The 115,343-nt window shown below is 31.7% G+C and carries 99 protein-coding genes and 1 pseudogene (1 of these 100 running past the window's edge); 47 read left to right on the plus strand and 53 right to left on the minus strand.

Annotated features, from left to right (window positions below):
- The 5 genes and pseudogenes from glyA to GBO31_RS06080 form a co-directional block, all read left to right on the plus strand.
- Window positions 1-537 (plus strand): annotated as a pseudogene (gene glyA, locus GBO31_RS06060) (serine hydroxymethyltransferase); the annotation flags it as partial.
- Window positions 538-687: 150 nt separating this feature from the next.
- Window positions 688-942 carry a hypothetical protein gene (locus GBO31_RS06065; RefSeq protein WP_219007437.1) on the plus strand — a complete coding sequence of 85 codons (255 nt, stop codon included), beginning with the start codon at window positions 688-690 and terminating at the stop codon, window positions 940-942.
- Between the two features lie 100 nt (window positions 943-1,042).
- Window positions 1,043-2,119 (plus strand): helix-turn-helix domain-containing protein, encoded by a 1,077-nt coding sequence (locus tag GBO31_RS06070; protein ID WP_219007438.1) that lies wholly within the window; start codon window positions 1,043-1,045, stop codon window positions 2,117-2,119.
- Window positions 2,120-2,236: 117 nt separating this feature from the next.
- Window positions 2,237-3,712: a serine hydrolase gene (locus GBO31_RS06075; protein ID WP_219007439.1), complete on the plus strand. Its 1,476-nt coding sequence runs from the start codon at window positions 2,237-2,239 to the stop codon at window positions 3,710-3,712.
- A gap of 64 nt (window positions 3,713-3,776) precedes the next feature.
- Window positions 3,777-4,313 carry a GNAT family N-acetyltransferase gene (locus tag GBO31_RS06080; protein ID WP_219007440.1) on the plus strand — a complete coding sequence of 179 codons (537 nt, stop codon included), beginning with the start codon at window positions 3,777-3,779 and terminating at the stop codon, window positions 4,311-4,313.
- Between the two features lie 41 nt (window positions 4,314-4,354).
- On the opposite strand, the gene GBO31_RS06085 is transcribed toward GBO31_RS06080, so the two are convergent.
- The 4 genes from GBO31_RS06085 to GBO31_RS06100 form a co-directional block, all read right to left on the minus strand.
- Window positions 4,355-4,960 carry a carboxymuconolactone decarboxylase family protein gene (locus tag GBO31_RS06085; protein WP_219007441.1) on the minus strand — a complete coding sequence of 202 codons (606 nt, stop codon included), beginning with the start codon at window positions 4,958-4,960 and terminating at the stop codon, window positions 4,355-4,357.
- Between the two features lie 13 nt (window positions 4,961-4,973).
- Entirely contained in the window at window positions 4,974-5,480 is a 507-nt protein-coding gene (lspA, locus tag GBO31_RS06090) for a signal peptidase II (RefSeq protein WP_219007442.1), read from the minus strand.
- Between the two features lie 94 nt (window positions 5,481-5,574).
- The gene (locus tag GBO31_RS06095) at window positions 5,575-6,423 is read right to left on the minus strand and encodes a CPBP family intramembrane glutamic endopeptidase (RefSeq protein ID WP_219007443.1); all 849 of its coding nucleotides are present in this window, start codon (window positions 6,421-6,423) and stop codon (window positions 5,575-5,577) included.
- Between the two features lie 54 nt (window positions 6,424-6,477).
- Complete coding sequence (locus GBO31_RS06100; RefSeq protein ID WP_219007444.1) at window positions 6,478-7,017, minus strand: GNAT family N-acetyltransferase; 540 nt, start codon at window positions 7,015-7,017, stop codon at window positions 6,478-6,480.
- A 192-nt stretch (window positions 7,018-7,209) separates the two neighbouring features.
- Here GBO31_RS06100 and GBO31_RS06105 point away from each other — a divergent pair, with 192 nt between their 5' ends.
- Together GBO31_RS06105 and GBO31_RS06110 are read left to right on the plus strand one after the other, a co-directional pair.
- A complete protein-coding gene (locus GBO31_RS06105; protein WP_219007445.1) occupies window positions 7,210-8,070 on the plus strand; it encodes a CPBP family intramembrane glutamic endopeptidase in 861 nt (286 codons plus the stop codon).
- Between the two features lie 23 nt (window positions 8,071-8,093).
- On the plus strand, window positions 8,094-9,008 hold the full coding sequence (locus GBO31_RS06110) for a leucine-rich repeat domain-containing protein (RefSeq protein WP_219007446.1): 915 nt from the start codon (window positions 8,094-8,096) through the stop codon (window positions 9,006-9,008).
- 9 nt (window positions 9,009-9,017) lie between these two features.
- Here GBO31_RS06110 and GBO31_RS06115 read toward each other — a convergent pair whose 3' ends face one another.
- Window positions 9,018-9,314, minus strand: coding sequence for a hypothetical protein (locus GBO31_RS06115; RefSeq protein ID WP_219007447.1), 297 nt, complete (start codon window positions 9,312-9,314; stop codon window positions 9,018-9,020).
- Window positions 9,315-9,334: 20 nt separating this feature from the next.
- Window positions 9,335-10,900 carry a hypothetical protein gene (locus GBO31_RS06120; RefSeq protein ID WP_219007448.1) on the minus strand — a complete coding sequence of 522 codons (1,566 nt, stop codon included), beginning with the start codon at window positions 10,898-10,900 and terminating at the stop codon, window positions 9,335-9,337.
- A gap of 219 nt (window positions 10,901-11,119) precedes the next feature.
- On the opposite strand from GBO31_RS06120, the gene lpdA reads away from it, so the two are divergent.
- Window positions 11,120-12,526: a dihydrolipoyl dehydrogenase gene (gene lpdA / locus GBO31_RS06125; protein ID WP_219007449.1), complete on the plus strand. Its 1,407-nt coding sequence runs from the start codon at window positions 11,120-11,122 to the stop codon at window positions 12,524-12,526.
- Between the two features lie 63 nt (window positions 12,527-12,589).
- On the opposite strand, the gene GBO31_RS06130 is transcribed toward lpdA, so the two are convergent.
- The 3 genes from GBO31_RS06130 to GBO31_RS06140 form a co-directional block, all read right to left on the minus strand.
- On the minus strand, window positions 12,590-13,060 hold the full coding sequence (locus GBO31_RS06130; RefSeq protein WP_219007450.1) for a hypothetical protein: 471 nt from the start codon (window positions 13,058-13,060) through the stop codon (window positions 12,590-12,592).
- 100 nt (window positions 13,061-13,160) lie between these two features.
- Window positions 13,161-13,871 (minus strand): LytR/AlgR family response regulator transcription factor, encoded by a 711-nt coding sequence (locus GBO31_RS06135; protein ID WP_219007451.1) that lies wholly within the window; start codon window positions 13,869-13,871, stop codon window positions 13,161-13,163.
- Window positions 13,861-14,937: a sensor histidine kinase gene (locus GBO31_RS06140; protein ID WP_219007452.1), complete on the minus strand. Its 1,077-nt coding sequence runs from the start codon at window positions 14,935-14,937 to the stop codon at window positions 13,861-13,863. Before GBO31_RS06140 ends, GBO31_RS06135 begins: the two co-directional genes overlap by 11 nt.
- A 214-nt stretch (window positions 14,938-15,151) precedes the next feature.
- Between GBO31_RS06140 and GBO31_RS06145 the strand changes: the two genes are divergently transcribed.
- From GBO31_RS06145 to GBO31_RS06160, 4 genes are all read left to right on the plus strand, one after another.
- Entirely contained in the window at window positions 15,152-15,568 is a 417-nt protein-coding gene (locus GBO31_RS06145; RefSeq protein ID WP_219007453.1) for a MotA/TolQ/ExbB proton channel family protein, read from the plus strand.
- Between the two features lie 5 nt (window positions 15,569-15,573).
- Window positions 15,574-16,446 (plus strand): TlpA family protein disulfide reductase, encoded by an 873-nt coding sequence (locus tag GBO31_RS06150; protein ID WP_219007454.1) that lies wholly within the window; start codon window positions 15,574-15,576, stop codon window positions 16,444-16,446.
- Window positions 16,447-16,480: 34 nt separating this feature from the next.
- A complete protein-coding gene (locus tag GBO31_RS06155; protein WP_219007455.1) occupies window positions 16,481-17,803 on the plus strand; it encodes a serine hydrolase domain-containing protein in 1,323 nt (440 codons plus the stop codon).
- A gap of 178 nt (window positions 17,804-17,981) precedes the next feature.
- Complete coding sequence (locus tag GBO31_RS06160) at window positions 17,982-19,100, plus strand: glycoside hydrolase family 26 protein (protein ID WP_219007456.1); 1,119 nt, start codon at window positions 17,982-17,984, stop codon at window positions 19,098-19,100.
- A gap of 5 nt (window positions 19,101-19,105) precedes the next feature.
- On the opposite strand, the gene GBO31_RS06165 is transcribed toward GBO31_RS06160, so the two are convergent.
- The 5 genes from GBO31_RS06165 to GBO31_RS06185 all read right to left on the minus strand — a co-directional run bounded on the left by GBO31_RS06165 (window position 19,106) and on the right by GBO31_RS06185 (window position 25,767).
- Complete coding sequence (locus tag GBO31_RS06165) at window positions 19,106-20,467, minus strand: DUF3179 domain-containing protein (protein ID WP_219007457.1); 1,362 nt, start codon at window positions 20,465-20,467, stop codon at window positions 19,106-19,108.
- Window positions 20,468-20,535: 68 nt separating this feature from the next.
- A complete protein-coding gene (locus GBO31_RS06170) occupies window positions 20,536-22,302 on the minus strand; it encodes an ABC transporter ATP-binding protein (RefSeq protein WP_219007458.1) in 1,767 nt (588 codons plus the stop codon).
- 231 nt (window positions 22,303-22,533) lie between these two features.
- Window positions 22,534-23,073 (minus strand): metal-dependent hydrolase, encoded by a 540-nt coding sequence (locus GBO31_RS06175; RefSeq protein ID WP_219007459.1) that lies wholly within the window; start codon window positions 23,071-23,073, stop codon window positions 22,534-22,536.
- A gap of 20 nt (window positions 23,074-23,093) precedes the next feature.
- Window positions 23,094-24,392: a hypothetical protein gene (locus GBO31_RS06180; RefSeq protein WP_219007460.1), complete on the minus strand. Its 1,299-nt coding sequence runs from the start codon at window positions 24,390-24,392 to the stop codon at window positions 23,094-23,096.
- 16 nt (window positions 24,393-24,408) lie between these two features.
- Window positions 24,409-25,767: a DEAD/DEAH box helicase gene (locus GBO31_RS06185; RefSeq protein ID WP_219007461.1), complete on the minus strand. Its 1,359-nt coding sequence runs from the start codon at window positions 25,765-25,767 to the stop codon at window positions 24,409-24,411.
- 204 nt (window positions 25,768-25,971) lie between these two features.
- Here GBO31_RS06185 and GBO31_RS06190 point away from each other — a divergent pair, with 204 nt between their 5' ends.
- Window positions 25,972-26,592 (plus strand): L-threonylcarbamoyladenylate synthase, encoded by a 621-nt coding sequence (locus GBO31_RS06190; protein ID WP_219007462.1) that lies wholly within the window; start codon window positions 25,972-25,974, stop codon window positions 26,590-26,592.
- Here the strand turns inward: GBO31_RS06190 and GBO31_RS06195 are convergent.
- Window positions 26,589-27,464, minus strand: a complete 876-nt coding sequence (locus GBO31_RS06195; protein ID WP_219007463.1) for an AraC family transcriptional regulator — start codon at window positions 27,462-27,464, stop codon at window positions 26,589-26,591. The genes GBO31_RS06190 and GBO31_RS06195 overlap by 4 nt on opposite strands.
- Window positions 27,465-27,691: 227 nt before the next feature.
- Here GBO31_RS06195 and GBO31_RS06200 point away from each other — a divergent pair, with 227 nt between their 5' ends.
- Window positions 27,692-28,276, plus strand: coding sequence for a hypothetical protein (locus GBO31_RS06200; RefSeq protein WP_219007464.1), 585 nt, complete (start codon window positions 27,692-27,694; stop codon window positions 28,274-28,276).
- 173 nt (window positions 28,277-28,449) lie between these two features.
- Window positions 28,450-28,581: a hypothetical protein gene (locus tag GBO31_RS27170; protein WP_281422458.1), complete on the plus strand. Its 132-nt coding sequence runs from the start codon at window positions 28,450-28,452 to the stop codon at window positions 28,579-28,581.
- 4 nt (window positions 28,582-28,585) lie between these two features.
- Here GBO31_RS27170 and GBO31_RS06205 read toward each other — a convergent pair whose 3' ends face one another.
- Both GBO31_RS06205 and GBO31_RS06210 read right to left on the minus strand, forming a co-directional pair.
- Window positions 28,586-29,323, minus strand: coding sequence for a LytR/AlgR family response regulator transcription factor (locus GBO31_RS06205; RefSeq protein WP_219007465.1), 738 nt, complete (start codon window positions 29,321-29,323; stop codon window positions 28,586-28,588).
- 9 nt (window positions 29,324-29,332) lie between these two features.
- Window positions 29,333-30,367: a sensor histidine kinase gene (locus GBO31_RS06210; RefSeq protein ID WP_219007466.1), complete on the minus strand. Its 1,035-nt coding sequence runs from the start codon at window positions 30,365-30,367 to the stop codon at window positions 29,333-29,335.
- Between the two features lie 336 nt (window positions 30,368-30,703).
- Between GBO31_RS06210 and GBO31_RS06215 the strand changes: the two genes are divergently transcribed.
- Window positions 30,704-32,554, plus strand: coding sequence for a glycoside hydrolase family 13 protein (locus GBO31_RS06215; protein WP_219007467.1), 1,851 nt, complete (start codon window positions 30,704-30,706; stop codon window positions 32,552-32,554).
- A 13-nt stretch (window positions 32,555-32,567) separates the two neighbouring features.
- Window positions 32,568-33,458, plus strand: coding sequence for a carbohydrate kinase family protein (locus GBO31_RS06220; RefSeq protein WP_219007468.1), 891 nt, complete (start codon window positions 32,568-32,570; stop codon window positions 33,456-33,458).
- 23 nt (window positions 33,459-33,481) lie between these two features.
- Here GBO31_RS06220 and GBO31_RS06225 read toward each other — a convergent pair whose 3' ends face one another.
- The 5 genes from GBO31_RS06225 to GBO31_RS06245 all read right to left on the minus strand — a co-directional run bounded on the left by GBO31_RS06225 (window position 33,482) and on the right by GBO31_RS06245 (window position 37,207).
- The gene (locus GBO31_RS06225; protein WP_219007469.1) at window positions 33,482-33,850 is read right to left on the minus strand and encodes a hypothetical protein; all 369 of its coding nucleotides are present in this window, start codon (window positions 33,848-33,850) and stop codon (window positions 33,482-33,484) included.
- Window positions 33,851-33,855: 5 nt separating this feature from the next.
- A complete protein-coding gene (locus GBO31_RS06230; RefSeq protein ID WP_219007470.1) occupies window positions 33,856-34,623 on the minus strand; it encodes a DUF3108 domain-containing protein in 768 nt (255 codons plus the stop codon).
- 146 nt (window positions 34,624-34,769) lie between these two features.
- Window positions 34,770-35,636 carry an OmpA/MotB family protein gene (locus tag GBO31_RS06235; RefSeq protein ID WP_219007471.1) on the minus strand — a complete coding sequence of 289 codons (867 nt, stop codon included), beginning with the start codon at window positions 35,634-35,636 and terminating at the stop codon, window positions 34,770-34,772.
- A 101-nt stretch (window positions 35,637-35,737) separates the two neighbouring features.
- Window positions 35,738-36,730, minus strand: coding sequence for a glycosyltransferase family 2 protein (locus GBO31_RS06240; protein ID WP_219007472.1), 993 nt, complete (start codon window positions 36,728-36,730; stop codon window positions 35,738-35,740).
- Between the two features lie 33 nt (window positions 36,731-36,763).
- Window positions 36,764-37,207, minus strand: a complete 444-nt coding sequence (locus GBO31_RS06245; RefSeq protein ID WP_219007473.1) for a type I restriction enzyme HsdR N-terminal domain-containing protein — start codon at window positions 37,205-37,207, stop codon at window positions 36,764-36,766.
- 26 nt (window positions 37,208-37,233) lie between these two features.
- On the opposite strand from GBO31_RS06245, the gene holA reads away from it, so the two are divergent.
- Together holA and GBO31_RS06255 are read left to right on the plus strand one after the other, a co-directional pair.
- Window positions 37,234-38,238, plus strand: a complete 1,005-nt coding sequence (gene holA / locus GBO31_RS06250; protein WP_219007474.1) for a DNA polymerase III subunit delta — start codon at window positions 37,234-37,236, stop codon at window positions 38,236-38,238.
- Between the two features lie 61 nt (window positions 38,239-38,299).
- A complete protein-coding gene (locus GBO31_RS06255) occupies window positions 38,300-39,652 on the plus strand; it encodes an MFS transporter (protein ID WP_219007475.1) in 1,353 nt (450 codons plus the stop codon).
- Window positions 39,653-39,682: 30 nt separating this feature from the next.
- Here GBO31_RS06255 and GBO31_RS06260 read toward each other — a convergent pair whose 3' ends face one another.
- Window positions 39,683-40,138: an Lrp/AsnC family transcriptional regulator gene (locus GBO31_RS06260; protein ID WP_219007476.1), complete on the minus strand. Its 456-nt coding sequence runs from the start codon at window positions 40,136-40,138 to the stop codon at window positions 39,683-39,685.
- 190 nt (window positions 40,139-40,328) lie between these two features.
- Here GBO31_RS06260 and GBO31_RS06265 point away from each other — a divergent pair, with 190 nt between their 5' ends.
- Entirely contained in the window at window positions 40,329-41,603 is a 1,275-nt protein-coding gene (locus GBO31_RS06265; protein ID WP_219007477.1) for a cystathionine gamma-synthase family protein, read from the plus strand.
- An 84-nt stretch (window positions 41,604-41,687) separates the two neighbouring features.
- Here GBO31_RS06265 and GBO31_RS06270 read toward each other — a convergent pair whose 3' ends face one another.
- From GBO31_RS06270 to GBO31_RS06285, 4 genes are all read right to left on the minus strand, one after another.
- Complete coding sequence (locus GBO31_RS06270; protein WP_219007478.1) at window positions 41,688-42,680, minus strand: LamG-like jellyroll fold domain-containing protein; 993 nt, start codon at window positions 42,678-42,680, stop codon at window positions 41,688-41,690.
- Between the two features lie 213 nt (window positions 42,681-42,893).
- Window positions 42,894-44,126, minus strand: a complete 1,233-nt coding sequence (locus GBO31_RS06275) for a glycosyl hydrolase family 18 protein (RefSeq protein ID WP_219007479.1) — start codon at window positions 44,124-44,126, stop codon at window positions 42,894-42,896.
- Window positions 44,127-44,873: 747 nt separating this feature from the next.
- The gene (gene fumC, locus GBO31_RS06280; protein ID WP_219007480.1) at window positions 44,874-46,271 is read right to left on the minus strand and encodes a class II fumarate hydratase; all 1,398 of its coding nucleotides are present in this window, start codon (window positions 46,269-46,271) and stop codon (window positions 44,874-44,876) included.
- 447 nt (window positions 46,272-46,718) lie between these two features.
- Window positions 46,719-49,157 (minus strand): TonB-dependent receptor domain-containing protein, encoded by a 2,439-nt coding sequence (locus tag GBO31_RS06285; protein ID WP_219007481.1) that lies wholly within the window; start codon window positions 49,155-49,157, stop codon window positions 46,719-46,721.
- A gap of 273 nt (window positions 49,158-49,430) precedes the next feature.
- Here GBO31_RS06285 and GBO31_RS06290 point away from each other — a divergent pair, with 273 nt between their 5' ends.
- Complete coding sequence (locus GBO31_RS06290; RefSeq protein ID WP_219007482.1) at window positions 49,431-49,988, plus strand: conjugal transfer protein TraO; 558 nt, start codon at window positions 49,431-49,433, stop codon at window positions 49,986-49,988.
- A 49-nt stretch (window positions 49,989-50,037) separates the two neighbouring features.
- The gene (locus GBO31_RS06295; RefSeq protein ID WP_219007483.1) at window positions 50,038-52,674 is read left to right on the plus strand and encodes a DUF5011 domain-containing protein; all 2,637 of its coding nucleotides are present in this window, start codon (window positions 50,038-50,040) and stop codon (window positions 52,672-52,674) included.
- A gap of 66 nt (window positions 52,675-52,740) precedes the next feature.
- On the opposite strand, the gene arsC is transcribed toward GBO31_RS06295, so the two are convergent.
- Together arsC and prfB are read right to left on the minus strand one after the other, a co-directional pair.
- Window positions 52,741-53,082, minus strand: coding sequence for an arsenate reductase (glutaredoxin) (gene arsC, locus GBO31_RS06300; protein WP_219007484.1), 342 nt, complete (start codon window positions 53,080-53,082; stop codon window positions 52,741-52,743).
- A gap of 5 nt (window positions 53,083-53,087) precedes the next feature.
- Window positions 53,088-54,186, minus strand: a protein-coding gene (gene prfB / locus GBO31_RS06305; RefSeq protein ID WP_219007485.1) for a peptide chain release factor 2 whose coding sequence is annotated in 2 segments (ribosomal slippage) — window positions 53,088-54,122 and window positions 54,124-54,186 — 1,098 coding nt in all. Because the reading frame shifts where the segments join, the coding sequence is not laid out codon by codon here.
- A gap of 108 nt (window positions 54,187-54,294) precedes the next feature.
- Here prfB and GBO31_RS06310 point away from each other — a divergent pair.
- Both GBO31_RS06310 and GBO31_RS06315 read left to right on the plus strand, forming a co-directional pair.
- Complete coding sequence (locus tag GBO31_RS06310; RefSeq protein WP_219007486.1) at window positions 54,295-56,709, plus strand: zinc-dependent metalloprotease; 2,415 nt, start codon at window positions 54,295-54,297, stop codon at window positions 56,707-56,709.
- Between the two features lie 64 nt (window positions 56,710-56,773).
- Window positions 56,774-57,787, plus strand: a complete 1,014-nt coding sequence (locus GBO31_RS06315; protein WP_219007487.1) for a threonine aldolase family protein — start codon at window positions 56,774-56,776, stop codon at window positions 57,785-57,787.
- Between the two features lie 55 nt (window positions 57,788-57,842).
- Here GBO31_RS06315 and GBO31_RS06320 read toward each other — a convergent pair whose 3' ends face one another.
- The gene (locus GBO31_RS06320) at window positions 57,843-58,163 is read right to left on the minus strand and encodes a YegP family protein (RefSeq protein WP_219007488.1); all 321 of its coding nucleotides are present in this window, start codon (window positions 58,161-58,163) and stop codon (window positions 57,843-57,845) included.
- A 234-nt stretch (window positions 58,164-58,397) separates the two neighbouring features.
- Between GBO31_RS06320 and GBO31_RS06325 the strand changes: the two genes are divergently transcribed.
- Window positions 58,398-59,501, plus strand: coding sequence for an OmpA family protein (locus tag GBO31_RS06325; protein WP_219007489.1), 1,104 nt, complete (start codon window positions 58,398-58,400; stop codon window positions 59,499-59,501).
- A gap of 73 nt (window positions 59,502-59,574) precedes the next feature.
- On the opposite strand, the gene GBO31_RS06330 is transcribed toward GBO31_RS06325, so the two are convergent.
- Window positions 59,575-59,898, minus strand: coding sequence for a YbaB/EbfC family nucleoid-associated protein (locus tag GBO31_RS06330; RefSeq protein WP_219007490.1), 324 nt, complete (start codon window positions 59,896-59,898; stop codon window positions 59,575-59,577).
- A gap of 96 nt (window positions 59,899-59,994) precedes the next feature.
- On the opposite strand from GBO31_RS06330, the gene GBO31_RS06335 reads away from it, so the two are divergent.
- The 3 genes from GBO31_RS06335 to GBO31_RS06345 all read left to right on the plus strand — a co-directional run bounded on the left by GBO31_RS06335 (window position 59,995) and on the right by GBO31_RS06345 (window position 64,650).
- Window positions 59,995-62,109 carry a S9 family peptidase gene (locus GBO31_RS06335; protein WP_219007491.1) on the plus strand — a complete coding sequence of 705 codons (2,115 nt, stop codon included), beginning with the start codon at window positions 59,995-59,997 and terminating at the stop codon, window positions 62,107-62,109.
- A gap of 92 nt (window positions 62,110-62,201) precedes the next feature.
- On the plus strand, window positions 62,202-63,242 hold the full coding sequence (locus GBO31_RS06340; protein WP_219007492.1) for a PLP-dependent cysteine synthase family protein: 1,041 nt from the start codon (window positions 62,202-62,204) through the stop codon (window positions 63,240-63,242).
- Window positions 63,243-63,390: 148 nt separating this feature from the next.
- Entirely contained in the window at window positions 63,391-64,650 is a 1,260-nt protein-coding gene (locus tag GBO31_RS06345) for an aminotransferase class I/II-fold pyridoxal phosphate-dependent enzyme (RefSeq protein ID WP_219007493.1), read from the plus strand.
- A 172-nt stretch (window positions 64,651-64,822) separates the two neighbouring features.
- On the opposite strand, the gene GBO31_RS06350 is transcribed toward GBO31_RS06345, so the two are convergent.
- The 5 genes from GBO31_RS06350 to GBO31_RS06370 form a co-directional block, all read right to left on the minus strand.
- Window positions 64,823-65,941: a GTP cyclohydrolase gene (locus GBO31_RS06350; RefSeq protein WP_219007494.1), complete on the minus strand. Its 1,119-nt coding sequence runs from the start codon at window positions 65,939-65,941 to the stop codon at window positions 64,823-64,825.
- A 199-nt stretch (window positions 65,942-66,140) separates the two neighbouring features.
- Window positions 66,141-67,451 carry a RagB/SusD family nutrient uptake outer membrane protein gene (locus tag GBO31_RS06355; protein WP_219007495.1) on the minus strand — a complete coding sequence of 437 codons (1,311 nt, stop codon included), beginning with the start codon at window positions 67,449-67,451 and terminating at the stop codon, window positions 66,141-66,143.
- 10 nt (window positions 67,452-67,461) lie between these two features.
- A complete protein-coding gene (locus GBO31_RS06360) occupies window positions 67,462-70,629 on the minus strand; it encodes a SusC/RagA family TonB-linked outer membrane protein (RefSeq protein ID WP_219007496.1) in 3,168 nt (1,055 codons plus the stop codon).
- 278 nt (window positions 70,630-70,907) lie between these two features.
- Entirely contained in the window at window positions 70,908-71,612 is a 705-nt protein-coding gene (locus GBO31_RS06365; RefSeq protein WP_219007497.1) for a FadR/GntR family transcriptional regulator, read from the minus strand.
- A 246-nt stretch (window positions 71,613-71,858) separates the two neighbouring features.
- The gene (locus GBO31_RS06370; RefSeq protein ID WP_219007498.1) at window positions 71,859-73,529 is read right to left on the minus strand and encodes a transporter; all 1,671 of its coding nucleotides are present in this window, start codon (window positions 73,527-73,529) and stop codon (window positions 71,859-71,861) included.
- A 100-nt stretch (window positions 73,530-73,629) separates the two neighbouring features.
- Here GBO31_RS06370 and GBO31_RS06375 point away from each other — a divergent pair, with 100 nt between their 5' ends.
- Genes GBO31_RS06375 through GBO31_RS06390 form a run of 4 tightly spaced genes read left to right on the plus strand, consistent with a single transcriptional unit; the run spans window position 73,630 to window position 79,138 of the window.
- Window positions 73,630-73,899, plus strand: a complete 270-nt coding sequence (locus tag GBO31_RS06375) for a DUF4834 family protein (protein ID WP_219007499.1) — start codon at window positions 73,630-73,632, stop codon at window positions 73,897-73,899.
- A 31-nt stretch (window positions 73,900-73,930) separates the two neighbouring features.
- The gene (locus GBO31_RS06380) at window positions 73,931-76,369 is read left to right on the plus strand and encodes a YfhO family protein (protein WP_219007500.1); all 2,439 of its coding nucleotides are present in this window, start codon (window positions 73,931-73,933) and stop codon (window positions 76,367-76,369) included.
- Window positions 76,370-76,374: 5 nt separating this feature from the next.
- Entirely contained in the window at window positions 76,375-77,661 is a 1,287-nt protein-coding gene (locus GBO31_RS06385; protein WP_246615786.1) for a glycosyltransferase family 4 protein, read from the plus strand.
- A 19-nt stretch (window positions 77,662-77,680) separates the two neighbouring features.
- Complete coding sequence (locus GBO31_RS06390) at window positions 77,681-79,138, plus strand: polysaccharide biosynthesis C-terminal domain-containing protein (protein ID WP_219007501.1); 1,458 nt, start codon at window positions 77,681-77,683, stop codon at window positions 79,136-79,138.
- 58 nt (window positions 79,139-79,196) lie between these two features.
- On the opposite strand, the gene GBO31_RS06395 is transcribed toward GBO31_RS06390, so the two are convergent.
- Window positions 79,197-80,477, minus strand: coding sequence for a hypothetical protein (locus GBO31_RS06395; protein WP_219007502.1), 1,281 nt, complete (start codon window positions 80,475-80,477; stop codon window positions 79,197-79,199).
- Window positions 80,478-80,727: 250 nt separating this feature from the next.
- On the opposite strand from GBO31_RS06395, the gene GBO31_RS06400 reads away from it, so the two are divergent.
- Window positions 80,728-82,827 (plus strand): T9SS type A sorting domain-containing protein, encoded by a 2,100-nt coding sequence (locus GBO31_RS06400; protein WP_219007503.1) that lies wholly within the window; start codon window positions 80,728-80,730, stop codon window positions 82,825-82,827.
- Window positions 82,828-82,914: 87 nt separating this feature from the next.
- Here the strand turns inward: GBO31_RS06400 and GBO31_RS06405 are convergent, their stop codons facing one another.
- Window positions 82,915-83,556 carry a hypothetical protein gene (locus GBO31_RS06405; RefSeq protein ID WP_219007504.1) on the minus strand — a complete coding sequence of 214 codons (642 nt, stop codon included), beginning with the start codon at window positions 83,554-83,556 and terminating at the stop codon, window positions 82,915-82,917.
- 128 nt (window positions 83,557-83,684) lie between these two features.
- On the minus strand, window positions 83,685-84,329 hold the full coding sequence (locus GBO31_RS06410; protein WP_219007505.1) for a peroxiredoxin-like family protein: 645 nt from the start codon (window positions 84,327-84,329) through the stop codon (window positions 83,685-83,687).
- A gap of 131 nt (window positions 84,330-84,460) precedes the next feature.
- Between GBO31_RS06410 and GBO31_RS06415 the strand changes: the two genes are divergently transcribed.
- Window positions 84,461-85,219: a hypothetical protein gene (locus GBO31_RS06415; protein ID WP_219007506.1), complete on the plus strand. Its 759-nt coding sequence runs from the start codon at window positions 84,461-84,463 to the stop codon at window positions 85,217-85,219.
- 68 nt (window positions 85,220-85,287) lie between these two features.
- On the opposite strand, the gene uvrA is transcribed toward GBO31_RS06415, so the two are convergent.
- Complete coding sequence (gene uvrA / locus GBO31_RS06420; protein ID WP_219007507.1) at window positions 85,288-88,071, minus strand: excinuclease ABC subunit UvrA; 2,784 nt, start codon at window positions 88,069-88,071, stop codon at window positions 85,288-85,290.
- Between the two features lie 239 nt (window positions 88,072-88,310).
- On the opposite strand from uvrA, the gene GBO31_RS06425 reads away from it, so the two are divergent.
- Window positions 88,311-88,895, plus strand: a complete 585-nt coding sequence (locus tag GBO31_RS06425; protein ID WP_219007508.1) for an RNA polymerase sigma factor — start codon at window positions 88,311-88,313, stop codon at window positions 88,893-88,895.
- Between the two features lie 75 nt (window positions 88,896-88,970).
- Window positions 88,971-89,120, plus strand: a complete 150-nt coding sequence (locus tag GBO31_RS06430; RefSeq protein ID WP_219007509.1) for a hypothetical protein — start codon at window positions 88,971-88,973, stop codon at window positions 89,118-89,120.
- A 40-nt stretch (window positions 89,121-89,160) separates the two neighbouring features.
- Here GBO31_RS06430 and GBO31_RS06435 read toward each other — a convergent pair whose 3' ends face one another.
- A complete protein-coding gene (locus GBO31_RS06435; protein WP_219007510.1) occupies window positions 89,161-89,811 on the minus strand; it encodes an endonuclease III domain-containing protein in 651 nt (216 codons plus the stop codon).
- A 155-nt stretch (window positions 89,812-89,966) separates the two neighbouring features.
- On the opposite strand from GBO31_RS06435, the gene bcp reads away from it, so the two are divergent.
- Both bcp and GBO31_RS06445 read left to right on the plus strand, forming a co-directional pair.
- Window positions 89,967-90,416 (plus strand): thioredoxin-dependent thiol peroxidase, encoded by a 450-nt coding sequence (bcp, locus tag GBO31_RS06440; protein WP_219007511.1) that lies wholly within the window; start codon window positions 89,967-89,969, stop codon window positions 90,414-90,416.
- A gap of 260 nt (window positions 90,417-90,676) precedes the next feature.
- A complete protein-coding gene (locus tag GBO31_RS06445) occupies window positions 90,677-92,794 on the plus strand; it encodes a T9SS type A sorting domain-containing protein (RefSeq protein ID WP_219007512.1) in 2,118 nt (705 codons plus the stop codon).
- A gap of 44 nt (window positions 92,795-92,838) precedes the next feature.
- On the opposite strand, the gene GBO31_RS06450 is transcribed toward GBO31_RS06445, so the two are convergent.
- Window positions 92,839-93,267 carry a DUF1801 domain-containing protein gene (locus GBO31_RS06450; protein ID WP_219007513.1) on the minus strand — a complete coding sequence of 143 codons (429 nt, stop codon included), beginning with the start codon at window positions 93,265-93,267 and terminating at the stop codon, window positions 92,839-92,841.
- 182 nt (window positions 93,268-93,449) lie between these two features.
- On the opposite strand from GBO31_RS06450, the gene GBO31_RS06455 reads away from it, so the two are divergent.
- A complete protein-coding gene (locus GBO31_RS06455) occupies window positions 93,450-94,304 on the plus strand; it encodes an SPFH domain-containing protein (protein ID WP_219007514.1) in 855 nt (284 codons plus the stop codon).
- Between the two features lie 2 nt (window positions 94,305-94,306).
- Complete coding sequence (locus GBO31_RS06460) at window positions 94,307-94,486, plus strand: Arc family DNA-binding protein (protein ID WP_219007515.1); 180 nt, start codon at window positions 94,307-94,309, stop codon at window positions 94,484-94,486.
- A gap of 13 nt (window positions 94,487-94,499) precedes the next feature.
- Here the strand turns inward: GBO31_RS06460 and GBO31_RS06465 are convergent, their stop codons facing one another.
- The 6 genes from GBO31_RS06465 to GBO31_RS06490 all read right to left on the minus strand — a co-directional run bounded on the left by GBO31_RS06465 (window position 94,500) and on the right by GBO31_RS06490 (window position 101,254).
- Window positions 94,500-95,021, minus strand: a complete 522-nt coding sequence (locus tag GBO31_RS06465; RefSeq protein ID WP_219007516.1) for a hypothetical protein — start codon at window positions 95,019-95,021, stop codon at window positions 94,500-94,502.
- A 283-nt stretch (window positions 95,022-95,304) separates the two neighbouring features.
- Window positions 95,305-96,678: a serine hydrolase domain-containing protein gene (locus tag GBO31_RS06470; protein ID WP_219007517.1), complete on the minus strand. Its 1,374-nt coding sequence runs from the start codon at window positions 96,676-96,678 to the stop codon at window positions 95,305-95,307.
- 95 nt (window positions 96,679-96,773) lie between these two features.
- A complete protein-coding gene (locus GBO31_RS06475) occupies window positions 96,774-97,895 on the minus strand; it encodes a helix-turn-helix domain-containing protein (protein ID WP_219007518.1) in 1,122 nt (373 codons plus the stop codon).
- Between the two features lie 355 nt (window positions 97,896-98,250).
- Window positions 98,251-99,075: an alpha/beta hydrolase gene (locus GBO31_RS06480; protein ID WP_219007519.1), complete on the minus strand. Its 825-nt coding sequence runs from the start codon at window positions 99,073-99,075 to the stop codon at window positions 98,251-98,253.
- Window positions 99,076-99,098: 23 nt separating this feature from the next.
- Window positions 99,099-99,716, minus strand: coding sequence for an HAD family hydrolase (locus tag GBO31_RS06485; RefSeq protein WP_219007520.1), 618 nt, complete (start codon window positions 99,714-99,716; stop codon window positions 99,099-99,101).
- A 92-nt stretch (window positions 99,717-99,808) separates the two neighbouring features.
- Window positions 99,809-101,254 (minus strand): TonB-dependent receptor, encoded by a 1,446-nt coding sequence (locus tag GBO31_RS06490; protein ID WP_219007521.1) that lies wholly within the window; start codon window positions 101,252-101,254, stop codon window positions 99,809-99,811.
- A gap of 173 nt (window positions 101,255-101,427) precedes the next feature.
- On the opposite strand from GBO31_RS06490, the gene GBO31_RS06495 reads away from it, so the two are divergent.
- A complete protein-coding gene (locus GBO31_RS06495; RefSeq protein WP_219007522.1) occupies window positions 101,428-102,189 on the plus strand; it encodes an MBL fold metallo-hydrolase in 762 nt (253 codons plus the stop codon).
- Window positions 102,190-102,253: 64 nt separating this feature from the next.
- Window positions 102,254-102,712, plus strand: coding sequence for a hypothetical protein (locus tag GBO31_RS06500; protein ID WP_246615787.1), 459 nt, complete (start codon window positions 102,254-102,256; stop codon window positions 102,710-102,712).
- A gap of 85 nt (window positions 102,713-102,797) precedes the next feature.
- On the opposite strand, the gene GBO31_RS06505 is transcribed toward GBO31_RS06500, so the two are convergent.
- The gene (locus GBO31_RS06505) at window positions 102,798-105,662 is read right to left on the minus strand and encodes an esterase-like activity of phytase family protein (RefSeq protein ID WP_219007524.1); all 2,865 of its coding nucleotides are present in this window, start codon (window positions 105,660-105,662) and stop codon (window positions 102,798-102,800) included.
- Between the two features lie 329 nt (window positions 105,663-105,991).
- Here GBO31_RS06505 and GBO31_RS06510 point away from each other — a divergent pair, with 329 nt between their 5' ends.
- From GBO31_RS06510 to GBO31_RS06520, 3 genes are read left to right on the plus strand one after another with little or no spacing between them, the layout of a single operon-like run.
- A complete protein-coding gene (locus GBO31_RS06510) occupies window positions 105,992-108,397 on the plus strand; it encodes a TIM-barrel domain-containing protein (protein ID WP_219007525.1) in 2,406 nt (801 codons plus the stop codon).
- Between the two features lie 46 nt (window positions 108,398-108,443).
- Window positions 108,444-108,833 carry a hypothetical protein gene (locus GBO31_RS06515; RefSeq protein ID WP_219007526.1) on the plus strand — a complete coding sequence of 130 codons (390 nt, stop codon included), beginning with the start codon at window positions 108,444-108,446 and terminating at the stop codon, window positions 108,831-108,833.
- Between the two features lie 12 nt (window positions 108,834-108,845).
- Window positions 108,846-109,772 carry an AraC family transcriptional regulator gene (locus GBO31_RS06520; protein ID WP_219007527.1) on the plus strand — a complete coding sequence of 309 codons (927 nt, stop codon included), beginning with the start codon at window positions 108,846-108,848 and terminating at the stop codon, window positions 109,770-109,772.
- A gap of 55 nt (window positions 109,773-109,827) precedes the next feature.
- Here GBO31_RS06520 and GBO31_RS06525 read toward each other — a convergent pair whose 3' ends face one another.
- Complete coding sequence (locus GBO31_RS06525; RefSeq protein WP_219007528.1) at window positions 109,828-110,370, minus strand: hypothetical protein; 543 nt, start codon at window positions 110,368-110,370, stop codon at window positions 109,828-109,830.
- A gap of 149 nt (window positions 110,371-110,519) precedes the next feature.
- Here GBO31_RS06525 and GBO31_RS06530 point away from each other — a divergent pair, with 149 nt between their 5' ends.
- The gene (locus GBO31_RS06530; RefSeq protein WP_219007529.1) at window positions 110,520-110,957 is read left to right on the plus strand and encodes an SRPBCC family protein; all 438 of its coding nucleotides are present in this window, start codon (window positions 110,520-110,522) and stop codon (window positions 110,955-110,957) included.
- Between the two features lie 11 nt (window positions 110,958-110,968).
- Window positions 110,969-111,562, plus strand: coding sequence for a YdeI/OmpD-associated family protein (locus tag GBO31_RS06535; RefSeq protein ID WP_219007530.1), 594 nt, complete (start codon window positions 110,969-110,971; stop codon window positions 111,560-111,562).
- 20 nt (window positions 111,563-111,582) lie between these two features.
- Here the strand turns inward: GBO31_RS06535 and GBO31_RS06540 are convergent, their stop codons facing one another.
- The 3 genes from GBO31_RS06540 to GBO31_RS06550 all read right to left on the minus strand — a co-directional run.
- Window positions 111,583-114,120: a PQQ-dependent sugar dehydrogenase gene (locus tag GBO31_RS06540; RefSeq protein ID WP_219007531.1), complete on the minus strand. Its 2,538-nt coding sequence runs from the start codon at window positions 114,118-114,120 to the stop codon at window positions 111,583-111,585.
- A 72-nt stretch (window positions 114,121-114,192) separates the two neighbouring features.
- Window positions 114,193-114,852: an alpha/beta hydrolase gene (locus GBO31_RS06545; protein WP_219007532.1), complete on the minus strand. Its 660-nt coding sequence runs from the start codon at window positions 114,850-114,852 to the stop codon at window positions 114,193-114,195.
- 32 nt (window positions 114,853-114,884) lie between these two features.
- A protein-coding gene (locus GBO31_RS06550) for a hypothetical protein (protein ID WP_219007533.1) crosses the window boundary here: on the minus strand, window positions 114,885-115,343 show its 3' portion. Its footprint extends 351 nt past the window's final position; the window shows 459 of its 810 coding nt (coding positions 352-810); its start codon lies off the right edge, out of view — the gene reads right to left on this strand; its stop codon occupies window positions 114,885-114,887.

The following is a 115,343-nucleotide window of genomic DNA, read 5'->3' on the forward strand; positions in this document are numbered from 1 at the left end:
AAAAGTGGTAAGAAAAGAATGATGTCTTCTTTATTTGATAGTGCTGTTTTTCCTGGAAATCAAGGTGGACCACTTGAGCATATTATTGCAGCTAAAGCAATTGCTTTTGGCGAAGCATTAACTGATGAGTTCTTGCACTATATTATTCAAGTAAAGAAAAATGCTGCTACAATGGCAGATGCATTTGTAAAGAAAGGATACCAAGTGATTTCTGAAGGAACAGATAATCATATGATGTTAATCGATCTGCGAAATAAAAACGTTACTGGTAAAGTAGCTGAAGAAGCATTAGGAGTAGCAGAAATTACTGTGAATAAAAATATGGTACCGTTTGATGACAAATCACCTTTTGTAACTTCTGGTATTCGTATTGGAGTAGCAGCGGTAACAACACGAGGATTAAAAGAAGATGATATGCTGGAAATTGTAGAGTTGATAGATCGTGTTATTATGAATGTCGAAAATGAAGAAGAATTACACAATATCGCAAATGATGTGAATGCTATGATGGCTGATAAACCGTTGTTCGTAGTTTAAATTTTTGTGGCATATAAAATTATATAAAATGCGTAGCCTTTGGTTACGCATTTTTTTGTTTAATTTGGTTTTTGAAGATGATTTTTATAATTAGGATGATTATATATAATCTGATATCCAGAAATTAAGGGAAGTACTAATCCAAGAAAAATGAAAAAGGTTTTTAAAGTTAGAGGAGCTGTTTTTGGAAGTTTATATCCTAATAAAATTCATATTAACGTTGGTTACGGAATAGGAATGATGGATGGTGGGAAATTACTAATGATAGATACATTTAAAGTTCCGGAAAATTGCAGAATGCCAAATACATTAGTATGGATCATTTCAGAAGATTATGGTTATAATGTGATAAAGATTGAAAAAATGTCTGATTTGGAAGCCAAAGAAAATCCATTAGTTCGATGAATGTTCGAGGATTGATAAGGCTTCAAAATATTACAATTTGTATATTGCGAATGCTAAATAATATAAATTAAGTTTTATTTTAAATTGATTTATAAACGTATTGGAAGGTAAAATAGAGTTTATTGAAAGCATAGGGAAGATTGTTGTTTTTACAATGTTATTACTTTCAGTATTTCTTTTTACTGTTAAAACAAAAAACAAAGTATCTAATAGATTATTTGGTATTTATCTATTAGTAATTGCCTTTGATTTAACAGGACTATTTTCTGGTAAAATTTTAGAATATCCTAATCTGAATGCATTAAAAGTAGCTTCAAGTCTATTACAATTACCATTGTTTTATTTATATGTATTATCTGCTTGTTATTCGAACTTCAAAATAATAATAAAGCATAGCATTCATGGTCTTTTATTTGTGTTGTTTTGGGTTCTTTTTGTTGTAACCAAGTTTTCTAATTGGGTCACCATACTATATGAGATTGTAGTTGAATTGCAATTTATAGGTTATATAATGGCTGTATTTATAGCCTTAAAAAAATATAAGACCATATATCTGGAAAATTACTCAAGCACTAAAGCGATTATTTACAAATGGTTGTTTAATATCACCTTGTTTTCCTGTATAGCACATAGTTTTGTTGTTTTTAGATGGTATTTAGCTAATTCTACTTTTCAAGAGTATTTGATCTATGTAAATATATTAATAAGTATTTCTGTACTATTAATTACAGTTTATTTTGCATTGAGTGCATTATACAAACCAGAGATTTTTACAGGAATTAATATAAATATAGAACCTTTAGCATCTCAACAGAAAGGAGCTATCTCTAAAAAAATAACAACATCGGAGAATGATGCTTTGCTAAAATTAGAGAAATTTATGAATAGTGAAAAGCCGTATTTGGATTTTGAACTTACGCTACAAAAATTGGCTACACAAATCGATATTCCTGAAAAGAGTTTATCCCTATTAATCAATAGGCATTTGGATAAGCATTTTTTTGATTTTATAAATTCTTATCGTATCGAAGAAGCGAAGCATCTTTTACGAAATGAAACCTTAACTATTCAGCAAATCATGTATGAAGTTGGTTTCAATTCAAAATCTTCTTTTAATACAGCTTTTAAAAAGCATACTTCAGAAACTCCTTCAAACTTCAGAAAATCAGTTAATTAAAAAAGTACGACTTTTAATCGAACCTTTTTCATGCTATAAAATGGTTCGAGTTTCTTTATTCGTACTATTTCATCTTTTTGAATTTTCACTTTTGTGTCAAATCAAAAAATAATTAAGATGAAATCAATTTATGTTATAGTACTTTTTGTATTGGTTCAGTTCAGTTATAGTCAGAAAAGATCTTTGGATTGGAATCAAATCGATCATCAAATACGTTCTCTAATGGAATCATATCAAGCTGTTGGATTATCCGTAGCTATTGTTAAAGATGGGAAAATCTTGTATTCAAAGGGTTTTGGGTATAGGGATTTGGATAATAAGCAGCCTGTTAATGACGCTACGGTATTTCACATAGCATCAATGACCAAGGCTTTTACAGGAACTTTATTAGGTGCTTTAGAGTCAGAAGGTAGCCTTTCTTTGCATGATAAGCCATCAAAATATATTCCTAATTTTCAATTTTATAACCGAAAAATGGATAATTTGATTACGATTGGAGATTTACTAAGTCATAAGAGTGGTATCGGTAATCAAGGATCTTCTATTGTACTTTTTCCAGAAGAGGATAAATTAAAAACGGTACAACGTTTACGATATCTAAAACCAGAAGGAGATATCAAAAATAGCTGGATCTATAGTAATCTGGGATATACTTTAGCAGGAACTATAGTGGAACAAGTCACTGATAAGAGTTGGGATAGGAATATAAAAGAAAGAATATTCGATCCATTACAAATGAATACTTCTTATACAACAGTCGAAGCAATGAAAAAGTCCAATAATTTTGCTCTTGGTTATGCTATGCACAATGGAAAGATTGAGCAGGTTCCTTTTGAGAATTATTATTCATATACACCAGCAGGAGCTATTAAAAGTTCAGTAAAGGATTTATCTAAATGGATGTTAACTTGGTTAAATAATGGAGTTTTTAATGATAATCAAGTGATTCCTGAAAAGTATATTAAAGAAGCTACGACGCTTAAAAATATAAATGAGGATACTTATGAAAAGGATTCATTTTTGTATGGAGAAGGATATGGTTGGCGTTTAAGATCGTGGTCCGGTCATTATAGATATCATCATGGAGGAAATACAAATGGTTTTTCAACAGTTATGAATTTATTTCCTTTTGAGAATATTGGAATTGTTGTATTAACAAATCAAAAATCCTCATTGTTGCCTTATGCTGTTTCAGATTATATTTCCAGAAAATTAATGAATCTTCCCAATTTTGATTTTCCTATAAAAGTTGATGATATTTATAAACCTACAGATCATATTGTATCGTTTAACAAAGAAAAAATGCCAACACATCCCATACAGAATTTTGCTGGTACATACAAAGCCAATGGATTTGGAACTATTCGAGTAGTAGTAGAAGACCAACATTTATTTGCCATTCTTCCTACGTATACATTTGAATTAGCACATCTTAGTTTCAATAATTTTTATCTCAAAGGAACTAAAGGTTTTAATGGTGATTTTAATCCGGAATTTACTACTAAATTCGAAATTGATACCAATGGAAATATTTCTCAATTGAAATTATATTCTCAAAAAGAACCGGTAGTATTTTATAAAGAATCGCAATAATTATAGATGATAAGAAATTAGATTTGCTATATTATACATACACCAAAATTAACTCTAACAATTAATGAAAGTACACATAGAAACAGATCGATTTATCTTAAGAGAGTTGGAAGATGATGATGTTCAAGGAATGTACGAACTCGATTCAGATCCAGATGTACATAGATTTTTAGGAAAAAAACCAATAAAAACAGTGGAAGAAGCTAGTAAAGTTATCGATTATATTAGAGGGCAATATATAGATAATGGAATTGGACGTTTAGCTATTATAGATAAGAAAACAAATGATTTCATGGGTTGGTCCGGTTTAAAGTATGAGAAAGAATTGCGTAGAGAATTTGATTATTACGATTTGGGATATCGATTAATAAAAAAGTATTGGGGAAAAGGTATTGCTACTGAAACTGCAATAGCATCCTTAAAATATGGATTCGAAACATTAAAACTAGAAGAGATTAATGCTGCTGCAGAAATTGATCATATAGCATCAAATACCATACTTAAAAAGGTAGGTTTGCAATTCGTAGAAACATTTGAATATGATCAGGTTCCACATAACTGGTATAGTATAAAAAAATCAGAATGGATAAAACAACAATAAAATTTATTGAAAACTGACTGTAAAATAAAAAGGATACTGTTTTAAGAATGTCCCCAATTATCAGGATCATCGGAATCGTTAGGAGATAACCCAATAATATCACCATCTGTATCTACACCAAGCCCAACTACAGTTCGATTTACATAATTGAAATAGCTAACTACTTGGTTGATTTCTAAAATTTCTCCGTCAGTAAGGTTTTGATCTCTTAGAGAATCAATATCTATTTCGGTAATAGTATGATGCGATATTGTTAGTTTTTCAGCATATTTTAATCCTTGAAGGTATTTTGTGTCAAAATAAGAAGCAACAGTATCCTTTTGAATACAATCAATAATTTGTTCAAATTTATGATCATCTGCTAATAAACGTTTTAATCCGGCACTATGATGCGCCACACAATAATCACATTGATTTAAGAAACTTACATAAACACCTAAGGTTTCTAAATACCATTTTGGTAAAGTATTATTAGCGTTATGCAATACATTTTTATATAAACCCATGTGACCTACTAGTGTATGAGGTCTTAGACTGTGAATAGATAATACATTATCTACATTGTTATTAGGACCTTTTACACGATCATACAATCGTTTTAGCTGTCCTTTTGCTTCTTCGAAAGTTATTTCCTTTATCCAAGCCATGTTATCTGTTAATTTATGTAAAGAAAGTATCTTTTTTGGTAATTAAAGAAGTAATTAAAATAATAAATGACCCAAGCATTATGGATACGTCAGCCATATTGAAAATTTCCGTTTTGATAATTCCTAAATCCATAATCATAAAATCAGTTACAGATCCATGAACAATACGATCATAAAGGTTGCCAATTCCTCCACCAATAATAAAAGTAAAACCTAAAATTGTTTCTTTAGAATAATTGGTTTTAATAATAATCAATCGCAATAAAAAGAGTAAAACTAAAACAGGTAGTATCTGTAATAAAAGAATTTTTGAACTTGGTGCTAAATCAGCTCCTAAACTGTATGCAGCCCCCGAATTTTCAACTTTTGTTAATATAAAATTATCTTTTAAAACCTCTATTTTTTGATCTTTTGCTATAGTGTTTCTAACTACCGTTTTTGAAATTTGATCACAGCTCACATTTATAAGTACTAAACAAAAAATGAGGAGAATTCGAATTTTTTGGCTGATTGTTTTCATATACAATAAGTAACGATGTAATTTCCTAAATGTTACGTTTTATATGTAGAGTTTAATAGCTCTAAATATGATAATTTTAGTATGAATTGTGTACTCATTTTTTTCGGATTAATTGTATATAAATTAAGGATAAGAATAACATTAAACTATATCCAATAAGACCTAAAATTCCTGCTTCTGGACCATATCCTCCTCCGGTCATTAGATCAAAACCATTATTTTCAATCCTGTAAAATGAATTTGTAGCTTTATTACCACTCATTGTAAAGCCAATTAGAGTTTGGGTGAAATTCCATGCTGTATGAAGCCCAATTGATAACCCCAAGTTTTTAGTTATAATAAAAGGAATACACCAAACAATTCCATTTATTGTAAGGAATACAATAGAAATAGTACTAGAGTTATTAGTATTCATATGAGCAAGTCCAAAAAATATAGATGATAGCACAAGTGCAATTAAAAGTGCTTGTTTTCTGTTCAATATTTTTGATTTAAATCCATCATAGATATTGGTAAATAGGTACCCTCTAAAAAATGTTTCTTCCAAAACACCTACTAAGAACATTTTCAATCCGAATAAAAGTAAAGTTGGAACGTTTAGAGCTGATTTAATTTTGGAAACTACTAAAATCTCACTATACATACCTATCAAAAGCATTAAGATAACAGAAAGAAAACCAAATAAAATACCAACTGAGAAATCTGAAAAAGTCACTCTTCTGAAAATCAAACCATAGTCCGAAAAATCTATTTTGTCAAGATATTTTGAATTAAAATATAAACCTAATACAAGGATTATTGCAGCTCCAGTGAATTGTAAATAAGAATTGTTAATTAGAATCAGTGGAGAAATTAAAATTAACAGCGCACTAATAAATAGTAGGATTCTCCAAAGAGCTCTGAGTTTATAATTATTATTAAAAAACAAACTTTTAAAATGCATCTAATACGAAGCTGTTATTATATAAAAGGATAAGAAAATATAAAGATTAAACTGCTACAAAGTACTTTTTCTATACAATACACAAGATACTATTTCTGGATGATCCAATAACTTAGGATGTTCAAAGGTTTTGATTTGTTGCATCCCAATTTTTTTCATTACTGCAATAGAATTTGTATTGATTTCGGAAGCTACAGAATATATGTTTTTCAATCCTAAATTCTCAAAAGCATATTTTAAACATGCTTCGGCACCTTCTGTGGCATATCCTTTTCGCCAAACCGACTTTTTTAATCTCCATCCAATGTCTACAAAAGTGTTTAATTCCTCAAGATAGGATTGTTCACTAAGTCCTATAAAGCCAATGAAATCATTGTTTTCCAATAAGTCTACAGCAAAATAACAAAATCCCGTTCTTTCATACATTTGTTGCATGCGTGTAATAAAGTCTTTAGTTTGCTCTAATGAGGGTTTAAATGGAAAAAACTCCATAACAACATCATCATTGTTAACTTCCTTAAAAAAAATATCCGCGTCTTCAATAGACCAATTCCGAAAACCAAGTCGTTCTGATTGAAATAAATAAGGTTTCATAAGTGTGTGATTATATAGAATTGAAAGGTACACATAATTAAAATACAGCAAAACGAAAGAGGTATTATTCGCTTATAAATTAAAAATCAACATCGAATAGGGTAGAAGTTCCAATAAGTACGGACGAGTTTTGTATTTTGGTTTGCTTTTAAAACGGAATGATAGTTGATTAAAAAATAGAAACTTACAACCATGATAAAATTAGAAAAAAGTGTTTGGGGATATATTATCCTTGTTATGTTAGCAACCTATTTAGTACAAATACTTGCAATTATTAACGGTGGACAAGAATATGAGTATTTTCAACTTTTTATCGCTGTAAGCATGTTCTTTCCTTGTATAGGAGCGATCATTTATCTAGTAAAAAATAAGATCAGTTTAAAATATATTGATTGGAAACCGCGAACATTTTGGTATCTATTATTAAGCTTCTTAGTTCCTATAATTATTACTTTACTCGGTAGATTATTATTTGAAAAAATTGGTTGGGGTATTAATAATGAATACCTAATTTCAAATAATAAAGTCGTTGATATCGATCTGCCTTTGCTTTTAGGAAATGAAGATCAAAGTATTTCTTTTTTTTGGTCTAATTTTTTTATTTCCATGATTGTCATTAATTTAATAAATAGTGTGTTAGCGTTTGGAGAAGAAGTGGGTTGGCGAGGTTTTTTGCAAAAGAAATTGTTAGAGCAAAATAGTTTGCTGAAATCTATAATCTTTCTGGGATTGATTTGGGGGTTTTGGCATTTCCCATTGATCCTAAGTGGATTTAATTATCCAGAATATCCAATTTTAGGTGCTTTTATATTGTTTCCATTGAATACGATTTTTATATCAAGTTTTTTAGCGCTGTTGACTATTAAATCAAAAAGCGTTTGGCCAGCAGTTTTTGCGCATGGAGGTATTAATGGAGTTATGTCATTGCTATTCGAAATGGATTTTGGCACGCATAAATTACAAGCAAATCTAGGTATACTTGGTATATGGATGATCATTGGAATTATATCTTATATTTTTCTTGCCAAAGGATATAAAAATACAAATGCTTAGTTCTTACTGTAAATAATAACTTAATGAAGAAAAAATATTTCTTAGTTGGCTTTTTATGTGTTCAATTTTTTGCTTACGCTCAAAATAAAGCATTACCTCTTAAAGAAGTTATAGATACAAACCAAACCATCACAGAGCTATCACTGGATTGTAATGAAATAAGTGTTTTTTCAGATTCCATCGATAAATTATCAGAATTGACGTCATTGTATGTCACTGGTTGTGAATTAAAGCAAATTCCTTTTGAAATTTCACAATTTCAAAAGTTGAAGTTACTTAATTTGGAAAGTAATGAGCTAGCTTTTATACCTAAGGATTTTACTAATCTTGAACAATTAAGAGTACTAAATTTACGTAACAATGAATTCAAAGAGATTCCAAATTTTCTAAGTAAACTCTCGAATCTTAGAGAAATTGATTTAGCCAAAAATCCGAATCTCAATATGTTCCAGGCTAGCAAAGTGTTAACACAAATAGAGAAACTGGATTTTTTATATCTAAGTGGAAATAATCTTAAACAGTTACCAAACGAATTCTCTAATTTTAAGGCATTACAAGAACTACATCTTAGCAATAATCCAGGGCTTGATTTAGATCAGTTTTTTTCGATAGTAGCTAAAATAGAATCACTTAAGATTTTGGTTTTATCTGAAAATGAGCTTACCATCATACCTGAAAATATTACCGTATTACAACAATTAGATGGTTTGGTTTTGGATACTAATCCTAATCTTCAAATGATTGATTTAGTATCTAAATTAAACTTTTTACCAAATCTTAAAGTAGTATTGTTAAGGAAAAACGGACTCCGAACGCTACCAAAAAAACTAACAGGCTTTTCTCAATTGAAAATTTTAGACCTCAGTAACAATAACTTTTCTAAAAAAGAACAACAACGAATTCAAGAGCAGTTGCCCAATACTAAAGTTGTTTTTTGATTGGATTATTTATTGAAGGATCCCACTTAATAAAATACTAACTGTACATCCTATTCCCATAACTGAACCGATTAAGATACTTAATACTATCTTTTTTGAAGAACGACTGTTTTTAAGAAATACTTTGGAAATTAATAATTGACTTAGAAATATTGAGATGGCATAAATTGCAAAAACAATCAAAACAAGAGGCTCTTCAGTCCATTGAAAACTATAGCTGCCTTCATCTATAAAGAATAGAAAGAGTGTAATTAGAATAGAACTAAATCCTAAAACATATAATTCTTTGTTTTTAGAAATGATCATTTGTCTGATAGCGAAATCTATTAATTATCATCCATTTCAAAAATAATACTCTCGTAAGCACCGATATCTGGAGCAGTCATATCTCTTGGAGTTCCTAAAATATCGGTACCCATTGTTGGAGTAGATGCCTGTCCATTTGCTGCAGAGTTATCTCCAATGTTCAATTCATTTTCCGAAGGATTTTTAAAATCAGGGTCCTGATTTAAAATTATATTTGAAAATATACTGTTGTTAGTAAAATCATACAATTCATTATCAGCAAACTGATCATTAAAATCATTAAAACGAATAAGAGAATTCGCAAAGTTGTAATTAAAAGTAGTTCCTTCGGCTCTGGTGATTCCTAGTTCTAGATCTTGAGTTCCGTAAATAATACAATTGGTAAAATTCGCTTCTAACAGGTCTTCAGCAAGAATTTCTGTTATATTTCCATTTTCGTCCCTTACTACAAATATATTATCGAGAGCAACAGTTGGAGTGTCTCTAAAACTTTGATTCCAGAAATTAGCAAACGTACAATGATTAAAATTGTAAGTACCACCAAAAGATGCATATAATGAGTGTATTCCAGTATTATTAATAACCAAGTTTTCACCTCTTATGTTTGCAGTTCTACCAAGAATACCATATGCCGAATGATTATAAATTTGAGAATTTGTAATTGTCAAAGTAGGATCGGTACCTCCATCATTAGAATCCATAATAATTCCAGCAGCTCCATTTTTTATAGTAGCATGATTAATTACATGCCCTGTACTACCAGCGGTTAACCAAATAAAAGCCCATTGACCAGGAGTGTCGCTAAAACCAGGCTCTAAACGGTCACTTTCAAAGATCACTTCATTTTCTAGTAATTCAGGATCAGAACTTACTTCACCATTTACTATTAGTGTGGCGTTGTTTGCTGCAATAATACCAGATTGATCATGGAAATGAATTCTTGCTCCTGCATCTATGGTTAAAGTTCTGTCAGGAGGTATCGCCGCAAAACCATAGATCACATAGGGCTTTTCGTTTGTAAAATTAAGCTCATCATCTTCAAGAAAAAAACCTTCGACTCGTATTTCTTCCATATTATCATCTTCTCCCAATAGAAGCGTTTCTACAACTCCGTTTGCATCTCTAGAAGGAAATAAAAACACTGCATCTTTAACTAAGGTAACTAAATCTACATCTTGCTGACTTCCATTAGGATCAAATAAAATACGATCCGTATACAAGAATTCTAAATCTCCGGTTTGATCTGTAATATCTGTAGTAGTTTCTACGAAAACAAAAATACTGTCTTTGGCAAGTACTTGGATATTTTCAAATGACTTTCCAGGAATTCCATCTACATTAAGTCTATAACTAGAACTTTCTCCTCTTTCCAATGCGATGCTCGGTATCGTAAAATCATCATTTGTTCTATTGTATACCTTAAAACTATAGGTACTAGAGCCAATATTTGTAAAAACTGTATCTAAAAACAAGGTATCCGTGGAAAACTGAAGATTTCCTGTACTTGGACCAGATTCAAAATCTTTACGGCAAGAGCTCCATAATACTATAAGAACAAGAAGAAGAAGAGAGGATAAATATCGCATTATATTAACTAGCTATTTTTATTAAAACAAGCACAAAAAACTTTTAAAAAATCTATAATTTTTAGAAAAGCTAATTGTCGCATTAAATGTATAACTTTTTAATCACTACTAATATTGCTTTGGTAATAAAAATTTGATAAGATCTTCACTTCTGTAAGAAGTAAAACATTTGTACATTTGTTATTCTAAAATATAAGTAAGACCACATAAAAATCTCTTATGAGTACATATGATGTAGCCGTAATCGGCTCCGGACCTGGTGGATATGTTGCAGCTATCCGTTGCGCCCAACTAGGTATGAAAACTGCAATAATCGAAAAATATTCAACACTTGGTGGAACTTGTCTTAATGTAGGATGTATCCCTAGTAAAGCGTTACTGGATTCTTCGCATCATTATGAGCATGCGATAAAGCATTTTTCGGATCACGGAATTGAAATTCCTGGAGAGGTAAAAATCAACTTAGAAAAGATGATTGCTCGTAAACAAGCAGTCGTTGATCAGACGACTGGAGGAGTTGATTTCTTAATGAAAAAAAATAAGATTGATGTTTATGAAGGTATCGGATCGTTTAAAGATGCTACTCATATCAATGTAACAAAGAATGATGATTCTGTAGAAACTATAGAAGCAAAGCATACTATTATTGCTACTGGATCTAAGCCATCTACCTTACCATTTATTAAAATCGATAAAAAACGTGTCATTACATCTACTGAAGCTTTAAAACTTAAAGAAGTTCCAAAGCATCTGGTAATTATCGGAGGTGGAGTTATTGGTTTAGAGCTAGGACAGGTATATCGTCGTTTAGGAGCTGAGGTATCTGTTGTGGAATATATGGATAGAATCATTCCAGGTATGGATAAGGCTTTATCAAGAGAATTACAGAAAGTACTTAAAAAACAAGGAGTAAAGTTTTATACTTCACATAAGGTAACTGGTGTGAAAGCTACTGCGAAGCAGGTAACCGTTACTGCAGATGATAAAAAAGGAAATCCAGTAGAATTTAAAGGAGATTATTGTTTAGTGTCTGTCGGAAGAAGACCTTTTACAGATGGTCTAAATGCTGAAGGAGCAGGTGTTAAGCTGAATGATAGAGGACAAGTCGAAGTAAATGATCATTTACAGACTTCTGCAAGCAACATCTATGCAATCGGTGATGTAATAAAAGGAGCTATGCTAGCTCATAAAGCTGAGGAAGAAGGAGTTTTTGTAGCCGAGACTTTAGCAGGTCAGAAACCTCATATTGATTATAACCTTATTCCTGGAGTAGTATATACTTGGCCTGAGGTTGCTGCTGTTGGTAAAACAGAAGAGGAACTAAAAGAAGCAGGAATTGCTTACAAATCTGGACAATTCCCTTTTAGAGCTTTAGGAAGAGCGCGTGCTAGTGCAGATCTAGATGGATTTATTAAGATTTTAGCAGACGAAAAAACAGATGAAGTGCTTGGAGTTCATATGGTGGGTGCACGTTGTGCTGATCTCATTGCAGAAGCAGTAACTGCAATGGAGTTTAGAGCTTCTGCCGAAGATATTTCTAGAATGTCACATGCACATCCGACATTTACAGAAGCTATAAAAGAAGCAGCATTAGCAGCTACAGATAATAGAGCTTTACATGTATAAGGTAAGGATTTAAAACTATAAAAAAAGCGAGCACTTAGCTCGCTTTTTTTATAGTTGTATATTTTATTGAGTATTACTGCCAATATTACCTTCGGCAATAGGAGTAGATAGATCATTACTATTATAAATTTTGATATGTCCATCAAAAGCTATTAAATCTTGATACGTTAGCACTTCATTATTAAAAGTAAGTTGAGTGGACGAATCAAAATAATTAGCACTTGACATTCTATCAGTATCCGGAAGGTTATAGAAGTCTCTAAATCTAAATATAACATCGCCTCCCTCAGATAACGAATTCTCATATAAAAAAGCTGTGTAAACAGCATCAATATCAGCCTCCATTAGTTGTATATCAACAAGAAAAACTCCATCAATAGGAGAAGAAGATTTTGCAAAAAAGGCCGAACCGCTTATTCCTGAGTCATTCGCTTCTTGCATTTTATATTGCTGTTGTGGAATACCATCATCATCATTACTGCAAGATGAACAAAAGATGGAAAATGTAAATAAGAGTAAAATTAATTTTTTCATGTGAATAGGTTTTGAAATTTCCCCTAAAGACTATACTCTCAATTTCTTGTTGCAATACAACAATCACAATATAAAACTGGTAAATTTCTTTTTTCTGAAGTTACATTTTTTCTAACCTATTCAATACTTGAGTCTTGTAATTTCTGCTAATTGGGATTGATTTGTTATTTAGTACTAATTCTTCATTAGAGAAAGAATCTATTTTTTTAATTGCAATGATGAAAGATCTATGGGTTCTCATGAATTGTTGTACCGGTAATCGTGCTTCAATATTACTGATAGTCTCTCTGGTTACTATAGTTGCATTATCACAATGAATTTTTAAATAATCATTGTAACTTTCTACATAAATGATTTCTGAAAAATCTATTTTCTTCATTCTTCTATCGGATCTTACGAACATAAAATCATTTTGTTCTATTTCTGGTATCACGGTATTTGAAACTTTATGATGTGTTTCCACATAGTTATCAATGGCGTTTAGGAGCCTTTCAAAAGAAATAGGTTTTAACAAGTAATCTACAGCATGTAAATCAAAACCATCTACAGCATATTCTCGATATGCAGTGGTAAAAATAATTTTAATTTCCCTATTGATTGATTTAGCAAATGAAATTCCTGATATCTCCGGCATATTAATATCTAAAAAAATTAAATCTACTTTTTGAGCATTGATACAATTAAAAGCTTCTAAAGCATTTCCGCAAACAGCAATTACATCTATATGATCAATTTTTTCTAGATGACTTGCAATAATATCCCTGGCAGTAGGTTCATCATCTACAATGATGCATGATATTTTAGGATTCATAAGTAGTTGTCTTTATGTTTTTTAAATGTAGTTTTACTATGAACCAGTGCTCATTTGTTGTAATTTCTAAGGTGTGATTTTCCTTGTATACCAATGCTAACCGCTTTCTGATATTACTTAATCCTATTCCAGTATGATCTTTCTCATTATTTGGTAGTATAGTATTTTTTATAGAAAAGTTAATTTCATTATCCATACACACTAGACTCATTTGAATAGATAACTTTTGATCAATAATTTGACCATGTTTAAAACTATTTTCCACAAATGGAATGAATAACATTGGAGCTACTTGAATATTGTCATCTATATTTTGAAAATCTAATGAAATATCTAACACATCTCTAAAACGCATTTTTTCTAAGGCTACATAATCCTGAATATGGTTTATTTCTTCCTGTAATTGAACTAGAGGTTTATCAGATTGATATAATAGATAATCCAATAGATTTGATAATTTTAGAATCATCTCGGGAGCATCTTCGGACTTTTTTAAAGCAAAACCATATAAGGTATTTAAAGTGTTAAATAAAAAATGCGGATGAATCTGCATTTTTAGGTAATTCAATTCCTGTTCTTTTAGTTTTAATTGAGCTTCTAAAATTTTGTTTTGCAGAGCTTGATTTGCAGTGGTAGATTTATAATTATGCTGGGCAAGATTCAAAGCACTGGCTATAAAAACCACAAAATATACAGCAACAAAAAGAAAGAATGGACTTCTTGTCATTGGTGCCATTCCTTCGTATTTAAGAGACGATAAAAATATAAGGCCATAAAAGAATGAAATCACGATAAAAAATGCGGATACAATGATTGTATAGATACAGTATAATAGGAATAAACCGTATCGTTCTTTGATCAAATATTTTGGTATTAAAATATCAGTTACTGTATATGTTGTACCAATAGTAACGGGCATAAGAAATAACGAAAATGAAAATACATAATTAATATCTTCTGTATTGTAACCGAAAAAATAGGTGTATGCAAAGAGTACTGTTACCCAAAAAATAGAGTGCAATAGCAGTGTAGCTAATTTTTTAAGAAGAATATCTTTGGAAATCATATTTGAGTACAATATCTGTAATTTTTATTTTTCAAACCGTATTTTTGGACGAATAACCAGTTTATCTAGCTTTATGACAAAATTTAAGCCTTGTTTTCTGAAAACTATAGGAATTGAGTTAAAAACGAATGGAATTCGGTAGATAAGCGCAAAAAAAATCTTTCTAGAACCTAAGAAACTAGTTTTGAATATGTTTAATTCAAAATTACTTACTATGATATTACTATTTCTTTTACAAACAGAAAATAGATCTTTTTTCTCATCATTCTTTGGGAGATTGCAAGAAGGAGGGATGTTTTTTATGTTTCCTATTCTATTGATGCTATTGTTGGTATTGTTTCTTATCGTTAAAGGATTACTATCAATTAGAAATGAACATAAAGGACTTCAAAGAAATATTCAGTTACTAAATTCTATAGGATTATTAACCTTAGTATGGGGAATGCTTGGACAACTTATAGGCATTGTTGGAATGTTCGACCAAGTAGAAGAAATTGGAAACATATCTACTCCTGTTTTTGCAGGTGGTCTTAAGGTATCAGCCCTTCCTCCAATTTTTGGTTTTATTGTCTTTATAATCTYAAGAATTGCTTCGGTAATTTTTACCTGGATACGTAAARAATCTGAGTAAGGATTATGAAATATTCTTTAATTAGAATTCTTTTAGGGTTAGTGACTCTGATTGTAATAAACGTGTGCTCTTTTCTACTGTTACGAGAAGTACAGCTTATTTATAAGTTTTCAATTTTAAGATGGATTCCTATTTTTACCTGTATTCTCAGTTTTTATGTAGCAGGAAAAATTAATAAAAAAGTGCCTTTTAAGTTAACAGCACTTTTGTTGATTGGCTTATTGGTTTTTAAACCATTTCGATATTTTTATTTTCCTTTTATAATAGTTCTTCTTTTATATGCATTGGCATCTCTTTCTCTTACTCGTATGGAAATACAAAAAAAATACAAGTTAGGGATAGGAGGAGTTATGTTAATAATATTCATTGGATATATGTTTTCTCAACCTCTAGTGCTTCAACAAAAAGGATTTAAGGAAACACCTGATGGACATCTGGAAAATGCTATGATCCTTTGGGGGAATCAGGCTGGAGAGAAAAAACTCGTGCCGTCTTTAGCATTTGTTAATGAGAATGGACTAAGAATGAGTTTAACAGAATTCCAAGGTAAAATTGTATATGTGAGTTTTTGGGCAACATGGTGTGCACCTTGTTTACAAGAAAAGCCCTTGCTAGACAAAATGAAAACCAAATTTTCTGATAAAGAGCATATAGTTTTTATCGATATTTCTATTGATAGTAATCAAAAAAAATGGCATAATTTTTTGAATAAATATGATGTTAAAGGCATTCAACTACATACAGATGGAAATGAAATAAGAACAATGCAAGCGTTTAACTTTTCGGGTCTTCCATATCATATCATTATTACTCCCGATGGTTATTATAAACAGAATAATGATTTAGCCTCTTCAGAACAATTTTTAGATAAACAATAACATAATCGCTATTCATAGCAAAAAATAAAACATTATGAAAAACAAAATCATAATACCTTTTCTTTTGATAAGTATAGGTATCGCCGCACAAAGTTTTGATAAAGTAAAGTTAGACAGTTTGTTTACTGTCATCGATCAGAATAATAAAGGAATGGGAAGTATATCAATATTTCAGAATGGAAAAGAAGTGTATGCTAATTCTATTGGGTATGCTGATATAGAAAAAGACATAAAACCCAATAAAAATACGAAGTATCGTATTGGTTCTATTACGAAAACCTTTACAGCTACGTTAATTATGCAGTTGGTAGATGAAAAGAAATTAAGTTTAGATACACACTTATCTGCCTATTTTCCAGAAGTATCCAATGCAAGTAGGATCACCATAGAGCACTTATTAAGACATAGAAGTGGTTTGTTTAATTTGACTGAAGATAAAGACTTTTTAAATTGGATGATTTTACCGAATACGAGAGAACAGATGTTAGGCAGATTAGTAAAGAAAAATGTGAGTTTCGAACCAGGTGCTAAGACAAGATATTCTAACACTAATTATTTATTACTTTCTTATATAGCTGAAGAAATAGAAGGCAAAACATATGCAGAAATTTTACATGCTAGAATTATCAAACCACTAGGTCTGAAAAGGACTGCTTATGGAAAAAAAATAAACTCTAAAAATAATGAAGCCTTATCTTATTTGTTAAAAGAAGATAATTGGGTTATGGTAAAAAATGAAACACATATGAGTGTTCCTATCGGTGCAGGAGCTATTGTTTCTACTCCTACAGAATTAAATGTATTCTATGAGAATCTTTTTTCTGGTAGATTGGTTACAAAAATTTCGTTAGATAAAATGATGGATATTTCAAAAGGGATGGGGATTGGACTCAGTGGAGAAACTTTTTTTAATAAACAGGCTTATGGTCATAATGGAGGTATTGATGGCTTTCAGTCCCTTACATTATATTTACCAGAAGAAAAAATTGGGGTTTCCTACATAGGAAATGGAGTAGTAATGTCTCCAAATAACTTCATTAATAATGTGTTGGATAGTTATTATAACAACAATTATCAGCTTCCTAAGTTTGAGAAAGCATTAAAATTTACGACTGAAGAATTAGATCAATATTTAGGTGTTTATATAAGCGAATCATTTCCTTTTCAAATAACAATCAGTAAAGATGATACTGTACTCATAGCAGATGCAAAAGATGGTCCTACATTTCCGTTAAAAGGGTATAGTAATAATAAATTTATTTCTGATAGGGCAGGAGCAGCTTTGTTTTTTTATCCAGCTAAGGATAAAATGGTGTTGGAGTTAAATGGAAACAAAGTGAATTTCAAAAGAAAATAAAATGTTATTTGAGCGAGGAAATCAAAAACATACCTTAACAAGAAAGTAAGTATCGTACTTGGAAGTCTAAAAACCTTGATCTTCAATTTAGTGATCAAGGTTTTACTTTTTTAATGATAGGTGTGAACTTTAATAGTTTGACCTGTAAGGTTTTAGAAACTATACGACTAAAAATTGTATGAGTAGATTCTTTTCCATAATGATTTTCTTCTTTTTTATAAGTTGCTCTACAGAAGAAGAAAGTTTATTTGATCCCAATGCAGAAAGAATACCTCCCTTAATCACCAATGATGGTTCCTTTGCTGATCAGAATTTATGCGAGGAAGCTAAAGAATTATATAATAGACTTATAGCATTAACCCAAAAAGGAATCGCTTTTGGCCAACAAGCCCCTTTTGGAACCGGTAATAACTTTCCTATGCCTGACAAATTGGATGAGGACTTTTTTGAAGTTGCTCAAGATCATCCAGCAGTCGTGGGTTTTGATCTGGAATTGATAAGCCTTCAAAATGACCTTATTATTGATGATTTTATAGAAAAATTTACCAATGCTGTTGTAGAAGCTCACGATAATGGTAGCATAATAACAATGAGTTGGCATATGGTAAACCCTAATAACTCAGCGGGTACTTTAACAACAGTTGTTCCGGATATGTTAGAAGGAGGAATGTACCGAAGTAAGTTTTTAGATAACTTGGCAAAAGCAGCTAGAGTATTTAAAAATATAAAAGATGCTGATGGAAATCCAATTCCAGTATTATTTAGACCTTGGCACGAAATGAATGGCAACTTTTTTTATTGGGGAGAGGGTTTTAGAACTACAGAAGAGTTTACCCAATTATATAAGGATACGGTAAGGATTTTATCTGAAGATTTGGATGTGCATAACTTGATCTACATTTATGCACCAAATTGGGTTTCTACCTCAGAAGAATATATGCGTAATTATCCAGGTGATGCGTATGTAGATATGCTAGGTGTAGACGTATATGATTTTAAAAACGGGAATTTTTTACAAAGTGCTTTAAGAAACTTACAAATTGTAGAAGATATTGCTACCGAAAAAAACATGCTTTTTGCACTTACCGAGACTGGAATAAAAAATGTAACTCAGACTGATTGGTGGACAAATAGTTTGTACAAAGCTATTCGCAGTAGTAGTATCACCTATACTATGATCTGGAGAAATGATACTCCATCTTTTTTTCATGCGCCTTTTGTAGGACATCCTTCTGAAGATAATTTCAAAGAGTTTATGGATACTGATTTGATATTGCTTAGTGAAGATATTAAGTAATAGATCTATTTAATTAATTTAACTTCGGGAAAAGCGGCTTGGTATCCAAACCAGAAAGCGTTATATGCAGGAAAACGTTTTAATTCTTGTTGAGTAGTAGTGTTTATTAAAGCATTTTCTTTCAATATCCAAGTATTCCCTTTATCATCAATTGCAGTAGCATTTTTATCGTACTCAATAAATTGAATAGCTTCAGAGAAATAAACTCTATGTGCTCCTGTTTTATCGGTAAATACAGTAAAGTTTAGATTGTTGATTTTATGTTTAAATATTTTTTTTCTTTTTAAGAACTTAGATGAGATCGCAAAGTTTTCATCGGTTTGATCAGGAAGTCTTATAGCGAGTATTTGTTGTTTGTTTTTAAGTCTTTTATCTTTTTTAGGAATATTAAACATTAAGTCATCAGTTGCAAAATATTCTTTATACGCTACTCCTTCATTATAATCTCTTTGATGTCCAGTTCTCAGAGATAAAACCAAAGTTTCTGGATGTTTCTTTTTCCATTCACCCCATGTTGTGGTTACTACACTTAGATATTCCAATTCGATATTTTTTCCTACTAAAGGACCAATAACAGGCTTTCCCCATAACGTATTCCAAAGTGATTGTGTTTCTTTGTCATACATTAGTTTGTTAGAGCGATATAAAAAACCACTGGTACCAAATTGATATTGCACACCATCTTCATTTGTTTTGTATAGTATAACAGTACCACACAAAGTACAATATACTCCAGCAACTGGAATTCCTCCGACAGTATCTGTAAACATTTCATGCCAAGCTAAAATACGTTTTGGATAGGCTCTAATATCACCATTAACGGTTATACCAAAAATAATATGATCATCTTTTAAATAAGTAGCTTGTTGTGCGCTAATCATTTTTGGATCTCTAAGCGGTGGAATACCATCTTGTACCACGCCACCCCAACGTACTTCATCTAATCGAATGGTAGATTGATGGTCTCTATTCAGGAAATATCTATAGAACCTTTGATCTATAGAGTGATGCAGTATTGCTTTGAATTTGTAATAGGATGCATTGTAAGCAGGTTCTTTATTCCAGATGTATTCAAACCAGGAATGAAAATCATAGCGGTAATTCTTTTTAGTCTTTTTCTCAAGTAGTTCTAAAATCTTAGTAGCGTTTTTTACATTTTTTAGAAAGTATAAGGTTTCAATAGCAAGTATTTCAAAACTTTCCTCCCAATTATTCTTAATATAAGCGTGTGAAATATTATGTGTACGTGGATCCGGAGAAGTAAAAAAGTCTAAGAAATATTCATAAGCTTCTTTTTGCCCTACTTTTTGAGCACTTATTTCGTGAATACTAAAAAGTAAAACAATTAATACCAGAATTTTTTTCATTCGACTTTTTTGATTTGGTCGAATGTTTAGCCGATTTTCAACAGAATTATGAAAGTTTTAATACACTTTTAGATTCTTGCCTGATAGGTATATAGGTCAAAATATCTTCCTTCTGCAGCGATGAGTTCTTCGTGCGTTCCTCTTTCGGCTATATTTCCAGCTTCAATAACTAGAATTTGATCGGCTTTTTTGATCGTACTTAGTCGATGTGCTATTACAAAAGTGGTTCGACCTTTCATTAATTCATTTAAGCTTTTTTGAATTAAAGCTTCACTTTCTGTATCCAAATTAGAAGTAGCTTCGTCCAAAATGATAATTTTTGGATCCGCAAGAATCGCACGAGCGATAGCGATTCGCTGCCTCTGTCCTCCAGATAGTTTTACCCCACGTTCTCCAATCAAGGTATTTAAGCCATCATCAAAGCGATCGGTAAATTCATTTACATATGCTGCTTTTACAGCTTGTTGTAATTGTTCTTCAGTAGCATTAGGTCTAGGGAAGAGTATATTGTCTCTGATACTGCCTTCAAATAAAAATTCATCTTGCAATACAACTCCTAAATTACTTCTATAACTATTTAAATTCACTTTAGAAATGTCATTACCATCTATAGTGATTATACCAGATTCTGGATTTAAAAAAGTAGCGGACAAACCGGCAATTGTAGATTTTCCAGAGCCTGAACTTCCTACTAATGCAGTTACTGATCCTGAAGGAGCTTTAAAACTTATGTTATGTAACACTTCTTTACCTTTTTCATAAGAAAATGATACATTATCGAAGATGATATTTCCATGAATAGTATTAAGTTGTATGGTACGTTTTTTAGGATCCTCTTCTGGATCCATATTCATCAACTCTTCGGTTCTATCTAAACCTGCTAGCGCCTCAGTTAATTGAGAACCAATATTACTCATCTGTACTATTGGAGCTATCATAAAAGCTAAATACATAGTGAAGGAAAGAAATTGCCCTGCAGTCATACTACCTTCCATCATATAATACCCACCAATTCCCATGATTCCAGTGGAAGCAATACCAGCCAATAAAAACGTAGAAGAACTGGTCATTAAAGCTGTTGCGGTTAAACTCTTTTTTACATTTTGAAATAAACGATCAACACCATTTTCGAAAATTTTATGTTCTTGTTCTTCTGCACCAAACCCTTTAATGACTCTTACACCAGCAAGTGTTTCTGTTAACCTTCCTTTTACTTCCGCATTTATTTCTCCTCTTTTTCTAAAAATAGGACGGATGTACTTAAAAGCTTTTAAAGCAACAATACCAAACAAGGTAATTGGGACTAAAACAAAGAGTGTCATCCATAGACTTTCATTAATTAGTAATATTATAGATACAATGGCAGTAAATATACCTCCAACCAGCTGTACAAGTCCAGTACCAATAAGATTTCTAACGCCTTCTACATCACTCATAATTCTAGAAACCAAGGCTCCTGATTTTGTGTTGTCAAAGAAACTTATCGGTAACGTAAGAACTTTTTTCTGTACCTGTGCTCGTAATTCGGAAATTAAAAACTGTGCTTGTACACTTAGAACTCTGGTCAAAAGAAATGAAGTAGTCGCTTGTACTAATATAGCAGAACCGACGATAATCAATAATTCGTATAACAAGGACATATCTTTACTAGGGACTACCTCGTCTAATAGAGATTTACTTTTCCAAGGTAATATTAAACCTGCTACACGATTTAAAAGAATTAATATTAAACCAATAAAAACTAAACCTCTTCTTGGCCAAATAATGGTTTTGAAAGCTTTAAATATGGTAACTTTTGGTTTCTTTTTTGATGTTTTGTTTGTGGTGGATTTCATTTATGTATTTTGTTGTTTTTATTTGTCAGATGGAATCGCCATAGAATCATATTGGTTAGAAATCAATGTAGTTTTTATGGCTTATTTTATCTCTGAACTATAGAAATAGACTTTCTTATTTGTAAGAGTTTTATGTTCCTTAAAATTCAAATATCCTTTTGTTTCTCTTGGATTAGTAATGGAAAATAAAACTTATTATATAGACGTCTAGATTTTGCTTGGCATTAAGAACTATGACGATTTTGGTCTTTTGAACAAATGCATAGCTAATATATAAATACCTGATGGAATACCTATCCATATGAGTTCGCTTAACAATACTTTAATTCCCCAAATACTAAAAAACTTACTTGCGCCGATCGGTGAAACCTGTATAGGCCTTGAAGGAAAGAAATAACGGGTGTCATCAAATGGAGAAAAGAATGCTATTCCTAAACCTCCAGAAGTCATTGCATCTAATATTCCGTGAGAGGCAGTACATAAACTAAAATAGAGAATAAGGAATACAGCTGTTTTTGTGTTTAGTGTTTTGTAATAGAAGATAACAGTAATCAGAATACCTAGTATCAATGCAAAAACAAAAGAGTGTGTAAATCCTCGATGTCCCCAAAAATCTTCATAAGCAATGCCAAACTTAAAACCAGCTACATCGGCATCAGGAATAATAGAACAAACAATTCCTAAGATCCAAAGTTTTTTGGTTCTTAATTGCTTATTAAAACTTGTTCCTAATGCATAAGCGGTTAATGCATGTCCAAAAACTGAAGCCACTTAGAAGTAATTTTAAGGCGTTAGTTGTTAGTTATATACTGAAACGGAATATTCCATTCAATGTTATTATCTTCATTAGAATATACCTTTTTTACTCTTAAATAATTTGATCCTTCACTTAATTGAGATAGGTTGAGGTAGGTCAGAATACCAAATTGATTGGTTTTTGGATGATAATACTTTTTAAATTTTGCTTCATATTTCTTGTCATTTATATACACCTCATTATACTGGTGATAACAAATCAGATTTCTTTCGTTAGTTGGAGCATCATTCTTTTCATAAATGAAAGCACAGATATTTTTTCTTAGTTTTCTTTCATGTTCAAATATTGGAATAAATAATTTCACAATTTTTTTATTTACTACATCTGCTTCAATTTCAGGAGTTAACAAAAAGTCTATTTCTTGATTTTCATTTTTGTAGTAACCTGCATATGTTTTTGTATTATCAAAGTATTGCTCTTGATTAGCTAAATAGAGTATGTTCGTATTGTTTATTTGATAGGATGCTACGAATACTCCAGACAATAACAAAAGTGCTAGAAATCGTATAAGGCCTTTATTTTTTTTAAAATTTGAACCAAATGTCATAGTGATCTGAAGTAGGTTTTTATAAAGAGGCCCAAATGTAATTAGCGTGGTAATCTTAACTATTTTAAAACTTAATATTTGAAGTTTTTCGTGTTGCTTAAATTGTTTAATGTTTGATATTATTGACAAAATCGATTGAAAAAACAATAAAATTCCTAAACCTATAATCGGTATTAATGCTATTGGTTTTGGAATATAGTTTATTAAGAAATTATAGATAATCAGATAAATAGTCGATGTAATAGCCAAGTATGAATAGGTAAGAAGCAAAGTAAAAGCAGCCGAAAAAATAACACTACAGATATCATCTACTTTGTGTATAGTATCTTTTAATTTTGGTAAAATAGAAAGAATTCGTTCTGTATAAATTTTTGAGTAAGCACTATCATCTAAGCTATAATCCGGAAATACAGAATTAAGTCCTACCAATCCTATCCAATAAGCTCTTAGTAAAAAGTGTATGACAAACATGGATACTAGAAAACTTACGGCTAGTAACCCCATAAAAACAATAAAATATCCTATTAAATATTGTTCTGGAGGCAAGAAATCAATAAACTTGTTAGTTCCCCAATTTATGACACCAAATAATTGAAATGTACCGAATATTGCGATTGCAGATACTAATAATTCAGCTTCCCAACTTTCGTCTTTTAATCGTTGTAACCAACTTTTAGTTATAGTTTCTTTTTGACCATTGTTTTCATCTTTTTGAATAGACGTCATAGTATTCCCGAATAAATTATTTCTTCTTCTTTTTCTTATGTTTTAGATTAAAAGTTTTATCTCCTTTAGTCTTTGGTTTCTTATATTTCTTTTTGATTTCCCGCTTATACTTACCTCCTAAATTTACTTTTTTATTTTTCTCTTTCTTTTCATGAAAGGCTGCACCAACTTCATCATTAGGTCTTTTATGAGGATTATATATTTCTTTTACTTTAGGTTGCTCCTCAGGAGTTAATTGATCAGAAATTTCAATACTATTAGGAAGATCTAATTGTTCAATCTTCATATCCATTAGTGTTTCAATGGATTCCAAATATTCTTCCTCTTTTTCTGTAGTAAGTACAAAAGAAACCCCTGCTTTTTCGGCACGTCCGGTTCTTCCAATTCTATGCATATAGTTCTCCGGATATTCAGGAGTGTCTAAATTTATAACTTGGCTTACATTTTCAATATCTAAACCTCTCGCCATAACATCAGTGGCGATAAGAATTCTGTTTTCTCCTTCTCTAAACTGTTCAATACTCCTTAATCGATAATTTTGGGTTTTATTAGAGTGAATAACACAAACTTCATCATGAAATTTTCTTTCCAACCCTTCAAACAATCGATCGGCTATTTTTTTATAACCTACAAAAATGATGGTCTTATGAAAAACTTCAGTATCCGAAAGAAGATGCTCTAAAAGATTAACTTTTGTATAAAAATTAGGTACTTTATAGCCATATTGTTTTATGTTCTCCAAAGGGGTACCACTTTTTGCAATGGATATTTTTGTAGGATTTCTAAAAAAATCTGTAATCATCATGTCCACATCATCGGTCATGGTTGCAGAAAACATGATGTTTTGACGTTGTTGAGGGAGTACATCAAAAATATTCATTAATTGATGTCTAAATCCTAAATCAAGCATAACATCTACTTCATCAATAACTACTTTTTGAATGGACTTTAACTGTAATGCTCTACTTACTGCCAGATCATAGAGACGACCAGGTGTGGCAACAATGATATCCAGACCTTGCGATACTATTTGTTTTTGTGTATTGATATTTGTTCCTCCATAAACCCCACATATGCGAGCGTTTATATATGTGGTCAATTTTTCAATTTCATCTACCACTTGAACTACTAATTCTCTTGTAGGAACTAAAACTAAAACTCTTGGGTTTTGCTGAACAGAGTATTTTAATGCCCTTAAAATAGGTAACATGTACGCATATGTTTTACCTGTACCAGTTTGGGCAATACCAACCACATCTTTACCCGACATAACTACTGAGAATGCTTGTTCTTGAATAGGAGTAGGAGTATCAAACCCCATATCATCAAGTGCATTAAGGAGTTGTGTGCTTAAATTTAGATCTTTAAAAGTCACTTTTTAACTATTTTGTGTGCGAAAGTAATTTATTTGAACACTAAAAAACATGATTACTTGATGAATATAGTATTTTAAATCAAAAAAAATCAAAACCTTAGTGTATAATCTTTAATTAGCTACTGTTGAAAAGATAATAAATACAGGAGATTAGCAGTGAAAAATTTACTATAATGCAGTATCTTTATCGCACTGATTCAAGGTATGGCAGAACTTATAAAATTATATAATGAAAACCCAAATCCACGAGAAGTAAGTAAGGTAGTTGATTGCCTTAGAGACGGTGGATTAGTAATTTATCCAACAGATACTGTATATGGATTGGGTTGTGATATCACAAATAATAGGGCTTTAGAAAAAGTGGCTAAGATTAAAGGAGTGAAACTTGCTAAGGCGAATTTTTCTTTTATCTGTAGTGATCTTAGTAATTTATCAGATTATGTTAAGCAAATTGATAATAGAACGTTTAAGCTTTTAAAGAGAACACTTCCAGGTCCTTATACCTATATACTTCCTGGGAGTAATAATCTACCTACGGTTTTTAAAAAGAAAAAAACTGTTGGGATCAGGGTACCAGATAATAATATTTGTAAGGCTATTGTAGAAAATTTAGGGAACCCTATCGTATCAACTTCTATCTATGATGAAGATGAGGTTATCGAATATACAACGGATCCGGAGTTGATATTAGAAAAATGGGATAATCTGGTAGATATTGTAATCGATGGAGGTTATGGTGATAATATGGCATCCACAGTAATCGATTTAACTAGTTCAGAACCTATTCTGGTTAGAGAAGGAAAAGGTGCGATTGATATTATTTAAGAAACTACATATTTTAATTCATTTCTATAAGTACTTGGTGTTTTGCCTGTAAACTGTTTGAAAAGTTTATTAAAGTGTGAAAAATTACTGAATCCACTTTCAAAACAGATGTCTGTAATACTGGTTTGTTTTTCGTGAAGAAGCTTAGCAGCATGTACCAATCTATATTCATTTACAAATTGAATGAAGGTTTTACCGGTATTTTTTTTGAAGTATCTACAAAACCCTGGTACGCTCATACTCACTTTGTCCGCTACTTCTTCTAACGGAATTTGTCTTGTGAACTCTTCCTGTACAAAATTGAAAATCAAATTAATACGATTATTATCTTGTAAAGAGGTTTCTATTATGAAGCCTTCCGCATTGAGAATAGAGTAGTCTTTAGTTTGTTGCATTTCTTTGAATACCTGAAGTATACCCAGTAACCTATCAAATGGATCTAACAAGCCTAATGCTTCAATTCGAGCACCTATTCTTCGTTTTGTATCTCCATGGAATACAATTCCTTTTTTTGCTTGTTCTAAAAGTTGATGTATTCCGCTCATCTCTGGAATATCAAAAAAAGAGCTTCCTAGAAAATCGGGTAACATTTGGATGATGGTTTCGCTTTTATTTTTTGTCAATTTATCTGTAAAACCACAGTGTGGTAGATTAGACCCAATGAGCATCAATGCTCCATTACGATAATATGACATGTGACTACCAATCTGTCTTTTTCCAGTTCCTCCATTTACGTATACAATCTCAATTTCAGGATGATAGTGCCAGATAGGTTCTTTATTCATCTTTTCTTGTGAGAAATTTTCATAGTAAAAAGAACTACCAAATTCAGGAACGATTTTTTCTAAAGAAGGTTTTATACTTTTTTTCATTTTCGGGGAATTTTCTCTCTAAAACTATTTTGTAAATATAAAAAATCTATTTTGTTAATTAAATGTAAAATTTTATAAACTGTATGTTAAATTAACATCACGATGGTTTTTCATCACTTTCATAGGTTAAAATAGAACATATATATGCAAATATAGATGTATTTCTACACATATTTACAGTTTTATATTTGCAACGTAAATTATTAACAACAACAAAAACCGAAGTTATGAGAAAAGTAATTAATGTATGCCTGATTGCACTAGTAATCATTACAAGTAATATTGCTAATGCTGCAGGAAAAGTTTCAGTTGAAATCACCAACTCGTCAATGGTTAATGTATCACTGACTAAAGTAGAGAAAGGAGAAAAGTTATTCTTAAAAGATTATGATGGAGAAGTTTTATTCAATGTGACATTGGATGCAACTCCAACGTATCAAAAGTATTTTAACCTTAGTAATGTTTCCGATGGAATCTATTTTGTAGAAACAGAATCTCCATTTGAAATAAAAGTTACACCATTATTAAAGAACCAAAAAGGAGTTTCTTTAATAAACCAATCTGCGGTAACGGTTTTTAAACCATTAGTGAAAGCAGAAAACAATATCATTAAAGTGATGTTTAATAATACTGAAAAGTCACCATTAAATCTTACGATTTATGACAATGATTTCAGATTATTAGAAGAAGTTATCGGTAACGATGAGGCATTATTTAAAAGAACATATGATTTCTCTAAAATGCCTAAAGGAGAGTACCAATTATACTTCTCTTTAAAGGACAGAACGTTTGTAAAGAAAGTTAGTATTTAATTGTTTTATTAACTCAACCACTTGATAGAAAGCAGCGCTAACCACGCTGCTTTTTTATTTAATGATGTATACCGAGTTTGGTTAATATTGAATAGATATTGGTCAATTTAGAACTTTTAAATAATTGATATCCAGTGTAATTTTAAAGTGTAGAATAATTTAAAATTATGATTATGAAAAAAATAGCAGAATTTTATCTTGTAGCAGTAGCAATTTTTACACTTTCTTTTTCAAATGGGTTAAAGGAAGTTTCTTTAGATATTAAAGATTTTTCTTTAGAAACCGACGAATTTTTAAATGCTTAATGTATTAGTAGTAGCCTAGGGTTTCTTTAACAGATGCCTTATAGTTTCTGCCAACGGGAATTTTAATTCCTTTTAGTTCTATTTCACTAGTAGAAAAAGAGTCAATATGATCTATTGAAATAATAAAAGATCGATGTACTCTTAGAAATTTAGTACTTGGTAGCGTACTTTGGAAAGTACTAATACTTTTGTACGCTGTAATTTCTCGTTCTAATGTCCTTACTTTTATATAATTTTTTAAACTTTCTATATATAGAATATCTTTTAAAAAGATTTTCTGCATTTTCTTTTCTACTTTTAGATAGATAAATATATTATCATACTCTGTTTCCTCTTTATTATTGCTGTCTTCCTGATCTGAAGTATACGTAGCGTGTGCTTTAGAAAGCTTCAGAATCTTATTAATGGATTTTAAAAATCTAGAAAATTCTATAGGTTTTAATAGATAATCAATAGCTTCTAAATTAAAAGCTTCAACGGCATAATCGCTATAAGCAGTGGTGAAAATAACCTTTGGCGTTGGACTGATGTCTTTTAGAAAATCAATTCCCGTAAGATCAGGCATCTGAATGTCTAGAAAGATCAAGTCGATATCATGATTCGTAATACTATTAAAAGCTTCTAATGCATTTGAACAGGAATGTACTAACTCCAAATGATCTATTCTATCAATGTAATTTTCGATAATCTCTCTGGCTAGAGGCTCATCATCTACAATAAGACATTTAATTTTAGTATCCATTTGAAAGATTTAGATGAAATTTAGTTGTAATAGGACTTCAAAAGATTCATTACTATCATTAATATCAAGCGAATAGTTATTGGGATATAACAAATCTAACCGCTTTTTTACATTAGTAAATCCAATTCCTCCTGTAAAATTTTTTTCTGGATGGTTATTTTGGAATTTTGAATTCTCTATGTGCAGTACCAATTTATTTTGTTTTGTAGATATATTGATAACAATCCAAGATTTTTTTGAAGAAGATGTACCATGTTTGAAAGCATTTTCAACAAAGGGAATAATTAAAAAAGGAGCTATAAGATAATCGTCATCTAATTCTGAATGAAAGCTTATATCAACAAAATTACCAAATCTTAGTTTTTCAAGATCAACATAGTTTTTTAAATAAGATATTTCCTTTTTTATAGATACTTTGTCAGTATTTGCTTCATATAGCATGTACCTCATTAATTTGGATAGTTTTAGCACTGCCACTTCAGCATCATCAGATTTTTTAATAATTAGTGCATACAAGTTATTAAGAGTATTAAATAAAAAGTGTGGATGTACTTGATTACGAAGCTGTATTAATTCGGCTTCTATTTTTTCTTTTTCTAAAGCTAACGTTTTCTGTTGTGAATTGTAGTATAGCCTAAAAAAACTCATTCCAATGGGAACCACAGCGGCAATATTTACATCTAAAATCGTATTAACTAATTCTGTAATAGTGAAATACCCTTCACTTTGCCATCCAGGAAGGTAATTAGGTTGTACGTAAAAATAGATAATTGGTCTTTGTACACATACGCTAACTAACAATAATGTAATTAGATAAAAAAATATGAATAGGAAGAATCTCTTGAAACTAAATAATTTTGGTAATAATATATATAGTGAAACGTATACCAATATCATTCTGGCTGGCAAGCTAAATGTCTGTATCGTGAATGACCTTACATAATCGTTATCATAGGTTCCCCAAGTAATCCCGAAAAATATAATTAAAGATATCCAATACAGAACATGTCTTAGAACTCTATTGGGAGAAAGTTTTTTTACCAAAAATCGCTTTATAAAATGATTGTAATCAAAAGACTAAAATCTGAAAAAAAATGGTAAAATAACAAAAGCTAAGACGAATAACTTTCAATTCTATACATACGGTAAGCATTTATATGTATACGACTCATCATTGTATGATTTCTTTTTAAATGGGGATTTCAAGTTGTTTGTCCTAAAAAAGTACTGTCCATATAAATAAATTGATAATCATATAAAGAACCTAGTAATTGCTTGAAAATACATATGAAATAAGTCAGACGTACTAATTATCTCTTTTCTCTTTATGAATAGTCATTGACGAATTTCATCACATTAGAAAATTAATACAACTTAAAGATGAAAATTTATTCAAGCAAAACGCTCTTTTCACTAATTATACTATTATCTATTTCTTTCAGTAGTATATCTCAAAACGCTAAAAAATTGGATCATGTTGAACCTCCATTTTGGTGGATAGATATGGTAGATCCTAGTTTACAACTATTAATACATGGAAGAAATATTGCAGCATTTGATGCCGAAATACCTAATCAAAGTATTGAACTACGTAGTGTACAGAAAGTAGAGAATAAAAACTATCTTTTTTTAGACCTTACAATCTTAAAGAATGCAAAACCAGGAAAGTTTTCTATAAAGTTTAAAAATGGCAAAGAAAGTTTTGATCATATCTATGAACTAAAATCAAAACCAAAAAGGAAGCATAAAGGTCAAGCGGTTACCTCAGAAGATGTTATTTATTTAATTACTCCAGATCGTTTTGCTAATGGTGATGCAACCAATGATTCTACAGATGATACTTTGGAAAAAGTGGATCGAAAAAATGAAAATGGACGCCATGGAGGTGACTTGAAGGGCATTTTAAACAATTTTGATTACATAGAAGAATTAGGTGTTACTACATTATGGCTTAATCCAGTTTTAGAAAATGACCAACCAGCATATTCTTATCATGGTTACGGAATTTCAGATTTTTATAAAACAGATACTCGTTTTGGAACTAATGAAGATTATAAAAAGATAGTGGATGTCTCTCATAAAAAAGGAATGAAAGTAATTATGGACCAGGTTTTTAATCATTGCGGTTCTGGGCATTGGTGGATGAACGATTTACCATCTAAAGATTGGTTAAATCAGTGGGATACCTTTACACGCAGTAATTTTACAAATATTGCCACTTCTGATCCTTATGTTTCTTCAGATGATTTTGAACTATTAACTAAAGGATGGTTCGATACGAATCTACCAGATTTAAATCTGGAGAATAAATTTTTAGAGACGTATATGATACAGAATTCTATTTGGTGGGTTACATACTCTGGAATTGATGGTATTCGATTAGATACTTATCCTTATCCGAATAAATATGCAATGTCTAATTGGATGAAGGCCTTAACTACAGAGTATCCCGATTTTTATATGGTAGCTGAAACATGGGCAGAACGAGCTTCATACTTATCATACTGGAATACCAATAAAACGAATAAAGATGGGTATACTTCTCATGTAAGTAGCATCAGTGATTATGCGCTTTACTATTCGATGATTAGAGCTTTTGGAAAAGACGGAGATATCAATGAATTATATAAAACATTAGCTGAAGATTTCGTTTACGGGAACCCAGAAAATAATAAGGTTTTTAATGGAAATCATGATGTAGATCGTTTATTAGCATTATTAGATGGAGATGTTGAGAAACTAAAGCTTAGTATGGTTTTTACCTTAACTACAAGAGGAATCCCGCAAATATATTATGGAGATGAGATTTTGATGAAAAACAAACGTCCAGATGGAAGAGTACGACAAGATTTTCCAGGCGGTTGGAAAGATGATAAAAGAAATGCTTTTACTAAAGAAGGGAGAACTACTGAAGAAGAAAAAGTGTTTAATTATATCAAAACTATTTTAAATTGGAGAAAAACAGCCTTATCAATACATAAAGGGAAGCTTACTCATTATCAACCAAGAGATAATGTGTATGTATATTTCAGATATACAGAAAATGAAAATACTATGATTATTATAAATAATAGTGATCAGACATATAATGATTTTAGTTTAAAGCGTTTCGAGAAATCCTTAGTTGGATACAAAAAAGGAAAAGATATTCTCAATGATACCTTGATTAGTAATCTTGAAAGTATATCTATTTCAAAGAATTCAGCATTGATCATAGCACTTGATAAATAGTAAATATAATCTTATGAAAAAGATTTTTAATATTGGAGGAGCTTCTTATAATTCTATTATCCATCTGGATACATTTCCTAGTCCAGAACCGACAACGATTCATTATTGTGATTTTAGAGAAGCAATAGCTAATACAGGTGTAGGAAAATCAATGACATTATCTAAGTTAGGTTTTGATGTTGTTCTTCATACATTAATAGGGAATGACATATATGGAGATAAAATCCGATCATATCTGGATCGTCCTAATATTACATTCATTTATGACTTTGATCCTAAAGGAACGGAAAGACATTTAAATCTTATGAATGCTAGAGGAGAGCGAATCTCTATATTTATGAATTCAGCTTCTGATAATCCAAATTTGGATTATCAGAAGTTTGTTTCTTATATCGAATCATCAGATATTGTTGTCGTCAATATTGCTAATTATTGTAGAAATGTGTTACCTGTTTGTTTGAAACAAAATGCTCCAATATGGACAGACTTACATGATTATGATGGGGTGAGTAGCTATCATYAGGATTTTATAGATGCAGCCACCTATATTTTTTTGAGTTCTGACAATCTTAAAAACTACAAGCCTTTTATGGAATCCATGATACACCTAGGCAAAAAGTTAGTAGTATGCACGCATGGAAGAGGAGGAGCAACGGCTTTAACCGAAGATGGCTGGCTGGAGATGCCTATCATTTCTAAATACGAAATGAAGGATACAAACGGAGCAGGAGATGCATTTTTCTCTGGTTTTTTATACGGTTTTTCTAAAGAGTATTCTTTAGAAAAATGTATGCAATTAGCAACAATATCTGGTGGTTTATGCATACAATCTGAAGAGATTGCAGCACCAAATCTTTCTGAAGCATTATTAGAAAAACAATACCGTCAATATTATGGTAAGTAATTTAGGATATTAAACGTTACCGTTTATTCGGATTCAATTTCTTCAAGATCTCCTTCGATTTCCTCCAGTTCGTTTTCAATTTCTTTCAACTCTTCAATAGCTTCCTCTTTACTTTGTTCTTCTTTTTGTTGAAATTCAGTGTCTACAGCTACTTCATCTTTCACCCAAAAAGATTTAGAACCACTGGCAACAACCACTAATATTCCTATTGTTAAAAATAGTAGCGATAATTTTTGTGGTTTTTCTTTCTTTTTTGATAGATAATACGCTCCAAAACCAGCTAATAGTGCTACTAAACCGGGTAAAATTCCAATGGTTCCAAAAGGAAGAATGGCCATTATAATTCCTAAAAAAGCTGCAATTGCTGCAATAGTTATGAATACAATTCTCATAAAAATTAATTTTTTAATCCAGAAGCTTGGGTTAATGTTAATTGTCCTGTACCGGCGGGAATACTAAATTTAATTAGTACAGGAACTTTATTCGCATCTGCAGTAAGATATACAATATTTTTGTTCGTCCCTTTTAGGGTATTATTATTTACAGCTATTTTATAACATTCTTTGCTGCCCATTGTCTTGGTATTAATTGTTTCTTTACCTAATAATTTTAAATAAGCAGTTTGCGGTTTTCTATCAAATAATATGGTGATCTTTTGGTTTGTGCCAACAGGTGCTTTTTCAATATCCATGTTTCTAATATGGTATAAAGTAGAAACCACATCATATGTATTAGATCCCATTTTAAGAGTTTTAGTATTAGGCTCTTTTTTCTTTTGCATGGTGGCTTTTATAGTCCCTTTTTTATAGCTATAAACATATTTTTCCTTTTTGATATATCCACCTTCATTAATATCTCTTTTATATAAATAAGGTTTTAAATTAGATGGATTAACATAAGCTTCATATACATCTCTAATTTTAAAAAAAGAATCCCACTTCGAATATGTGGCGGCATTACATTTAAGTCTTAGATAGTTACTTTTACCAGTATTTACTCTGGTAGTCTGCATGGTAACTTGTGCAAGATTTGTCAATAACCCAGACATGTTATAAGAAGCAGTATATACTAACTTTTCGTTCTCACCAATAGAAGTATTTGCTTTTTTTTGAGCGTTGGCGACTATAAAAGAAAGAAAAAATAAGAGGGTCGATAATTTTCTCATTGTTTTTTATGAATATTAATTGATTCTTAAATGGTTATGTTTTGGTTGATTTAGATTCAATTTTTATACCAATGTTGTTAGGTCGTATAATTAAAAAAAGGGTTAATATAATGATTAACCCTTTTTCAAAAATACTTTATAGCTTTTTATTTACCACCTTCAGTAGCTTTTTTCATACCATCTTCTATCATATTATAGAACTGGTCTAACTTAGGTAATACTACAATTCTAGTACGTCTGTTTTTAGATCTATTGGCAGCATTAGAGTTATCAGCTACAGGAATATAATAACTTCTTCCAGCAGCGGTCATACGTTTTGGATCTACACCAAAATCGTTTTGTAATACTCTTACAACAGATGTTGCTCTTTTAACACTTAGATCCCAGTTGTCTAATAATACTTTGTTCTTGATAGGTACATTATCCGTATGTCCTTCTACTAAGAATTCGATGTCTGGTTTGTCGTTTACTACTTTAGCTACTTTACCTAAAACTTCTCTAGCTCTTGTAGATACATTATAACTTCCACTCTTAAATAATAACTTATCAGAGATAGAAACATATACTACACCTTTTTCAACATTTACTTCGATATCTTCGTCTGCTAAGTTACCAAGAGCACCTTTTAAACTAGTTACTAATGCAAGTGTCACTGAATCTTTCTTGTTCAAGGCGTCATTCATGGTCTTAATCTGAAGATCCTTTTCTTTGATACTTTCTAAAGATCTTTCTAAGTTTTCAGCTTCTTTTGTTGATAAAGTTGCAAGATTACCAACATTATTTAATAAAGCAGAATTTTGATTTTTAAGATTATTTACCTGATCTCTTAAAACCTTAAGTTCAGAACTTTCACTAGCTTTTTCTTCCAAGCAACTATTTAATTTAACAGTGGCAGTATTTAATAAATCTTGTGTTTCTTTTTGTTTGGCTTCTAGATCTGCAAATTTCTTCTGTGACACACATGAAGATAATAAAACAGCCATAGAAGCTCCGATAATCATTGCTTTTTTCATTAGAAAACGTGTTTTTAGTCTTATTCCGGTTATAATGACTCAAAATTATTAAAATTGTGACGCAATGTCCTTCTCTTAACAATTATTTAATGAATATAACCTTACAAATGGTTAAATAGTTTTTTATTCAAAATATAATATTGCCATACAACGGAAGAAATGTTATAATATTTCCTTGAAGCCCCTGATTTTTTGCGTTTTTTAACAAAAGTTGGCAGTTTTTTGTAAAAGCTGAAATGCGCTTTAAGAATTGCTAAACAATGAGAGGGTTTTCCTTCAAATACAAATTTTAAAGCTGCTAATCCATCTAATATTAGTCTTGCAAATATAATGAACCAACTATAGATTCCAGAAGTATTTTTTAGAATCATTAATAAATTATTTCTAAAATTAAGAAAAGTCTTTCTAGGATTCATGGCATCAAGAGTTGCACCTCCTAAATGAAATACTTTAGAAGCACCAATATATCTTATTTGATAACCGCTATTTTGTATCCTCCAACATAGATCGATTTCTTCTTGATGGGCAAAAAAATCTTCATCCAGTCCATTCATTTCTTCGAAGACTTTCCTTCTAATAAACAGACAGGCTCCACTTGCCCAAAAAATATCAAGGTCATTATCATATTGGCCCTTATCTTCTTCTAATGTTTCAAAAATTCTTCCACGACAATAGGGATATCCGAATTGGTCAATAAATCCTCCAGCTGCACCGGCATATTCAAAATAGTTTTTCCTTTTAAAATCAAGGATTTTTGGTTGCACTGCTGCAACTTTTTCTGAATTTTTAAATGTATCGATAATTGGAGTTAACCATCCTTCAGAAACTTCTACATCACTATTTAATAAACAATAAATATCTGCATCAATTTTTGCTAAAGCATCATTGTACCCTTTTGCATAACCACCATTAACTTCATTTTGTATAATAGTAACTTCTGGAAATGTGTTTTTTAGGTAAATTACTGAATCATCTGTAGAAGCATTATCGGCAACATAAACCTTTGCTTCCCTAGAATATTTTAGTACTGATGGAAGGAACTTTTCTAATAACGAACGTCCGTTCCAATTTAATATGACTATAGCTGTGTTCACAAATGCAAATAAAAAAGAAATAAAACTAAATAACTATTTATAATCTGGAATATCCTGTAAAAAGCTATACTGTTTTGCTGTGTAATCCATTTGGCAATAATAATGATTTATACCATTTGTAATCATAAGATACTCTGCATCAAGAGCTAGATTGTAACGAGCAATTTGGTCAAATACCTCTTGTGTGATCTTTATTTTAGGTGATTTACATTCGATGATAAGATAAATACTACCGTTTGGATTAAAAATGATAATATCATAACGCTTATTGAGCCCATTCACTTTCACAAGCTTTTCAACATTTATGAGACTTTCGGGATATTTTTTTTCTTCAATAAGATATTGAATAGTATGTTGTCGTACCCATTCTTCTGGATTGAGAATGATGAATTTTTTGCGTATTCTGTCAAAAATGGAAATTTTATTTTCGCTACTTTTGAATCGAAATTGATATGCCGGAAAGTTGAGTTTTTGCATAACACAAATTTGATGATTTTTTCTGAATGGATGAAGTAAAACAAATAGTAAGCGATATAAAAAATGGAAATATAAAACCTATCTATTTTTTGATGGGTGAGGAACCTTATTATATAGATAAAATTTCAGAGTATATTGATAAAAATGTTTTAGCAGAGGAAGAAAAAGGATTTAATCAAATGGTACTATACGGACGTGATGTTACTATTGATGATATCGTTTCTAACGCCAAGCGCTATCCAATGATGGCCGAACGACAAGTTGTTATCGTTAAAGAGGCACAAGATTTATCCAGGACTATTGAAAAGTTATCTGATTATGCTGAAAACCCGCAACCGACAACGGTTTTGGTGGTTTGTTATAAGTACAAGAAAATTGATAAACGTAAAAAGTTATACAAAACTGTTGCTAAGAGCGGTGTTATTTACGAAAGCAAAAAATTATATGAAAATCAGGTGTCAGATTGGATTAGAAGAGTACTGGCAGGATCTCAATATACAATAGAACCCAAAGCATCTCAAATGTTAGTGGAGTTTTTAGGAACTGATCTCAATAAAATCAATAACGAATTAGAAAAATTAAAATTGATTATCCCTAAAGGAGAACCCATTACAGCGGATAAAATTGAAGAAAATATCGGAATCAGTAAGGAGTTTAACAATTTCGAACTTAGGAAAGCAATTGGGACAAGAAACGTAATAAAAGCCCATAGAATTATTAATTATTTTGCTCAAAATCCAAAAGACAATCCTTTAGTGGTTACTATATCTTTGTTGTATGGTTTTTTCTCTCAAGTATTGCAATACCATGGTTTAGCTGATAAATCACAACGAAATRTAGCAAGTGCTTTAAAAATTAACCCATACTTTGTTAGTGACTATTCTGATGCAAGTCGCAATTATCCGATGAAAAAAGTAAGTCAGATTATAGCATTATTACGTGATGCAGATGTAAAAAGTAAAGGAGTAGGGGCAGCAAGTCTTCCGCCTGGAGATATTCTGAAGGAACTTTTGGTAAAGATTATGGGATAGCTAATAGATTATTAGTAATTGTTTAACAGATCTTTAGTTAGAACAATCTTAATTTTAGGAAATGAAGCTATTTACTTTTTTTTCTAAAAGCATTTTCCCGATACTTCTAGTAAACTTTATTGGTATTTTAGGCTATAGTATAGTGATTCCTATTCTTATATTTATAGTCACAGATCTTGGTGGGAATGGATTCGTATATGGAATCTTAGGATCGATGTACCCGTTTTTTCAATTTATTGGGGCTCCAATTCTCGGAAGACTTTCGGATAAAATTGGTAGAAAAAAAGTATTGATTATTAGTCAGGCAGGTACTTTTATCGCTTGGTGCTTATTTTTGATTGCATTAATACTTCCTAAGATACAATTATGGTCTCATGACTCAGAATTTACTGGAAATTACATAATGACACTTCCCTTAATTTTACTCTTTATAGCAAGGATTTTTGATGGATTTACAGGAGGAAATATTTCTGTAGCAAATGCCTATCTTTCTGATATTTCCACAGATGAAGACCGTGATAAGAATTTCGGAATGATGGGAGCTTCAACAAGTTTAGGATTTGTATTAGGACCTGCAGTTGCAGGAATTTTAGCTTCCACGATATTAGGAGAAGTATTACCAATTATACTTGCAGCTATTATTTCTTTAATTGCAATTGCTGTTATTTTTATAAGATTACCTGAAAGTAATCCTTGTGTTGTAGATACCGGAGATCTAAGCTATAAATCTTTTAGAAGATTTTTTCAGGTGGAACATAAGAATTGTTTTTCTAAGAATACTGATACTACTAAGAGTAAAAAAGCAACTACTTTTATCAGTATATTAAAGCAACAAGGCATTCCACTATTGTTCGCGATTTATTTCCTAACATTCTTAGCCTTTAGCCTGTTTTATGCGGGATTACCGATATATACTTCTACTATCTTGGATTGGACTGCCATTGATTTAGGAATCTTTCTGGCTTATTCTAGTTTCATTATGATTCTTGTACAAGGACCATTAGTGTCTTTTCTGTCAGGAAAAGTATCTAATATTGTACTTATTGGAATTGGTACATCATTATTGTCTTTAAGCTTTTTCTTCCTTTCTTTTAATAGTATTCTCATACTTTATTTGGCGAATACTATTTTATCGATAGGTAATGGACTCATGTGGCCAAGCTTTCTTTCTCTTTTGTCAAAAACTGGAAATCCGGATTTACAAGGTACTATTCAAGGATATGGAAATAGTATGGGGAGTTTGGCAAGTATATTTGGACTTATTCTTGGAGGTATTATGTTTGAAAGTATCAATGTGCAAGTTTTTATAATAGGGTCTGGAATATTTTTATTGATACTTATTTTACTTCTCATAAATCATTTTCGTACCAAAAATACTTTGCTAAAACTTAATCCAACAGCGGAAGTAGCTTAAAAACTAATAATATGATCAATTTTTTATTCTTTAGGGAATTGGCAAAAACGAAAAATCCTTAACTTCAGTCATTACAAATGAACTTTGTACTTTAGAAATATTTTCTAGAGAGGCCAATTTGTTAGAAAGAAAATACTGGTAACTTTCCATATCCTCAGCATAGATCTTGATTAAGTAATCGAACATTCCAGCGACATGATAGCACTCTGCAACTTCTGAAAACTGTTGAATATCTTTTTCAAACTTCTTCAGATAATCCGTTTGATGGAGATTGAGGGTAACGTTACAGAAAACCATTAATTGTAATCCCGCTTTTTTTCTATCTAAAATTGCTTTATATGATTTTATAACACCTTCTCTTTCTAATTTCTTTACCCGTTCAAAAATAGGAGTAGTGGTAAGATTTAATCGCTCAGCAATCTCTTTGATAGTGATTTTACCATTTTTTTGTAATAAACTAAGGATTGATCGATCAATTTTATCCATAATATTTTTCTGTCTTATGTCATGTAATGATTCAAATATAGAATATTTTTCTTTTTTTGATTTATAATTTTTATTTTAATTCTGTATTTATTCAAGTTTATGGTTTTTATTTCTTTTTGAATTAATTTTAAGCAAGTAGAAAACGTAATATTTCTTTTAAAATAAGTGTAAAAATAGATAGGATATACATATGAAAGAGCATCAATTTAATCCAGAAAGCTTAATGATGACTTATGGATACAAACCAGAATTATCAGAAGGCGCAATTAAATGTCCAATTTTTCAAACTTCAACCTTTGTTTTCAAAACAGCAGAAGAAGGAAAAGCATTTTTCGAATTAGCGTATGGTTTAAGAGAAAAATCCGAGAAAGAAGAATTAGGGTTGATTTACAGTAGAATCAACAATCCAAACTTAGAAATATTAGAAAACAGATTATGTCTTTGGGATAAAGCGGATGATTGTGCAGTTTTTGAAAGTGGAATGTCTGCTATTAGTACAGTGTTATTAGAATTCCTGAAGCCTGGTGATTTATTGGTGTATAGTAATCCAGTTTATGGAGGAACAGATCATTTTATTCAACATTTTTTAGATAAGATCGGTGTTCATACGATAGGAGTAATGCCTAATCAAAGCATAGCTGAAGTAGAGCAGATGATCGAAGAATCTGGTAAAGCGGATAAACTAGCTATGATCTATTTAGAAACGCCAGCAAACCCAACAAATGATATCGTAGATATTGCAAAGTTTAGTCAAATAGCATCAAAGTATAGTACAGAAGATCGTAAAGCGTTAGTAGCCGTAGATAATACGTATATGGGACCTTTATGGCAGCATCCATTGCAATGTGGAGCAGATTTAGTACTGTACTCAGCGACAAAATATATTGGTGGTCACAGTGACTTGATAGCTGGTGCGGTTTTAGGAAATTCTGAATTGATGGTTCGTGTAAAAACACTTAGAACATTCCTAGGTAATATGGTAAGCCCACACACGGCTTGGCTCATGTTACGAAGTTTAGAAACCTTAAAGGTTCGTATGGATCAACAAACCAAAAATGCCCAAGTAGTGGCAGAATATCTAAAGAATCATCCTAAAGTAGAGAAAGTATTTTATCTTGGATTGTTAGAAGAAGGAACAGAAGCTCACGGTATTTATAAAAAACAATGTTCTGCTCCTGGAGCAATGGTATCTTTTGATATAGTGGGCGGAGAAAAAGAAGCATTTATGTTCCTTAATAATCTAAAGCTCATGAAATTAGCGGTTAGTTTAGGAAGTACAGAAAGTTTAGCGGAACATCCTAAAACAATGACCCACGCTGGAGTAGATGAGCAACAAAGACAACAAATGAACATCACGGATCAGTTGGTACGATTATCTATTGGTGTAGAAAGCATGGATGATCTTATTTGGGATTTAGAGCAAGCTCTCGAAAAAGTAGAAGTGAATACTGCAGTAGAAATTTAGGCTACATAAAACCATTATTCATATAGTAAAGAACGCTCAGAGTATAATCTGAGCGTTCTTTGTTTGCAATCTGGTCATTGATTTTTAGTTTTCATAGAGTTCAATAATCTCTTCTGTACATAAAGCTCTATTATAAATCCTTACATCATCAATAGCTCCTTTAAAAGTACTTGATGGTAAGTTCAATCGAGTACCTATTAATAAAGGAGAATCATTATAATTAAATTGGCCTTCTACAGTTTCAATTGCAACTAATTCGTCATTTATATATAGATACATTGTTTGATCTTTAAAAACTCCGGATATTAAGTACCATTGATTAATATTATATCCAGATTTTCTTACTTGGGTTAGATTACCATCTGTAGTCATCGAAAAAATTATATCATTTGTTGCAGACATCGATAATCCATATGGTACAGCGAATATTCCGTTTACAAAAGAACCTTTTCGCATGATTACTTGACTTTTAATTTCTTCTGGAAAAACCCATGCAGAAATGGTAAACTCATTAGTTAGTCTAATTTGATTATTGTCAGATATGCTTATGTCATCATCTACGCCATCAAAATAATATGCAGCATCAGTATTGGAAAACCTATCATTCGTTAGTACTGCTCCATTAACTACACCGTTATTATTAAACCCACTTGTATCATTTGAATTTGAATCCATCGGATAATACGCTAATAGTGTAGGTTCATTGGCTACACAATTCGTAATAAGATTTACTGTAACCATTACAATCTCTGTTACGTTTCCATTTTTAATCTCCACAGTTGCGGTTAATTGCAGGTTGGCCTTAATATCAAATAAATCCGAATTTAACACAGAAACTTCTCCAGTTATAGAGTTTACATCCATAGCTCCAGCAGGAGTTTGTGAAGTTATCGAAAAAGTAAGTGTACCCTGATTTGTAGACGCATCTATAGTTCCAAGAATTTGACCTTCAGATGGATTTTCATTTGTTGTTACTGAAAAATCTGAAACAATAATTATGGTCTCCATATTATCGTCATCATTAGTACAGGAAGTTATAATAAACAGAGAGAGTAAAAGTAGTTTGATTGTTTTCATCTATTTGTGTTTTTACTATGGGTAACAATTTTGATATAATTGTTACCCTAAAAAAATAGATTTTTTCCCTTTTTTACTCAATAATTAAAAATTAGAAGGTATGAGACGTTATCACGGAACCAAAAATAGGTTTAATACCTACATAATTTTCTTAGCTTAATACAATTTGCCAAAGAAAAACGATGTAATCTAAATATTCTATTTGTTATTGTYTTATTTCAGGATTGTTTCTTTGGAAAACTTTTCCGCAAGTAGGTCCCATAATTCAGTATATCCATCATCATAACCTAATGCCCAAATACCAACACCAGAAATCTTTTTCTTTTTGATCCAATCATATTTTATGGATAAGGATTTTACATCTTCAAAAAAGAGTTGCCTATAGCCATTGTTTTTAAAATCTTTGAAAACCATATAACTAGACATACTTTCGTTATCAAATTTTGTTTGGATTTTTAAGGAATCAATATATTCCTTTTTTATAGTGTTATAACTAGGATGTGATTTGAACTTAGTCACAGGACTTCCTATTTTGGGGTCTTTTGTATACCATTCAGCACCATAATACGGTAATCCAATGATCAATTTGTTAAAGTCTACTCCTTTTTTATGGTAATACTCAACGGATGTTTGGAGACCATTTCCAAACTTTGTGGTTTTCTTAAAAGGAGTAACAGGTCCAGTAATTTTGCTAAAACTACCATAATAATCATACCCCATTAATGTGTAAAAATCTATATGTGCATCTATTGCTTCAATATCAAAAATATCGTTCCAGTCTGTTGCATACAGACATAAAGAAACCTGATAATTTGGATTTATTGTTTTTAAATGTTTTGAAATATTGATAATGAATTTAGCGAAGTGTTTTCGATTTTTTCTGGATACACCTTCGAAATCTATATTTATTCCGTCAGCGGACCTTACTTTTAGTAAAGCACTTAAATTATTAGCCAATGTCTTTTGTGCTTTCTCATTTTCCAAGAAAATACGATTGTTTTTATTACCAAAATTTGATACAGACAAGAAAMCTTTWCAACCTTTTGCTTTTGCACTATCTATTAATGAAGTCGTTTTCCATTGATGAATGCTTTTATAGTTTCCTGTTTTAGGCTGTATGTCATATGAGAAATAGGAGATACCCCATAATAAGGAGAAATCATAATTTTTGTAAATGGATCCATTTGAGTAGATATGCCATCCAAAGGTGCGAATATTTGGTAGTAGTTCTCTCTCTTTATGAACTGTTTGCTTTATTGATCTGTTGTGTAAGCTATCCCATTGTTTTTCTGTAGTAAAACTATATTTTGAAAATTGTTCATTTTGTAAATGACGATCACTTGTATGGTTCGAGATATTTGAATCTTCTTCTTTATGTTTAGTGTCATTTTTAGCACATCCCGTTAATTGAAGTGTTAGAATAATTAAAATGAATAACTGTTTCATCTATAGGTTGATTGTTAAATGGAATTTATTAGTAGGAACATATTTCATTATCAATAAAATGTTGAGATTTACTTTTAACGATTTTATATGTCTTATATAAAGATACTAATATCATTAGATGAGAAATATCAATTTTATCAAAATTATTTAATATCTTAAAATATTGATTTTCAATTACTTAAATCAAAAAGGGTGTTYCTCACTATGAATTTCGGGTGTTTTCCCCCATTGTGTTGTGTGTTTTCCTGAAGTATATTTGTACCAGAAATATTAAAAAAGAGATATTAACCATATACACAGATAATATTATGAACTTACTAGGCATTAATTTTCGTTTTATTTTAGATTTTTTACAGGAACTTCCAAAAGCTAGCAGCCACGCTATCCATAGATAGAAAAAATCAAGAAATATGAAATACAAGTGTTTTTACGTATTTCATTAGACCCAAAGAGCAATTAATATTGTATTAAAATAAAAACCAAATTCTATTCAACACCTTTACACAAGATATTATGAAACCATTTCGTATTAATTTCAGATTTTTGAAAAAATTTTTAAAAGAGCTTCCTAAGGCTTGTAGCCACGCGATACACAGGTAAAACTGTTGTTTCAAGAAAGGAAGAAACAGTTTATTAGAATTTTGGGGGAAATTCTAATAGTTTAGTTATAATAATGGGGACAAAAAAACCGGATGCTAATGCATACGGTTTTTTTATTATTGGTTTAACTTAAATAAAAACAGTTTTCTATTTCATAGCACCTACCATATCTTCAGGTTTTACCCACTCATCAAATTCTGTTTCGGTAACATATCCTAGAGCGATGGCTTCTTGTTTTAATGTTGTTCCGTTTTTATGCGCTGTATTCGCAATTTCTGCTGCCTTATAATATCCAATTTTCGTATTCAAAGCAGTTACTAACATTAACGAATTATTCAATAATTCAGTAATTCTAGCTTGATTAGGTTCAATACCTTGAGCACAATGTTCTTCAAATGAAACACAAGCATCTCCAAGTAGTTGAGCACTTTGTAGCAAATTAGCTGCCATTACAGGTTTAAAAACATTAAGCTCAAAATGACCTTGCATTCCTCCAACATTGATAGCTACATCGTTACCCATTACTTGCGCACATACCATAGTAAGTGCTTCACATTGCGTTGGGTTTACTTTTCCAGGCATAATTGAACTTCCTGGTTCATTTGCAGGGATAATTAGTTCTCCAATACCACTTCTTGGTCCTGATGCTAACATTCTAATATCATTACCTATTTTATTCAGAGATACTGCTAACTGTTTTAGAGCGCCATGAGTTTCTACAAATGCATCATGTGCTGCAAGTGCTTCAAATTTGTTTTCTGCAGTTATAAAAGGTAACCCTGTAAACTGAGCAATAAACTCAGATACTCTTTTTGCATAACCTTTTGGAGTATTTAAACCAGTACCTACTGCCGTTCCTCCTAAAGCGATTTCAGCCAAATGTGGTAGAGTATTCTCTAATGCTTTAAGACCATGATCTAACTGCGATACATACCCAGAAAGTTCTTGACCAATAGTAAGAGGTGTTGCATCCATAAAATGCGTACGACCAATCTTTACAACATCTTTAAAAGTTTCAGATTTCTTTTTTAATGTATCTCTTAACTGAGTAATACCAGGAATCGTAACTTCTATGATCTTTTTATAAGCTGCAATGTGCATTCCTGTAGGGAAAGTATCATTAGATGATTGTGATTTGTTTACATCGTCATTCGGTTGAATAGTTTTTTCTCCTTCTCCGATAGTTTTACCAGCAATCTGATGCGCACGATTGGCAATCACTTCATTTACATTCATGTTACTTTGTGTACCAGAACCTGTTTGCCAAATAACTAAAGGAAACTGATCATCATGCTTTCCTTCTAAAATTTCATCGCATACTTGAGCAATAAGATCTCTTTTTTCTATTGGTAATACTCCTAATTCACAATTAGTAAATGCAGCTGCTTTTTTTAAATATGCAAAACCATATACTATTTCTAATGGCATCGATCCTGGTGTACCTATTCTAAAATTGTTTCTGGAACGTTCTGTCTGTGCTCCCCAAAGTTTATCCGCAGGCACTTTTACTTCGCCCATGGTATCTTTCTCTATTCTATATTCCATAGCTATGATGATTTGTTTTTCAAACGGCAAATTTAAGAATTTGTAGAGCTTTTTGGGAATAAAGATTGTACTTTTTAGAAGAGAAATTGATTTAAATTTTGGTTCAAAAAATAAATCATATTTATACTATGAGATAAATATAAGAGTTAGTATCTTTGACAAAAATTGAAATTAGATTACTATTATGTTCGAATTTGATCAATACCTTGGTTTTTTAGCATTCCTAACAATCCTAACAATTGGATTTTGGTTAATGATATTTTTATTAACGTTTGTAATTCCTTATTGGATTTTTGGAGCTACAATTGAAAACTTCAAATTAAAGCAAGAGGCTAAGCGCAAGGCTAGAGGAGAAGCATAAAATTAGTATTAGTTATATATAATAAAAAGGGAGATCATTCGATCTCCCTTTTTATTTAGTAGTATTTATGATTTTGACATGTTTATTTATCCTTCAAATTCGTCATCTCCACCACCAAAATTGTTTCTAGAGCGTTGCCTTTTCTTTTTCTGATTAAACCTATATGTAAAGGATACTGTAAAACTACGCTCTCTCCATTGAAACTCACTATCTGTAATAAAAGTTTCTGTAGTAGCAACACTTCTACGTTTTCTGCTATTAAAAAGATCACTTACATTAAACGTTAATGAGGCTTTTTCTTTAAACAAATCTTTACTAAAGGCTAAGTTTACGCTTAGTAATCCTTCTGTTTTTGTTTGTGCGTTTTCGTTAGGACCTGCGTAAAAAGCTGTAGTCTGCCAATCTATTTTAGCAGGTAAAGTAATTTTGTTATTTAATCTAGCGAACCAACTAAAATTATCTGCATCAAAATTTTGCCCATTAAAATCACCTCTTATGTTATTTTGAAAGGCATTAAAGTTACCATTGATTCTCCATTTACGACTTGGACTATACGTAAGCGTAAATTCAAAACCATAGCGATCTGAACTGGATAAATTAATAGGTCTTCTTCGAATAACAGAAACTTCAGTACCATTACCAATAATAGCGGTATCACCTGTATCTTCTGCAATAAACGTAAATATTTGTGTAGAGCGATTATAATAAATAGAAGAATTGACAGTAAGCTTGCCTAGTCTATTTAAATAGCCAAGATCAAGAACATTAGAATAGCTAGGATCCAAATCTGAGTTTCCTTGAAAGRTATTTGTAGCACTTGACCTAGATGGAAAAGGATTAATAAATCTTGAACGTGGTCTTCTAATCCTACGATTATATCCCAAAGTTATACTTTGTTTTTCTGTTAATTGGTATCCTAAATTGATGGTAGGAAAGATATCCGTATATATCTTTTTGTCAAAATCTCCACTGGTTTTTTGATCAATAGTTATTCTTGTACTTTCTACTCTTAAACCTAGTAAATAAGATAATTTTCCAGTTTTACTTCCTAATTGCGTATATCCTGCATTGACTTGCTCTTTAAACAAAAGATTGTTTGATAAATCTGTATCAGTTACAACCTGTCCATTTGTATCAAATTCAACTAAAAAATCAGTGTCTAATTCATTGAAATTCCCCCTATAACCAAGTTCAAATTGAGTTTTTTTTCCGATAGGAAGTATGTAATCTGATTGTATTAAAATACGATCTTGCTTTTCTAAAGTATTAACAAGTTCTATAGTAGAAACATTTTCTTGAGTGATACGAGAATTTTCTTCTTCTTCACTATTTTCTATCTGAAAGTCGAAGGTTAATTTATGGCCATTTTCATTGAAATCTTTATTATAATTGATCGCATATTGTTTTGTCATATCATCTTCAACTTCAGGATCAATACGTAGATTACTGCTCAATAGATTTCCATTTCCATCAGGTTCTGTTATTAAGTTGGAAGTATTTCTTTCATTATCACTAGATCTATATAAAAATGAAGCCGTAATAGAAGAAGAATTATTGACATACCATTCTACACCAAGGTTGGTATTTAATCCTTTTCGAATTCTGTCAAAATCTCTTTTTTCGTTAAGAAAAGTATCAGGATTATCTACATCAGTATCTGGATCAATATTAAAAAAACGAGTTTCCGATAGTGAATTACCTGGAACTTCTCGATAATTATATCCAGATGTAGTAAAAAAATTCAGATCTCCTGTACGATAATTTATATTTCCAGAAATCCCTGCTTGTAACGGAAATCCGGTATTTACAGTAAGAGCTCCATTTAGCCCTTGTAATTTACTTCTTCTTAGAATGATATTCAATATTCCAGCAGTTCCTTCCGCATCATAACGTGCTGATGGTGAGGTAATCACTTCTACTCGCTCAATAGATTCAGCTGGTAATTGTCGAAGTGCATCTGTACTGTTCAATCCAACGAGTCCTGAAGGCTTTCCATTGATCAAAATCCTTACATTATCATTACCTCGTAAAGCAACATTTCCTTCCACATCAACGGATACTGATGGAACATTATCTAATACATCGCTTACAGTACCACCACTAACAGTAAGATCTTTACCGACGTTGTATATTTTTTTATCTAACTTTATTTCTACCGTTGTCTTTTCCGCGATTACTACAACATCATCCAGTGATTCTGTATCTAAACTTAATGAAATCGTACCTAGGTTAGTATTAGTAAATAGCTTTTGCTTGGATAAGGTTATGGTTTTGAAAGATATGTACTCTACGGATACATTATAAATAGCAGCTGGAACTTCAATTGTAAAATTCCCATTACTTTCCGTTATTCCACCTGTAATTACTTTGTTTTCTTTCGGATTTATAAATGAAATAGTTGCATATTCTAGAGGTTCATTAGTTTCTTTATCAATAACTTTCCCCGTAACTTTTATTGTTTTTCGTTGACTAAAAGATGTAAATCCAATAAAGAGGGTTAGTAACAGTAGGATAATTTTCCACATATTTTTTGTATTGGTGGCCAAAAATATGATTCGACTTTGCGGATATCGGTTAAAGCACTGTTAAATAATATAAGAAGCTTTTAGTCAGTTGATTATGAAATTAAATTGTTAAAAAAAATTAACAGAAATATAATTTATGTAAATCTTATTAAGATTTGAAAGAATTTAGTTACAATAATAATAGTGCAAAATCCGTTAGCGTTTTTTAGTTTTGCACATAATCTGGCGGAAAAAAGCTTAAAAAAAACATCACAAATTAATAAAACAGGGTTTATGAAAAAACTTTTTGCAAACAAGACTCTATTGTTACTATTATTTATTGTTGGTTCATCTCTATCATCATATTCTCAAAGTCATAAATTGGCACTTTCATTAACTGGAGGTTATGTCGATAGTGGTTTTGGAGGTTTAGCTACTTTGGACTACAAAGTAAATGAGTTTGACTATCTACAGTTTGGTTTACAAGGTAATTTTACAAATTTAGAAGTTCAGAATATAGATGTTCCAGTAAATCTCTATGCATTCAATGCAGGTTTCTTTTTCGATGTTCTTAGAAATAATAAAAGAACTTTTGCTCTTTCTCTAGGAGCTGGAGGAACGGTGGGTAGTGAGATTATAAATAGCGGTGATACAAAACTTGAGAACAATCAGGATTTAGATTTAGATCCTAGTAAAATTGTTTTTGGAGCTTATGCAGGTATTGATGCTGATATTTTTTTAATACCTACTATTGCGATCAACATTAAAGCTCAAGAGATATATCATTTCAATAGTGAAATAGGAGAGTTGACACCTTATTTTGGTGTTGGTGTGAAATTAATATTGAAGTAACCTATTGATATATTTTGATATTAAGATTTAAAAATTACAATAAAATTAAATGAAGAAAACTTTTCAATATACAGTATACGGGTTAGTTTCTATTTTCTTAATGATTGCCTGTAACAAAGAGATCACAGAAGATTTGTTAATATTTTTTAAAGTAGAATTTAGTGAGACAAATTTTGAGGCATTTATTAACACTGAAGAAGAAACTAAGTTTAGTATAGTAGGAGTTGATGATGTTTCTGCTGGTGATTATCAAATCAAATATGATGTTACCGAGGGTGCAGGATCTTATTTTTTGAATGATGTGGAGATTCCAGGAAATCAATTTATTGATTTACCAAATGGTCCTGATTTTACTTTAGAATTTGTTGGTACTACTGTAGGTACCAGTAGGGTTTTGATTACTTTAAGGGATCAACAGGAAAGAGAAGAGGCATTTGAGTTAACCTATAATGTAAATGATACGGATTTTACTTTCGATGTTACACCAAGTTCAGAAATGACATTCGTTACAGGAGAAATTGACTTGAATCTTTCAATAGAAGAAATTAGCACAGCAACTTATGAAATTGGGTATACTTTTGTTACACCAACAGATACAGATGCTGCAGGAACAGGTACAATCAGTGTTAATGGAACTGCGTTAGAACCCGATACCTTAAGAAGCATCAATGTAGGTGAATCACTTTGGAAATTTGAAGGGTTAACAGTTGGAACTGTTGATGTAGAATTTACCGTGACTAGTAGCTTGGGAATTTCCAAAACAGAATTGCTTAGCATTGCAATTGGTGAAACTCCAGATTTTACCTTTTCAGCTACTATTGTAGATAGCACGAATCCTACATTAACTACGAATTCTGGTGCTGCGATCAATTTTAATATAACCGAAACAGTAGGAATGTCGAGTTATGTAATGAATTATAGTTCTTCTAATACAGGTAATCTTGTATATGGTGGAGATACGTTTGCGCCAGGAGATGATATTCCTGTTCAGGTTGGTGAAAGTATTGGTACTTATGTAGGTACTGTTGCAGGAGAACATATGATAGAATTTAGGGTTGCCAATGCTAACACAGTTGCTATTTCAAGAGAAGCTTCTATAACCTTAAATTATACAGATCCTGATGGCACGCCACCAGTTATTGAATTAGTTGGCGATGCAGAAATCACGATTAATGTTGGGGATGTGTTTAATGATCCAGGAGCGACTGCTACCGATGATATTGACGGTGATATCTCTGCAAATATTACTGTTGCTGGATCCGTAAATGTAAATGTTCCAGGAACTTATACTTTGGTATACAGTGTGCAAGATTCTTCTGGAAATACGGCTACGGTTGAACGAGTTGTGATTGTCGTAGATAATATTTCACCCGTGATTACCATTTTAGGAGATAATCCTTTAATAATAAGACAAGGAGATGCTTTTAATGATCCAGGAGCTACTGCTACTGATAATATAGATGGTGATATTACTTCGGAGATTCAAGTTACTGGAACTGTAAATGCAAATGTAGTAGGAACTTATCAATTGACCTATACGGTAAGCGACGCTGCTGGAAATCAGGATTCTGCGGTAAGAACGGTAAATGTCGTAAGTGATGATCCTCCTGTAATAACTATAGTAGGAGATAATCCGTTAGAAATTAGTTTTGGTGCTACTTTTACAGATCCAGGAGCTACTGCAACAGATGATATTGACGGAGATATAACAGATCAAATACAGGTAACTGGTTCGGTTGATGTTAACACTATTGGCTCTTATACTTTGGTGTATTCTGTAACAGATTCTTCAAATAATACTGTTGAAGTTACTAGAACTGTGAATGTTATTGATAATACTAGTCCAGTAATAGAATTGGTGGGATCTAATCCTTTCAATGTGAATATAAGTACTGCCTTTAATGATCCAGGCGCTACTGCTACTGATAATGTTGATGGAGATTTAACAGCAGATATTACAGTTTCAGGATCTGTCGACGTTGATACTCCTGGTGATTATGTGTTAACATATAGTGTTACAGATTCTTCTAATAATACTGCCACAACGACAAGAACTGTTAGAGTAATAGATAATATAGCTCCAGTTATTACTTTAAATGGAGCATCTACAATTACGGTTCAACAAGGAGGAAGCTATACCGATCCAGGAGCTACCGCTTCGGATAATGTCGATGGAGATATTACTACTTCTATACAAACAACAGGTAATGTGAATTTGAATGTACCTGGAACGTATACAATAGCGTATAATGTACAGGACGCTGCAGGAAATAATGCCGTGGAAGTGGTTCGTACGGTGATTGTGGAATCTAATATTAATTTTAATAGAGCTACAGGAATTCTTACTGCACCAGCTGGTTCTTCAGTTGAAGTTACTATGAATTCTGGAGGAGATACAAGTGGTAATGCAAATATCCAAGCTTTCGATCAAAATAATAATAACTTAGGTGTTGGGATTACTTGTTGGGGCTTAGGTCCTGGAGAATTATGCTTAATTGATGATGGTGATGGAGATACTGCTTCAACTTCGTTTAATTTTACTATGCCTGCTGATGGAATGGCAAGGTTTACTGGTTCACATGATCCAGCAGCTGGATCCTCAGGTAGTGGAACAAGCTTTAGTATTAGTGTAGCTGGAGAAGTTTTTAATGGTACAATGAGCGCTTCTAATGGAATACCTCAATAAAAAATTAAACAATAGTATATTATAGTTAACAAAAAAACCTCGAAAATTATTTTCGAGGTTTTTTTGTTATAAGATATCGATAACTTTCTCTGGAGGTCTACCAATAATAGCCTTATTATTTTTTATTACAATTGGTCTTTCAATTAATTTTGGATGATCAATCATCGCTTTTACCACTTCTTCATTAGTAAGTTGTTTTCCTTTGAATTCTTGTTTCCAGATTGCTTCATTTTTTCTTACTAAATCTATTGGCTCTACACCTAATAGAGTAATAATGTCTGCTAATTCATCCTCTGTTAAAGGATTTTCTAAATATTTAATGATCTGTAAATCCTCTTTTTTTTCTTCTAGAATAGAAAGACATTGTCTGGATTTACTACATCTAGGATTATGATATATTGTCGTCATATTTTTTAATCTTCATTTTTTTGTCCCATCATCATAAGATATGCTTTCAAAAAAGCATCTATGTTTCCATCCATAACTGAATCAACATTTCCAGTTTCTTCAGCTGTTCTCACATCTTTTACCAATTTGTATGGATGCATTACGTAATTTCGAATTTGAGATCCCCATTCGATTTTCATTTTGGAAGCTTCAATTTCGTCGCGCTGTGCTTGTCTTTTTTTAAGTTCAAGCTCGAAAAGTTGAGATTTAAGCATTTGTAAAGCTTTTTCTCTATTATCGTGTTGAGATCTAGAATCAGAACAAGATATTTGAATTCCAGTAGGGAAGTGGGTTAGCTGTACTTTAGTTTCTACTTTATTCACATTTTGACCACCAGCTCCACTAGATCTTGAGGTGATAATTTCATAATCAGAGGAATTGATATCTATTTCTATACTATCATCTGCCAATGGGTAAACATATATAGAAGCGAAAGAAGTGTGTCTCTTAGCATTACTATCAAAAGGAGATATCCGTACTAATCTATGAACTCCATTTTCTCCTTTTAACCATCCAAAAGCATACTCACCTTCAATTTCTAAAGTAACTGTTTTAATACCAGCAACATCACCTTCCTGATAATTCAATTCTTTTACTTTATACCCTTGTTTTTCGGCCCACATGAGGTACATTCGCATTAGCATACTAGCCCAATCACAACTTTCAGTTCCACCTGCACCTGCAGTAATTTGAAGAACAGCACTCATGCTATCACCTTCGTCACTTAACATGTTTTTGAATTCAAGATGTTCTATTAAATCAAGTGCAGTTTCGTGGCTTTTGCTAACTTCCTCTTCGGTGGCATCACCTTCTTTATAAAATTCAAATAAAATTTCGAGATCGTCAATTAAGCTTATACTTTTTTCATACTCAGAAACCCATTTTTTCTCTGAGTTTAAAGCACGCATTAGTTTTTCTGCTTCTTGAGCATCATCCCAAAAATCAGGAGCATATGTTTTTTCTTCTTCGTTGGCTATTTGAATAAGTTTGGCATCAATGTCAAAGATACCTCCTTAACGCAACCAGGCGCTCTCTAAGATCTTGTAAAGTCTCAGTATTGATCATATTTCAATTATTTTTTGACAAAAATAGGATTTAACAATTCAGTAGGAAATAATTTTGCTATTATTTTATAGTTTTAATTTTTTTGTAATTCACATTAATCATTCTTACATGAGATTGTATATAACCATCCTGTTTTTAATAATTAGTCAATTAATTTCAGCCCAATTTTTAGATAAACAAAAGGACTTAAAGTCTTTTGAAGGTTTTTTTAACTTTTATTATAGTGAGCAAAAAGATGCTATCTATTTAGAAGTTGATCAATTAGATACCGAGTTTTTATACGTTCATTCTTTAGCTTCAGGCTTAGGTTCAAATGATATAGGTTTGGATAGAGGGCAAATAGGAAATGGAGTTATCGTAAAGTTTAAAAAAGCTGGTAATAAATTATTGTTAGTTCAACCTAATCAGAGATATAGAGCGATAACAGAAAATAAGTTAGAGAAAAAAAGTGTTGAACAAGCATTTGCAAAATCCATTTTATTTGGTTTTCCCATAAAAGAAAAAAAAGGAGAGAATTATATTATTGATTTATCACCTTTTTTAATGCAAGATACTCATGATGTTATTGGTAGATTAAAAAACATGAATGAAGGAAACTATAGTGTAGATAAAACTAAAAGCGCTATTAGTCTAGAAAGAACCAAAGCTTTTCCTAAAAATGTTGAGTTTGAGTCTTTATTAACGTATAAAGGAATTCCAAAAGGTGGAAATGTTTGGTCTGTTGCTCCAGATCCAAAACTTCTAACAGTTATTCAGCATCACTCATTTGTTCAATTGCCAGATAATAATTACAAAAAAAGAGTATTCGACCCAAGAAGTGGAGCACTTTCAATATCCTATTTGGACTATGCAACTCCAATTCAAGAACCGATCGTAAAAAGGTATATCAAACGACATCGATTAGAAAAGAAAAATCCTGAATTAAAAGTAAGTGAAGCTAAAGAACCAATAATATATTATTTAGATCCTGGTACACCTGAACCAGTAAGATCGGCATTATTAGATGGAGCAAGATGGTGGAATGAAGCCTATGAAGCTATTGGTTTTAAGAATGCTTTTCAAGTAAAAATGCTTCCGGAAGATGCGGATCCAATGGATCTTAGATATAATGTAATTCAATGGGTACATCGCTCAACAAGAGGATGGAGTTATGGGGCAAGTGTTGTAGATCCCAGAACTGGAGAAATATTAAAAGGACATGTAAGTTTAGGAAGTTTAAGGATTAGACAAGATTTCCTTATTGCGCAGGCTTTATCAAATAAGCCTTTTGCAACCAGTGATTCCAATTACCAACCTATGTTAGAAATGGCATTAGCCAGAATTAGACAGTTATCAGCACATGAAGTAGGACATACTATTGGTTTTGCTCATAATTTTGCTGCTAGTACAAACAATAGAGCTTCGGTAATGGATTATCCCCATCCAACAATTAATATAAAGGATAATCAGATTGATTTTTCTAACGCCTACGATACCAAAATAGGTGTTTGGGATAAAGTTACTGTTGCTTACAGTTATTCTGAATTTGATAATAATATTAATGAGAAACAACAATTAGATAAAATATTGTCTGATGCATATGCCTCTGGATTACGCTTTATTTCTGATAGTGATGCTAGACCGCGAGGAGGAGCACATGGATTAGCACATTTATGGGATAATGGAAGCAATGCTGCAGAAGAATTAAAAAACGTTTTGCAAGTAAGAAACCTTGCAATGAAAAATTTTTCAGAAGATAATATTAGAAGTGGTGAACCTTATTCTGTTTTAGAAGATGTATTTGTTCCCTTATATTTTTATCATAGATATCAAACAGAAGCTGCGGTAAAATTAGTAGGAGGTTTGAATTATAATTATGCTACCAAAGGAGACGGACAAACTATTGTAGAAGTAATTTCGGCAAGAGAACAAAAAGAAGCATTAGATCAAATTCTTTATACATTATCTCCAGAAGTTTTGGCAATTCCAGAAAGTAAATTGAAGCTATTTCCACCTAGAGCTTTTGGTTATGGTCGAACTAGAGAGTCGTTTAAAGGGAATACAGGTGTTGGATTTGATGCATTAAGTGCTGCTTCAACAGCTAGTGATATGAGTTTATCTTTGTTACTAAATTCAGAAAGAATTTCGAGATTAGTTCAACAAAGTAGTTTGTATGAAAATCAATTAGAGCCATCAGAGGTAATGGATAAGCTTATTCAAAAGGTTTTTAATTCAAAACCAAAAAATAAGTATCATAATGAAATACAACAGGTAGTAAAAAATAATACACTTAAACACCTAATGAATCTCGCGAACAATACAAATAGTTATCCTCAAGTACAAGCAATAGCTCATAATTCACTACAAAAAATACGCTCTTTGTTAACTTCTGGAAAAACAAAAGATTTGGATCTGGTGTACAACAATTATTATTTAAAGCAGATTGAAGATTTTATGAGAAAACCTGATCAATTTACATTAATTCCTTCTCCAAAAATTCCTGATGGTTCTCCTATTGGAAGTTTTCAATGTACCTTGCACTGAGATTTTTAAAAAACACCCTAGAATTATTAACAAATTTCAAAAACTAAATTATTTATTATAAAATATGATTATCGACCTTAGAAGTGATACCGTCACTAAACCTACTCCCCAAATGCTAGAAGCTATGATGATGGCTAAAGTTGGAGATGATGTATATAAAGAAGATCCAACAGTAAACGACTTAGAAGAGAAGATTGCAAGCATGTTTGGTAAAGATATGGCGCTATATTTTCCTTCAGGTAGTATGGCAAATCAAGCAGCGATTAAGTTGCATACGCAACCAGGAGAACAACTTATTGCGGATAAATATGCACATGTTTACAATTATGAAGGTGGAGGAGTTTCTTTTAATAGTGGTGTATCTTGTAAGTTAATCGATGGTAACAGGGGAATGATAACTGCAGATCAGGTTACATCTTCTATAAATCCTCCAGATTTTTATCATAGTCCATTAACAAGTTTGGTGTGTATAGAAAATACTACTAATAAGGGTGGAGGAGCTTGTTATGACTTTAAGGAAATTGAAGAAATCAGAAAAGTCTGTAATGATCACAATTTAGGATATCATTTGGATGGTGCAAGATTATGGAATGCAATAGTGGCAAAACAAGAAACCTTTAAACAGTACGGAAAAGTATTTGATACGATATCTGTTTGTTTAAGTAAAGGCTTGGGAGCGCCAATGGGATCAGTTTTGATAGGAGATAAGGAGCTTATGCAAAATGCTATCAGAGTACGAAAAGTATTAGGAGGAGGAATGAGACAAATTGGTTTTATGGCTGCTGCAGGGCTTTATGCAGTTGATTATCATATTGATCGTTTACATGATGATCATGTAAAGGCGAAAGATATTGGACAAGTATTAGACACATTATCCTTTGTAACCAATGTAGAACCAATAGATACAAATATTATCATATTTACCATAGCAGGAAATGAAGAAGAATTTATTGAGCAGATGGCAAAGAAAAATATTCATTTTTATGGAATGGGACAGGGAAAACTAAGATTTGTAACCCATCTCGATTATACAGATGAAATGCATGAATATTTTTTGAATGTCTTAAAAAGCTTATAAATAAAAAAGCTGCTCGTTATTCGAGCAGCTTTTCTATTTTAAATATTTTTATGTCTTAAATTTCTTTGGTATCCGCTCCTGGAGCATTTTCTTTTACAGAATTTATTCCGTTCTCCATACCAGATTCAGAGGTATACATTTGGCTACTACCAATTATCTGACCATTGGTAGCTTTTAGATTAAAATAAAACTTTCCATCTTTAGATGTTTTTCTCTCATATCTTCCGTCTTCAGAAGAATTTTTTTGCACTGAAGCAATTCCATTAACAGCAGCAGCTTTACTGTTGTAAACTTCACTACTTAGAATTACTTGTCCATTTTTTGCTTTTAAAGTAAAATGGTAATTAGACCCTTCTTTATTTTTGAGTTCAAACATATTGATGATTTTTTAATAAAATTAGACTGATTTTGATAAAAATATAGAATTAAAAGGAAAAAGAAAAATACAATAAAAACCAAATATTCCTTTTTTCTGCATTTCATCGAATAAAAAAACAGTATATCGAAAACGAACTAGTTTTTTCAAATGTTAATTTTAACATTTCTTTTTCATACTCATAATTTCGTACCTTTAAATGTAACATAATAATAACCACAAAATCATCAACACATGAAAAACAGAATTTTACTTGTTTTCCTTGCATTTGCAGGTATTGTAGTTCAAGCACAAGACCTTCCAGCTAATCCTGAGCCTGGAAAATGTTATGTACGTTGTACTACACCTGATATTTATGAAAATCAGACAGTGCAAGTTCAAATTACACCTGAATATAGAAAGCTTAAAACATTTCCTGCTACTTTCGAAAAGGTAACAGAAAGAGTTATGATAAAGGAAGAGACTAAAAAGTTTACGTATGTACCTGCTAAATATAAGAATGAAACAGTAACTTTTATAAAAAAGCAGAAAGCTTCAAAATTAGCAGTTATTCCTGCTAAATTTGGTACAGGTGCAGAAACAGTAGAAACAAAACCTGCATATGCACAATGGGAACTAGGTTCTCCAGCACCTGATTGTGCATCTAGTAACCCAGATGATTGTCGTTACTGGTGTTATAAAGGATACCCTGCAGAATTTACAACAGTTCCAGTTCAGACGTTAAGTTCGGATGCTTCTACTAGAAGTACTCCAATTGACGAGCTAACAAGTACTTACATTAAACGAGTAATTGCTGAGCCAGCAAGAGTAGACGAGACAGTTATACCAGCGGAATATGCAACCATTACTAAAACAGTTATGGTAAAAGATGCATATACCGAAGAAGTAGTAGTACCAGCAACTTTTAAAACCGTAAGCAAAGAAGTACTCACACAAAAAGGAGGATTGACAACTTGGAAAGAAGTTGAGTGCTCATTAGTAGAATATTCTGCTTTACCAATTAACTGGAATCTTGGTAGTGCAACACTTACTTCACAAGCGAAGAATATTATTGATACAAGATTAATGCCTGTATTAGCAAATAATCCTGGTACTAAAATGGAAATTGCTTCTCATACAGATTCTAGAGGCTCTAAAGCAAGCAATAAGAGTTTGTCAGAAAGAAGAGCACAAGCTGTAGTAACCTATTTACTTTCTAAAGGTGTAAATGGAAGTAGATTAGTAGCTAATGGATATGGAGAAAATAGATTGAAAAACAGATGTTCTGATGGAGTTTCATGTACTGAACGTCAGCATGCTGCAAATCGAAGAACTGAATTTAGATTAATTAATAACTAACCATCAGTTATGTATTAATACGAAAAAAGGAAGCAATATGCTTCCTTTTTTTATATGCTTGTGCTTATCCGAATTATTTAAAAAGATCCAAACCAGGAATATCAGGCATTCCTTCCTTGGCTACTGCAGCTAATTCTGTTTCGTTAACAGAAGTTGCTTTTGAAATCGCCTTATTAATAGTAAGAATTAGATAATCCTCTAATTGTTCTTTATCACTTAATAATTCATCAGCGATAGAAATACTTTTGATTTCTCTATTAGCCGTAATCGTTACTTTAAGAAGGTTATCCGAACTAGTCTCATCAACCATAACGGTATCCAATCTTTTTTTAGTTTCTTCAACTTTTTTTTGGGTTTCTTTTAATTTACCCATCATTCCCATCATATCTCCAAACATCGATTTTATTTTTTTAATGATTTATTAAGAACAAAATTAGTATTTTACCTGTTAATAAACTAAGAGATTTAAGCGAAAAGTCTAGAAGTAATATGAATGTTAACTCTTACTTTTGCAACTTCGCGTATAAAAAAAATAAATACCATAACATTGCAGATAGAAGTTCAAAATCCCGTTGTAGAAAAAAAACCTACTCGTTTAGAAAAACATGGTGATATTCGTGTTGATAATTATTTTTGGCTTAATGATAAGGAAAACCCTGAAGTCATTGATTATTTGAATATGGAAAATGATTATAATGAAAAGATGATGGGACATACCAAAGATTTTCAAAATAATCTTTTTGAAGAAATGAAGAGCCGAATTAAAGAAGATGATTCATCTGTTCCATACAAACTCAATGGATATTGGTATATAACACGTTACGAAACTGGAAAAGATTATCCTATATATGCTCGTAAAAAAGGAAGTTTAGAAGCAAAAGAAGAAATCTTATTTGATTGTAATAAAGAAGCTGAGGGACATTCATATTTTAAAATGGTTGGATTAAATGTAAGTCCAGATAATACTTTGATCGCTTTTGGAGTAGATACAGTAAGTAGAAGAAAATATACCATACACATAAAGAACTTAGTTACAGGAGAGATATATCCTGAAACAATTGAGACTACTACTGGAGGAAGTACTTGGGCTGCAGATAGTAAAACCTTGTTTTACACAAAAAAAGATGAAGATACCTTACGATCTCATAAAATTTATAGACATCAATTAGCTTCGGACCCATCAGAAGATGTAGAGATTTATCATGAATCAGATGATACCTTTAATACGTTTGTGTATAAAACAAAATCTAAAGAATATATTGTTATCGGTTCTAGTAGTACCTTAACATCAGAATATCATATTCTTAAAGCTAATGATCCGACAGGGAGTTTTAAAGTTTTTCAACCCAGAACTAGAGGTTTAGAATATGGGATCGCTCATTATGATGGATACTTTTATGTATTGACCAATGCGGATAATGCAAAGAATTTCAAATTAATGAAAGTTTCTGAAGAGAATACTTTGAAAGAAAATTGGGTAGATGTAATTCCTCATCGTAAAGATGTTTTATTAGAAGATGTAGACATTTTTAAAGACTATTTGGTAATTAGTGAACGTAGTAATGGTTTAAACAAGATTAATATCAAAAGATGGGATGGTAAGGAGGATTATTACCTGCCTTTTGACAATGAAACCTATACTGCTTATGTAAGTACCAATGTAGACTTTGATACTAAATGTTTGCGATATGCTTATAATTCTTTGACAACTCCTAATTCTGTGATTGATTTTGATATGGATACAAGAAGAAAAGATATCAAGAAAGAACAGGAAGTTTTAGGAAATAAATTTGATAAAAATAATTATGTGTCTGAACGTGTATGGGCCTTTGCAGAAGATGGAGTAAAGGTTCCAATTTCATTAGTATATAAAAAAGGGATAAAAAAAGATGGCAATAATCCACTACTACAATATGCTTATGGATCTTATGGTTCAACTATTGATCCCTACTTTTCTACGGTTCGATTAAGTTTGTTAGATAGAGGGTTTGTCTATGCAATCGCTCATGTAAGAGGAGGAGAGTACTTAGGTCGATCGTGGTATGAAGATGGTAAATTATTTAAAAAGAAGAATACATTCACAGATTTTGTGGATTGCTCTAAATTTTTAATTAAAGAAGGATATACATCTTCTAAACACTTATATGCAATGGGAGGTTCTGCTGGAGGACTTTTAATGGGCGTAGTTGTTAATATAGCACCTGATCTCTATAATGGTGTAGTGGCAGCGGTTCCATTTGTTGACGTTGTAACAACTATGCTAGATGATAGTATTCCCTTAACCACTGGGGAATATGATGAATGGGGAAATCCAAATAAAAAGGAGTATTATGATTATATGAAATCATACTCTCCTTATGATAATGTAAAAGCTCAAAATTATCCAAATATGTTGATTACTACTGGACTTCATGATTCTCAAGTTCAATATTGGGAACCTGCAAAATGGGTGGCTAAACTTAGAGAATTAAAAACAGATAAAAATCTTCTTTTGTTACATACGAATATGGAAGCAGGGCATGGAGGAGCTTCAGGAAGATTCGAAGCATTGAAAGAGGTTGCAGAAGAATATGCATTTTTATTAGATTTAGAAGGTATCAAGAATTAATTAAAAAAATTAACGTAACTTCGTAGCGTTTTTGTAACAGTTTATAGACTCCCCTTTAATTAGTTCTGTAGACTTGTTTAAACACAACCCATATGAGAGAAAATATACAAGCTTATAATAATGTTTTAGAGCTTATAGGTGAAACACCACTTGTAAAATTAAACAGAATTATGAAAGGCTATCCTGGTAATTTCTATGCAAAAATAGAATCTTTTAATCCAGGTCACTCCACTAAAGATAGAATAGCACTATATATTATAGAACAAGCTGAAAAAAAAGGTATTTTAAAGCCTGGTAGTACAATTATTGAAACTACTAGTGGTAACACTGGTTTTAGCCTAGCAATGGTTAGTGTTATTAAGGGTTATAATTGTATTTTAGCAGTGAGCTCAAAATCTTCAAAGGACAAAATTGCCATGCTTAAAAATATGGGAGCTAAGGTTTATGTTTGTCCAGCTCATGTAAGTGCTGACGACCCTAGATCTTACTATCAGGTTGCCAAAAGACTTCATGAAGAAATTCATGGTTCTGTATATATAAATCAATATTTTAATGAATTAAATGTCGATGCACATTACAATTCTACAGGACCAGAAGTTTGGAATCAAACAGCAGGAAAAATTACCCATTTTGTAGCTTGTTGTGGAACTGGAGGAACGATTTCTGGAACAGCAAGATATTTAAAAGAACAGAATAGTGCAGTAAAGGTTTTTGGAATTGATGCCTATGGATCTGTTCTAAAAAAATATCATGAGACTAAAGAGTTCGATGAAGAAGAGATATATCCTTATCGAATAGAAGGTTTAGGTAAGAATTTAATACCTACAGCAACTGATTTTGATATCATAGATAAATTCGAAAAGGTAAGCGATGAAGATAGTGCGCATACGGCTAGAGAACTTGTTAAATCTGAAGGTATGTTTTTAGGATATACTAGTGGAGCTGCTATACAAGGAATAAAACAACTTGCAGAACAAGGTGAGTTTGATGAACATAGTAATGTAGTAGTCATATTGCCAGATCATGGTTCTAGATATATGAGTAAGGTATTTAGTGATGATTGGATGTTGGAACAAGGATTTTTTGATAGTATACATGAAGAAGATACTACAAAAGTCCAGTTTGTTAAGTAAATATTTAAAAGAAAAAACTTAGGCATCTGGTTTATTTACAGATGCTTTTTTTGTGAAAAATGGGGATTGTAGTGATTTGGAATATAATTATGCTATCACATCAATTTTCTGTATTTTCGCAAACTTAAAGAAATCAAATTTGCGGTAGATGAGAGATTTATTTGATAAAATATACAAAGACAAAGGACCTTTAGGGAAATGGGCAGATCAAGCGGAAGGATATTTTGTTTTTCCAAAGTTGGAAGGTCCAATATCAAATAGAATGAAGTTTCAGGGAAGAGAAGTAGTTACCTGGAGTATAAATGATTATTTGGGGCTTGCTAACATGGATGAGGTTCGTAAAATAGATGCAGAAGCTGCTGCTGCTTATGGCTCTGCATATCCTATGGGAGCCAGAATGATGAGTGGTCATACAGATCTTCACGAACAATTACAAAATGAACTTGCAGAATTCGTACATAAAGAAGCTGCATATTTATTGAATTTTGGATATCAAGGAATGGTATCTACTATTGATGCTTTGGTAAGTAAAGACGATATCATTGTCTATGATGTAGATGCTCATGCTTGTATCATTGATGGTGTTAGATTACATCAAGGTCAACGATATACATATCGACATAACGATATTGAAAGTATCGAAAAAAACCTGATGAGAGCTACTAGAATGGCTCAGAAAACAGGAGGAGGAATTTTGCTGATTTCTGAAGGTGTTTTTGGAATGCGTGGAGAGCAAGGAAGATTAAAAGAAATAGTTGCTTTAAAAGAAAAATATAATTTCAGACTATTTGTGGATGATGCACACGGTTTTGGTACATTAGGAGCTACTGGAGCAGGAACCGGAGAAGAGCAAGGAGTACAAGATGAAATTGATGTGTACTTTGCTACATTTGCAAAATCTATGGCTAGTACAGGAGCATTTATAGCTGCAGATCAAGAGATTATAGACTATCTTAAATACAATCTTAGATCTCAAATGTTTGCTAAATCCTTACAAATGCAGTTAGTAGTGGGTGCTCTTAAGCGATTAGATATGCTTAGAACAATGCCTGAACTAAAAGCGAAGTTATGGAGAAATGTAAATGCACTTCAAAATGGTTTACGTGATAGAGGATTTGATCTAGGTACTACACAAAGTTGTGTGACTCCAGTATATTTAAAAGGAAGTATACCGGAAGCAATGGCTCTAGTTAAGGACCTTAGAGAGAATCATGGTATATTTTGTTCAATAGTAGTGTATCCTGTAATTCCTAAAGGGATGATTTTATTGAGACTGATACCAACAGCATCTCACACTATGGAAGATATAGAAGACACATTGAATGCGTTTTCTGCTATTAGAGAATCCTTAGAGAACGGAACATATAAGAAAGTATCTGCTGCCCTTGCAGAAGCAATGGGAGAGTAGTTAAATGCTTTATATTATAAAAAATCCGCTATTAAAAATAGCGGATTTTTTATTTACTTATCTTTCTATTTGAGAAGCCGTATTAGAAAGGATATTTTAATGATTAATAGGTTCTCAAAATGCAATAAATAGATTACAAATTTATATTTGAGTATGTATCTTTTAGACCTTCTTAAATGATTTTTCTATACGTTCTACGCATTTTATGCTGTTCATGCTCATAATCATTCCACAATGCTTGAATTGCTTTGTTTTCTTCTAATTCTGGATTAGTCTCTACCATTTCGATGCCATTTCGTATAAAAGTTTCGTTCATTTCCTTAAATATTAAAGCAGTAACTCCTTTATTCTGGTATTCCGGATCAACTCCAATTAGATAGAATGCAGCAGTATCATTTCTACGTTGCGCCTTAAGAATATGTAAAAATTTCAACGGGTAAATCTTACCATTCATTTTTTTAAGTGCTTTTGAAAAGGAAGGCATCACTATAGAAAAGGCAATTAATTTACCTGTTTTATCTGCAATACATGTTATATATTCTGGATTTAAATATGGTAAGTACTTTTTCTTATACATTTCAACCTGATACTGTTGTATAGGAACAAATGTTTGCAAACTACTATATGTTTTATTTAGTAAATCAAACATATCATCTGCATATTTCAATAGCTCTTTACTCTTTTTAAATTTAAGGAGTTGTAATTGGTATCGCTCTTTAATAATTTTAGCAAATTTGATCACCTTTTCCTTGGTTTCTTTAGGTACTTTAATTTTGTACTCAACCCAAGTTGCAGCGTCTTCAAAACCTAGTTCCTCCATATGTGATTTGTAATAGGGATAGTTATACCATGTTATCATAGTATTTAACTCTTCATATCCTTTTATAAGTATCCCTGCTTTGTCCATATTAGAAAAACCAACAGGCCCTTCTATATATTCTAAAGAATGTTCTTTACCAAATGAAGCCACTTTTTCTAAAAGTGCCTTGGTAACCTCAATATCATCGACTACATCGAACCAACCAAAACGCACTTTAGATTTTTGTTGTTCCTTTACCTCAATCCAATTTATAATAGCAGCTATTCTACCAACAATCTTGTTGTCTTTATAAGCTAAAAAATATTTGGCTATAGCATTCTTAAAAACAGGATTCTTTTTTGGGTTCATTACATCCAACTCCTCCTTAATTATTGAAGGAACGTAATAAGGGGAATCTTTATACAATTCAAAGGGAAACTTAACAAATGTGGTCAAATCTGCTTTGGAGGTAATTTCTTTTATGGTAATCATACAACTTCGCTAGTTCATGGCAAATATATAACGCTTTTGTCAAACATCTTAGCGGAAATGTATCATTTTAATAAATAACAGAATAACTTTATTGTATTTAGGATTTATAAAAAAACTCCATTGATCAAACTAATGACCAATGGAGTAGGGGATACCGAATAAATAATAATTTTACTTATCATTTTTAACACACACAACTTTAGTATCCAGGATTTTGAGTAATTACGCCATTACTTGCAAGTATTTCAGAAATAGGAATTGGGAATACATAATAATTAGGGTTAACTGTTTCTCCCATTTCTGCATCTACTGTATCTGTTCGAACAAGGTCAAACCATCGTTGTCCTTCAAAAGCTAATTCTAATCTTCTTTCGTTCGCAATAGCTTGTCTAACTTCTATTTGTGTATTTGCAGTACCGCTTAAACTGGTTAGACCAGCCCTATTTCGAATACCATCCAATAAGCTTAAAATAGATGCTGATTGCGATCCATCTGCATTGTTATTTTCATTAAGTGTTTCTGCATATAACAGAATAACATCCGCTAATCTCAATTCGATCCAATCTTGATCTGGGTTTTCAGAGAGGTATTTTATTCCTCTGACACCAACTTCATCAACTGTGAGTGATTTTCTTGTAACATCACCAGCTGCATCAAAAGCAGCAACTAAATCTAAATCTAATGGTTCAAAAGACTTTGAATCATTACCTATAAACCAACCTGTAAATTCTGTAAAACCATATTCATCTGGAATTGAACTTGATACTTGAGTGGCGAAGAGAATTTCTGGATTTAAATCGTTAGCGTCTCCAAAAATATTAGCAAAGTTAGGTTGCAAACTCACACCAGCTGCAGCTGCTCCATTTATGACAGCAGCAAGATGTGATTCTGCACTACTAAAGTTACCAATTTGAATATATACTTTACCTAATAGTCCTTGAGCTGCAATTTGGGTTGCCCTACCATTAGATAAGCCTGAATTATCCAGAGCTGATATGGCGTCTTGTAAATCGGGAATGATAACATTATTGTAAACATCTGCAGCAGGCTGTCTTGTTAAATCTAAACTAAGATCTCCGGAGCTTAAATTTACAGTGATATCTCCAAATACACGTACTAACTTAAAATATGATAAGGCTCTTAGAAATTTTGCTTCACCAACATCTGTAGTATTAGCTGAATTTTCAATGACGTTATTTGCACTTAAGATTGATCTATATAAAGCAATATAAAAAGGTTCAAAGAATTGATCTTCCATTACTAGTAGATCACTATTAAATCTATCAAAAGAAGGAAACGGTTCTTCTATCATTAACGCATTATCAGCTCTAAAATCTCCCATTACAGCCATCGGGGTTACCGAACCTAACTGATAAAAATATGCGGCATTTAGAACACCTTCAAAATCCGTTAAAGAGTCCGAATTTGCTATGTTTGATGGTACTTGCTCTAATTCTTCACACGCTGTGATTGATATAGCTATTACCAATAATAAAATGATTTTTTTCATTTTCTTTTTTTTAAAAATTAACATTTAAACCAAACGTAAAACTTCTTATAATAGGGCTTGCACCAACTTGAACACCATATGTTGTTGGTCCTGCATAACCGCTATTTCCAGTTTCTATACCTTCTGGATTATATGAAGTATAATCATCTCCCCAAATGTATAATAGGTTAGTAGATGCGGCATAAATTCTAACAGAGTTCAAACCTATCCTATTTATTAATTTTGTGTTCATTGTATAACCAATAGTTAAATTTCTTAAGGCTATGTAAGAAGCATCTTGAATACCGTGATCAGTTTGTCTTCTATTACCTATATAATGTTCTCCATTATGATCAGCTATACCATCATCATTAGCATCAAAAGTGTCTACTAATCGACCAGACCATTGTGACTCATAATAAAGAGGATCAATATTGTATACTTCTGCTCCATGAGATCCTTGCCATTGCATGGATAGATCGAAAGCTTTATAGCGCATAGAAGAATTTAATCCCCAATAAAAATCTGGTGTTGCTTGTCCAATTTTTACATAATCATCACTATCAATAACGCCATCACCATTTTGATCAACTACATAAGATTCACCAGAAGTATTGTTAGGGTGTCTTGTCGGATCTTCTAAAAATCTCATTTCTACTTCACCAATAGTTTCTAAGCCCCACATTTCTCCAATTTCTCCACCTACATAATTTCTAAAAATAGGACCTCGACCACTTTGACCATATTGAATCTGTGGAAGTTCTTCTACATTATCTAAATCAGTAATTTCTGTATTAACAGTAGCGAGATTAGCACTGATGTCCCAAGAAAAATTTTCCCCCTGAATAAGATTAGCGGAGAGGTCTACCTCTAGTCCAGAACTTGTCATATCACCATTGTTTACTATTATAGAAGGTTGACCAACAGTAGTATAGGATACGGTACTTCCTATTAACATATCCTCGATATCAGAATTGTAATAATCTACACTTAATCTAAATCGGTTATTAACAAAACCTAAATCAATACCGTAGTTTGTTTCTGTATTGGTTTGCCAGGTTAAATCTGGATTGTTTACATTTCCGGAAATTCCAAATCCAGTACCGAAAATAGTCGGAATAGGATTTAAAAGGCTTTGTGCATCAAAATCATTTAAGAAAGAACTGGTTCCTAAAGAACCTGTACTAAATCTTAGTTTCAGAAGGCTCAATGCATTCGATTTCCAAAAACTCTCATTATGTACATTCCAACCTAAAGACATCGCAGGAAAAACTCCATATTGTTTATTGGCTCCAAAACGAGAATCTCCATCTCTTCTTATGGAAGCTGATACTAAATAACGATTATCATATGCATACTGTACTCTACCAAAAACACTTTTTCTTGCTCTGGTGATGTCAGTTTCAGTTGTTGTGATATCTTCTGGGTTCAACAGGTTGTAATTGATAATATCACTATTAGGAACATTAGTACCTACAAGAGAAATACCGGTAATGTAGTTATTTAAAAATTCATAACCGATCACAGCATCAATATCGTGTTTGCCTATAAGTTTGTTATAATTTAAGGTGGTTGTGCTTAAAATAGATGATGCATTTCTGGAACTTTCATCTAAATCTGTTTGATCTGTACGTGCTCTAGAATCTGCTCCTAAACCTTGATAATAGAAATTTTTAGTATTATTAAAATCTCCTCCTAAAACGGTTTTTAAGATTAAACCATCTATGATTTCATATTGTAGATAGGATGAAACATTAGCAAAATAAACTTTTTGCCAAGCATCTGCATTATCTAATTTTTGCGCAGGTCCGGCGTCTCCTGAACCACCAATACCATTATTAGCTCTACCATAGTGCCAATCATCAACTCTATCACCTGGTTGTAATTCATATATGCTTGTAGGTCCAATTCCACCTCTATAACCATCATCAAATGGTGATAACCCTAAACCTTGAGCTTCAACATCTAATGCCTGTACAAATGCAATAGATTCTGCTGTGTGGTAAACAGGATGAACACCATATGCTCTTAATAAATCTCTCATGTCGTGCGCTAAGATGTCTCTTCTAGAAGTAAAACCGTTAAAGCTTAATCCTGCTTTAAATTTTTCACCAGATTGGGTATCTATATTTAAACGCGCATTAAATCTTTCAAAACCTTGCGTTATTGCAACTCCTTCTGCATTTTGATATCCTACAGATCCAAAGAATTTAGCGTTTTCAGAACCACCTGACATACTAAAATCATGATTTGTGGTAACACCAGTTCTAAATAACCAGTCTTCTGGACTGATGGCTCCTGGCGAATTTTCATATGCTCTTAATCTATATTCTACAAAAGCTGGGTCAATTTGAGATAGATCCCAATTGCCAGCGGCAATTTCTTGTCTTGAAAAAGCAGCCCACTCTGGTCCTGATTTTAGGATGTTCTTCCGATATTTATTTGATATGCTAATGAATGAGTTATAGCTAAATTGTGGTCTTCCTGATTTCCCTTTTTTTGTTGTTACTAAAATAACTCCATTGGCACCATTTGCTCCATATATAGCAGCCGAAGCTGCATCTTTTAATACTTCTAAGCTTTCAATATCACTGGGGTTTACAGTGGCTAAGTTTCCTGAAATTTGATAACCATCTACAATGATTAATGGCCCTGAATCACCAGAAAGAGAAGATGCAGCTCGTACTTGAATTTTTGGATTTGCACCTGGTTCTGGATTTTGATTTTGTATAAGAACCCCTGATAGTTTACCTGCCAATGCTTCATCCACACGAGTTGCTTGTATTGCTGCAACATCACTTCCTTTAACTTGTGCAATAGCACCGGTATTGTGTGATTTTTTTCTAGTTCCATATCCTACTACCACGATTTCATCTAACGCTTCAGAATCTTCCAGCATTTCTACATTTAGTGTAGTTTGATTCGAAATAGTAATGGTTTTGGTCTTAAGTCCGATATAGGAAAATTGCACAACATCACCAGAAGTAACTTGTAATGTATATTTTCCATCAAAATCGGTAACAGCTCCTTTTGAAGAGCCAATTACCAGTACACTTACTCCAGGAATGGGAGTATTGGTTTCTACAGATGTTACGATACCAGTTAACTCATAATTTTCTTGCGCATAGGAGTTAAAATGATATAGAAACAATAGCATCAATATTAAAATTGGTTTAAATTTTTCAAGTAATTGTTTCATTGTTTAGTTTTATTTTAGACATAAGCATTCATTTAGCCTTAATTGGCCTTTTAACTTTGTGTGTAATACTTTTACTTAACTAAACATTAACAAGAGGATGATTTCATCTATATCTTGATTTGTTACCTTTGCTAATGCGTATTTGTTTAAGTAATAAAGCGCATTATTCGTTTTAACATACTTCTCTCTCGAAACTTGAAGTGATAAATAGAATAATTAAAGAGGATAGGTTTTACCTGTCCTTTTTTATGATCTTTTAAAATTTACATAGGCAAGGTTTATTTAGTTTTACAGTATTGATATAAATCATTAAAATGTATTTTTAAACTTTGAGTGGCTTGATCAGGATCGCTGTTTTTTATAGCAGTGACAATATCTTGATGTTCTTTAATTAGGGTAGAAAAACTGTTTTTGTCGCATATTTTATTCGTAACGAAATTGGTGATGATTTCTGGAGTGATTACTAACATAAGAGAGTTTATAACACTGTTTCCACTTGCTTCAGCTAATTTTAAGTGAAACAACAAATCTTCATCAATAGCATTTTCTCCATTTATGGATTTATTGATATAAGCTTCATGAGCTAATTCTATTTGATATAATTGTTTTTCGGTTCTTCTAATCGCTGCTAGTTTTACAGCTTTGGTTTCTAAAATTAGCCTAGTTTCTACTAGTGATTTAAAATCTGGTGTTTGCAAATGCAAAATATTAGCCATCATTGAGTTTAATGCACCAACACCTATTTTTGATACAAAGGTTCCGCTCTTAGGATATTTTTTTACTAATCCGTAAAATTCTAATTTTTGAATCGCTAATCTTAATTGGCTTCTGCTTACATTAAACTTCTCGGATAAAGCTCTTTCAGAAGGTAGTTTGTCTCCTGGTTCAAGTTGTCTGTTTATAATCAAATCTCTTATTTTAGAAATCACGGTTTCGATTTCATTTCCTGGAGATAATGATTCAGGTTCTAAGTTAGTTTTCATAGTTTATAATTGGTCAACCAAATTGGTTAACCAAATATAAGGGAATTATTTTAACCTACGTATTTTTTATGTTAAAAAATGATTGAAATATTAATTTAGAGTTCCTTTTTATTAAGAATCTTCATTTTGTGGTACAAAAGAGAATCATAGAATAATAGCTATCATGGGATATAAAAAAAGGCCAAGTATATCATACTCAGCCTTTATTGACGTAATAATAAATGTATTATCTGAAACTAGAAATGATTAGTTATCATTTTCATTTTTCTCTTTTTCTTTTTCCTCTTTTTTTCTTTGTTTTTCTTCAGCTTTTTTGCGCTTTTCTTCTTCCTTTTTTCTTTTCTTCTCTTCTTTTTTCTTTCTTTTCTCTTCAGCTTTTTTACGCTTTTCTTCTTCCTTTTTAGCTTTCTCTTGTTCTTTTTGCAATTTTTCGTAAGCAGCGTCTACATCCTCTTCTTCCTCAGCTTTTTTACTTTCTTCTGCTTCTTTTTCTTTTGCATCTTGTTTATCTCCAGTGCCAAGTTCTTTTTCCATTTCTTCTAGCTTCTTAAGCTCGTCATCAATCTGTTTCAATTCATCATCTAAGCCGTCATCCTGTTCCATTTTATCCAATTCGGCATCAATGTCTTCAATCATTTTTTGTTTTTCCTTTTCAGCTTTGATTCTTGCTTTTTCGGCTTGCTTAGCAGCTTTGGCTTCACGCTTAAGACGTCTTCTTTCTTCTTTTTTGAATTTCTTCTCGTCTTTTTTGTCTTGCTTTTCCTTTTCAATTCGTTCACGTTCTAAACGTTGTTCGGTTCTTCTTTCATCAAGATCCTTTTCCATAGCATCTCTATGGCTTCCATCTTCAAACTCATTAATGAAAGGAGTTTTTTCTAACTTCAAGCTATCGTTTTCTATTTCTTCAAATTCTTCATCTAACTCTAAACCATCTTTATCTTTCTCCTTATCTTTTTCTTCATCTTCTTCACTTTCATCTTTCTTGATACCACTTTCAAAACCTGGTTTTTCAATGATCTCGTCTTTACTATGCCAGTCAAACCGATAAGAAGCTCCAACACTTACTCTAAAGATAGAAGGAGTATCCTTAAAATTGGTAGCAATATTCGCATCGATCTGTAAATCCTTATTCCATAAATAGGCTCCTCCAAGTCTTATAATATTATCACTATAGAAATCACTTTTTTGACCTTGATATTCACCAAATACAGCCCATTTATCGTTCAGTGTATGTGTACTTGTAATAATCCATCCATATGCAGGGTTATCTGTTGTAATTTTATCTACAATTAGATTTGTTACTAAAACCCAGCTTCCTGCGTTACTCGTCCACCAATTATTCTGAGTCATTACCACAATTTTTGGACTTATCGTTGCATCTGTAGGAAACGTAAAAGCATTATCTGTATTGACATAATTCATACCTACATATGCGGAAACTGCAGGAATTAAACTTTTCCATTTAAATCGATAACGTTCTTTCCAACTCTTTAGCTCATCATAATTTATAGAGTCATTTTCTTTAGGTTTTTTATAAGGGTCATAAATAAGATATTTAACTCCTATCGTATTAGATTCAAAATCGGTTTTTCGAATCTTTTGTTCATTAGCACCTATGGTTTGTCTAACACCATCACTTCTAAAACTACCATTCAAATTAATTTCTAATTGTTCTATAAGTAGTCCATATCGAATCTCATAATCAAAATTGAATGTACTTGATTTTGTATCGAAAATTTTATGTCTTTCTCTTCCAAATCCTAACCCACCTTCAAGTTGTAGAACATTATTACCAACAGAGAAGGCTCCTTGAGAGACTCCAGGTCTGTTTGTATTAATCTTTTCAGTGTATTGTGCAGTTGAAGTTAAACCAAGTAAAAATAGGCTAACTAGCAGCAGCATCGATTTAGGGCTCATATTCAATAGATTTGGTTCAAATATAGCAGATTTTATCATTTTTTTAGGATTGACCGCATGTAATTGTATATAGAGTTCCCTATTTTTGAAAAAAAATAATATGCAAGTAGCTTCTTTATCAGGGGTATTAAAGGTAATTCTCATTCTGTTATTGATATATTACGGATTAAAGATACTAACGCGATTATTTGGTCCTCTATTGCTTAGATATGTAACAAAGAAAGCAGGAGAAAAGTTTCAACAGCAATTTCAGCAATATAATCAGTCTCATTCTTCTGGAGATGATGATATTACTATTGATAAAAAACCAAAACAAAAATCTACTAATAAAGATGTGGGAGAGTACATCGATTTTGAGGAAATTGATTAATTTGGCGGCTCATACATAAATTGTCATTCGCATGATGCCTTATCTAAAAAGAATTTTACCTCATATCTTAGTGATTTTAGGTTTTGTTATCGTTTCACTAGTGTTTTTTAATCCTGTTCTTAGTGGGAAAATGATATATCAAAACGATATCAGGCTATATGAAGGAATGGCGAAACAACAAAAGGATTATCGAAAAAAGACTGGAGAGGAAACTTTTTGGAATAATTCTGCTTATGGAGGTATGCCAACGTATCAATTGGGAGCCAAGTTTCCTCATGATTATATGGATAAGTTGGATAGACTAATTCGATTCTTGCCAAGACCAGCAGATTATTTGTTTTTATATTTAGCTTGTTTCTACGTTTTACTTCTTGTGATGCGCATTCCCTGGAAAATGGCAATCGTAGGAGCTTTGGCTTTTGGGTTATCCTCATATTTAATTATTATTATCGGGGTAGGACATAACTCGAAAGCACATGCTATCGCATACTTTCCGTTAGTGATAGCTGGTATTTTGTTAGTATTTCAAAAACGATATGTCTGGGGTTTTTTACTCACAGCTGTTGCAATGGGACTTGAAATTCAGGCAAATCATTACCAAATGACTTATTATTTAGGTTTATTGGTAGTTGTTTTAGGAATTAGTTATTTTATTGACGCTTTCAAGAAGAAAGAGCTACCACATTTTTTTAAATCTTCAGCGATATTAATTGTTGCGGCAATTTTAGGTCTAGCTACCAATGCTACCACTTTATTGTCTACATCAGAATATGCGGAAACGAGTATACGTGGTAAAAATTTATTAGCAGATACTTCAGCTAAAGCTTCCGAAAAAAATGGATTGGATTATCAATATATAACTGAATATAGTTACGGAAAATTAGAATCTTTAAATCTTTTTGTTCCCAAATTAATGGGACTAGGTAGAGCTTCTGATTTAGGAAAAGAATCAGCCTTCTACCAAAAGCTATTACAGTTAGGAGAATCTCCAGAAGCTGCAGATTATTATGCTAATGTGACTGGGTTGTATTGGGGAGCTCAACCTTTTGTAGAAGCACCTCCGTATTTAGGGATTACCGTTGTTTTTCTGGCGTTATTAGGATTATTGCTTGTAAAAGGAAGGCTTCGTTGGTGGTTGCTTGGAGGAATTATACTATCACTAACCTTAAGTTGGGGTAAGAATCTAGATTTTCTTACACGCTTTTTTGTGGATTATATTCCTTTGTACAATAAATTTAGAGCGGTTTCTAGTATTCAGGTACTATTAGAATTTGTTGTACCAATTGCAGCTGTATTTGGACTTTATCAATTATTCAATGAGAAAACAGAATTTAAAGAAAGACAAAAGAAATTTTTAATTTCTTTAGGAGTTTTTGGTGGATTATGTCTTATATTTTGGTTATTCGGAGGTAGTTTATTTAGTTTTAAATCTCCAAATGACGTACAGTTGGCTATAGAACAACCAGCGATATTTGACGCAATTAAAGAAGATCGTATTACAATTATGAAAAGTGATAGTCTTCGATCTTTATTATTTATTCTTCTTGTAGCTGGTTTACTTTGGTTTACTTTAAAGAAAAAGATCTCTGAAAATTTAATGCTGATTGGGGTTGGTGTTTTGGTGATTTTGGATTTAGGAGGTGTGGATCGTCGCAGTGTAGATAGTGAATCTTTTATCTCTAAGAGAGAATATAAATCATATTTTCAACCAACTCAAGTTGATCAGGAAATTTTAAAAGATAAGTCTTACTATAGAGTATTAGATCAAGCCAGAGGGTTTAATAATTCCCATACAAATTACTTCTTTAATACAGTGAATGGGTACTCCGCTGTTAGGCCTAGAAAAATGGAAGATATCTTTTTCGGTCATATCGCAAAAGGAAATCTGGAAGTGGTTAATATGTTAAACATTAAATATGTAATACAGCAAGATGAAGAACGAAAACTTAACGTACAAGAAAACCCTTCTATAAACGGACCTGCTTGGTTTATAGATAATATAAAATTTGTAGATGGTTATAAGTCAGAGTTTGATGCTTTGAATTCTATAGATACAAAAAGAACTGCTGTAATTCGAGATGAATTTAAAAAAGAACTAGAAAATTATAAGCCTGTAAAGGATAGTATTTCAACAATTTCGATTTCAAAAACGGATCCAAATCATTTAGCTTATAATATGTATACCAACAAACCTGGTTTTGTAGTTTTTTCTGAGACCTATTACAAGGATGGTTGGAATGCTTATATTGATGGAACTCCTGAAGCTATTTATCCAGTAAATTATATGTTAAGAGGTATTAAAGTGCCGTCTGGAAAGCATACAATTGAATTTAAATTCGAACCACAAGTGGTACAAACTGGAAGCACAATTACATTAGCAAGTTCAATTATTTTTATATTACTGTTTTTGGGAGCCTTATTTTTTGAGTACAAAAAGAAGAAGTCTCCTGTTTCAGGAGAGAACTCGTAAAAATTTTGAAGGTATTATTAATAACATATTATTGGCCACCTGCTGGTGGTCCTGGAGTTCAACGATGGCTTAAGTTTGTTAAATATTTCAAAGATTTTGGAATAGAACCTATTGTTTATATTCCTGAGAATCCAACGTACCCTTTAATAGATACATCTTTAGTTCAGGAAATTCCTGATGATATTACCATTCTCAAACAGCCAATCTTCGAACCCTATCGCTTAGCCGAGGTTTTTTCCAAAAAGGATTCTAAAACAATTAGTAAAGGAATCATTGCAGGAAAAGAAAAACAATCTTGGGTTCAAAGGTTATTATTATATATTCGAGGTAATTTTTTTATACCAGATGCTCGTAAGTATTGGGTAAAACCATCAGTAAAGTTTCTAACAGATTTTATTACAAAAGAAGAAATAGATACTATCATTACAACTGGCCCTCCACATAGTGTTCATATAATAGGGAAGGAGTTAAAGGAAAAGTTAAGGGTTCAATGGGTAGCAGATTTTAGAGATCCATGGACTACTATAGGCTATCATAAGAAATTAAAACTTTCTAAGCGTTCTAGCAATGAACATAAACGTTTAGAAAAAGAAGTACTATCATCAGCAGATCAAATTACGGTGACTAGTTATACTACTAAAGAAGAATTTTTAGAAATAACTCAAAAACCAATATCTGTCATTACTAATGGTTATGATACCGAAGAGATAATTGATGTAAAACTTGATGATTGTTTTACCATTTCACACATTGGTTCTTTATTATCTGGTAGAGATCCAAAAACATTGTGGAAAGTTTTGCATGATATCTCTGAAGAGAATTCAGCATTTGCACAACAACTTAAATTAAAACTAGTAGGAGCGGTTAGTGAAGATGTGTTATCTTCCATTAAAGAAGCGGGATTGTCTAAGTTTTTAGAAGTAGTAGGTTATGTTTCTCATAACGAAGCTATTAAAATTCAACGAAGCTCTCAGGTATTATTGTTAATAGAGATTGATACAGAAGATACAAAATGCATTATACCAGGTAAATTGTTTGAGTATATGATTTCTAAAAGACCAATTATAGCGGTAGGACCAAAAGAAGCAGATATTTCTAAGTTGATTGAAGAAACAAATTCAGGTAAATTCTTTCAATACACAGAATATGATAAAATGAAAAGTCTACTTCTTGAATATTTTGATAAGTTTAAGGAAAGAAAGCTTGTTTCTGAAACTGAAGGAATAGAAAAATATAGTAGAAAAGCTTTAACACATGAAATGTCTCTATTGCTTCAAAATCTGAAAAAATAGAAAACCGTAGTTTTACACAATGGGAATCGTAGTTAATCAATCAATAAAAAATGTAATCATTACTTGTTTAGGTTTTGGGATTGGTGCTGTTAATACCTTGTTCTTGTTTACAAAGTTTTTAGAAGAAGAGTATTATGGATTGGTTTCTTATTTATTTTCAGCATCTAATATTATATGGCCTTTGATGGCTTTTGGAGTACATAATACTATTGTTAAGTTTTATTCTTCTTATTCTGATCGAAAAGAAAGAAATAGGTTCATGACAATGATGCTTTTATTACCTATGCTGATGGCCATTATTATGGGTACAATAGGTTCTATATTTTACGAATATATTTTACATTTTTTTAGTGGAGATAATGCAATTGTACAACCATATGTTTGGACGATTTATGTACTAACAATTGCTTTGTCTTATTTTGAAATATTTTTTGCTTGGGCTAAAGTTAAACTCAAAAGCGTATTTGGAAATGTTTTGAAAGAATTGTTTGTGAGAACTTGTATTATGGTCTTATTGGTTTTGGTATATTTTGAGGCGATTACAGTAATACAATTTATTTATGCAATCATACTTGTTTACATAATACGATTACTTGTGATGATCTTATATGTTAGTAGACTAATAAACTTTTCATTTCGTTTTTCTTTACCAAATAATTATACTTCTGTTTTAAAATATTCTTTATTGATTTTACTGGCAGGATCGGTTGCAACACTCTTAATTGATTTAGATAAAACAATGATTGAACGATATCTACCCATAGAATATGTTGCTAAATATGGAATTTGTGCTTATATAGCTAGTGTCATTATTATTCCCTCAAGAGCGATGCATCAGATTACGTATCCTTTGACTGCTAAATTAATTAATGAAAATAATCTTACACAGTTAAAGGTATTATATCAAAAAAGTTCATTGAATCTCTTTGCAATTAGTGGTTTACTTTTCGTGCTAATTATATGTAATGTCAATCAACTTTTTGAACTAATTCCTAAAGAATATGAATTGTTTATTTGGGTGGTAATATTAATTGGAGTAGCCAAGTTATTTGATAATGTACTAGGGAATAATAATTCGATACTGTTTAACTCTGATTATTACCGTTTGATTCTTTATATAGGAATTGCTATGGCTATTATAGCTTTTGTTCTCAATTGGATATGTATTCCGGTTTTTGGAGTTGTAGGTGCTGCAATTGCCACTTTTACAGCTGTATTCGGCTATAATATCACAAAAATATGTATTGTGTATATGAAGTTTGGAATGCAGCCATTTTCTAAAAATACTTTCCTTGTGTTTTTGATTATTTTAGTTTTTGCAGTTGCTTTTTATTTTTGGGACTTCAATTTTCATCCCATTATAAATATTGGTATGAAGAGTATTCTAATAGGAAGTGTTTATATTGCGATACTATATTTTTTAAGGATATCAGATGATATTAACAACATAATAAAGAAAATCCCTCGAGGTGCCTAAGCATACTACTCTGAGGGATTTTCCAACTAACCAACCAAAAAAATAAATTCTTTTTATATTAACTTCTACTTCTTGCCGTACGTGATCTTGAATTATTTGATCTTGTAGACCTGTTAGAAGAATTGCTTCTTTGTGTTCTAACTTTTGTTCTAGTAGTGTTTCCTTTACTAGTATATCGACTGTTATTAGAACGTTTTGTTACATTACCTGATCTATTATTTACTTTAGATCTTGATATTCTTGCTTGAGAACTACCTCTTCTAGAGTTATTAGCTACTGTACTTCTACTTCTTTGAGATCTTTGAGTAGTCTGCACTCTATTTCTATTTTCAGTACTTCTAGGTTTAGCATTTGTTCTAGATCTATCACTTCTTCTTACTTGATCTCTAGTATTTGCACTTCTAGTACTTCTATTAGCTACAGTATTTCTACTTCTGTTAGTTCTTACATTATCTCTATTATTTGAGTTTCTTGTAATAGCTCTACTTCTTGTAGTTTCTCTAGAAGAATTTCTATTTACAGTTGATCGACTTCTATTTACTGATGTTGATCTAGATCTATGTACTGTATTATAATTACGATCATTTCTTCTATACATTGCCGTTCTTCTGTCGCGAGTTCTATAATCAAGACTTCTAGCGCTATTTACTCTATATCCTCTATTATAAGATGCAACTCTTTGATTAGGTCTATAGTAGTTTCTGCTTCTATATGGTCTTGCATAATATCCATTATAATAGTTTCTTCTAAATACTGTATAAGAACATCTATATGGATTATAAAACCTTCTATATGGTCTGTTGAAAACAATACATCTACTTACCACTGGTACTGTGAAATATGCATGGAATGGATTGTATACATAATATCTATTGAAGTCATTAATGAATCCTGTACAGTTAATAAAATTACCGTAGCTATTATAATTTACATATAATCCACCAACTCTTGATACTCTACCAAAACGATTGTAATTGATAAATACATCTCCGGCTTGACTGATTCTACCGTAATAGTCATAAAAGATAGGTACATTCTCTACTTGTACTACAGCGCCATAATCATCATATTGTACATAAGCATCATAATCATATCCAGAATTGAAACTAATGTTTACTCCAGGACGATTGATATTTACACTAACACCACCTCTTGGTCTGTTTACATAGAAATCAAATTGTCCATCAGCATATACTGAAAACTCAACTCCATTTTCATGAAAGATGAAAGACTTTCCGTAATTGTAATAACGAGATACGGTTTCTGAATTTGATTCTACTGCATTAGCACTAAAAGTTGCTAAAAGTAAGCCTGTAAAAAGTAAAACAATATTTTTCATAATCTGTGATTTTTAAAGAGTGTAAAAATTAGTTTTTTGCACTCGTTTATATAGTATCAAGCAGCGTGCCAAAAATTACTTTAAATAGATTATGAGTATATGTTTTATAGAGTAATTGTGATGATTTACTTGGTTTAAAAACATGATAATTAGGTTTTTAGGTTGGGTTTTTTGAATGTTTTTGGTATTACTGTTAACCTTTTGTTAGAAATTATCACCAAGAAATATATATCACTTAAAACTTGAAAACATGAAAAGTAAATCATCTGTATCAGTATATCTGATAATTCTATTTTTTGGATTGTACATGCATACTCATGGACAATGTACAACAGGGCAACCCAATATTTCGGTGGAAGCTGAAGCGTTCTCATCCATTACAATTATTGAAGGAACATCAGCCACATTAAATTCACCTATTTCTGGAAGCTCTTATCAATGGACTTTAAATGGCATCAATATTAGTGGTGCTACTACATCATCGTTAACAATAAGCAATTTTAGTAACACAGATGTTGGAGATTATAATATACTTGTAGATGGAGTAGGGCTCTCCAATAGTATTACACTAGATATTTTTTCATCTAGTATTAGCGATTATGATCGTGATAGACAAGCATTGATTGATTTTTACAATAGTACCAATGGAACCTCTTGGACAAACAATACGAATTGGTTAACAGGTCCTTTGGAAACATGGGAAGGCGTAAAAGTTGAAAACTGTAGGGTCACAGAACTTCGCTTGTCAGATAATAATATTGCTGGAACAATTCCAACCTCTTTTAGAGATTTAAGCGAATTAAAGAGATTAAGTTTAAGAAATAATAATATCTCTGGTGTATTAGATATTTCAAGAATGACTTCTCTTCTTGATTTGATTATGTCTGGAAATAGTTTAACTGACATACAATTTGGAAGTAATAATGCTTTACAAAGGGTGTATATTCAGGACAATCCATTTACTCCTGGAAAAACAATCGATATTTCTTCTATGAGACAATTGATTGATTTCAGAGCTGCTCGTTTAAATTTAAGTAATGTAATTACATCTGGAAACTATGATAGATTGTTATATTACATTATCTCCGAGAATCAAATAACAGGAACACTTGATATTTCTACGATGCCGAACCTTATATTGTTATATGCTCATAATAATCAATTTACAGACTTTAATTTAGGTACAGGAACAACCTTACAACGATTTTATTTTTATAACAACCCTATAGTTGCAGGTCGAACTATGGATATATCAGGAATGAGAAATCTATTAGATTTTAGAGTTCAAGGATTAGGATTATCTGGTTTAACGATATCAGGAGATTATAATCAGATGCTATATTTTATCATTAGAGATAATCAGATTGGAGGAACTTTAGATATTTCCAGAATGCCTAACCTGAGATTGTTATATGCTCATAATAATCAATACACTGATTTTGTAGTTGGATCTCATCCAGAGTTAAGTAGATTTTATTTTTATAATAACCCTGTAAGTCCAGGAAAGACGTTAGATATTTCTAGTATGAGAAAGTTATTAGATTTTAGAATTCAGGGACTTGGGTTAGCTCGATTGATCATGGCTGGTACTTATAATGAAATGTTATATTTTATTATTAAAGATAATCAGATTGGTGGAACTTTAGATATCTCAACAATGTCTAATATTTCTCTGTGTAGTGCTGATAATAATTTTTTTGAGAATTTAATTTTGCCTTCTAATGTTACTACTTCAAGTCGAACATTAAGCCAATTATTTGTAAGAAACAACAATTTACATTTTGATGATTTATTACCCTATAGTAGTGTGATAGGAGCTTTTAATTTTGCCTATAATCCACAGCGAAATGTTCCTACTACAGTTTCTGGCAATACAGTTTCAGTAAATGTTGGAGGAGGTTTGGATTATACCTGGAATCCATCGGGACCCAATGCGGCTTCTTTTGTAGTTTCTACAAGTGGTACCTATTCTTGTGATGTTAGAAATGCTGCAATTCCAAATTTGGTAATCAAAAGTGATGCTGTTTTTGTAGCTGGAACTTCGTCAAGAGAACCAAATATAGACAAACAAAATACTAAAGAGGTAGATTTTTTAGAAGATACAAATATTTTCCCTAATCCAGTTATATCTGGAAATCCCATTCAAATTGAAGTTAGTCCAAAAAACAAACAACAAGTAAATTTAGACTTATATACTATTCAAGGTAAAAAGATAATAAATCAGTCTATTACGAAAGATAAGGAGAATGGTATTTATCAAATTAGTTCTGGAGGTTTAGTACCCGGAATATATATGGTATCCATAGAAGTAGGAGGTAAGAAGGTAACTAAGAAAATTGTTGTGCAATAATTAATTTGATGAAAATAATCTAAAAGAAAGCCTGTTACTAAAATGATAACAGGCTTTCTAAAAACTAACCAACTAACTTAATTCATATTAATCATCATCGTCATCATGATCATAATGATGTTTTTTATTTCTTTTTCTGTTCTTATAGTAATGATCATCATCATTCCAGTTCTGCTGATTTGATCTTCTATTAAAATTATAATAAGGTTCTTGTGGAATATTACATCCGTTAACTCCATCGGTATAATGAACATGACCTTCTATATGTCTTATTCTACCTCTTTTTCCATAATAAATATGTAGTCCACCGATTTTTGATACTTTTCCTCTTCGGTTATATCTTATTAAAACAGAACCAATTCTTCTTACTTGATCAAACCTATTATATCCTATTGTAATAAGACCGACACGTTTTAATCGTCCGTAATAATCATATCTTACTGTAAAACGATTACTATGTCTTCTATAGTCTCTCGTTCTGCCTGGCGAATTGAAATTTGATGAATTCCAGTTTAAATTTTGATAATTTCTTCTTCTCGGAGTTCTAAAATCTACTTCTCCATTTGGATAGACTAAAAATTTCACACCGTTCTCGACAAATACAATTGGTTGTACATATGGATAGCGCTTTGTAACCCTATCTACTTGATCCGTCTTTTTTTGATCGGCCGCTTGTGCAGCTGTTCCAACAAGTAACATTGCTGCAATAAAAAGTATAACTTTTTTCATAACTAAAATGTTTTTGGGTTTGTACCTACTCATTAGCTTTTCGGTTTCCGCTATTTGATTAGTAACTATCCAAATTGCGTGCCAAAAGAAAACTGTTATGAAAATTAGAAAGCCTTTGTTTGTGTTAATTATTTGTTTTTTAAGGTGTTATAAATATCTTCTGGATCGGCTCTTTCTTTGTAATCTTCCTTGATAAAATCATAAATAATTGTTCCATCTTGATCAATAACATAGGTAGCGGATATAGGCAGTTGATGATTTTCGTTACCATTACTTTTTATCAAGTCAATACCAAAACCTTTATAAACTTCTATAAGATCTTTAGGAAGTGTAAAGACCAAATTAAACTCATTTGCAATTTTATTATCAATATCTGAAAGCACTTCAAAACTTAAGTTATTCTTTTCAGATGTACTCAGAGAATTATCTGGAGTTTCAGGACTAATAGCCACTAAGGTAGCACCTTGTTCATCAAATTTATCCTGATATTGTTGTAAAGCTTTTAGCTCAAGATTACAATATGGACACCAACCACCCCTATAAAAAGATAAGACTACTTTTTTTGTAACCAATAATTCTTGAACTGAAATAGTTTTATTGGCAGCGTTAGGTAATTGAATTTCTGGAATTTTATCTCCCGTTTTTAAAGCTCTTGAAGTAAGTTGACTATCCTTAAGTATTTCAATACCATTGTTCATGATTTTATGAATGGTTTCGGGATATTTATTAGCTGATTGTTCTGCTCTTTCTTTTAATTGTGTTGTAAGTGACATGTGTTCCTATTTAATATTTAGGATCACTTAGCCGAACTTATTAGGGTAACATTACAGGATGAAGTATTAATGTTTTTTTAATAATCAATAATATCATTAAGAAATCACTGAAAACAGTGTACTAAAAACGTATGAATACTGATACATTTAGGTCGTTAATTTCACAATATTTTACGTTTTTTATGGATCAATATTTATCAACAATAGGAATTAAGGAATTTAAAAATGCTACCTATACTTTTCAACCAAAAGTGTTGAGTTTATTCGGACAAGAAGAAAGAGAGACACTAATAATTATAGATAGTTGGGAATTAGGAGATGGATATCGTTATCTGATTGTTAATGCAAATGTTGATGATGAGTGGATTACTTTGTTGAGCGCGAGTTATAAAGATCAAAACTTATTTGATAAAACAAAGATAGGGGATCGTTTAGGAAAGTATAATTTTCATGATATCGACTTATTACATTGGGATAGTATTAGTGAATTAGAAAGTTACTTTTATACCACAGATTATGATGAAAGTATTGAGCTATTAAAGAGATTATTAGAGAAAATGAGTGGCATAGTACTCGAAAAAGAGGAATCTAAAGATTTAACTGAAGTTGTTTATGAACCTTTCAAAGCACTACAAAGTCTTAAACGCCAACTTATAGCTACTGTAACTGATTTTTCTTCAATGGATAAAATAGAAGAAGCAGCTATTGCTTTTATGGAAACTAAAGGAGCTGATTATAGATCCGATCTGTACGAAGATTCTAAACTAATACTACCAGATAATTTTTGGGAAAATAAGGAGCTAGAAGAACATTTTATACATGAACAAATAGAAGAATTCATACAAATGAACTTTGAGGATGACGAAATATTCTTCGAAGATTTTATATAAAATGTTATGTTTTGGAATATTTTAAAATGTCGGATCATTTTCCCCAAATATGATTTGACATTTTTTTACTATTGTAACTTTTCTTTTAAGTACTGTCCAGTATATGATTTTTTGTTGTTACCAACTTCTTCAGGAGTTCCTTCGGCAATGATCATTCCACCGTTATTTCCACCTTCTAAGCCTAAATCAATTACATGATCTGCACATTTCACTAAATCCAAATTGTGTTCTATCACAAGGATAGAGTGTCCTTTATCAATTAACTCATTAAATGATTTTAGTAATTTTTTGATATCGTGAAAATGCAGTCCAGTAGTGGGCTCATCAAAAATAAATAATGCTTTATCCTTTGTATTTCCTTTTACCAGGAATGAGGCTAATTTAATTCGTTGTGCTTCTCCACCAGAAAGAGTAGAAGAGCTTTGACCTAATTGTACATAACCAAGTCCAACATCTTGTAAAGGCTGAAGCTTTCTTGTAATTTTTGTCTGATTATGTTTCGTAAAAAAGTCAATCGCATTATCAATAGTCATCGTAAGAATGTCATCGATATTTTTTCCTTCATAGGTAACTTCCAGAATTTCTTTTTTAAACCTTTTTCCTCCACAAGTTTCACATACTAAATTAACATCAGCCATGAATTGCATCTCTATCGTTACAACTCCTTCACCTTTACAGGTTTCGCATCGCCCACCATCTACATTAAAAGAGAAATGTTTGGATTGATAGTTCCTGATTTTGGATACTTTTTGACTGGCAAAAAGGCTACGAATATCATCATATGCTTTAATATAGGTTACAGGATTCGATCTAGAAGAACGCCCTATTGGATTTTGATCTACAAACTCTACATGTTTGATATTACTGTAATTTCCTTTAAGTTCGGTAAACTGACCTGCTTTTTCTCCATAACCTCCCAGTTTTTTTAAAACTGAAGGGTATACTATCTTCTTAATCAACGTACTTTTTCCACTTCCTGAAACTCCGGTCACAGCTGTGAAAACACCTAAAGGTATAGTAACATTTATATTTTTTAAATTATTTTCTCTAGCACCAATAATCTCTAGATAATACTTAGAAGTTTTTCGTTTCTCAGGTATTTCAATTTCAAGGTTTCCATTGAGATATTTTGCGGTTAAAGAATCTGAGGCTAATATCTCGTCAAAAGTTCCTCTTGCAACTAAGTTTCCACCATATGTACCTGCTTCAGGACCTATATCCAAAATTACATCGGCAGCTTTCATAATATCTTCGTCATGTTCTACCACAATAACAGTATTACCAAGATCTCGTAAGGATTGTAGTACTTTAATAAGTTTTTCGGTATCTTTTGGATGCAATCCAATACTAGGTTCATCAAGTATATACATAGATCCCACTAAACTACTACCTAAAGAAGTGGCAAGATTAATTCTCTGAGACTCTCCTCCAGATAAAGTATTAGATTTACGATTTAAGGTAAGATATTGCAATCCTACATTATGTAAAAACTCTAATCTGCTGTTGATTTCTTTTAATAATCTTTTCCCTATTTGAGCGTCATATTCATTAAGTTCCAGATTTTTAAAGAACTCAGCTAATTCATCCAAAGGCATTTCTACAAGATCTGTTATTGCAGCTCCTCCTATTTTAACATAAGCTGCTTCTGGACGTAAACGTTTTCCTTTACAAGTATTACACTTTGTTTTTCCGCGGTAACGCGAAAGCATTACTCTATTTTGTATTTTGTAGGCCTTCGCTTCTAATTCCTTAAAGAAACTATCAATACCTTCAAAATATTCATTCCCGTTCCATAACAATTCTTTATGTTCTTCTGATAATTCAAAATATGGTTTGTGTATCGGGAAATCGAATTTGTAAGCACTATTTACAAGTTGATCTTTATACCATCCCATGGTATCACCTTTCCAAGGAAAAACAGCACCTTCATAAACACTTAAAGAAGTATTTGGAATAACCAGATCCTTATCTATACCAATTACATCGCCATAACCTTCGCATTCAGGACAAGCACCATATGGATTATTAAAGCTAAATAAATGAACATTTGGCTCTAAAAATGTCATTCCATCTAATTCAAACTTATTGCTAAATTGTCGAGAACTATTATCCTTTAGGATCTCAATGTAACAAGTTCCTTTTCCTTCAAAAAAAGCTGAACCTGCAGCATCTGCTAATCTATTAAAGAAATCTTCCTCATTTCTTTTAATGATTCGATCAATTACTAGATAAACGGTATCTTTTTTATTTATAGTTGCATCCTCGATTCTGGATACAGTATCATTTACCTTTACACGTGCATATCCCTGTTGTTGTAATACTTTTAATTTTTCTTCTATTGTTCTACCATTTTCAACATAAACAGGAGCTAATAACAATAGTTTTTCACCTTCCTCAAAGATCTTCACATATTCAATAACATCAGTTACTGTATCTTTTTTTACCTGATTTCCGGAAATAGGAGAGTAGGTTTTACCAATTCTTGCAAATAGTAATTTTAGATAATCATAGATTTCTGTGGTGGTTCCTACTGTAGATCTTGGATTGGTAGAATTTACTTTTTGCTCAATTGCTATTGCAGGAGCAATCCCTTTTATATAATCGACTTTTGGTTTATTCAATCGACCCAAAAATTGTCTGGCGTACGAAGATAAACTTTCTACATAGCGCCTTTGTCCTTCAGCATACAAAGTGTCGAAAGCCAAACTTGATTTTCCTGATCCTGATAATCCTGTGATTACCACTAATTTATTTCTAGGGATCGCTGCATCTAAGTTTTTGAGATTATGCAGTTTGGCTCCTTTAATTAATATATGTTGTTTTGGATCTAAGGTGGTAATGTCTTGAATCATAGTATATATGCGGTGTGAGCGCAAATATAATGATAACTTAAGAAGTATAATAGTGTAGGTGTATTGAAAGTTAAGTTAAAAAAATTAACAGAAAATAGTTTGATTTTCAAGGATTGTTATTATATTAGCCCCTGTAAAAGTAACCAAATCTAAAAAAGAATAGCCTATAGCGAACCTTTACTTTAAAGTTTAACAAAGCCCGAGCCCCAAGCTTGTTGGTACTAAATAAAGTAATAGGTATGAAGGACTACACTATTTCAGACGCTGTGCTGGTTAATAATTACATCAAAGGTGACGAAAGTGCACTATCTACTCTGATCGAACGTCATAAACAACGTATTTACAGTTTTATTTATTCTAAAGTTTTTGATAGAGATGTATCTGAAGATATATTTCAGGATACTTTCATTAAAGTAATTCGTACACTTAAACTTGGTAAATATAATGAAGAAGGTAAATTTTTACCTTGGGTAATGAGAATTGCTCACAACTTGGTAATTGATCACTTTAGAAAAGGTAATCGAATGCCAAAATTCGAGGATAATGGAGAGTTTAGTATTTTCTCTATTATTAGTGATGGAGATCTAAATGCAGAGAAAAGAATCATAAAAGATCAAGTTGAAGAAGATTTACGTAATCTAATTCAAGAGTTACCAGATGATCAAAAAGAAGTTTTGGTAATGAGAATGTACCGTGATATGAGCTTTAAAGAGATATCTGATAAAACTGGTGTTAGTATCAATACTGCACTAGGAAGAATGCGTTATGCGTTGATCAACTTAAGAAAGGTTATAGAGAAAAATAATATTGTTTTAACAAATTAACATTTCTTTATGCAATAAAGTAGAATAAGCCTCGTTATTTATAAAAAAATAACCCTTAATTTAAGATAAGTTAATATGGCAAAATTTTACTTTAAGTCTTCTCAGAAAGAGGAGCAAAACCAATTAGTACCAAAGAAAATTACAGTAGATTTTCTTTTAAATTACTCAAAGGCTTTAAGTGTTATAGATTATAAAAAAATGAAGTTCGAAGCGCTTCTAAATTAAAACTAAACTTTGTAAAAGACCTGTTTTCGAAACAGGTCTTTTATTTTTTAAGATACTCGTTGATAACAGATTTTCTTCCAATAGTTTTTGTAATTATATCTTTATCAAGTTCCCATCCTCTTGCTGGTGAGTATTCACGTCCATACCATATAATTTGAAGGTGAAGGTCATTCCACAATTCTCTTGGAAATAGCCGTTTGGCATCTTTTTCTGTTTGTGTTACATTTTTACCATTACTGAAACCCCAACGATACATAAGTCTATGGATATGCGTATCTACTGGAAAAGCAGGAACCCCAAAAGCTTGTGACATGACTACACTAGCAGTTTTATGACCAACCGCAGGTAATGCTTCCAATGCTTCAAAGCTTTGTGGAACTTCTCCATTATGCTTATCAATGAGTATCTGAGATAATCCATGAATTCCTTTTGATTTCATTGGGCTCAAGCCTACAGGTTTAATGATTTCTCTAATTTCTTCAACTGATAATTTTACCATTGTGTATGGATTATCTGCCCGTTCAAATAGTAGAGGAGTGATCTGATTTACACGGACATCCGTACTTTGCGCACTCATTAAAACCGCTATAAGTAATGTGTATGGATCTTTATGATCTAAAGGAATTGGTATAGTAGGATATAATTCTTTAAGAGTTTTAATGGTAAAGTCTACCTTTTCCGTTTTAGTCATGATTTCTTTTTATGCTAAAATAGGAATATTTAAAAGCTTTTAGAAAGTAAATAAAAGCATAAATTTTTAATAAAATTATTTATGAAAAGTATTTTTGTTTTAAATTTATCAAAAAACTTTAAACAAAATTTAATTTTTAAGTTAACCATAAAAATATGACACCATTAAAAGCAGGAGATAAGGCTCCTAATTTTTCAGCATTAGATCAAGATGGAAATACGATAAGCTTAGAAGATTATAAAGGTAAGAAATTAGTTGTTTTTTTCTATCCGAAAGCGAGTACGCCAGGATGTACAGCAGAAGCTTGTAATTTGAAGGATAATTATCAAACATTCCAATCTCAGGGATATGAAATTCTTGGGGTTAGTGCGGACAGTGCAAAGAGGCAACAAAACTTCAAAAACAAGTATGAATTACCTTATCCTTTATTAGCAGATGAAGATAAGAAAGTGATTGAAGCTTTTGGTGTTTGGGGACCTAAAAAATTTATGGGTAAAGAGTATGATGGGATACATAGAACAACCTTTGTAATTGATGAAAATGGAGTGCTTTCTGAAGTAATTACCAAAGTAAAGACTAAAGAACACGCTGCACAGATTTTATAAACTAGATTTATACTAGACAATTAATAATTTTGAAGAGCCATATGTATTAAACATATGGCTTTTTTCTATTTTTAAACTATCAAGATTTTGACTAATAAGGTATTATTATAAAAATTAAAATGAATTATTTAAAAAACAGATACTACTTAAAGTACAACGGATTCTATTTCCTTTCTAACATTTGATTTGATTAAGGCTATTTTTGAACCGAAATATATTACAGAATTTAATACCAACAAGCTCAATAGTTTTTAAAACCAATGAAAAAAAACCTACTTTTTCTAATCATAACTTTTTACTGTGTAAACGTCATTTTTACACAAACATCTAACAATCCAATAAAAAAATCAACGATACTATTTACTCAAGAATCAGCAGCTACACCTTTTAACTATAACCAATACAAGGCTGATGGTGTTTTTTGGGGATTTATGCCTAATGCGAGCATAGCGTCTGATGCTGCCATGAATCAATGGGTAACAAAAGTAGAAAGTCACACATCAAACTCTAAGTACTATTTCGGTCGAGGAGAATTTGATTGGGGATGGAAATGGATGATTGATTTTATGGGAGATCCTGGATCATACTGGGCAAAAAACCTTAATGGTGACGATATTCATTGGGGAAATGCAGCTGATAGTGGTGGTACCTATAATGGTCAAGTTCATAGTTGGATGAGTCATCACGGCCCCGATTTTTTAGAATGGCTTAAATATCAGGCTGATCGAATGACTTTGGCTCCAGTAACACATATGATGTTTGATTCGCAAACCTCTGCTACTAGAACATTACATTGGCTTGGAGGAGATTTTTCAATTCATTCTATGAATGGTTTTAGGGCTTACATGAAAAATAAGTATACAACTCAACAATTAATGGATCTAGGAATTAGTAATATAGATAATTTTAATTATCGCCAGTTTTTATTAAATCGTGGGTTCACACTTCAGAGTTATAGAAATCAAGCCAATAGTATTGAAGGAAATATTCCACTTTATAAAGATTTTGTTTATTTCCAACGTCAATCACTTAATGATGTGATGGAAGAGTTATTTGACTATATCGACACCATAAGACCTGGTATAGATATAGGAGCTACCACCAATGTAGTAGAACCTAGAGGATATATCTTTTCTGATCGATTAACTTATTTAGCAGGAGAATATGGCCATCCGCATGATGCAGCAACAAGTCCATCTACAGAACCATTATTACATTATAAAGCTGCTGAAGCACTCGATAAAACTTTAATTTATTTTCCATATCCTGATGCGTTCCAAGCTTTGTATAACAGAAATTCCCCAAGACAAGCTCGCGCTTGGATCGCACAAGCGTATGCAACAGGATCTATTTTTACAATACCAGGAAGAGTGTGGATTGGAGGAAGTAATACTTGGGATACCGGTTGGGAAAATTTTGCTGATATTTATGAGTTTGTTCATGATCATAGTGAGTTATTTGATGACTATAAAGCGGTATCCAATGTAGCAATGGCTTATTCCGTATATGCATCATTATTGGAAGGAGGAATGGCAGGAAGTATAAAAGCACGTCAAACTTTGGACTATTTAATCACAAGGAATATCTCTTTTGACCTAAAAATATTTGGTGATCCTGATCGTCCTATTACTCCTTCAGCATCAGAATTAGCTCAATATGATGTAATTGTTCATGATAGCGATATTCAATACTTAACTTCAGAGCAGAATTCAATTCTTAATACCAGTGGTTCTAATATTGTTTCTATGGATAATGCAAATGATATATTAGGTCTTACATCTTGGAAAATTAATGTGCTACAAAATAATCAGTGGATAAATTATTTGATTTCGGCATTACCAAGAATTTCTTCTGAAGATCCAGAAGCACCTTATGTACTTCATTTAATTAATAGAAAATATGATGCTTCGGCCGATAATGCTCAAGTTCATAATGGTGTTTCTGTACAAATACCATCTGCTGTTTTTCCGAAGACTATCGTAGCAGCCAAACTTCATATTCCTGGTGAACAATCTGTAGACTTATCCTTGCAGACCGATAATTCTGGTACAATAACTTTGAATATTGGTACTTTTGATTCTTGTTGGGGAATGGTAGAACTGATTCATGATAATACTTTATCAAATGAAGATATTACACTAGATTCAGAAACTGTTTCGTTTTACCCAAACCCTGCAAATACTTCTATACATATTGAAAATTTTACTTCACTAGATATCTCATCTGTGGATATATATGATATTCAAGGAAAAAAAATTATAAATAAGCAATTAGAATCAGCTGAAATTGATGTCTCTGTTTTAACCAAAGGTGTTTACTTGTTGAAGATCAATAACAATTCAGGAGATAGTATCATTAAAAAAATGATTAAAAACTAATACATCAGTTTAAAGAGCCATGTGTTTAAAAACATATGGCTTTTTTAAATACCTAAAGTTGGTAAATGTTTTACCGAATGATATTGTAAAGCTGCTTTTATGCAGTTTTTCAGTTCTTTTTCAGGGATTTTGAAATCTATTGGAAAAATGATAGCCCTATTTCCTTCAAACTCAAATGTATCTTTATAGACAACTCTGAAAGTAGTTACTAATTTGCTAGTGCATTGAAAGTACATGGCATATTGATTTGGTTTGCCTTTTTTCCAGTCAATTCTGATAGTACTTCCTTTTTTGGCTAAAAAACTAGGTTCTCCCCATTTTAAAGTTTCTTCTAGATTATTTAATCCTTCAATCTCTTTTGCAGTTTCTATAATTAGACTCCGTAGATACATAATCTTTTGATTGATATGATCTGGATAAGATTCATATACTGATTTCACTTTTGGATTTTCTTGAATTGCAATTGCTGTCATATGTTTTTAAACAATTTCTTTTGTTTTAAGGAGCTCTAATTTATATAAATAATAGCCTAATTCTTATAATTTTTTTGAAGATTTTGAATGTACTAATCACTCTGGTTTTATCTGTTTTATCATTTCTAATTTTCAAAATTCAAATAAATTTAGTATTATTGTGATATCAAAATAATATCATTATGAATAAAGAGACTCAGATTAAAGCAACGAATGGATATGTAATGCTTATTATATTACTATTGTTTATAGTAGGTATGATAGTAGGTTTGGTAGTAATGGAAACTCCATTGTTTTTAATACTAATGTTACCTATTATACTGATCATAAAAGGTTTTTTTATAGTCAATCCTAATAGTTCTAAAGTGTTAGTATTGTTCGGAGCATATAAAGGAACTGTTAGAGACAATGGTTTCTTCTGGGCAAACCCTTTTTATAGTCGTCAGAAAATATCATTAAGAGCTAGAAATTTTGATAGCGAACGCGTAAAGGTGAATGATAAAATTGGAAATCCAATCATGATTAATGTGATTTTGGTTTGGCAAGTAGCGGATACTTATAAATCAGCTTTTGATGTAGATAATTATGAGGAATTTGTAAAAGTTCAAACGGACGCTGCTGTTCGGAAATTAGCAGGATCCTATCCTTACGATAATTTTGATGATGAGCAGGCAAAGTTTACACTCAGATCTGGTATGGATGAAGTAAATGAAGCTTTGGAAAATGAAATTACAGAACGTTTAGCAATTGCCGGTATTAAAGTAATGGAAGCTAGAATTGGATATTTAGCTTATGCACCAGAGATTGCGAGTTCTATGTTAAAAAGGCAACAAGCCGTAGCTATTGTAGCAGCGAGAAAGAAAATTGTTGAAGGAGCAGTGGGTATGGTAGAAGATGCATTACAAAAACTATCTACCGATAATATTATTGACTTTGATGATGATAAAAAAGCTTCTATGGTAAGTAATTTAATGGTAGTTTTATGCGGTGATAAAGAAGCTGTTCCAGTAGTGAATGCGGGAACTTTAAATTCTTAATTGTGAGTAAAAGAAAATCATTCGTACTGAGAATAGACCCAGAGATGTTTAAACAGATCGAAAAATGGGCAGATGATGAGTTTCGTAGTGTAAACGGACAGATCGAATGGATGATCAATAAAAGCTTAAAAGAAGCGAAAAGATTACCTAAAAAGCGAAAAGATGAAAGTGATGATTCTTAATGAGTTGTCACTTTTATTTTTGCATCAGACTAAACGAACTTAGTCTAAATTCATCTTGATTTGTAATTTTACAACGTTCTAAAAAATTGTCATAATCCTCATCTTCATTTTCTTCTAGATGGAATCCCAGTACAACACTACTTTGTAATTCGATGTTAACTGCGGATTCTACAATATGAGATTTCTTTTTATGGAAGTCTATGTGAGCTTTATTTAATTCCGAAATTACATCTGAAAGGTTTAATTTATTAAGATTTCCTATAAACCATTTTTTTAATTCTAAAGAATCCCCTCCATCTAGATCATCAATATAATCTGAGAAAATTAAAAATAGTACATCTTTGTTAAAGTGAAGTTCTATGTTTCCGTACCTCCAAATCGGATCTCTATAAATTGAAGGGTTTTCATTAAATCCATCAGGATCTGGAAAATTATGTATAATCCATTCTTTAGTCTTGCCTAATTTTAAAAAGTCAAACTTACCTGTTTTAAAAAACTCTTTGAAATCAATTACTATTTTGTCTTTCATTTTCATAACTAAAGGATTAGGTTTTTCAATATCACAAGGTAGTTATATGTATGTCTCAATAATATTAATTTTCAAACATTTTTCGCTTAACGATATATTTTATTAGCTTGTCTCCCGTGAAGAAGTTCTAAGCTCGTTTTTGTGGGATTAGAATTTAAATCAGTAATTAGATAATAAGTTATAAAGTCTGCAAATACTTTCGTAAGCAGACTTTAACTATCAATAAACGATATGTTATATTAATAATACAATTAAGACAAAATCTAGAGATGATCTTAAAACATGTAATTTATTGTTGTAATAAAAAATTGGATATTTTTCCAGCAATTGAGTAGACATATGCCTCCTGTGTATTACTAAGCACAATTATTGTAATTCCTTTTTTAGGATACATCCATAAGTCTGAAGCAAACAGATCACTTGCACCACCATGAAGTACTAATTTATTCTCTGAATTATTATTTTCAATTCCCCAACCATATCCGTAGTAAGAATATATGTTGTTGGATTCAAAATGAGGATAGAGATACTTGGATGTTGTTTCTTTATCAAGTACAGTATTGTCTCTTATTGCTTGGCTCCAAAGTAACAAGTCACCTGCTCTTGTTAAAATACCCCCATTTCCTTTTAGATTAAGATACGGACCATTTTTACTCCAATTCTCTTCATTAGGTTTTTTAGCTTCCCTACCATTTAAAAAACCGTTAGCAACTTCGTTCTTTTTCCAATCTGGAATTACATAACCAGTATGGTTCATTTTGGAAGGCTTAAAAATTTCTACATTTAAAAAGGTTTCATAATCCATACCGCTAGCTTTTTCAATTATTAAAGCAAGTAAACTATATCCGATATTAGAATAATTAAATTCTTCCCCAACCGAATGTATCAGTTTACTACGAAATACTTGACTCAGAAACTCTTCTTCTGTAATGGTTTCATAATCATCTCCAATTCCATCTACTAAACCAGAAGAATGTGTGAGTAGTTGATGAATAGTTATGTTTTTTTTATCATCAGGAACAGCATCAAAATACTTTGATAGATTATCGGTAACAGAAAGCTTATTTTGCATTAATAATTTTAGTATTCCAGCACTAGTAAACTGCTTTGTAATAGAACAAATATCAAACACAGTATGTATGTCATTTAATCCGTTTTCTTGATTATTTTTTCTTCCATATGCTTTATTAAATATTATACTATCATTTTGAGCTACTAAGATAACACCTGAAAATTCTCTATCTATAAGCTTTTTATCAATGGTAGCTAAATCATCAGTTTTTGCCTTTCCATTGCGAACCGCTTTTACTGTTCCATGAGGCTGTATAAGAATTAATTCGCTAAAAATTCCGTTTTTTAGGTTCTTAAACTCTACTTTAAATTCTTCTTCCATTTTAAAAGAAAATTTGTGTTCCTCAGTTGCAATTAGTTCACTTTCTCGATCTCCTGTTACAAATAAATAGAGTTTAGTATTACTTTCTTTTTCTTTTGTATAAATCTTTATGATAACTCCTGCTTCTTCATACATATACTCACCTACATATTGTTTTAAAGTACTTTTAGGATCTATATTTATTGCTTTTGATTTACTGTTGGTGCAATTAAAACTCAATAAAGAAAGAGACATTATTAGAAGTAATAAGATTGAGTTAATTTTTTTCATGATTTTATGTTTTTGATTTACTGTTGCGAATGTAGATCTCAAAACGTGATCAAAAACTAATTTTGAGGATGGAGATGTGTTGAAATAAAACAGTTTTACGAATTAGGACGTTTTTTTTGCTTTCTAAATGCTCCAGGAGACATTCCGAGATTGGAATTGAATGTTTTGTAGAAAGCACTTTTGGAGGTAAAGCCTACTTCCATTCCAATAGCTTCAACGGAATATTTATTGAATACTGGATTATGGAGTAAATTTTGAGCGGCTTTAATACGATATTCATTAACAAATTGAACAACGCTTTTATTGGTTTCCTCATTTATAATCTGTGATAAGTAACCTTCATTGGTTTCTAATCTAATAGCAAGATCTGACCTGCTTAAATAAGGATCTTTGAATAATTTTTCCTCTTCCATCAATACATACAGCTGTGTAATGATTTTAGAAACAGTGGTTTCACTTATTTTCCTTTTGCCTTTTATATTACCAGCTTTCTTAGAAGTTAAATATTGATGTATTTCATCTTTTTGAACGATTATTTGTAGCTTGAACACTCCATAATACAATATCCACCAAAACAGAATTGATAGTAGAATTCTCAAAAGATTTGCACTGTATTCTGACTCAAAAATACTTACCTCTATATTGGCTAAAAGCCAGCACATGATGATGCCGATAATGAAAAAGTTTAACCTTAGTAACCAACGTTTTTTCTCTTTTGAAATTGTTTTTGACTTTTGTACTAAAAGCTTACTCCAGAATATTAAAAATAAATTGTAGCTAAACACAGTAAATAGTTTTGTATAGTCTACAAAAAGAGCAAAATCCGAATCGTAAAGATGAAAAATAGCATCTAGATGAAGTATAATTTCTATGATAACTGAGATAATGAAAGGAGCGTAAAGCCACTTGTGCCATTTTTCATTTAAATACTTATGTTTAATCTGGATGAGAAAGTATATAAATAAAGTAACGCCAGCAAGATACTCTAACATTATGAGACCTAAAAAATCCAAAATGGGATTATCTTTATCAGACCAGCTACCTAAAAAGGTTAAACTTATAAGTATAAATAGTGAAAGCGAAAGATAATTGTTTGCACGATTCCTGTAAAAAGAGGTAGTTACTAATGAAAGGCATAAGAAACATCCTAAAACTCCACTAGTCATCACTACAAAATTTAATAAGGTTTCATCAATTTGTGTAAAAATTAAAAGCATTCAAATTTTTGATATGAGTTAATCTAAAACCATATTCTCGTTCTATAATTAACTGTTCCATTATATAATTTGTTGCAAAATTTTTCGAAAGAAACACTCTAGTGAATTCGTGCTATTTGATAATTATATTGAATTTATTGAAGTAGGTCAGTAGATAGTTGTTACAACTCTACAGATAATGTGCTAGACAACTGAATTACTTATTTTATGAAACAACTTTTATTATGTTTTTGCCTATGAATGTGCACTAAATAGAGTAAAAGTTTATTCTCTAAACATTTTTTTGTAGTTCTTGCTTTGACCATATGGATTTATCCAGCTACAAAACCTACAAAGTTTAGTCTGGAAAGATTTTTTAGTTTTTTAATTTAAACATTTTCTCAAACGCATCATACACTGCTAGGTGTAATGCATCACCATGATTTTGCTTTTCGAAGAATTCAAAATATAATTTAGTATTATCTTTATTCAACAATTTTAATTTATCATATAATTCTTTAGCAACTCGCTCCATAATTGTTCCTTCTTTACCAACAGCGATATAAATTGATTTTTTTGAATTATAGGAAGCTGGAGTGTATGTAAGTAATGATTCATCATCCCACCATAAACTAGGACTGGCAATAATATAATTATCAAACATATCAGGTTGTTTGAATAAAATCTCGGTTGCCAAAAGTCCTCCTAAAGATTGTCCTATCAGAGTGGTAACCGAATTTGTTTTGTATTTTTTATTTATTAATGGTTGTAATTCTTTTTCAATAAAGCTGATAAAATTTTCTGACCTTCCAGTAGTAGGGTATGCTTCTTTATCTTTTTTATTATTAGTGGGAAATGTAAAATCTCGCTTTCTATCCACATTAGCAATTCCAACTACAATTGATTCTGGAATCATTTTAATCCATGAGAACGAACCAAATTGTACAAGACCAGAAATATGTATAAAATCTTCATCCATAGAACCATCTAATAAATAGATAACAGGATATGTTTTTAAAGAATCTTTAGAATATGTCTGTGGCAAGTAAATATTTAGTGTTCTTTTTTCTTTAAGAATTTTAGACTGAAATTCTACCTTTTCTCCAATTGAAAGGGGAGTAGTTGTATGTATATTTTGAGTAAAACCAGGATTACTTAGATAGATGCATATTACTATTGAAAATATAGTTCTACTTTTCATTTATACTATTTTATTAAATTGATTTAATTAGGTTTTAAATGCCTTCTTATTTCAGTCAAATCTTTTATTTCATATTTCTCTAAAAGAGATGTTTGTCGATTAATTTTTAAATAATTCCATTTCATGTTTTTAGCCCCTAAAATATCAGATTTAAGAGAATCTCCAACCATAAGTATTTCGCTAGGTTTGTTGCCTGATACTTTTTCAATTTCCTTGAAAATTTCTTTATTAGGTTTTAAAAAACCAAAATCACAAGAGAAAATCACCTTTTCAAAATATGGATGTAGATTATTAGAAAAAAAAGGTTGTTTGTAAGGTGAAGCTAAATTAGAAATTAAAAATAATGTATAGTGTTTTTTTAGATCTTCAAGAACTCTAATAGTTTCTTTATAAACTGTTACAGAATTTAATTCCTGTTTGAGATAGAGTGAATTTTGAGTATATAACATACTAAACTCTTTGGGGAATGTAGTTTTTAAGGTATCAAGATCATTTTTCATTACACATTGTGAATATGTCGTGATATCCATACCAAAACCGTTTTTAGAACTTTTAAACAACTGTAAAAAGAAATGATTTGATTTTTGTATTTCAATCAATGTATTGTATAAATCAAAAACTATTGTTTTAATATTGTTCATTTATCAAATATGAGTAAAAAAAATAGCTACCCTAAAAGGTAGCTATTTAATGTTATACAGTGTAACATGTTTGTCTTTAGTTATTCTATCAACTAAACCGTTTCTCTTTCTTTATATCCAAAGAAATTATTTTCTTTGATCATTTCTGGAATTAGTTCTGGTAGCTGTTCTTCCCAACCAGGTTCTCCATCCTGAATTTTCTGTAAAACTTCTCTTGAGAAAATATCCATAATGGATGGATCATAATCTACGATATCTTGAAGTTTGCCGTTGTATTTAAAGAATTTATATAACTCTTTCATTCTAGGATGCACCTTCAAATTTTCACTTGTTGTCAATTCTCCGGTTTTAGGATCTTTCAGAGGATATAGATATACCTTCAGATCTTTGAAGAATAATTTTCCAAAAGCTTCTAAAATGCCACCACTTAAATGTCTATAATATTTCTCATCAAATACGTCAATAAGGTTGTTAACACCCATGGACATTGCCATTCGTTCTTTCGTATAATTAGAGAAATATTCTACTACCTTATAATATTCCTGGAAATTGGAGATCATTACCGTTTGTCCTAAAGAACATAATAACCTAGCTCTAGACATGAAATCTACTTCATCAATTTCTCCTTCTGCTCTTAGGTTAGAAAGAGTAATTTCAAAAATTTCGATGGTTTTATCCTTATTTACCTTATTTTCATTAAGGAACATATTTAAGGACTTCTTGTAGATGTCCATGTTTACCTTGGTAACAGGTCTAAAACTACCACGAAGTGCAAGGATATTCTTTTTGTATAATACCGCTGCAGGTAATACATTATTACCATCAGGACCAAACATTACGGCTTCCGTCATTCCATTTTTAACCAATTGTAAACTCATCAATCGGTTATCCACTTTTTTAAATCTAGGACCAGAGAAATTAATTGTATCAATTTCTATTTGATCTTTATCCAAGTGATCATATAAATAACGTAAAAGTTTTTTAGGATTGTCATACTTATAGTAAGCACCATAAATAAGGTTTACTCCCAGAACGCCAAGAGTCATTTGCTGTAATTTCGCATCATTTTCATGAAAGCGAATGTGCAGAATGATTTCATTGTAATCCTCATCTGGTTTTGTTTGGTATCGGATACCAACCCATCCATGACCTTTATATTTTTTAGCAAAATCAATAGTAGCAACTGTATTTGCATAGCTAAAAAATAATTTATTAGGATGTTTTTCTCTACTGATTCGTTGCTCAACTAACTTTACTTCATGCTTCAGCATCTTTTTTAGCCGAGCTTCCGTAACGTATCTCTTGTCATCTTCAATTCCATAAATAGCGTCACTAAAATCTTTATCATAGGCACTCATGGCTTTTGCAATGGTACCAGAAGCACCACCAGCTCTAAAGAAATTACGTACAGTTTCTTGTCCAGCACCAATCTCTGCGAAGGTACCGTATATATTGGCATTTAAATTAATTCGTAAAGCTTTACTTTTAATAGAAGGGACAGACTCAAATTCTTTGTCTCCCATAATCGTAATAGGCATAGCAAAATGGGCTTTTTTTGTTTAATGTAAAGTTACTAATAGATTAATTATTATTAAAAAAAACTCAATGCAAATTTTCCCATTTTATAATTGATATAAATAATAAGGCTGGAAATGAATTACTTTTGGCGGAAAAAAATTATAAGTACATTTGCTTTTACTCATTATTAGATATGGAAGTAACATTTTTGGGGACCGGAACATCACAAGGAATTCCAATAATAGGAAGTACTCATCCTGTGTGCTTAAGTAAAGATCCAAAAGATAAAAGATTACGAGTATCTGTTCTTGTATCTTGGGATGAATACCAATATGTAGTTGATTGTGGACCAGATTTTAGGCAACAAATGCTTGCCAATAATGTAACTAGAATTGATGGAATTCTTTTTACTCATGAGCATGCAGATCATACTATGGGAATGGATGATATACGACCCTTTTTTTTCAGACAAGGCGATATTCCGGTATATGGACATAAACGAGTTTTAGAATCACTAAGAACAAGATTTAGTTATATATTTTCTTCAGAAAATAAATATCCAGGAGCGCCCAGTGTTATAGAAAATGAACTAACTAACCAACCATTTTCGCTGGGCAACCTGGATGTGATTCCTGTAGATTTAATGCATAATCGGTTACAGGTTTTTGGATTTCGATTTAAAGACTTTGCCTATTTAACAGATGTAAAAACGATTGAAAAAGAGGAAACTGAAAAATTAATGGGTGTAAAGGTGTTGGTGGTAAATGCATTAAGAATTGAGCCACATCATTCTCATTTTAATCTAGAAGAAGCACTAGCTTTTATAGAAGAAGTAAAACCCGAGAAAGCTTATCTGACACACATTAGTCATATGTTAGGGTTTCATGAAGAAGTGCAACAACAGTTACCGGATAACGTTTTTTTAGCCTACGATAATTTAAAAATTACTATTTAAGATGCGAAGCAGAATATTTCTCTATTTATTTATTTTCTCGGTATTATTCATTCTATTTCAATTTATGAATGCCAAAAAAGCGAAGGAATCGTATGATGGCAAAATTGAAAATTTGATGTCTATAATAGAGGAGAAGGAAAAAGAAATCGAAGTTAAAAATGTGGAAAAAGATTCTCTTGTTGATAGAGTTTTAGATCTCACCTATTTTTCTTTAGAAAGTGATGAAGAAGCTACTAATTATTTTGAAGAACAAGGGTATGATGCTCAAAAACTCGAATTGACCATTAGTGATCAAATTATAGCGCAAAATAAAGCTGGAACCGATAATCCTATTATACCATATGCTGGAATGGAGGGTAATATGGCTATTAATAAAGTTAGATTATTAAATCATAAATGGATTATAGCCGATTTTACTGATGGAGTATATTGGGGTCAATTGTTCATTATATATGATGTTCGTAAAGATGGTGTAGTTGATTTCGAAGTAGAACAATCCTTTTTATATCCTAGAAGCCAGTAAGAAATAAAAAACAATGAATAGAAAAAGACCTGTTGATTACAAACAGGTCTTTTTTGGTTTTAGCAAGTTGATTAATAGATTGTATTTATTTTTTTACAAGTTTTTTCTTAATGAATTCACCGTCAACTTCAATAACAGCAAAATAAATTCCTGTAGCTATTTCTGAACCTTCTTCGGATAAAGCATCCCAAGTATATTCAAAACCATTGTCATTAATATCTGAGGTGTTTACTCTTTTTACCAAGTTACCAGCTATATCATAAATATCAATGGTTACAGATTTAATATCCTTTTTGATATACTCAAAAGTTACTTGATTCGTAAAGGTATTTGGATATGCTTTGAAGTCATTATTTTTAAGTCTTGATAACGTTTCTTCTTTGTTATACCAAGGCATTCCTAATCGTTGATCTAACCAAAGAAGTATAAATTCATTGTCATCTGGTAACCCTTCACCAACATGTCTTCCTACACTAAATGGATAGTTATTGTCATTTAGTACACCAATTAGAAATGGGTTGAAAACTACTACACTTTCGATTGTTACAAAAGGAAAAGCAAAATCTCTGCCAATACCAACATCACCAGGTAATCCAGGTTCTGAAATTCTTCTTGGATCTCTTATTTTTAAAAGATCAACATTTAATCTTTTTTGAACCGCTGTAGAATCCTGATTTAGTTCAATTTCATAAATGGCTTTAAAACCTTCTAAATCACCTTGAGATCCATCTCTTTCTATAATTAACCCTCTGTTTCCACTAAACATAATAAAATCACCAATGGCCGTGGCTCTTTCATTAAGTGGATATTCATATTTGTTATTGGTGTATGATTTGCTGGCAAGATCGAATTCATGGATTAATAGGTTATTAGATTCACTACCTTCTAATGGTTTTTCTAATAGTGGTAATAACTTTGTATTATCTGTAGTTAATGCCATTCCTTCAAAACCACCACTTTGCTTTACGTTAAATGGAGTATCTAATTTTGTAACTCTATATGGCCAATACATTCCTGCTAGCCAAGGAGTATTCTCACCATTCTGATCCTGAAGATTCGTGCCATCACCTGCATCACCAACTTTTGGGAAATCACCAAATAAGCAAACCGTTCTAATAGCTGGATACTGCTTTTGAGAAATTAATAAAGTTCTAAAATCAAAACTTTGGATATCAGCACGGTCTTCTAAATTATTTGCTACAATGATATCTGCAATCGCTCGTGTAAAAGTTTCTGGATCAACGGTTCTTTCTGCGAATATATCCCCGCGATCATCGACATCTGTTCTCGGGTTTATCTTTGTTTCAATATTGAAACGAACTTTTGCAGCATTTTTCCATCGTCGAGTAGCATCAGGATCAGATGCTCCTTCACCATTTCTGTAATAATCAACGTAGAATTCAACAAAATCAAATAATTGTTGTAACGATGGCATCACATAAGGGTCAATAAATCCTCTTTCATTAGCAAAAGCAACAGAAACTGGRGATAAAGAAAGGTCATTTGTCTGTACTGGTCTTCCTGGTAAAATTTTATCTGCGATGAAAGTATTTTGAATTTCGGCAAGGGTAAGATCTTTTACCAATACTTCATCTTCGAATTCATATGGAGTCCCATCTGCTTTTCTTGTTTTTGCAGCTTCAATATGAGGATCGTGATCTAAAACTGGAACTCGATCTAAAGTAATTCCACAATCCGTTTCTAGAGTGGGCATTAAATAATCCAACGCAGCCTCCATGGATGGTAATGTGTTTTCAGGGCGTAAGTTTCTGGCTCCGCGATGTCCTTGCGCATCAAAAAGATTTACATCAATAAGTCCTTCTTCATCTAAATAATCTGCACGACCATCCTGATTTTTATCAAAATTCTGAACAGCCTCTAATAACAGGTCCGGACGATCAGAAATAATACCCTGTAAGTCCAGATCTAACAGACGATCTATGTTCTCAGAATCATTCACGGTATATACAACCACAGGATGTCCTGCACGATTTAAAGAAGAAATGTTGAATAATTCACTAGAAGCTTCTGTTAATCCTGCTGGTGGTGCAGTTCTACTACCTACTAAAGTGTTGGTATCATTATCATCTAGCATTACAAACCATGGAGACATTACAGGAGCTTTGCTACCGTTAGCTTGAGCGTGTGATCTCATAGCGTTCATAATTCTGATAGCACTTGCTTCTTCGCTAAATGGATTTTGTGGCGCTCTTAATTCCTTACCAGGATTATCTAAATCAGGGAGGGCATAGGGTGCATCTAATAAGACACCATTGCGATCAAAGTGTAGTAAGAAAGGACCGAACTCATCACCAATCCAATAATCTCCATTTGTTGTTCTTTGAATAGATTCAATATCAAAATCAGCACCGGTCAATATTCTATCAGTACTAAAATGATTAGTGATGGCAAAAGGAATTAATCCATTAGGATCTCTTAATTCGATAAAATCAAGAACTTCAATATCTCCTTCACCTCTTCCAAAAAACGTTTCAAATCTTGGTCTTATTTTATATAAACGTAAGTTGTAATCCGCTGAATTTTCGATACTCCCAAAACCATTGTCAGACATTGCTGTAAATGTTCCATCAAAGTTGTTGAGTACAGCAGAGAAACCCTGAATCGGTTGTTTCCCTGTAAAAGGAAGTTCCTGTTGGTTAATAGGACCGTTTCCAATAAATAAACCAGAAGTAGGACCTTCAGAAAAGCTAGAAGCTTCTAATACTGCTCTTGAGAATAAAAGATCTCCAAAATTTCTGAATGATCTTCCTTTACCTTTTGCATAAATTTCTTTACCATAATGATTGTCTTTTGGTAGATCAAAAGATGGTTTTGTTTCATCTTTTTGGTTCTGGGCGAAAGTAGAAAAAGAAAAAAGTAAGCCTAAACAAGCTGAAACACATAGTGCTTTCTTGAATGGACGTACCATAGAGTAAGAATGATTTTTCATGTGTGATACGATTAAGATTAAATTGGTTATTGATACTATAAAAGTATAGGTTCGGTATTACCAAAATGTTTAGCATATCTCAACAAATGTTTAGCAAAATGTTAGGGATTTTATATTACTGGTTTTACTGTATGAATTGTATTACTCATGATAAAATACTTAGTTTATATCAAACGAAAACGTTGTAGTAAACCTTTACACTTTTTACCGTGTTTTTTGAATTTCGATGAAGATTTAATAATTCTATCCAACCGTTTCTGGTAATCTCCTTATTTTAGAGGGATTCTACTATATTTGAGTCTTATCTATTGTCGAAAACTTTTTACAAAATGAATTCAAGATTTTTTTATGTTTTACTCTTAGGAGCACTTACTTTTTTAACCGTTTCTTGCAAGCACAATTATAGCGATGTCATAGCGAATTATAGTAGTTATGCTAAGGATGGTTTTATAGAGATTCCTAGAGATAATGGAAAATATATGATCAAATTATATTCGAATAAGATTGTAGAGACTTCCTTTATACCAACAGGTGAAACCTATAATGCATCATCTCATGCAGTAATTTTGCAAAAAGGAATAGAAGCCAAGGTAACTGAAACCGACAAACTAGTTACATACGGAGTTTCAGATGGTATTAGTGTACAAATCTCAAAAGAACCTTTTCATATTTCTTATATATATAATGGTAAAGAATTAATTTCTGAAAAGGAAGGATATATAAAAACGGATTCTACAGAGATCTTAAATTTTAACTTAGATAAAGAAGAAGTAATTTATGGAGCAGGTTCACGAGTAGTAGGAATGAATCGCAGAGGGAATCGATTACAATTATATAATAGAGCGCATTATGGATATGAGACTCGTTCTGAATTGATGAACTATACAATGCCACTAGTTTTGTCCTCAAAAAAATATGCTGTTCATTTTGATAATGCACCGATTGGATTTCTTGATATTGATAGCAAGAAAGATAATACGTTAAGCTATGAAACTATAAATGGGAGAAAAACATACCAAGTAGTAGCAGGAGATGACTGGAAAGATCTAATGGATCAGTACACTGACTTAACTGGAAAACAACCGTTACCACCTAGATGGGCTTTTGGAAACTTTGCAAGTCGTTTTGGATATCATTCAGAAAAAGAAACAACGGAAACAATTGAGAAATTCAAAAAAGATTCTATTCCATTGGATGCTGTAATACTTGATATTTATTGGTTCGGGAAAGATATCAAAGGACATATGGGAAATCTTGAATTTTTAAAGGATTCATTTCCTAATCCAAAAAAAATGATCAATGATTTTAAAGATCAAGGAGTTAAAACTATATTAATTACAGAACCGTTTATATTATCAACTTCTAAGAAATGGGAAGAAGCGGTATCAGAAAAAGTATTAGGAAAAGATTCTCTTGGAAATCCGTATACCTATGATTTTTATTTTGGAAATACAGGAATTGTAGATATTTATGATCAAAAAGGTAAAGATTGGTTCTGGAATATTTATAAATCTTATACCAAAGATTATAATGTTGCTGGTTGGTGGGGAGATCTGGGCGAGCCAGAAGTGCACCCTTCAGCCTTATTACATGCAACAGGATCTGCGGATGAAGTTCATAATGTATATGGTCATGATTGGGCAAGATTGTTACAAGAAGGCTATCAAAAGGATTTTCCTAATCAACGTCCTTTTATTTTAATGCGTGCAGGATATTCTGGTTCTCAAAGATTCGGAATGATTCCTTGGTCAGGAGATGTTAGTAGAAGTTGGGGAGGTTTGCAACCACAAACAGAAATCGCATTATCGATGGGAATTCAAGGATTAGGATATATGCATTCAGATTTAGGAGGTTTTGCAGGTGGTGAAAAGTTTGATCCAGAATTATATACGCGTTGGTTACAATATGGAGTGTTTCAACCGATTTATAGACCGCATGCTCAGGAACATATCGCTCCAGAACCTGTTTTTCATGATACAAAGACAAAAGAACTGGCGAAGAAGAGTATCGAACTTAGATATCAAATGCTTCCTTATAATTATACCTTGGCTTTTGAAAATAACCGAACCGGTGTGCCATTAATGCGACCTTTATTTTTTGAAGATGCTGATACCAAAGAGCTACAAACAGTTTCCAATACATATTTATGGGGAGATAATTTTTTAGTATCTCCTATTGTTAAATCAGGAGTTGCTTCTAAAGATGTGTATTTCCCTAAAACATCCAATTGGTTCGATTTTTATACAGGAAAAAAATATGAAGGAGGAAGATATATTACTGTGGATACTAAAGAAGATCATATTCCTGTTTTTGTAAGAGGAGGTGCTTTTATTCCTATGATTTCTACTTTACAAAATACAGAATTGTATAATACAAATGAGTTAACAATACATTATTACTATGATGCTAAGGTAGAGAGTAGTCAGGATACTTTATATGATGATGATGGAAAAACACCAAATGCTTATGAGAAAGGAAAGTATGAACTTTTAGCATTTGAAAGTACTATAACAGATAGTATGCTTTCTTTTGATTTTAAAGCAGAAACTGGAACCGATTTTAAAAAGACTACTCGGGATATTACTTTAGTAATTCATAATATCTCAAAAGCTCCCAAAACAATAACTGTTGGAGACAAAGCTTTGGAATTTAATTGGAATGAAGCAGCAGCAACCGTGATTGTAGTATTTGAATGGGATTCTAATCTCACTGAAAAGATGATTATAACACTTTAATTATTTTTTATTCTTTATATTCAAACCTGATCAATAAACTGATGAGATGGGAAAATATAAAGATGCTGAATGGTATATCAAATCTAGCACTGCACTAATAGAAAAATATGGTGATGTTCCACCACCATGGATATATGCTCCTAATTCTCATCCATATAGTATTGGTTGGCGAATGGGTGGAGGAGAAAGCCATATTATGATTTTAAATGAATGGTTGGATCAACAAGATTTATCTTTTGATGAACGCATAATCTATTTGAAAAAATATCCGGCTCCTGCAAGATGGTACTCATGGATCATACATTTTTTGTGGGACGTTGATTCCTATAAATTCGAAGCGCCTGATTATATTCCATATTTTGAAAAACTAGCAGGATTAGGTTTTAAAAACACAAAAGATTTTCACGAAGACTTTAGTCGAGAAGATTTAGATTAATTTGAATATATCATGGGATTTCCTTCAGAACAGCGACTAAACAAAGATTATATTCGTAGAATTAATGTAGCTTTAGAATACATAGATAGTAATCTGAATAACGATCTGTCATTAGATACTATTGCTAGTATAGCTTCGTACTCTCCATTCCATTTTCACAGAATTTTTAAAGCAGTAATAGGAGAGACTTTAAATTCTTATATCAATAGAAGACGTCTAGAAAAAATTGCTGCTGTTTTAATGCATAAGGAGGAAGTAAGTATAACGGAAGTAGCATTTCAATCTGGTTTTAGTAGCAATTCATCTCTTACGAAAGCTTTCAAAAAGTTTTATGGAGTAAGCCCAAGTGAATTCCGAAAACAACTCCCGAGTAAATTTAGCAAGATTGGTAAATCAAAAAGCAAGAATGGAAAAGATGAGCCTTTATTTGAGCAATACATTTGCAATATTACTAATCATTTAAAATGGATCGAAATGAATGCAAAAATTGAAATTAAAGAGTTACCAGATTTACATTTTGCAAGTGTCACACAAATAGGAGTAGAGGGTTTAGAAAATGCCTTTGAAAAAATTTTTAAATGGGGAAGATCCAAAGGTATAATGGATCGAAAAAGTACTAAAACAGCAAGGATCTTTCATGATAGCTTTAAAGTGACATCCCCTGATAAAGTTCGAATGAGTGTCTCATTATTACTAGAGGAAGCAATTAATCAGGAAGGAGATATACAACCGGTTTCTATTTTGGGAGGAAGAAGTATTGTAGCAAGTTTTGAAATTACACCTAGTGACTTTGAAAAATCTTGGAGTAGTCTATTTATATGGATGAATGAAAAAGGATATCAGAAATCAGAAAGAACTCCTTTTGAGATCTATCATAATGATTTTAGAGAACATCCTGAAGGAAAGTTTTTGGTAGATTTTTACATACCTATTCAGTAAATAAAAAAGTACTTGTAGAGGATATTTTACTGAAATACTGCAAGTACTTTTCCATTTAGTTCATTATTGAATATTTTTTATAATTACGAGTAGATAAATATTCTTTTTTAAGATTTCTTAAATAGGCAATGACTTCTTCTTTTTGTGGGTAGTTTTCTTTTAATGGATCCATAAACTCTTCATCATTTACCGTTAGCGCGATATACCATGTACCACTTCTACTAGTATAAAGGTCTTCCAAGCCAGGATCTGTATCATCAGGATCTAGTGCTGCATCAATAATCATAGGTGCAATATTGATCGTTTTTGAGGTTCTTTCTACTTCGTAAAAGGAGAAATAAAATTCCTTTTCAGCTATTTTAAAAGGAACATTCCATCGCACATCCGTATCGTTTAATTTAAATTTTGCATTAATGAATTTATAGAACTCATTCGCATTCTTAGGATCTTCAAAAATGAAAGCTCCTCTTTTAGGAAGTTGTTTTTTAAACTTTTTACCAGTAGTCAATTTATAATCCTCGATTCTTGGAGCAATTTTCGTTGGAAAGCAAGAATTACAAAATAGTAGTAATAAAAAGCCGAAGATTAAAGTTCTCATTATTTTTTTTGATTTTCAATTATCAAGTTTTATACCAGAAATTCATTATTTTTAGTAGCGTTCTAATAAGAAGATAAGCTCTGTTAATTGAAAAAAGATTCAACAGGAGCCTACGATGAGAATTATAAACGTTTGATTATTGATAAGCTATGAAAACAACTGATAATCCTATTGTGATATCCCAAACTTTTCACTCTAGCATAAACAAGGTTTGGAATGCTATTACAAATGTGGATGAAATGCGATTATGGTTTTTTGATAATATACCGTCTTTTAAACCAGAAATAGGTTTCGAAACAGCATTTTTGGTTGAGGTAGAAGATCGAAAATTTACTCATTGTTGGGAAGTTATAGAGGTGGAACTAAACAGAAAAATTTCTTATACTTGGAGCTATAGCGAGTATGTTGGAGATGCAATAGTTACTTTTGAATTGATAAAGCAATTAAATAGTGTAATTTTACAATTATCAATGATTGTTACCGAAGATTTTTCATCTGATATTCCTGAGTTTAAAAAGGAAAGCTGTGTAGCAGGATGGAATTATTTTTTGAAAGATAGACTGAAAACATATTTGATGGAATCCTAACAACAAAATAAATGCAGAATAATAAATCCGTAGAAGAGTTTATTTCCAAAAAGCCGGATTGGAAAGAAAGTTTAGAATTGTTGAGATCTATAATGACCTCAACAGAAATGGAAGAAACTATTAAATGGGGAGTTCCTACCTATACTATAAAAGGTAAAAATGTTGTTGGGTTGAGCGCATTTAAATCCTATGTTGGCATATGGTTTCATCAGGGAGTTTTTCTGAAAGATCCTTATAATAAACTCATGAATGCGCAAGAAGGGAAAACCAAAGGTTTGCGACAATGGAGATTTAATACTTTCGAAGAAATAGATAAAGAACAAATACTAGAATACGTTCTGGAGGCTATTCAGAATCAAAAGGAAGGTAAAGAAATCACAATAGAACGTTCTTCGAAGGATATTGAGATACCTGAACGGTTGAAGGTTGCATTAGAACAAAATAATGATTTAAAGACTTGTTTTCATAAACTGACTCCTTTTAAACAAAAAGAATATATGGAGTATATCGTTACAGCTAAACGAGATGCTACAAAAGATTCTAGATTGAATAAAATAATACCAATGATCCTACAAGGAATAGGTTTAAATGATAAATATAGATAAAACTATGATCTGCTTTATTGTTATTGTTTGATAATTTTTAGTACTTGCTTACCTTTTATATTCAGTAAATACATTCCAGTGTTTCTAGTGGAAATATCAAAAGAATTAGTATTTCCTTTATCAATAACTTTTCCAGTCATATCTGTTAAAATCCAATCACTTTTTTCAGGGAGTTGAACAATACCTGTTGTTGGATTAGGATATAAATAAATTTGCTGCTCAGAAATGTCGGGAATACTCAATACATTTTCTGATACCCATTGAGCGGTGTTATTGGCATTACTAGCTCCGGCAATCGAAAAGTTACCAGCAGCAAATATTTTGTCAACACCATCACTGTTAGAAGCGAAACGCATCGTATTGATCTTTATATCTACACCAACATTGGTATTTGTTCCCAAAGCTTGCCACCCATTGGTTTCATTCCATCTAGCAATATTATTTACGATGATACTATTAGAATTATCAATATTTGCATTATCAAAAGCACCACCGACGTATAAATTATTTCCATCATGAATTAAAGTATTCACGATATTGTTTACGCCATTGCCTAGGCTTGACCAAGTTGAAGAGTTTGTATTCCATCGTGCAATACGATTTACTGTTTGTCCACCAGCGATAGAAAAGTTACCTCCAATAAATACGTTATTTCCAGAAATAGCGATAGCTTCAACAAAACCACTTGTGCCAGTTCCCAAAGTTCCCCAATTATTGCCATCCCAAGTAGCTATCCTGTTAGCAGTAACATCTCCGGCTTCATCAAAGTTTCCGCCTACATATAGTATTCCATTAGCATCTAGTGCTAAAGACCGAACCTCGTTATTTGTACCAGAAACAGAGCTTCCCGCATCAGTTAAAGCTGACCATGAAGAACCATTCCATGAAGCTATATTTCGAACAGTACTATTATTTATGGTTTCAAACACGCCACCTACAAAAACAGTATTGTTATTTATTTCTATTGCTGCTACAGTACCATCAGTTCCAGATCCTAAAGCAGACCAAGTAGTTCCATTCCACATCGCAATATTTTTTGCTTCAACTCCACCAATTTCAGTAAAACTACCACCAGCATATAGATTTCCATTTGGCGCAATTTTAAGAGCATTAATTGTTCCATTAGATCCTGTGCTCAATGTTCTCCAACCTGAAGACTCATTCCAAACAGCAATGTTATTTGCACTTATAGTACCTGCTTCTGTAAAAGTACCTGCATGATATACATCTCCATTAGTATCGGTTGCTATCGCTTGTACAAGACCATTAGGAATTCCTTGATTAAGAGAACTCCATTCTCCAATACCATTCACAGCGGTTCCTGATGGAGTAGAAGTACCGTCAACAAGTTTATAAAGCTGAGCATTACTTCCATAATCACTAAAATAAAGCTCCCCATTTGTATCTACTCCAAAAGAGGAAACAAATTCACCCGAAGTATTAAAAAGCAAAGTACTACTGGCATCTCCCGTAGACGAGTTATAATCCAATACCCAAACTCTTCCACTTACATAATCTCCAAAAATATATTTTGAATTAATATCAGGGTTAAGGCTTGTAATTTCCGAACCTCTATACACGTATCCTCCTGTAATAGATCGATCTCCTTGGTTTCGATTATAAAAATGAACTGGAAATTCGGTTGGTTCCGTAATGATTACACCGCTATTAGCCACGGAATTTGCTTCAAATCTACTCCAACCATAATTTTTTCCATTTTCTATAATGTTGACTTCTTCAAAAGCACCTTGCCCTACATCTGCACCCCATAATCGTCCTGTAACATTATCAAAAGAAAATTTCCATGTATTTCTGATCCCATAAGCATAAATTTCATCTAACCCGCTAATGCCAACAAAAGGATTGTCACTTGGTATTTCATAATTTCCATTGGGAAGATCTGGATTCGTCTCTATTGGGTTATTTCCATCTAAATCTATATCGATTCGTAAGATACTACCGAAGACGGTATTTTTATTTTGCCCATTTCCTTCAGGATCATTTCCTCCGCCACCGTCTCCGATGGAGATGTACAGATATCCATCAGGGCCAAATTCAATTTTACCACCATTGTGGTTGCTATTATTTTGATTTTTGTCAAACTGAAAAATCACTAATTCACTATTCGGATCTACAAAATTGGGATTAGTAGGACTTACAGTAAATCTAGAAAGTACCATTCTAACAGAAATACCTGATACAGGGCTGTCTGTGGTATAGTAAGTATACAGATAACGATTGGTATCAAAGTCTGGATGAAAGGCTAGTCCTAAAAGCCCTACTTCTTGTCCATCTCTAAAACGAACTCGATCGGTGATATTTAAAAATGTATCAACTTCACTTTCTAAAACATTACTTCTTCTCGGAAATACCTTTATTCGTCCTCTTTGTTCTAAAATGAACATTCGATCTGTTCCATCTCTTGGAGATTGTATTTCTACAGGAAATTCGAAATCAATATTAGGGAAAGCATTTTCGTAGGTTATTTGTCCTGTTGTAATAAAAGAGAAAGACAATAAAAAAACTAGGAAAACAATTGGAGTAGTTTGTGTTTTCATTTGAAGAGTTTTAAGACTTGTGATCTTAATTCAACGAAAACAAAAACTATTTAGTATAGTAAAAGTATACTTTTAGATGTGATTATTGAGCCAATCTTTAAATTGATAAAAATTCTGTGGAGCAACTCCATGACCTACTGGAAATTCGTTTAAAGTAGTCTGAATTCCAAGTTCATTAAATTTAATAGGTGCTTTTCTTGCCCAATCAATAGGAATCACTTGATCTACACTTCCGTGAGAACAATATATATTAAGATTAGAAAAATCTTGCCCTTCATAACCATCTTTGAGAATATCTTCATTCAAATATCCACTTAACGCAATGACATTTTTAATTTTTTGAGGGTAGGATAGTGCAACCGCATAACTAAGAATAGTACCTTGACTAAAACCTAATAGTGTTACATTACTCGCGTCTAAATCATATGCTGCGATCGCTTCATCTATGAAATTTGAAATCTTATCTCTGGATTCAATAGCTTGAGCATCATCGCTAAACTTTCCTTGGGCTGCATCAAAATAAATTGCGTACCAGGCATTTCCGTAGGGTTGCATAGGGTACGGAGCTCTTACCGAGATTATACATAATTCCTCTTGCAATTCTGGAGCAAAAGAAAATAAATCATTCTCATCACTTCCATAACCATGAAACATAAATAAAACAGGAGTTTTGTCCTTTTTTATTTTTGGAGCTTTTATAATGTGATGTAGTGATAATGTACTTGTCTCCATGTTATATAATCTATCGGTTAAAATTTGCGTATTTACTTTAATTGTAAATGAATATGATCATCATGTCTAACTGCCTGGCATCCGTGAAATCTAATTTTAGAATTTTTTAGATGTAATCTACTTTTTAGATGTGGCTCAATAAAAACTTTTCCTACCATCTTATCATTTACGACTGCCAAAATTAAATCTTTTGTTGCTTTTTCTGAAAGTTTCAATTGATTATTTACGATACCGAAAGTAACGTATTTGGTAACATCATATTGCCAATATCCTTTTTTCTTACATAAGTTGTTTTGATTGAATTCGTTAGCTTTAGGATCTTCAAAAACACCATATCCAAATATAGAAGGTTTCTTATTGGTTAATTGTCCTTCTTTATTGAGATAGATAAATGAGAGATCGACTTTTTTCCCGTCGTTATGACTTAGGTGAGGAAGCAAAGGGAATCCATCTTTAAAAGGAAAATTAGCGTCTAAATATACTAGTTTAAC

The organism is Aquimarina litoralis (assembly GCF_019295435.1).
In the GTDB taxonomy this organism is placed as follows: Bacteria; Bacteroidota; Bacteroidia; order Flavobacteriales; family Flavobacteriaceae; genus Aquimarina; species Aquimarina litoralis_A.

Coding starts and splice junctions, on each gene's coding strand:
- GBO31_RS06235 (WP_219007471.1), bottom strand. CDS start 35,636: ATGAAAAAAGCAATGATTATCGGAGCTTCTATGGCTGTTTTATTATCT.
- GBO31_RS06345 (WP_219007493.1), top strand. CDS start 63,391: ATGAGAGATTTATTTGATAAAATATACAAAGACAAAGGACCTTTAGGG.
- GBO31_RS06325 (WP_219007489.1), top strand. CDS start 58,398: ATGAAAAACAGAATTTTACTTGTTTTCCTTGCATTTGCAGGTATTGTA.
- GBO31_RS06380 (WP_219007500.1), top strand. CDS start 73,931: ATGATGCCTTATCTAAAAAGAATTTTACCTCATATCTTAGTGATTTTA.
- GBO31_RS06120 (WP_219007448.1), bottom strand. CDS start 10,900: ATGCGATATTTATCCTCTCTTCTTCTTCTTGTTCTTATAGTATTATGG.
- GBO31_RS06290 (WP_219007482.1), top strand. CDS start 49,431: ATGAAAAAACTTTTTGCAAACAAGACTCTATTGTTACTATTATTTATT.
- GBO31_RS06245 (WP_219007473.1), bottom strand. CDS start 37,207: ATGCAAAAACTCAACTTTCCGGCATATCAATTTCGATTCAAAAGTAGC.
- GBO31_RS06415 (WP_219007506.1), top strand. CDS start 84,461: ATGAATACTGATACATTTAGGTCGTTAATTTCACAATATTTTACGTTT.
- GBO31_RS06310 (WP_219007486.1), top strand. CDS start 54,295: ATGAGATTGTATATAACCATCCTGTTTTTAATAATTAGTCAATTAATT.
- GBO31_RS06480 (WP_219007519.1), bottom strand. CDS start 99,075: ATGAAAAGTAGAACTATATTTTCAATAGTAATATGCATCTATCTAAGT.
- arsC (WP_219007484.1), bottom strand. CDS start 53,082: ATGACGACAATATATCATAATCCTAGATGTAGTAAATCCAGACAATGT.
- GBO31_RS06495 (WP_219007522.1), top strand. CDS start 101,428: ATGGAAGTAACATTTTTGGGGACCGGAACATCACAAGGAATTCCAATA.
- GBO31_RS06315 (WP_219007487.1), top strand. CDS start 56,774: ATGATTATCGACCTTAGAAGTGATACCGTCACTAAACCTACTCCCCAA.
- GBO31_RS06150 (WP_219007454.1), top strand. CDS start 15,574: ATGAAATATTCTTTAATTAGAATTCTTTTAGGGTTAGTGACTCTGATT.
- GBO31_RS06510 (WP_219007525.1), top strand. CDS start 105,992: ATGAATTCAAGATTTTTTTATGTTTTACTCTTAGGAGCACTTACTTTT.
- GBO31_RS06515 (WP_219007526.1), top strand. CDS start 108,444: ATGGGAAAATATAAAGATGCTGAATGGTATATCAAATCTAGCACTGCA.
- GBO31_RS06320 (WP_219007488.1), bottom strand. CDS start 58,163: ATGTTTGAACTCAAAAATAAAGAAGGGTCTAATTACCATTTTACTTTA.
- GBO31_RS06110 (WP_219007446.1), top strand. CDS start 8,094: ATGAAGAAAAAATATTTCTTAGTTGGCTTTTTATGTGTTCAATTTTTT.
- GBO31_RS06425 (WP_219007508.1), top strand. CDS start 88,311: ATGAAGGACTACACTATTTCAGACGCTGTGCTGGTTAATAATTACATC.
- GBO31_RS06295 (WP_219007483.1), top strand. CDS start 50,038: ATGAAGAAAACTTTTCAATATACAGTATACGGGTTAGTTTCTATTTTC.
- GBO31_RS06225 (WP_219007469.1), bottom strand. CDS start 33,850: ATGAGAATTGTATTCATAACTATTGCAGCAATTGCAGCTTTTTTAGGA.
- GBO31_RS06260 (WP_219007476.1), bottom strand. CDS start 40,138: ATGGATAAAATTGATCGATCAATCCTTAGTTTATTACAAAAAAATGGT.
- GBO31_RS06370 (WP_219007498.1), bottom strand. CDS start 73,529: ATGAGCCCTAAATCGATGCTGCTGCTAGTTAGCCTATTTTTACTTGGT.
- GBO31_RS06155 (WP_219007455.1), top strand. CDS start 16,481: ATGAAAAACAAAATCATAATACCTTTTCTTTTGATAAGTATAGGTATC.
- GBO31_RS27170 (WP_281422458.1), top strand. CDS start 28,450: ATGAAAAAAATAGCAGAATTTTATCTTGTAGCAGTAGCAATTTTTACA.
- GBO31_RS06230 (WP_219007470.1), bottom strand. CDS start 34,623: ATGAGAAAATTATCGACCCTCTTATTTTTTCTTTCTTTTATAGTCGCC.
- lpdA (WP_219007449.1), top strand. CDS start 11,120: ATGAGTACATATGATGTAGCCGTAATCGGCTCCGGACCTGGTGGATAT.
- GBO31_RS06445 (WP_219007512.1), top strand. CDS start 90,677: ATGAAAAAAAACCTACTTTTTCTAATCATAACTTTTTACTGTGTAAAC.
- GBO31_RS06545 (WP_219007532.1), bottom strand. CDS start 114,852: ATGGAGACAAGTACATTATCACTACATCACATTATAAAAGCTCCAAAA.
- GBO31_RS06530 (WP_219007529.1), top strand. CDS start 110,520: ATGAAAACAACTGATAATCCTATTGTGATATCCCAAACTTTTCACTCT.
- GBO31_RS06375 (WP_219007499.1), top strand. CDS start 73,630: ATGCAAGTAGCTTCTTTATCAGGGGTATTAAAGGTAATTCTCATTCTG.
- GBO31_RS06500 (WP_246615787.1), top strand. CDS start 102,254: ATGAATGCCAAAAAAGCGAAGGAATCGTATGATGGCAAAATTGAAAAT.
- GBO31_RS06065 (WP_219007437.1), top strand. CDS start 688: ATGAAAAAGGTTTTTAAAGTTAGAGGAGCTGTTTTTGGAAGTTTATAT.
- GBO31_RS06195 (WP_219007463.1), bottom strand. CDS start 27,464: ATGAAAAAAAGTATAAAACCTTCTTTAGAAAAAATCGTTCCTGAATTT.
- GBO31_RS06200 (WP_219007464.1), top strand. CDS start 27,692: ATGAGAAAAGTAATTAATGTATGCCTGATTGCACTAGTAATCATTACA.
- GBO31_RS06430 (WP_219007509.1), top strand. CDS start 88,971: ATGGCAAAATTTTACTTTAAGTCTTCTCAGAAAGAGGAGCAAAACCAA.
- GBO31_RS06180 (WP_219007460.1), bottom strand. CDS start 24,392: ATGACGTCTATTCAAAAAGATGAAAACAATGGTCAAAAAGAAACTATA.
- GBO31_RS06270 (WP_219007478.1), bottom strand. CDS start 42,680: ATGAAAACAATCAAACTACTTTTACTCTCTCTGTTTATTATAACTTCC.
- GBO31_RS06390 (WP_219007501.1), top strand. CDS start 77,681: ATGGGAATCGTAGTTAATCAATCAATAAAAAATGTAATCATTACTTGT.
- GBO31_RS06450 (WP_219007513.1), bottom strand. CDS start 93,267: ATGACAGCAATTGCAATTCAAGAAAATCCAAAAGTGAAATCAGTATAT.
- GBO31_RS06190 (WP_219007462.1), top strand. CDS start 25,972: ATGGCAGAACTTATAAAATTATATAATGAAAACCCAAATCCACGAGAA.
- GBO31_RS06135 (WP_219007451.1), bottom strand. CDS start 13,871: ATGAATCCTAAAATATCATGCATCATTGTAGATGATGAACCTACTGCC.
- GBO31_RS06475 (WP_219007518.1), bottom strand. CDS start 97,895: ATGCTTTTAATTTTTACACAAATTGATGAAACCTTATTAAATTTTGTA.
- GBO31_RS06095 (WP_219007443.1), bottom strand. CDS start 6,423: ATGCATTTTAAAAGTTTGTTTTTTAATAATAATTATAAACTCAGAGCT.
- lspA (WP_219007442.1), bottom strand. CDS start 5,480: ATGAAAACAATCAGCCAAAAAATTCGAATTCTCCTCATTTTTTGTTTA.
- GBO31_RS06540 (WP_219007531.1), bottom strand. CDS start 114,120: ATGAAAACACAAACTACTCCAATTGTTTTCCTAGTTTTTTTATTGTCT.
- GBO31_RS06465 (WP_219007516.1), bottom strand. CDS start 95,021: ATGAAAATGAAAGACAAAATAGTAATTGATTTCAAAGAGTTTTTTAAA.
- bcp (WP_219007511.1), top strand. CDS start 89,967: ATGACACCATTAAAAGCAGGAGATAAGGCTCCTAATTTTTCAGCATTA.
- GBO31_RS06105 (WP_219007445.1), top strand. CDS start 7,210: ATGATAAAATTAGAAAAAAGTGTTTGGGGATATATTATCCTTGTTATG.
- GBO31_RS06100 (WP_219007444.1), bottom strand. CDS start 7,017: ATGAAACCTTATTTATTTCAATCAGAACGACTTGGTTTTCGGAATTGG.
- GBO31_RS06115 (WP_219007447.1), bottom strand. CDS start 9,314: ATGATCATTTCTAAAAACAAAGAATTATATGTTTTAGGATTTAGTTCT.
- GBO31_RS06335 (WP_219007491.1), top strand. CDS start 59,995: ATGTTAACTCTTACTTTTGCAACTTCGCGTATAAAAAAAATAAATACC.
- GBO31_RS06085 (WP_219007441.1), bottom strand. CDS start 4,960: ATGGCTTGGATAAAGGAAATAACTTTCGAAGAAGCAAAAGGACAGCTA.
- GBO31_RS06160 (WP_219007456.1), top strand. CDS start 17,982: ATGAGTAGATTCTTTTCCATAATGATTTTCTTCTTTTTTATAAGTTGC.
- GBO31_RS06360 (WP_219007496.1), bottom strand. CDS start 70,629: ATGAAACAATTACTTGAAAAATTTAAACCAATTTTAATATTGATGCTA.
- GBO31_RS06405 (WP_219007504.1), bottom strand. CDS start 83,556: ATGAAAAAAGTTATACTTTTTATTGCAGCAATGTTACTTGTTGGAACA.
- fumC (WP_219007480.1), bottom strand. CDS start 46,271: ATGGAATATAGAATAGAGAAAGATACCATGGGCGAAGTAAAAGTGCCT.
- GBO31_RS06365 (WP_219007497.1), bottom strand. CDS start 71,612: ATGAAAACTAACTTAGAACCTGAATCATTATCTCCAGGAAATGAAATC.
- GBO31_RS06355 (WP_219007495.1), bottom strand. CDS start 67,451: ATGAAAAAAATCATTTTATTATTGGTAATAGCTATATCAATCACAGCG.
- GBO31_RS06330 (WP_219007490.1), bottom strand. CDS start 59,898: ATGTTTGGAGATATGATGGGAATGATGGGTAAATTAAAAGAAACCCAA.
- GBO31_RS06340 (WP_219007492.1), top strand. CDS start 62,202: ATGAGAGAAAATATACAAGCTTATAATAATGTTTTAGAGCTTATAGGT.
- GBO31_RS06395 (WP_219007502.1), bottom strand. CDS start 80,477: ATGAAAAATATTGTTTTACTTTTTACAGGCTTACTTTTAGCAACTTTT.
- GBO31_RS06205 (WP_219007465.1), bottom strand. CDS start 29,323: ATGGATACTAAAATTAAATGTCTTATTGTAGATGATGAGCCTCTAGCC.
- GBO31_RS06140 (WP_219007452.1), bottom strand. CDS start 14,937: ATGATTTCCAAAGATATTCTTCTTAAAAAATTAGCTACACTGCTATTG.
- GBO31_RS06400 (WP_219007503.1), top strand. CDS start 80,728: ATGAAAAGTAAATCATCTGTATCAGTATATCTGATAATTCTATTTTTT.
- GBO31_RS06525 (WP_219007528.1), bottom strand. CDS start 110,370: ATGAGAACTTTAATCTTCGGCTTTTTATTACTACTATTTTGTAATTCT.
- GBO31_RS06485 (WP_219007520.1), bottom strand. CDS start 99,716: ATGAACAATATTAAAACAATAGTTTTTGATTTATACAATACATTGATT.
- GBO31_RS06455 (WP_219007514.1), top strand. CDS start 93,450: ATGAATAAAGAGACTCAGATTAAAGCAACGAATGGATATGTAATGCTT.
- GBO31_RS06165 (WP_219007457.1), bottom strand. CDS start 20,467: ATGAAAAAAATTCTGGTATTAATTGTTTTACTTTTTAGTATTCACGAA.
- GBO31_RS06080 (WP_219007440.1), top strand. CDS start 3,777: ATGAAAGTACACATAGAAACAGATCGATTTATCTTAAGAGAGTTGGAA.
- uvrA (WP_219007507.1), bottom strand. CDS start 88,071: ATGATTCAAGACATTACCACCTTAGATCCAAAACAACATATATTAATT.
- GBO31_RS06520 (WP_219007527.1), top strand. CDS start 108,846: ATGGGATTTCCTTCAGAACAGCGACTAAACAAAGATTATATTCGTAGA.
- GBO31_RS06535 (WP_219007530.1), top strand. CDS start 110,969: ATGCAGAATAATAAATCCGTAGAAGAGTTTATTTCCAAAAAGCCGGAT.
- GBO31_RS06410 (WP_219007505.1), bottom strand. CDS start 84,329: ATGTCACTTACAACACAATTAAAAGAAAGAGCAGAACAATCAGCTAAT.
- GBO31_RS06350 (WP_219007494.1), bottom strand. CDS start 65,941: ATGATTACCATAAAAGAAATTACCTCCAAAGCAGATTTGACCACATTT.
- GBO31_RS06255 (WP_219007475.1), top strand. CDS start 38,300: ATGAAGCTATTTACTTTTTTTTCTAAAAGCATTTTCCCGATACTTCTA.
- GBO31_RS06490 (WP_219007521.1), bottom strand. CDS start 101,254: ATGCCTATTACGATTATGGGAGACAAAGAATTTGAGTCTGTCCCTTCT.
- GBO31_RS06075 (WP_219007439.1), top strand. CDS start 2,237: ATGAAATCAATTTATGTTATAGTACTTTTTGTATTGGTTCAGTTCAGT.
- GBO31_RS06215 (WP_219007467.1), top strand. CDS start 30,704: ATGAAAATTTATTCAAGCAAAACGCTCTTTTCACTAATTATACTATTA.
- GBO31_RS06265 (WP_219007477.1), top strand. CDS start 40,329: ATGAAAGAGCATCAATTTAATCCAGAAAGCTTAATGATGACTTATGGA.
- GBO31_RS06130 (WP_219007450.1), bottom strand. CDS start 13,060: ATGAAAAAATTAATTTTACTCTTATTTACATTTTCCATCTTTTGTTCA.
- GBO31_RS06170 (WP_219007458.1), bottom strand. CDS start 22,302: ATGAAATCCACCACAAACAAAACATCAAAAAAGAAACCAAAAGTTACC.
- GBO31_RS06470 (WP_219007517.1), bottom strand. CDS start 96,678: ATGAAAAAAATTAACTCAATCTTATTACTTCTAATAATGTCTCTTTCT.
- GBO31_RS06435 (WP_219007510.1), bottom strand. CDS start 89,811: ATGACTAAAACGGAAAAGGTAGACTTTACCATTAAAACTCTTAAAGAA.